This window comes from Rhodococcus indonesiensis (genome assembly GCF_047782815.1).
Classification (GTDB): Bacteria; Actinomycetota; Actinomycetes; order Mycobacteriales; family Mycobacteriaceae; genus Rhodococcus; species Rhodococcus indonesiensis.
Genome location: NZ_CP180630.1, coordinates 2439428 through 2552750 on the forward strand (window position 1 = coordinate 2439428; position 113323 = coordinate 2552750).

A 113323-nucleotide genomic window follows, 5' to 3' on the forward strand; every position below is an offset into this window, starting at 1 on the left:
CACGATGCTGGTCTCCCGGCTGCTGACCGAACTGTCCGCGCGGGGCGTGTCCATCGTCGCGACCTCCAACACTCTGCCCGGGCAGCTGGGCGAGGGGCGATTCGCGGCGCAGGACTTCCTGCGCGAGATCAAGAAGCTCGCCTCGATCTTCGAGACCATCCGCGTGGACGGTCCCGACTACCGCCATCGCGACCTGCCGCCGGCGCCGGACCCGATCAGCTCCGAGGAGCTGCTCGATCGCGCCGATGCGGTCGCCGGCGCCACCCTCGACGATTTCGACGAGCTGTGCGCGCATCTGAGCACGCTGCATCCGTCGCGGTACGGCAAGCTCGTCGAGGGCGTCGCGGCGGTCTTCCTCAACGGGGTCCATGCGGCCCACGACCAGTCCGTGGCGCTGCGTCTGGTGGTGCTCGCCGACCGGCTCTACGACGCGAGCATCCCGGTGACCGTCGCCGGCGCGAAGCTGGACGAGATCTTCACCGCCGAGATGCTCGCCGGCGGCTACCGCAAGAAGTACCTGCGTGCGACCTCGCGCCTGCTGGCGCTGTCGCGGTTCGAGACCGCCGCCACCTGAGTCGGGTTCCCGGCCGGATCTGCCGCACGCGAGTACCTCGCGTCACAGGGTGCGTTGCATGACGTAGTCGTGATGGGTCTGCGAGCCGACCTGGAAGGTGCGCGTGCCCACGACCTCGAATTCGTTCTTGGCGTAGAACCGCCGGGCCCGCGAGTTCTGCTGGTTGACTCCCAGCCACAGCCCCCGGCAGCCGGCTGCCCGGGCACGCTCGACGACGGCGGCCATCAGGGCCGCCGCCACTCCGGTGCCGTGCTTGCCCGGCAGCACGTAGAGCTTGCTGATCTCGGTGGTCGGCAGCGCGGTCACGGCTGCCCGGACCTCCGGGTCCGTCGGTTCCGCATCGACGGCCATGAGGTAACCCACGATCTCGCCGCCGACGGTCGCCTTGAGCACGATGCGGGTCGGGTCGGTGAGGTATTCGCTGAACCGTTCTGCCGAGAGGGTGTCGTCGATGAACGCGGCGATGTCCTCCTGCGAGGCGTCGGCCGGGCAGGCGAGGGGGAACGTGGTGGCTGCGACATCGGCGATGGTCTCGGCATCCCAGATGCCGGCCTGCTCGACGGAGACGTTCGCCGTCGATTCCTCGAGTGACGGAGTGGGCATGGGAACCAGTAGATCACTCGGCGGCTCACCGCGCCGACGCTCGGGTCCGGTATCCGCTCGGCGTCCGGAAATGGCTGAACCCCAGCCTTGGATGGGGGGTCATGGCTGGGGTTCATTACCATCGGGGGGATGGCATCTCCGACAATACATGAGGAATCCCTCAGGTTCCAGCCGGGGTGGTCACGGTTGGGTCACACGCCGGTCGACGGGCGGTTGCCTTCCGCCGGGCGACGCTCTACTGTGGGCCTCATGAAGCGCGTACTCGTAGTTCACCGCCGTAGCGGGGTCTGATTCGGACCGACCCCTCGCTGCGGGTCGTCGAGCTACCTGTCGGTCCTTCCTTCACGCGGAAGACCTCCCACGATGAACGCCTTCACCTCCACCGCTTCCAGCACCTCCTATGCCGCCGGCGACGCGAACACCGCATACTCGGCGCCGATCGACCCGTTCGCCGCGCGCTACGGACGATCCCTGCCACGCGAACTGCGCGCCGAGGCGCTCGACATGAGCTGGACCGAGTTCACCGCGACCTATGCCCCGCACGGGCCGGTCCGTCTCGGTGGCTGGTCGGCCGGGGCTCCGTGTGCAGGCCGTCGGAATTTCGAGGCCACCTTCGGCGTGGGGGAGACCATCCACGCGGCTGCGGCGACGGCCACCGGCCCGGTGGCTGCGATGACCGCCATGATGCACACCCTCGGGATGCCGCTCGAGATTCTCTCGTTCCACCAGTTCGACCTCGGCGACAGCCACGCGACCTTCCTGCTGTGCGAGGCGGACGGGCGCCGGCTCTGGAGCATGGGTATCGCGGCGACCGGAACCGAATCGGCACTGCGCGCGATGACCGCGGGAGCCAATCGCCTGCACGCCTCCCGCTGAGAGCGCGGTAGCACGACGAAGGCCCTCCCGACCGGGAGGGCCTTCGTCATCGAGTGGTGGGCGCGACCCCGTCCGGCCGGCGCCCCCGACGGGTGGTGGAGCGGATGACGGGATTCGAACCCGCGACCCTCACCTTGGCAAGGTGATGCGCTACCAGCTGCGCTACATCCGCATGCGCACTCCTCGACCCGGCGGACCGGCGATGGAGTGCAGGGTGGAGAAGGTGAATCGTGGTGCGCGATACTGGGATCGAACCAGTGACCTCTTCCGTGTCAGGGAAGCGCTCTCCCGCTGAGCTAATCGCGCCGGGTGGTGGAGCGGATGACGGGATTCGAACCCGCGACCCTCACCTTGGCAAGGTGATGCGCTACCAGCTGCGCTACATCCGCATGCGCACTCCTCGACCCGGTGACCCGGGTCGAGAAGTGCAGGTAAAACCTGGTCGATCGTGGTGCGCGATACTGGGATTGAACCAGTGACCTCTTCCGTGTCAGGGAAGCGCTCTCCCGCTGAGCTAATCGCGCGAGGTGGAGACGGGAATCGAACCCGTGTGCACGGCTTTGCAGGCCGTTGCCTCACCACTCGGCCACTCCACCGTAAAAGGTCGAGTCCAACCTCTCGAGCGGATGACGGGATTCGAACCCGCGACCCTCACCTTGGCAAGGTGATGCGCTACCAGCTGCGCTACATCCGCATCGCACCCTCCGGCGCCGTGCTCTCCGTGGTGCGGTTGAGAACATTAGCCGACCATCGTCAGAACACACAAATCTGCAGGTGAGGGCATGGACGAGCCGTCCTCACGGGGTTGTGCACGGCCCGTTCCGGGCCGGCGGGCTCCGGTTGCGGCGATTCGCTCCGCAGGGGCGGAGCTTGCGGCTGTTCGGGGCGCGGCGTCCCGACCCGGTACCGAAAACACAGGCGACCAGGCGATTCGTGTTCACCCGATGGGCGTGTTAATGTTCCTTCTCGTTCGAGCCGCTGCGAAGCGGCCCGGTCCCGTGGCTCAGTGGAAGAGCGTCCCGTTCACACCGGGGAGGTCGCTGGTTCGATCCCAGCCGGGACCACAAAGAACGTGCTGGACAACGCCATTTTTCTGAATCGCGCCACGCCACCGTGCGGAATACGTGCAGAAACACCCCGGATGGCAGTGCGGGACCAGGGAGCATCGTCCGAACGGGAACCGTGATGAACCTCACATCCCAGCTGTCGACCCGACGGATACTATCCCCGCGTATCGGCACTGCTGCGCCCGATCCAATTCGACGAGCGCGACTAGGGCTGCGTCACCAGCACCGCGGTGCCGGTCCCTCTAGGTGCCGGTCCCTCTAGTCGACTGGCATTAGGACAACCACGACGGAGGTTTCGCAGTCGGGCTACTCCGCTCCGTTGACGTCGAAGGTACAAACTGTTCGTGTCCATCCGAGGGGTTCGACCGAGAACGGCGGATCGCGGGTGTGCCTACTTCCTCACGCCGGAGGCGCCGGCGCGAATCACAGCGGACCCCAGTTGTATGCGGCGGCTCCGCTACGAGTGGACGCCCAGCACGACGCGCGACCGGTTAGTAGGCCCGCAGACGGGCGATCGGCCCCATTCCGATGCCTTGGGGTGGGTAGGTGCCGTTCGTCGTTCTACGTTGGCCTCGGAAGCTGTACGACATTAAGTGTTGTAAGTTGGCCGGCAGATGATCGCCTCGGCTGGGGTGAAGATGCCGACAGTGGTATCTCAAGCCCGCCATTAGTCCGGACGGGCTCTTCGCTGTGTGCCGCGGTCCGCAGAGACGAGGCCCCCATCCTCGGGGTCTGCAGCTTGTCGCGCTGGCGCGAGCGGGCGCGTCACGGCTGACGGCCGATCCGGGTGCTCTTCCAGCTTGTCGACAACCTCGTGCTGTGTCCGTAACTTCGCGTCGCCGACGACCCGATCCGGGTTGCGTTCGAGGATATGCTGGCGGCGGTGGATTGCCGGGAGGCGGACGTAATCTGCGCCCCGCACGTCGACCGTCTCGTCCAGTGGCTTGCGGACCTCGAAGCAATTCTGGAACAGTGCGAGGCCAACGCGCCGTCATCGTCACTGCTGCTGTTTACCGACCTAACTGGGGCCCTCTCTCAGACCGGGGGCGCGGATCCAGAGGGGAGGTCCCTCGTCCAGCGGAGATTGGCTGTCCGTATCCTGTCCTCATGTCTGCCGAAAGCGCCGAGAAGTTGTTCGATCAAATACCTGTTTTTGAGGTCGATTTGAACCAACTGGGGCGGGCGGAGGCGGAGCACGAGTTCGTTCGAGTAGCGTTTGAGCTCTTGAACGAAACGCTGAGGTACCTTCATTACACGTGCGGTCTCTACACCTGGGAAAGGCCAGGGGGCTTAGACCGCGATGAGGCAATCGTAGTTGGCCAATTGGTGCGGATGTTGAAGCTTGCACACGCAATTCTGGGTAAGGCCCAGCAGGATAGGGGCGGAGATCAACACTCCGCAATTTCACGGCAGTTTCTAGAAGGCTTGTCTATCGTTAAGTACCTAACAAAGGACATTCAGGATAAGGGTAGATTTGACGCGTATGTAGGTGACGGGCTTATCGCGGAAAAACAGTTCTCAAGCCTCATTGACGGTCAAGTAAAGAATCGTGATGGCGAAGTGTGGGAATTGGAACAACGTCTGCAGTCATCGATCAGTCACACGTTCGAATCGGCGGGTGTCGAGAAGGTGCTTCTTCCGGGGAGGAAGAAAATTGGGTACGCGTCCGCAGAGGAGCGCCTCCGATTGGTAGGATCGACAGCGTACGGTGCGTATAGAGCAACCTCAAGCGGGATCCACGGGACGTGGCACGATTTACAGTTCAATCACCTTCGGTGGGAGAATGGAAAATTCCATCCTGAGGTCCGTTCCGCTGCCGTTCGCCCTCAAATTTTTTTCGCGCTCAGTTTCTGGGGAACCGACGCGTGCCTGACCTACATTGACGCGTATCTACCGAGCTACATGGCGGCCTTAGGTCCGAGGCTGGCCGCGCATCTCGAAAAAGTTCGAGATTCCGATGCCATTCATGAAAAGTTCATTATGGGGACTTCAACGCAGTCGTAAAAGTCCTGCTGCGGAAAGTCCTTCCTGGACGACGCTCACAGGTCCATATTAGCATGGTTACCGATTGGACCGAGGGGGTAGTCCCCACGGATCCTCCCCAATCTGTTCGGCCATGTTGGTAAGCGGATGGACTCTGAACAGCCGCCATCCTCTACTTCCGTGTTCCCACCGCTTCGCTCGTCTCATTGCCAATTCTCTCCGAGTCTCAGTAGGCGAGGGTTCGGGGTGGCCATCCGAACGGGGATGGTGGGATATTTTCCAATTGCGAAACGCCTTTTGCTCCGCAGTCCAAAGGCTGAATTCTGTCATAGTTTCATTAAAGTCTGAGTATTGAGGAGAAAGTTCCTTTGCAATCGTGTCCCAGAACCATTTGTAGAACTCACGTACTGCAACGGAGTATTTTTCGATTATGGGAAGGAACTCCATCCAGTCATGCTGGGTATTGAGGAAATTTCGCGGCTGAGCCGTCCATCCGTTCCACTGCAGCAACTTATTCTTATTGAGCCGAAGCCTGTTCTCATGCACTACCGGGCCCCCGGCTGACCAGCTAATGCGCGTGGATTGCTTGGGTACAGGGAGGTCGTAATGGACAGTGTAGTTCCGCAGCTCTTGAAGAAATTTTATCTGGGCTGACCCGTATGCTTCCGATACTTTGGGTTGCCAGTGTTTCACTTCCCAATCCGATAGGATTAACTGACCTTTGTCATTCTTGCCCTTTGTTGGCCATATGGTGCGATGAACTGCTCGTTGCACGTCACGCAGTGTCATGGCGGATGCGAGGTAGTTGTGGAACAGTCGGACGAGTTCATGCTCGTACGCGTCTTCAAGTTCACTCGGCATCTTGTCTGTTCCGACGAAATGTCCTACGTGCTGGGCAAGTTCGAGTGAATTACCACTGAAGACGCGTACCGCCCGGTCCAGTGATTCGAAATGTCGATTCATCGGGAAGCCTGGAAGGTCCTTGATGAGGTCGCGCCGCTCGGCATCGGTGGGAGAGGGATTCTGGCGAAATCGCGAGTCATCCGGCATGGGCGGAACTGTACCCAATGGTACGGAGTCCGCGTGATGCGGGAGGGACTCCGCCCGTGTTGAATTGGACCTGAGGAATCTCCTGCGGGTTCCGGTTCGGAGATGCACTCTTTGTAGCTCCCATTGGCCCCCCGCCAAGGCGGCCCAACGACGAATAACCTGGCTCCGAATGGGACGACCGTAGGTGGGACTACCGTGTCGTCCGGCCAGACGCAGCTACGAAAGCGCCCCGCGTGGTCGGGGATACAACCGTGTGGGCTGGGCATCGTCGGGCTCCGCGAGATCGATCCCGCGCCACCTCTGCCCGTCCCGTGGCATATGACGTGGTGTAACGTAGTCTCCCACGTCCCGTCGGGGGACGCGCAGTACCTAGGTTTCCTGTCGGAGGAGGCACAGATGGCATTGAGCCGCGATGCGCGGGAATTCGCTGCAGAAATCGCAAACCATGACTGGTCTGATGCACCGTACCGGTGCGATCGGGCCGGACACGATCGGTCGATCGACCGCACCACCACTCAGCAGCTAACACCTGCGCAAACTGATGCCGTTCGGGCGAATGTCATGTGGGTGGTAGCTCAGGTGCTTGGGCACGCCGACCCCAACTTCGATGAGTATGAATTCGCTGAAGCGTGCGGAGTCAATACTAGAACTCGCTCCGGACGCCGGGATGGCAGCATCAGCGCGGGTCTACGTCGAACGAGTGACGGTCGTTTCTGCCGTCCCGGAACCTGGGATGAGCCCGTCGACTGAGGTCGCGGGCGTCGGCGGGGCGATGCGGGTGAGCCCCGCCGGCTGACCGATTTGGGGCTGGCGCCCTAAAAGGAAGTGCCGCTTCCGCGAGCCGGCCGCTCACGAATCCAGTAAGGCAGCAGCCCGTTCTGCGCCTCACGCGCCACCCGTTCCCCACCGCCGTGCACGTGGAACGGGGAATAGATCGTGAACTGGCGGCGACCTCCATGATCCGATCTCGGTGCGCAGCGTGGAACTGGTGCGCAGCTGCCTCTGCCACCGGTGCAGGCGTTCGAGCAGCGGCAGGATCGGGTCTGCTCCGGGGAGAGCGCCCCGGGATGGCGGCCGGCGTTCGGGGCTCTTCGCAGTCTGCAGTGGCATTGATGCCGGCTGGGTGTGCTCCGCCGGGAGCGGCGGGTGCAGGTCCACCGTACCCGGCGTCGCTGGTTGTCAAGATTGCGGAACCCGAACGCGATTCTCCCGACGTGATTGACGATCCGGCTCACCGAGCAGGCGGCGCAGAACTTGTGGAACCGGTACAGCGCGCTACGGATCTCGTGGCGGAGCACACCGGGCGGTGCACGCGAGCAGGTCGCGTGGTGAACAATTCGGTGCGCTGCTCGGCGAGGGTCTCAGAGCCGCGCAGCAGCCGACGTCGGTTGACCCATTCGACACTGCTCTTGCGGCCGCGCCGGCCGCGGTGGGACTGGGTGACCCGGCGCCGCACCGCATCGACGACCGGTCGACCACCAGTTCGGCGTGCGGCAACGCCTCGCGCACCACCCTGGCGTAGACCGATGAGAGGTCGATGGTGACGTGGCTGATCTGCTGTCGCCACTGTTCATCGCGTGCGTGCAACCAGTCGAGCACCGTCGCCGAGCTTCGCCCGTTGACCTGGGCAAGCAGGCCCTGGTCACCGGTAACGTCGACCAGTCCGGTGTCCCACCGGTCCACCCACCGGCGTGCACCAATGACCGGATCGGTCTCCCGGCCCGCAAAACTGGCCCGGTCTGCGACGACGACACACCGTAGGACCCGCTGGTATCAGGCGCGGCCGACCAGCCGCCTTCCCGACACGCAGCCCATCGGCGTGAGCGGCATCTCGGGGCGATGGCACCACGCAACCATTTCATTAACCCTTGACGTTGTCGCGTGTTCATCCTTACCGTTGACATACCGCAACGGATGGGGCGACGATGAACAGCAACATCAAAGACATCGCAGACTGGGCGAAAAATCAGGGCTGGACAGTGACCGACACAGCCAATGGCTACACCCAGTTCTACAGCCCCACCGGAGAATGGGTGGCACACTATCCGGCAACACCTAGCAACCCCAGGCGACGCATGGCTGACCTGAAAGTAGCACTCAAGAAGGCAGGATTACCACTACCGCCACCGAGCAAGAAAGAACAACGGGCGATGCGCAGGAAGGACGGGTAGTAGCGATGGGCACCTGGGTCGTGAATGCCACCTACGAACTCGACGAGCCCGCCGAAACTGTGGCCGACCGTCTGGAAGCCGCACTGGAAACGCACGACGCCAGCGTGAGCGCCGGAGAGGGTGGACGTACAGACATCACCGCCTATATTGACGCGTGCGACCCACTGAAGGCGTTTTCCGTGATCCTCGACGACGTCGCCGCCGCACTGCCCTCCGGCCACATCCCGCTTGTTGTGCAGGTTATGACGGAGGATGAGTGGTTCCGCCGGGCGGATGCGCCGTCCCTGCCGGAGTTGTTGTCCACCCCTGAGGTGGGGGAGCTTCTGGGTGTGACCCGACAGCGGGTTGCCCAGTTGCGGAAGTCGGCCGCGTTCCCGGAGCCCTTGTTCGAACTGCGGACGGGACCGATTTGGGCGATCTCCGCGATCACAAATTTCGCGGAGAAGTGGGCGAGAAAGCCGGGCCGGCCAGCAACCACCACGGGCGCTTAGCTTCGGTAGGCCGCCTACGCCAGCTGCGGCAACCGGCCCCGCCTATTTGGGATGCCTGTCGTCGTCGCCCCATATGCCCACGGCCCGAAGGAAATTCGCCTCCGCAATCGCGATCCGCTCGAGCAGCGTCCAATTTGCGTTGTAGTACCCAGGGTGTCCTGCCAGTTCGATGACGTTGTCATCGACATCTTGGTCGCTCCCGCTTCCCATGGCTTCAGCATGTCAACGCCCAGGGCGAACCGGAACCCGGTTCGCCAGAAATGGGGGATTCCGATTGCGTCCTGCAACGTCGAAGTCACACGAACCGATACGCAGGACACGACACAGCGCTCCGAAAAGAGACACGCCCATGGTTGCAAAACACTTCCTCACCGTGGCGACACTTGCCGCAGTCGGAGCTGCACTGCTGACAGGCTGCGGAGACAGCGAACCGAGCGGCAACGAGCTCGTACTCCCGTCCGCCCCCCATTCACCGTCACCGCCGGTCACTACCACCGAAGAGCGCAGGACACGCGGAGTGCTGGGGCCGTACGACACCGGGGTGGGTCGCAACGGCGCCGAGGTGAGCATCCTGTCAGTGACCGATGAGGTCACCAACTACGGCCCAGCTACAGTGTTCACCTTCCAGATTTTCAATGCGAGTGATCAGATCATCGAGGGATCAGATTGGGCCACTCCCACCGTGGTCTACGGTCCAGCCGGTATCCCTGCCGAGTGGTTCGTGTCGACAGCGGATCAGCTCGGTCTCGGCACAGTGGGCGCGATTCCGCCCGGATCCAGGCAGACCGTGCGCGAAGGCTACAAGGTCAGCAAGGCACAGCTGACAGAAACCGTCGTGACCGAAGGAAGTCTGATTTGGTCCGGTGACTTCTCCACCTTCCAGAGGTAGGCATAGACCGACTGCTTGATCGGGCATGTGGGGCGACCGGTCCTTTGTGAAGAGCTGATCACCCCCACATCGGGAAGCCTGGCTGTATGACGCTGCTCGTTTCGTGTCATTCGGTCGAACTCCATGATCAGCATGAACTGGTACAGCCAACCCATCGTCAACGATGCGGCGGGGTGGTCCGCTCGCTGCATCTGGTCACCCCGATCGTCGGCACACTCCATCGCCGTGAGGAACTCAAATATGTCGTCGAGATCCGCGCCGACTCCGACCGCGCCGACACTGCACGGATACCCAACGCTCCAAGGGAGGAATCAGTGAGGCAGTAACCGGCGTTCGGGCGGCGCAGCTCCGCAGTGCGAACCCCTTCCGAGCGACGAAGGCCAGCGCTCACGCGGCTTCCAGCGCGAGGGCGAGAGCGACGATGCCCAGAGCGACGACGGTGAACAACGGCAGCAACAGTAGCCACCAGCCGGACGCTGGCCGATGCGGCCAGCGTCGGATCGCGCACCGTCGCCTCCTCGTTGGAATCACCGTATGTCCCGCAAGGACGACGGCGCACCCACCCAGGTGGCTGGCACCTGATCCGAGTGCGATCCTGTACCCGTGACGGAAATCCGCGTCAGGGTGGGACGGTGGGACACCCGTGCGCCGTGGTGGCAGGGACGCCGGTGGCTGCGTGGTCTTGAACTCGAGATCGAGGGGCACGGGATTACCCAGACCTACGGGACCCGGGACCTCGACACCGCTCGCACGATGGTTCTCGACTACCTCGCCGCCAACGACGACACCTCGGCCCCATCCGACATCACGATCTGCTGGGTCGATGCGGGTGCTTAGCGGCGAGTAGTTACAGCCCGGAACAGAGCGAACTCTCACTCGGCGCGGACCGCGGCAGCGTCCTGCCCGGCGAGCACGGCCTGCACCCACGACGTAGACCAGGCGGTGCGGCCGCGGGCGGTGGGGATGCCGTCGGCGGTCAGACCCTCGGCGATGACACGCAGCCCGCGGCCGGCGGCGCGTTCGGCCACGATGCGGGCCACCACCACTTGAGGCAGCACCGAGGATCGACCCAGTCGCACCCCCTGGGCGCGTTTGACGGCCAGAGCATCACGGGTGCGGGTGCTGATCAGTCGGCGTTCGTAGTGCGCGCTGGCGGCCACGATGTGCGCGAACATCTCCCCTGACGGGGTGCTCATGTCGATGTCCGAATCGCATACCACTAACGACCAGCCCTGCCCTTGCGCCTGCTCCATCACCCCAGCGATGTGCAGCAAGCTGTTACACCTTCGCTTCGTCCTGGAGTCAAGACGCGCCCTCAGCGCGTCGAGAAGCTTTAGAGCGTGTGGTCGTGCGGTCCCACAGACAGGACGTGTATCCGATCCGGACCGTCGTAGATCCAGTACATCCGCCATGCGGATGGAGTTGCATTCTCTACGTACGAGTTCCAGACCGGTTCACCGTTCGGCCCACACCACACAGACATCTTGTGTGTACGCAGACCGGGATGAGAAGGACCGACTTCCCTGAGAAGCTTGACAGCCTTCTTGAACTTCTTGAACTTCATGTGCAGCTTCGGAGAAGTCGCAGCAGCTTTCGCCCAAGCGTCAACCTTGTCGCTGAGCACAACTTCGAATGGCGGCGCGGTCACTCGTCGTCGTCGTCGCTCTCGAACATCCAATCGGTAGAGTGTCCACCGTCCGGCGTGAACGCCTCCAACGCCTGCTTCGTGTCCGCGTACAGCTCTGCGTTCTCGAACACAGCGCGTTCGCCGGCATCGAGGTGCGCGAATGGAAACAGGTGGATGGCTCCATCCACGGTAACGACCTTCACGAAACGCTCATGGGCGTGCTCAGCCTGAAGGTGCAGGTGCGCCGCCCCGTCAGCTTCGACGACACGGTCTCCCCCTTCAAAACACGGCATCTTCACGGTCACGTAACACCTCCCCAGGTTCGCGGCCCCGACATATTTATTATGTCGGAGGTCGGACGATGGTGTCACCGATTGCCGCCAGTTGGCAACTTTCCTCACACTGACCGGTCACTCCTGCCAGGCCATACGCCCTCTGTATCCATTGAGTCCCGCATCCCTTGAGAGGGATGCAGCCATGAGGCGGTATATGTCAGAGAACCTCCGGACCACTGACCTCGGCCCCATCGGGAGCTTGCACACCTCGTGTGAGCGCACGCAGGGCGACGACAGCACCCTCGAGATGCGCACGCTGCAACGGCGGGGCATCCATCTTCCCCGAGTCGACCGCCTCCAACAGCAAGCCGAGCCGCCGCACCAGGTCCTCAACGCACCGGATCGGTGCTTCGGCATCCAGGTCCGCCAGCCGCTCCGCCGTCGGGTCCAGAGCTTCCTCGAGCAGTTCGATTCGCTTTTGGTCGTCCAACATCATGATCATCCTTCGTGCGGTGCTTCCAACGCCTGTATGTCGGGGCGAGCTGTACTCACCTCCATCAGCCGCGTCCACTCCGCCTTGAGCGACTCCAGCCCTCCCGAGGCTCCGACATTCACAGAATGATGGCGGTAGTCGAGGTCCAGGCCGTGGAGGCGAGCGCGCCGCTCCGAGACTCGCAGCTGTGCCATGATCAGGCGTGCCACCGCCATCGGATCCGACCCGACGGGGATCGCCTGCAGTTCTGCGGCGAGGCGTGCGGTGTGTGTGTCGAGCCGATGATCCTCAAGGCGGCGCAAGTCCTCGGCGGCGGCGGACTCGCGACGACGAAGGACAGCTTCGACGGCCCGGTATGGGCCGGACCGGTCGGCGTACTTGAGTTTTTCGGCGATGGTGTCGTAGTCGTCGCCGGCGGCGCGCAGCTCGAGGGCCTGGAGTTGCCGGTGGCGTTCAGCGGCGGACGCTCTATGTTGAATCGTCAACGTTGCTCACCCTTCCTGTTGCGATCTTTTGGGCACATCGAGTCGTGGGTGACCACAAGATTGTGCGCCTTGTCGATGTCCATTCCGCCGGTGCAGTCGGGGCAGCGGTACCGCCGGGCGTACCGCCGCAAGAGCGCGACCGAGTCCTCGATCGGAGGGATGATGCCGCCGTAACTGCGGAGAAGTTCTTGCAGGTCGCGTTGGAATTCACGTTCCAGTCTGTTCATCAGTAGTCCTTGTTCCGGGGGATCGGTGAGGTCAGGGGTCGGCCGGTCAACAGTGCGACGAGTTGCTCGACCGTGAGCGTGACCCCCTGCTGCGCAGGGTCGGCCGTGCCATGCGTCTTGTGAACGACGATCCGTTGGCCGTGGAGGCGGATGCCGCCGATGTCGCCGCGGTCCCGGTTGCCGTTCTTCACCCGACGATCGATCCGGTCGTCGCCGAGACGGCCGGCGGGCGTCACGGAGCGCCGTGTCCACGTTGCGCAGTGCTGTGTCGTCGCGGCTCAGCGCGACGCGGATGTTGATGGCGCGGGCCACGATCTGGTCCGTCACCGAGTCGACCGCCGGGTCCCAGCGAAGCGCAACGGCCGGTTCGTGGTTCATACGAGGTCCTACTTTCGGGTGGTTGCGTGCAGGGTGCAGGCGTGACCGGGTCGGGTAACGGGGGCACGGCAAGGCCGGCCGTCACGACGGGGCCGGCCGCAACGACTGGATTGGGCGGGACGGGCTGGGCCGGACTGAACTGTCAATTGAGAGCCCAAACTGGCGGAAAGCTCGTCGAACCGTCGCCGCAGCGGATTGCGAGGGTCCTCGAGGTTCGTGGCGATGTCAGCGACCAGTCGTTGGACGAATTCGGCGTACGCCAGAGGCCGACCGTCGTCGTCCCACACACACAGGTGGAGTGGTGGCACTCGGTACCCGTTGACGCTGAAAACGGCGTCCATCTCGACGACGGTGCCGGGCAGTATGTCGGCGACGATCAGGCCGCGGTCAGAATTCATCGGCTCCTCACAGAAGTATCGGTGCCACGCCAGACAGCCCGGGCATCATGCTGCGCGGCCTGCGTGGCGTGTTCTTGCAGTTTGCGTGCCTTCCGCTCGGCGTGAATGTGCCCTTCGTGGACCGAAGTGCGGTAGCGCGGCGAGAGTTGCCCGCCGCAGTGCGCGCATACGGTGGGAAAACGCCCGGCGGCGACGCAGGCGCTACAGATGCGGTAGGGCCGCCGGTCGCCGTGCCCCTCGTTGCACTGAGGGCAGCGAGGCAGATCTGTGCCGGAGCCTGCAACCGGGACGGGACTCTCACTTAACGGCGTCCCGTAGGTAAGGTTCGTAGGGGTCCCACAAACCTGGACGGGGGGTCCCACAAACCCGGTTTCCGGGTATAGATTGTGGGTGTCGAGCGTCGCCGGTAGGGCATAGAGGGCCGCCCGCGCCCGCTTGGCACGGTCGCCCCTCGGCTGTCCCCGCTCCACGAGCTCCAGCACGCCCTTTGCCGCCAGCCCTTCGAGTGCCGTCCGCACGGTTCGCTCACCCAGCTCGGTTGCCGCCATCACCGCCCGGCGGGGGAGCGCGACTCGCAGCATCTGCCGCTGTGCGGTCTGCGCGGCCGCATACCGCAGGACTTTCCGCTCGGCATGGGTGAGGTTCACCTCGGGGTCGTCGGCCAACCGGCTGGCCCACTCGGCGCGCTCGGCGGCTTCCTCATGGGTCTGTCGCCACGTCCGCGTCGGGTCATCGGCGACGCGGGCTGTGGCGGTGTCCCAGGCCTTGGTGAGAGTGTCGGCAACCGCTCTGGGGGTGCGTGCGCGACGGGCGTCCCGCAGGAGGAGTTGGTGGCCGAGCCGGCTGCGCGGTTCGGTGACGAAGGCTTCCCACTGGGGTCTGGTGTGACCACACTGATAGGCCGACATGGCCGTGCGCACGAGCGCGGACCAGATAGCTTGGCCGCCTCGGGCCTTCAGATCGCGAGGAGAGACGCCGTCGCGGATGAGGTCGACAACCCAGGCTGGCAAGGCGCGCTGTCGCGGCGGCGTTGTCGACGGGTTCACTCGACACCCCGTGCCATGGTGGGTTCCGAGGGGGATGTTGGCAGGGGCACCCCTCGCCAGACCCGCAGCACACCGCCTGCTCGCTCGCGGCGGCGGCTGATCGTGAAGCCAGCTGGCGAGATCAGGCCGTCGCGGTACGCCAAGCAGAAGGCTGCCCCCCATCGCGCTGGGTGATCCGGCTCGCCGAGCCCGTAGGGCGCGTCCCTGAGGTCATCTGCGCAAAAGACACCGCCGTGGTCACGAGTCCGCTCAGCTTCCGCGATGATCGCGGCCCGGGCGCGGGCTCCCCACCAGGGGTCTGCGTGTTCGATCGCGGACTCGAGGCCCGGTTGATGTCGCTTCCCGTCGTTATGCTGAGCGGTGTTCGGCCGGGCAGTCGAGCATGGTGAGGTGGTGGCGTCGGGATTCGTCCCCTCGGCGCCATCACTCCTTCGTTCGGCCATGATGCTTCCGTCCCGGTGGCTGTCCTCCCGCATGGCGCGGGCCTCCAGGGATGGGCAGTGGTGTGGTGTCAGTTGACGCGCCGCAGCGTGGCATCGACGTCCTCGGTCTTGAGACGGATCGCGTTCCGGACTCGGTACGCCGCCAGCTCACCGGAGCTGATCAGTCGCCGAATCGTGTCCGTGGAAACCCCGAGGCGTTCGGCCGCGTCGGCGATGGACACGTAGTGCGAGGAGGTGGTGAACGGGGTTCGGGTCGTGCGGCGGGCCATTGGGCGCTCCTGTCGGCTTCGGTGAGCTAGGTGCAGTCAGCATGAGCCACGGTGGTGCAGCGCCTTTCGTGGCGAGAGGCGTTTGACGTGCCGAATACGGGGGCGACCCGCCCGCCTGCGTGAGGATCACCGAACGGGATGCTCAGTGGCGCCATCTGAGAAGCGCACAGCTGCAAAGGGTTTCATGTGGAAAGGCGGCGCCGTGACGGCGAATGTGGGCATCTGCGTCAGTACGGCACCGAGGTTGAAGACCTTCACGTCCAGGTTTCATCACGACGGCCCCGGATCAGCTCTCAGCGAGGCGGCTGATCTGCTCGGCGAGCTGGTCGGCCCGCCCGGCCGCGAGCCGCTGGTATCGCATCGCGGCAGCGGCGGTCTTGTGCCCGAGCCGGTCCTGCACCTCCCGCAGCGTTCCGCCCGCCTGGGCGGCGATCGTGCCGCCGAAGTGCCTGAGTTCATGCACCCGCAGCCCGGGCCGTCCGATCGCCTCACAGGCGACGTTCCAGCGCTTCCGGTACGTCCATTCCGGCAAGTGCTCGCCGGTCCGTGGATCGGGGAACAGGAGAGCGTTCTGGGCCTTCCCGGTGTGCGTGTCCAGGTGCGCGGCGACGGCGGACCGGATGTGCGGTGGGATCACGACCTGACGGACGGATCCGGCTTTCGGGCGGGCGACGACGGTGATCCCATTCCGGGTCGTGACAGCCCGCGTGACACTCAGTACCGCGCAGTCGGCGGACACGTCACGGCGGCGCAGCTCGAACGTCTCCGAACGCCGCAGACCGCACCACGCGGTGATCAGCACCGACAGCGCCAGTTCGGGCGCCATCGCATCGGCCAGGGCGGCGACCTCGGCGGGCGTCGGCATCGTGGCATCGTGGGCCGGTGAGAGCCGCGTCGCCGCCGTGATCCGGCACGGGTTCGACGGAATGAGGTCGTCCTCGACGGCCACGTTCAGCACCATCCGCAGCACCTCGTACGCCCGCACGCGGGCCGTGGGAATCTTCGGTGCCTCCGCGTGGCGGACACCGCGGACACCGCCCCACCACGTCCGCACGAGGGCGGGGGTGATCCCGTCGAGGGGGACGGCCCCGAACGTCGGTGCCAGATGCTCCCGCAGCAGGTACTTGTAGCTGTCCTTGGTGCGGGGCGCGAGGTCCCGTTCGTCGATCACGCGGGCGGCGTACTCCCCGAACGTGGGCGGCCGGCGAGAGGCGGCGGCAGCTTCGGCGGCGGCGCGCTCGGCCGGTGGGGTCCACACATCGAGGTCGATCAGCTTGCGCTCGGAGTCGACCCAGGCGACGGCCGCGTCCCGCGTGTGAAATGTGCCACTTGGGGCCTTGTGGATGCGGAGGTCGGGTCCGGTGTAGTTCGCCTGCCAGCGGCCGGACGGGAGCTTCCGGATCGCCCCGAATGCCCGTCGTGTCCGCTTCGGGGGTGTCTTCTTGGACGGCATGGCGACCTCGGTTCGTGCGGAATGCGTGCGGAATAGGTACCCACTCGTGCGTATTCCAGCGTACCCTTGCACACGTCTTGTTCGGAAGAAACCGCATTTCAGACCGGGTAATCCCGAGGTCACGCCCCACGTTCACCCCGGTGCTCCCGCTGGTTCGATCCCAGCCGGGACCACAGCACCGACGAAGGGCACCCCACGGGGTGCCCTTCGTCGTTTCGGGCCGGCGCGGTTCGCGTCCGGCCGGAACATCTCGGCGACGGAGCGGCGGTGACCTGCGCGTTCACCGAACCGCACTGCGCTGATGGCAGGATTGCGGTCGGTGTGAGGAGGATGCGACTGATGAGCGTCGCCGACAACAACTGGCCCCTGGTCGGGGCCACAGGAGCACGATTCGGATCGTCCGGCCGCCGGCGCAAGGATCACCCGGCACCGGGTACCGCCGACCGCGCAGAGGGCACGCCCGCGGTGGAGACCCCGGCGACGGGTGCCTCCGCGGCCGTCGCCGCTCCGGCCTCGAAGCCGATGCCTGCGGTTCCGAGGCACACGGCAGCCACGAGGGAAGAGGAGCCGAGCGGGCAGCAGCCCTCGTTCGTCCGACCCTTCGTGCGCAGCCAGGGCCGGACCCGCGCCGAGGTGGATCTCCCGCTCGAGGTCCTCGTCTCCGCGGTGAGCGACGCCGTGGGAACTGCAGGTCTCGAGGAGCACCGCACCATCCTGGCGTTGTGCGCCGAGCCCCGGTCCATCATGGAGATCGCGGCTCTGGCACGACTGCCTCTGGGCGTCGCACGTGTCCTGGTGGGGGATCTCGCCGCCACGGGAGAACTCACCGTTCACCGAACCGCCGACGGACTCGGCCCGGACGCCCAGTTGCTGTCTCGGGTCCTCGGCGGCCTGCGCCGGCTCTAGCCCACCGGCCCCCGGCGGTGCCCGGGTGAACTGCCGTTCGGGGTGGTGTCGATAGCATGGTCTGGTTGCCGACGCGTGGCATACCCCGCGGCGTCGGCGGCACCCATCACCGGCACGAGCCCGAGGAGCCCACCACAGTGACGACGCCCGCATCCGTAGACCCCACCGTGCTCGTCCGGGTGCCCGCGGGGACCGCTGCCGGTGCCGCCCTCCGGGAGGCGGGCCTGCCCAACAGCGGGCCCGACGCGGTCGTCGTGGTCCGCGACGAGGAGGGCCGGCTGCGGGACCTGTCGTGGACGCCGGAACAGGACGCTCGGGTCGAGCCGGTCGCTGCCGCCACCGAGGACGGCCGGTCTGTCATCCGGCACTCCGCGGCGCACGTCCTCGCCCAGGCGGTGCAGCAGGAGTTCCCCGAGGCCAAGCTCGGCATCGGCCCTCCGATCAAGGACGGCTTCTACTACGACTTCCAGGTCGACCGGCCCTTCACTCCGGAGGACCTGGCCAAGCTCGAGAAGCGGATGAAGCAGATCGTCAAGGGGGCACAGCGGTTCTCCCGCCGCGTCGTCGAGAACCTGGACGACGCACGCGAGGAACTGAAGAACGAGCCGTTCAAGCTCGAGCTGCTCGGTGAGAAGTCGGCCGGAAACGACTCCCTGGACGAGGACCCCGAGATCATGGAGGTCGGCGGCAAGGAACTGACGATCTACGACAACCTCAATCCGCGCACCGGCGAGAAGATCTGGGGCGATCTGTGCCGTGGCCCGCACATCCCCACCACCAAGTACATCCCGGCGTTCAAACTCACCCGCAGCTCTGCCGCCTATTGGCGCGGAGACCAGGACAATGCCGGTCTGCAGCGCATCTACGGCACCGCGTGGGAGTCCGCGGAGGCGCAGGAGCGTTACCTCGAGCTGCTCGCCGAGGCCGAGCGCCGTGACCACCGCAAGCTCGGCAACGAGCTCGACCTGTTCAGCTTCCCCGACGAGCTCGGCTCCGGCCTTCCGGTGTTCCACCCCAAGGGCGGCATCATCCGTCAGGAGATGGAGGACTACTCCCGCAAGCGGCACGTCGAGGCCGGCTACGAGTTCGTGTACTCCCCGCACATCACGAAGGGCCACCTCTACGAGGTGTCCGGCCACCTCGACTGGTACCGCGACGGGATGTTCCCGGCGATGCACATCGACGAGGAACTGGCCGAGGACGGCACCGTGCGCAAGCCGGGCCAGGACTACTACCTCAAGCCGATGAACTGCCCGATGCACAACCTCGTCTTCCGTTCCCGCGGCCGGTCCTACCGCGAGCTGCCGCTGCGGCTGTTCGAGTTCGGCTCGGTGTACCGGTACGAGAAGTCCGGCGTCGTCCACGGTCTGACCCGGGTACGTGGCATGACGCAGGACGACGCGCACATCTACTGCACCCGCGAGCAGATGCGCGACGAGCTGACCACGACCCTGAACTTCGTCCTCGACCTGCTCAAGGACTACGGCCTCGAGGACTACTACCTCGAGCTGTCGACGAAGAACCCCAAGAAGTTCGTCGGCGACGACGCCCTGTGGGAGGAGGCCACCGAGACCCTGCGCGAGGTCGGCGAGGCCTCCGGTCTCGATCTCGTGCCGGATCCGGGCGGCGCCGCCTTCTACGGCCCGAAGATCTCCGTCCAGGTTCAGGACGCGCTCGGGCGCAGCTGGCAGATGTCGACGATCCAGCTCGACTTCAATCTGCCCGAGCGATTCGAGCTCGAATACACCGGCCCCGACGGCAGCAAGCACCGGCCGGTGATGATCCACCGGGCCCTGTTCGGTTCGATCGAGCGCTTCTTCGGCGTGCTCACCGAGCACTACGCGGGCGCCTTCCCGGCGTGGCTCGCCCCCGTCCAGGTCGTCGGGATCCCCGTCGCGGAAGCCTTCGAGGATCACCTGTTCGACGTCACCCGGCAGTTGAAGGCCGCCGGGGTGCGGGCCGAAGTCGACACCAGCGACGACCGGATGCAGAAGAAGATCCGCAACCACACCACGCAGAAGGTGCCGTTCATGCTGCTCGCGGGCGAGCGCGACGTCGCCGCCGGCGCGGTCAGCTTCCGGTTCCGCGACGGTACGCAGGTCAACGGAGTGCCCGTGGCCGACGCGGTCCGGCTGGTGACCGAGTGGATCGGGCGGCGGGAGAACGCCTCGCCCACCGCGGAACTCGTCGCTCCCGTCGACCGTGGCGGCGCCGCATGAGCGGGGACTGCTCCGACGACGCCCTCGTCGACCGGGGTGCCGGCGAACCCGACCACCTCCAGCGCCTGTGGTCCCCGCACCGGATGTCGTACATCGCGGAGGCGCCCCGGTCCAAGGAGGCGCCCTACGAGCCGTTCACCGACATCCCGAAGATGCGGGACGAGGAGGGCCTCGTCGTCGCGCGCGGAGAGCACGTGTACGCGGTGCTCAACCTGTACCCCTACAACCCCGGCCATCTGATGGTCGTGCCGTACCGCCGGGTCGCCAACCTCGAGGACCTCACCCCCGAGGAGAGCACCGAACTGATGTCCTTCGCGCAGCAGGCGATCCGGGTCATCAAGAGCGTCTCGCGGCCGCACGGCTTCAACGTGGGGCTCAACCTCGGGGCCGCCGCCGGTGGTTCGCTCGCCGAGCACCTGCACCTGCACGTGGTGCCGCGGTGGGGCGGCGATGCCAACTTCATCACCGTCCTCGGCGGCGCCAAGGTCATGCCGCAGCTGCTGCGCGACACCCGCGCGTTGCTCGCTGCGGCCTGGAGCGACTGACACCGGCCCGAACCGAACGCCGTCCCCGACTCATGTTTGTCGCCGTTCGCAGGCATGGCAGGATCGTGTCCCGGACGCAACGATGTGACGAAAGACGGGGGTCGGTGGGATGCTCAGCTTCTTCGGGCGTGCGTCGGTGTCGAAGGTCACCGCCCCGCTCGGCAGGGCCCTGATCCGCACCGGCCTCACACCGGACGCGGTGACACTGATCGGCACCGTCGCCACGATCACCGCCGCCGTGACGCTGTTCCCGATGGGGCAGTTGTTCTGGGGTGCGATGGTGATCTGGCTGTTCGTGATGTTCGACATGCTCGACGGCGCCATGGCACGGGCTCGAGGGGGCGGCACCCGCTTCGGCGCGGTCCTCGACGCCACCTGTGACCGGGTCGCCGACGGCGCGATCTTCGCCGGACTCGCCTGGTGGGCGGTCTACGAGGAACAGAGCCGGCCACTGCTGATCGCCACCCTCGTCTGCCTCGTCACCTCCCAGGTGATCTCCTACGCCAAGGCTCGCGCGGAAGCGAGCGGCCTGTCCGCCGACGGCGGCCTGATCGAACGTCCCGACCGGCTCGTCATCGTCCTGGTCGGCGCCGGCCTCACCGGGCTCGGCCTGTGGTGGGCGATCCACGCCGCGATGTGGCTGCTCGCCGCCGGTTCGGTGATCACCGTATTCCAGCGGGTGCTCGCGGTGCGGCGCTGCCCGGAGGCCCGCGAGCTGCTCCCGTTGCCGTCGTCGACTCCGGCCGGCGGAGAACCGTCGTCCGCCCCGGCCGACGGAGACGCCCGATGAGCGTGACGGGACGCGCCTCCGACCTCGGCTACGCCGCAGGATGGCGGCTCGTGCGGGCGCTGCCCGAGTCCACTGCGCGCCGGCTGTTCGACCTCGGGGCCGATTTCGCGGCCCGTCGCGGCGACGGCCCGCAGCAGTTGCGCCGCAACCTGGCCCGCGTCCTGGGCGTGCCCGCGGCGCAGGTCCCGGACGAGCTGATCCGGCAGTCCCTGCGGTCCTACGCTCGGTACTGGCGGGAGGCGTTCCGGCTGCCCTCGATGGACCTCGCCGCGACGGCTGCGGCACTCGATCACGCCGTCGAGGGCCGCGAACACATCGAACAGGCACTGGCGGCCGGGCGCGGTGCAATTCTCGCCCTACCGCACAGCGGGAACTGGGACATGGCCGGTGTGTGGTGCACGCAGACCTACGGTGGACTGTCCACGGTGGCCGAACGCCTGCGTCCCGAATCGCTCTACCAGCGGTTCGTCGCATACCGCGAAAGCCTCGGCTTCGAGATCTTCCCCCTCAGCGGCGGTGAGACCCCGCCGTTCGACCGGCTCGAGACCCGGCTGCGCGAGAACCGGATCGTCTGCCTGCTCGGCGAACGTGACCTGGCCCGCAGGGGCGTGCCGGTCACGTTCTTCGGGGAACCCACCCGCATGCCCGCCGGCCCGGCGAAGCTCGCCGTCGAGACCGGGGCGCCGCTGCTGCCGGTGCACTGCTGGTTCACCGACGACGGCTGGGGCTTCCGGGTCCACCCCGAGATCGACGTCGCCGGCGGGATCGGACCGGCGACCCAGGCACTCGCCGACTGCTTCGCTGCCGACATCGCCGAACACCCCGCGGACTGGCACATGCTGCAACCGCTCTGGCTCGACGACCTCTCCGAGGCCCGCCTGGCCCGGATGGAGGCGCGGTGAAGATCGGGATGGTGTGCCCGTACTCGTTCGACGTACCGGGCGGGGTGCAGGCGCACGTCGTGGATCTAGCGACCGTGCTCATCGAACGCGGCCACCGGGTCAGCGTCCTCGCTCCGGCCTCCGACCGCACCGAACTGCCCGACTTCGTCGTCTCCGCCGGACGCGCCGTCGCCATCCCCTACAACGGCTCGGTGGCGCGTCTGAGCTTCGGCCCCGTGTCCTATGCGCGGGTCCGGCGGTGGATCAACGACAACGACTTCGACGTCCTGCACATCCACGAACCCAACGCCCCGAGCCTGTCGATGCTCGCCCTGAAGATCGCGGAAGGCCCCATCGTCGCCACCTTCCACACCTCGACGACCAAGTCGCTGGTACTGAGCACCTTCCAAGGCGTGCTGCAGCCGTATCTCGAGAAGATCAGCGGCCGCATCGCCGTGTCCGAGCTCGCCCGCCGCTGGCAGGTGACCTCACTCGGCTCCGACGCCGTGGAGATACCCAACGGAGTCGACGTCTCGTCGTTCGCGCACGCCCCGACGCTGCCCGGGTATCCCCGCGCCGGGCGCACCGTGCTGTTCCTCGGCCGGTACGACGAACCACGGAAAGGCATGGCGGTGCTGCTCGGCGCGCTGCCCTCGCTCGTCGAGCACTACCCGGACCTGCAGATCCTCGTGGTCGGCCGCGGGGACGAGGAACGGCTGCGCAAGGAGGCCGGACCGTACGCACGGCACCTGCGGCTGCTCGGCCAGGTGTCCGACGCGGAGAAGGCCTCGGCCATGCGCAGCGCCGAGGTGTACTGCGCCCCCAACCTCGGCGGGGAGAGTTTCGGGATCGTGCTCGTGGAGGCGATGGCCGCCGGCACCGCGGTGGTGGCCAGCGAACTCGACGCGTTCCGCCGGGTGCTGCGCGACGGCCGCGCCGGCGTACTCGTCCCGGTGGGCGACTCGGCGGCTCTCGCGGCCGCCATCCGCGGCCTGCTCGACGACGCAGCCCGGCGGCGCGCCCTCGTGGCGGCGGCGAACGAGATCGTCGGCGCGTACGACTGGCCGGTGGTGGCCGAGCAGATCCTGCGCGTATACGAGACCGTCACGGTCGGCGCCGGGCCGGTCCGCGAGGTCCGATCGTGACATGCGGGCGGGCGACGGCGCCGCGTGAGAGGAGTGGGACGTGACACTGTCCGCACTGACCGTTCTCGTCCTCGCCCTGGTCACCGCGCTCGTCGTCGCGCTCGGGTTGTGGGCGTACGGCACGGCCAACCGGCTGGACCGGTTGCACGTGCGATCGGACCTCTCCTGGCAGGCGCTCGACGCCGCTCTGGCCCGCCGCGCCGTGGTGGTACGGGGGATCGCGGCCTCCATCCCGGTCGCCGAAGGCCGCCGGCTGGCCGCCCTGGCCGACCGTGCCGAACGGGCGGACCGTGCCGAACGGGAGTCGGCGGAGAACACGCTCTCGGCCGCCCTGGCCGCGATCGACACCGAGCGGCTCCGGCCGCAGCTGGTGGCCGAACTCGCCGACGCCGAGGCGCGGGTGCTGATCGCCCGCCGATTCCACAACGACGCCGTCCGCGACACGCTGGCGTTGCGTACCCGCCGGCCGGTCCGGTGGCTGCACCTCGGGGGCACGGCGCCGTTGCCGACCTACTTCGAGATCGCCGAGCGCACCGACCCGGCCGCCGCGTCGGGCCTGTCGCTCGACGAGACGCGCACCTCGGCGCGGGTCGTGCTGTTCGACCACGAGGGGCGGGTGCTGCTGCTGCGCGGCCACGACCCGACCACGCCGGACGTGCACTTCTGGTTCACCGTCGGCGGTGCCGTCGAGGTGGGGGAGACGTTGCGCGCGGCCGCCGCCCGCGAGGTGGGGGAGGAGACCGGTCTGCCGGTCGCACCCGAGCAACTGTGCGGACCCCTGTGGCGCCGGGTGGCGGTGTTCCCCTTCAACGGCGAGCTCATCCGTTCGGAGGAGCTGTTCTTCGCTCTGCAGACGCCCGCCTTCGAGCCGGGCAGCAGCGGATTCACGGACCTCGAGCGCCGCATGAGCCTCGAACACCGCTGGTTCGCCGAGAACGAGATCCGGGACCTGCCGCGACACGGGGAAGCCGTGTACCCGCAGGACCTCGCCGATCTGCTGGGCGAGGCGCGTGACGTCGCCGTGCGTCGCGTGGAACCGGAGGTCCGCGCCATCCGGTGAGCGTCGCCGACGCAGGCCGGACCGGTGCCCGTGGGGCAGGCTGTGTCGATGCCTGCGGGCAGGGCTGTCGATGCCTGCGGGCAGGGCTGTCGATGCCTGCGGGCATGCAGGCCAGGGCCTCGCGACTGGCTATGGGAGGGCCGCCGGGGCGCACCTAGACTCGGGAGCGGCGCCGTGACGTGCCCTGATCCGTCCGCGCGCCAGTCTCTGCAGGCCATACCCCAGGAGTTTGTTGCTGTGAGCAGCCCCGAGTCCGTCCCCACCACCGGTACCGCCCGCGTCAAGCGCGGCATGGCCGAGATGCTCAAGGGCGGCGTGATCATGGACGTGGTCACCCCCGAGCAGGCGAAGATCGCCGAGGACGCGGGTGCCGTCGCCGTCATGGCGCTCGAGCGCGTCCCCGCCGACATCCGCGCCCAGGGAGGCGTGTCCCGCATGTCCGACCCGGACATGATCGAAGGCATCATCGAGGCCGTGTCCATCCCGGTGATGGCCAAGGCCCGCATCGGTCACTTCGTCGAGGCGCAGATTCTGCAGGCCCTCGGCGTGGACTACATCGACGAGTCGGAGGTGCTCACCCCCGCCGACTACGAGAACCACATCGACAAGTTCGCCTTCACCGTGCCGTTCGTGTGCGGTGCCACCAACCTCGGTGAAGCGCTGCGCCGGATCAACGAGGGCGCGGCGATGATCCGCTCCAAGGGTGAGGCCGGCACCGGCGACGTCTCCAACGCCACCACCCACATGCGGAAGATCCGGCAGGAAATCCGTCGCTTGACGTCCCTGCCGGAGGACGAGCTGTACGTCGCGGCCAAGGAACTGCAGGCCCCGTACGACCTGGTCGTCGAGGTGGCCAAGGCCGGCAAGCTGCCGGTGACCCTGTTCACGGCCGGCGGCATCGCCACCCCGGCGGACGCGGCGATGATGATGCAGCTCGGCGCCGAAGGTGTGTTCGTCGGCTCGGGCATCTTCAAGTCCGGCAACCCCGCCGAGCGTGCCGCCGCGATCGTCAAGGCCACCACCTTCTACGACGACCCGGGCGTGCTCGCCAAGGTCTCGCGCGGTCTGGGTGAGGCCATGGTCGGCATCAACGTCGACGACATCCCGGTGCCGCACCGCCTCGCCGAGCGGGGCTGGTGACCGCACGACCGCCGGCATCCCCGCGTGCGACGGGAGCCTCCACCGCGCCGGAGGCTCCCGTCGCTCCGGTCCGGGCACCTGCCGCTAGCCTGTCGCAGGACTGAAAAGGAGCCCGCATGGCGAAGATCGAGGAGATCCTGGCGCTCGAACACCTCGAGAAGAACATCTTCCGGGGCGTGGCGACGGAGACGTCGCTGCCGCGCACCTTCGGGGGCCAGGTCGCCGGCCAGGCGCTGGTGTCCGCGGTGCGCACCGTCGATCCCGCGTACTCGGTGCATTCGCTGCACGGGTACTTCGTCCGTCCCGGTAACCCGGCGAAGCCGATCGTGTATCTCGTCGACCCGATCCGCGACGGGCGGTCGTTCGGCACCCGGCGGGTGACCGCAGTCCAGGACGGGCAGGCGATCTTCACCATGTCCGCGTCGTTCCACGTCCAGGACGAGGGCATCGAGCACCAGGACGAGATGCCCCCGGTGCCGGATCCCGAGGAACTGTCCGCGTCCGCGGACTCGGAGGACCCCGGAAACCTCTGGGCCAGGCGGGAATGGCCGGAATGGGACCTGCGACGGGTGCCGGAGGATCGCATCTTCCGGCGTCCCGGCATCGTGTCCCAGCAGCAGGTGTGGTTCCGGGTCCGGGACCCGCTCCCGGACGACAACGTGCTGCACGTGTGCACCCTGGCGTACATGAGCGACATGACGTTGCTCGGCTCCGCGAGCGTCGCCCACCCCGACGAGAAGACCCAGGGCGCATCCCTCGACCACGCCATGTGGTTCCTGCGCTCCTTCCGCGCCGACGACTGGTTGCTGTACGACCAGACCTCACCGTCGGCAGGCTTCGGGCGGGCCCTGACGCAGGGACGTATCTTCGACCGGGACGGGCGCATGGTCGCTGCGGTGGTGCAGGAGGGACTGACCCGCTACCTGCGCTGATGCAGACGCGGGCACGGTCCTTGAGCCGGGACACCCTCGGCGCGGCTGCTAGCGTGACGTCCAGATTTCGGGCGGGCTTCGCCCCGTCCCAGACAGAACAGGCGACAGTGGGAAGTTTTCCGACCATCGGCGTGCTCGCCCTCCAGGGCGACGTCCGCGAGCACCTGACCGCACTCGAAGCGGCCGGCGCCCGTGCGATCGGCGTGCGCCGGCCCAGCGAGCTCGACGCCGTCGACGGCCTGGTGATCCCCGGCGGGGAGTCCACCACCATGAGCCGGCTGTTGCAGGTGTTCGACCTGCTCGAGCCGCTGCGCGCCCGCCTGAAGGCGGGCCTGCCCGCGTACGGTTCCTGCGCGGGCATGATCCTGCTCGCCTCGCAGGTCCTCGACACCCGTCCCGACGCCGAGCATCTCGACGCCCTCGACATCACCGTCCGGCGCAACGCCTTCGGCCGGCAGGTCGACTCGTTCGAAGCCGACCTCACCGTCGCGGGCGTCGAGGGCGGCCCGGTGCGCGCGGTGTTCATCCGAGCTCCCTGGGTGGAAGAGGTCGGCTCGGACGTGGAAGTACTGGCCACCGTCCCGGAGGGCCCGGCTGCCGGACGCGTCGTCGCCGTACGCCAGGGCGCCGTGATGGCCACGTCGTTCCACCCCGAGGTCACCGGTGACCTGCGGGTGCACCGGCTGTTCGTCGACACCGTCCGTTCGGGATCACTCCGCGCGGAGTAGAATCGGCCCTCCGAACCAGTCGGACCCGGTCCGACCTCACCTCGCCGGAAGGGGCTCCAATCGAATGAGCGGCCACTCCAAATGGGCCACCACCAAGCACAAGAAGGCGGCCATCGACGCCAAGCGCGGCAAGATGTTCGCGAAGCTGATCAAGAACATCGAGGTGGCGGCCCGGACGGGCGGTGGTGACCCGGCGGGCAATCCGACGCTGTACGACGCCATCCAGAAGGCGAAGAAGAGCTCGGTCCCCAACGACAACATCGAGCGGGCCCGCAAGCGTGGTGCCGGTGAGGAAGCCGGCGGCGCGGACTGGCAGACCATCACCTACGAGGGCTACGGTCCCAGCGGTGTCGCCGTCCTCATCGAGTGCCTCACCGACAACCGCAACCGCGCGGCGGGCGAGGTCCGCACCGCGATGACCCGCAACGGCGGCAACATGGCCGACCCCGGCTCGGTGTCGTACCTGTTCACCCGCAAGGGCGTCGTCGTGCTCGAGAAGAACGGCCGCACCGAGGACGAGATTCTCGAGGTGGTGCTCGAGGCCGGTGCCGAGGAGATCAACGATCTCGGTGACAGCTTCGAGGTCGTCTCCGAGGCCGGCGACCTCATCGCCGTGCGTACCGCGCTCGTCGAGGCGGGAATCGACTACGAATCGGCCGATCCGGACTTCCGGGCCTCGGTCGAGGTGCCCGTCGACGCGGACAGCGCCCGCAAGGTGTTCAAGCTCGTCGACGCGCTCGAGGATTCCGATGACGTGCAGAACGTCTACACCAACGTCGACGTCTCCGACGAGGTCCTCGCCGAACTCGACGCCTGAGTCGCACGGCTCACCGACGGCTGAGTCGCACGGCTCACCGACGGCTGAGTCGCACAGCTCACCGACGGCTGAGTCGCACAGCTCACGGCCGGGGCTGCGTGTCGGTACCGCGACGCGTGGCCCCGGCCGCTATGCTCTCGAACAGTTGTTCGTAGCGGTCGAGAGGTGAACGGGTGCGCGTGATGGGTGTGGACCCGGGACTGACACGATGCGGTTTCGGCATCGTGGACACCGGCCGCGGGCGCGAGGTCGCCGCCGTCGCAGTGGATGTCATCCGCACACCCCCCGAGATGGATCTGCCGTCGCGGCTCCTGCAGATCTCCACGGCCGCCGAGGACTGGCTCGACCGCTTCGAGCCCGAGGTCGTCGCCGTCGAGCGGGTGTTCTCCCAGCACAACGTCCGTACCGCAATGGGCACCGCCCAGGCGGGGGGAGTGGTGGCGCTCTCGGCGGCGCGGCGCGGCATCCCGGTGGCATTCCACACCCCGAGCCAGGTCAAGTCCGCCGTGACCGGGAACGGTTCGGCAGACAAGAAGCAGGTCACGGCGATGGTCACGAAGATCCTGGGCCTCGTTACCGCCCCGAAGCCCGCGGATGCCGCGGACGCCCTCGCCCTGGCGATCTGCCACTGCTGGCGTGCGCCCATGCTCGCGCGCATGGCCGCCGCCGAGGCCGCCGCGGCCGAACAGAAACGACGGTACGAAGCGCGGCTGCGGGAACAGGCCGCCGCCCGGAAGGCAGGTGCACGGTGATCGCCTCGGTGCGCGGGGAAGTGCTCGAAATCGCCCTCGACCACGTCGTCATCGAATCCGCGGGGGTCGGCTATCGGATCCACGCCACGCCCGCCACCCTCGCCACGCTCCGTCGCGGCGAGGACACCCGCCTGGTGACGGCGATGATCGTGCGCGAGGACTCGATGACGCTGTACGGGTTCCCCGACCCCGATGCCCGCGACCTGTTCGGACTGTTGCAGACGGTCTCCGGTGTCGGACCGCGACTCGCGATGGCCACCCTGGCCGTGCTCGATCCGGACTCGCTGCGTGCGGCCCTCGCCGACGGCAACACCGCTGCCCTGACCCGGGTCCCGGGCATCGGGAAACGCGGCGCCGAACGCATGGTCGTCGAACTTCGGGACAAGGTCGCGGCGTTCGCCGGCGCCTCCGCCCCGGCGGCGGTGGTCGGCTCACCCATGCGGGACCAGGTGATCGAGGCTCTCGTCGGCCTCGGCTTCCCCGTCAAGCAGGCAGAACAGTCCACCGACACGGTTCTCGCGGGTGACCCGCATGCCGACACCTCGACCGCGCTGCGTTCGGCGCTGGCTCTGCTGGGCAAGAGCCGATGATCGAGGACTTTCCCGCCGAGGGAGCTCCCGACGAGACTCCGATGACCGCCGAGTACACGCCCGCCGACGGCGACGTCGAGGCGAGTCTGCGGCCGAAGAATCTCGACGACTTCATCGGCCAGCCCCGGGTGCGGGAACAGCTGCAGCTGGTGCTGCGCGGGGCGAAGCTGCGTGGCGGCACCCCGGATCACATCCTGCTGTCCGGACCGCCGGGCCTGGGCAAGACGTCGATGGCCATGATCATCGCCGCCGAACTCGGGTCGTCGCTGCGGCTGACGTCGGGGCCCGCCCTGGAACGGGCCGGCGACCTGGCCGCGATGCTGTCCAACCTCGTCGAGGGGGACGTGCTGTTCATCGACGAGATCCACCGCATCGCGCGTCCCGCCGAGGAGATGCTGTACCTGGCCATGGAGGACTTCCGGGTCGACGTCGTCGTCGGCAAGGGCCCGGGCGCGACGTCGATCCCCCTCGAGGTGGCCCCGTTCACCCTCGTCGGCGCCACGACCCGTTCCGGTGCGCTGACCGGCCCACTGCGCGACCGGTTCGGCTTCACCGCCCACATGGACTTCTACGAACCGGCCGAACTACAGCAGATCCTGCTCCGCTCGGCCCGCATCCTCGGCATCGACCTGGGCGAGGAGGCGAGCGCCGAGATCGCCGGCCGTTCCCGCGGCACCCCGCGCATCGCCAACCGTCTGCTGCGGCGGGTCCGCGACTACGCCGAGGTCCGCGCCGACGGCATCATCACCTGCGAGATCGCCCAGGCCGCCCTCGCGGTCTACGACGTCGACGCGCTCGGCCTGGACCGGCTCGACCGGGCCGTGCTGGGCGCGCTCGTCCGAAGTTTCGGGGGCGGACCGGTGGGCGTGTCCACCCTCGCGGTGGCCGTCGGTGAGGAGCCCGGCACCGTCGAGGAGGTGTGCGAGCCGTTCCTGGTACGGGCGGGCATGATCGCGCGCACCCCCCGCGGCCGGGTCGCGACGCAGGCCGCGTGGCTGCAACTCGGGCTGACACCACCGCCGGAGGCCGCGACCGGCGGCATCGAGGTGCGGGCCCGCGAACCGCAACTCGGCCTGTTCGACGACGAATGACCGCTCTGCCACCGGCGCCGGTACAGCAGCCGCGCCGGTAATGGCACACTGGTCTACTGCGCCGGTCCGCGACGACCGGCGCCCGATGCCGGACGACTTCGAGGACTGACTTCAACGATGGAACTGCTCTTCCCGCTGCTGATTCTTGCCCTGCTGGTGCCGACCTTCCTCGGCATCCGGCGCCAGAAGAAGGAGATGCAGAAGACCGCGGAACTGCAGGACGCGTTGCAGGTCGGCGACAGGGTGATGACCACGGCGGGACTGCACGCCACCATCACCGCGCTCACCGACACCACCGTGGAGCTCGAGATCGCGCCCGGCGTGGTGACCACCTGGGCCCGGGTCGTGGTCCGCGAGCGCATCACCGATCTCGGCTCGACCGACGAGACGACCGGTGGCCTCTCGCTCGACAAGGGCGACGACACCGAGCCGCCGGCCGGGCGACCGACCGAGCACTGAACAGGCACTGAACAGCCGAGCACTGAACAGCCGAGCACCGAACGGCCGGACACTGCCCGGTCGACATCCCGGCCGATGTGCGGGCCGGGCGGGGGCCGCGCCGGACGCGTGCGATGGCCCCGTGACCAGCGCATCACTCACTCGCATCGAGGAGACTGACAGACCGTGGCACCTTCCAACGGATCGGTGCATCCAGTTCGCTCCCTCGCCCTGTTCGGGGCGGTCCTGGTGGCGCTGTATGCACTGATCTTCTTCACCGGGGACAAATCGGCGACGCCGAAGCTCGGCATCGACCTGCAGGGCGGCACCCGGGTAACCCTCACCGCCCGCACCCCGGACGGCAGTGCGCCCAGCCAGGACAGTCTCCGGCAGGCCCAGCAGATCATCGAGACCCGCGTGAACGGTCTCGGCGTGTCCGGTTCCGAGGTCGTCATCGACGGTGACAACCTGGTGATCACGGTGCCCGGCGACGACAGCTCGCAGGCCCGCACCCTCGGCCAGACCGCGCGCCTGTACATCCGGCCCGTGATCGGCCAGCCCATCGCGAGCGCCAACTCCGCTCAGCCCGCCCCCGCGGACTCCCCGGCTCCCGTCCCCGAGACGCCGGCGCCCGGCGCCGCGACGCCTGCCCCCGAACCGGCCGCACCGGAACCGCAGGGCCGGCCCTTCCCGGCGCAGGATCCCACCGATACCCCGGCCCCCGACACCCCGGATACCGGCACCCCGGCCCCCGCTCCGGAGACCCCGGCACCCGCTCCTGCGGAGGACCTCGACCCGCAGGCCCAGGCGGCCGCGGACATCGCCGCTGCGAAGGAGACCCGGCAGAGCGAGGACCCGGCCGTTCTGCAGGAGGCCATGGCCACCCTGGACTGCTCGGCCGCCGACCCGCTCGCCGGCAACGACGATCCGGCCAAGCCGCTCGTGGCATGCTCCACCGACGGCACCGCCGTCTATCTGCTCGGCCCCAGCATCATCGACGGTCAGCAGATCACCGACGCCTCCGCCGGCTACAACTCCCAGCAGTCCCGCTACGAGGTCAGCCTGACGTTCGACTCCGAGGGCAGCAGCACCTGGGCGCAGTTCACCGCCGCCAACATCGGCCAGCAGGCCGCGTTCGTCCTCGACTCCAAGGTGGTCAGCGCGCCCGTCATCCAGGGCGCCACCCCCGCCGGAAGCGCAACCTCCATCACCGGCAACTTCAGTAACACCGAGGCCACCGAGCTCGCCAACACCCTCAAGTACGGCTCGCTGCCCCTGTCCTTCGCGGCGTCGGAGGCCGAGACGGTCTCCGCGACCCTCGGCCTGGCATCGCTCGAGGCCGGGCTGATCGCCGGTGTCGTCGGACTGCTCCTGGTGCTGATCTACAGCCTCGTGTACTACCGCATGCTCGGGGTACTCGTCGCGCTGTCGCTGGTGCTGTCCGGCCTCGCCGTGTACGCGGTGATGGTGCTGCTCGGCCGCTACATCAACTTCACCCTCGACCTCGCCGGCATCGCCGGCCTGATCATCGGTATCGGCATGACCGCCGATTCGTTCGTGGTCTTCTTCGAACGCATCAAGGACGAGATCCGTGAGGGACGCAGCTTCCGTTCTGCCGTGCCCCGCGGCTGGGCGCGGGCCCGCCGGACCATCCTGTCCGGCAACGCCGTCAGCTTCATCGCGGCCGCGGTGCTCTACGTCCTCGCGGTCGGCCAAGTCCGCGGCTTCGCGTTCACCCTCGGTCTGACCACCATCCTCGACGTCGTGGTCGTGTTCCTGGTGACGTGGCCGCTGGTGTACCTCGCGTCGAAGTCGAAGTTCTGGTCCAAGCCGAGCGTGAACGGTCTCGGTGCCATTCAGCAGGTCGCGCGTGAGCGCCAGCTCGCGGCTGCCTCGGCGAAGGAGGCGTGACGATGACCGACACCACCACGACCGCACCCCGGCACAGCACCCTCTCGCGCCTCTACACCGGCACGGGCGCGTTCGAGATCGTCGGCCGCCGCAGGTTCTACTACCTGCTCACCGGCGCCATCGTGCTGGTGGCACTGCTGAGCATGCTGATCCGCGGCTTCACCTGGGGCATCGACTTCGAGGGCGGAACCCGCATCCAGCTCCCGGCCGCCGAGGGCGTCACCACCGAACAGGTCGAGACGGTGTACTCCGACACCCTCGGCGCCGAACCCGTGTCGGTGCAGACCGTCGGGTCCGGCGCCGCCGCCTCCATCCAGATCCGGTCGGAGGCCCTCGACCTGGAACAGGTCCGGGCGCTGCAGAACGCCCTGTACGACGAGTTCCAGCCCGCCGGTCCCGACGGCGTGCCCACGCGCGACGCGATCAGCGTCGCCGACGTCAGCGAGACATGGGGCGGACAGATCACCCGCAAGGCCCTCATCGCGCTGGCGGTGTTCCTGGTACTCGTCAGCATCTACATCGCGGTGCGCTACGAGCGGGACATGGCACTCGCGGCCCTGGCCGCGCTGTTCTTCGACATGATCGTCACCGCGGGGGTGTACTCGCTCGTCGGATTCGAGGTCACCCCGGCCACCGTCATCGGGTTGCTCACCATCCTCGGCTTCTCGCTGTACGACTCCGTGGTGGTGTTCGACAAGGTCGAGGAAAACACGCGGGGCATCCTGCACCTGCATCGACGGACCTACGCCGAGCAGGCCAACCTCGCCGTCAACCAGACCCTCATGCGGTCGATCAACACCACCGTCATCTCGGTGCTGCCGGTCCTCGCGCTGATGGTGATCGCGGTGTGGTTGCTCGGCGTCGGCACCCTCAAGGACCTTGCCCTCGTCCAGCTGGTCGGCATCGTCGTCGGTGCCTACTCGTCGATCTTCTTCGCGACCCCGCTGCTGGTGACGCTCAAGGAGTGGCGGGGGCCGGTGGCGGCGCACACCCGCAAGGTGCTCGCCAAGCGCGACGCTGCGGCATCGCGTTCGGTGCCGTCCGGCGAGACGACGGTCGGGGCGGCACCGGTGTCCGTGACCGAGCGCAGCGCAGTGGCCACGACAGCGGGCGCCGGTGCCCCCCGGGTGGCCGAGCGCAGCCCCAGACCGGGGGTCCGTCCCACCGGAAAGCGCGCCAAGAGAAGGCACTGACATGTCGGCACCCGAGCACACCCGGCGCCGCCGGTCGGTCCGCGCGGCACTCGCGGCCACGGCTGCGGCCGCAGCACTGGCCGCGACGACCGTGGCCTGCGGCACGACCGAGGAGTCCCTGCCCTCCATCGGGTATGCCCTCGACAACACGGTCACCACCTACAACGCCAACACCGTCGACGGCGCCGCCTCGGGAGCCGGGCAGGCCCTGGCCCGCGTGCTGCCCGGGTTCGGCTACGTCGATCCGGCCGGCCAGGTGATCTCCGACACCGACATCGGGACGGCCACCGTCGTCGCGCAGGACCCGCTGACCGTCCAGTACCGGCTGTCCCCGGACTCCGTGTACTCGGACGGGGTGCCGATGTCGTGCGACGACCTGGTGCTGACCTGGGCGGCCGCCAGTGGGCGCTTCACCGCTCCCGACGCTTCGGGTGCGGCGGGGAACCTGTTCTCCGCCGCGCGACGCTCGGGCTACGTCGACATCGAACGGATCGACTGCCAGACCGGATCCAAGGACGCCACCGTCGTCTTCCGTGGCGGCCGCGCCTACGCCGACTGGCGGGCCCTGTTCGGCGCGACCGAACTGATGCCCGCGCACGTCGCGGCCCGGGTCTCGGGGGTGCCCGACGTGGTCGCCGCCGTCGGCGGCGGTGACGGCGAGGCGCTGCGCCGGCTCGCCGACTTCTGGAACACGGGGTGGAACCTGACCCCGGGCGCGGTGGACCTGTCGCTGCTGCCGGCCTCGGGTCCCTACCGGATCGAGTCGTTCACCGTCGAGGACGGGCTCGTCCTCGTCGCGAACGAGCGCTGGTGGGGCAACAAGCCCGGCACCGACCGGATCGTGGTGTGGCCGCGCGGCACCGACGCTTCCGCGGCGGCTTCCGACGACCGGGTCCACGTCGTCGACGCCGCCACCGGAGCCCTGGACCTTTCACTCGGCGACGGCGCCGAAACGACGGAGACGGCCTCGCGCAACGTCGAACAGCTCGTGCTGGGCACCGCGGGCGGGAGCCTCGGCGCCCCGGCCGCGCGCCGGGCGTTCGCGCTGTGCGTGCCCCGGTCGCAGTTGTTCGAGGAGTTCGGCCGGGTCGGGGACGTCCCCGCAACCGGTCTCGGTTCCGGGACCACTTCGTCGCGGCTGCTGCCCGCGGACTCGCCCCTGTACCCGGGCGTGTCCGCACCGGCCGCCCGCTACGACGACGCGGACACCACCGCGGCGCGGAGCGAACTCGCCGCGGCCGGGACGGACAGCATCACCGTGCGGATCGGGTACCTCGGTCCCGACGCGCGCCGCGCCCGCATCGTCGAACTGATCGCCCAGTCCTGCCGCGAGGCGGGCATCGAGGTGGTCGACGCCGCCTCCGACACGTTCACGCCGTCGCAGCTCACGGCGGGTCAGGTCGACGCCGTACTGGCCGGGACCGCCGCCGCCGCAGGCGCGGCCGGCACGGCCGACATGCAGGACGCCCGCGGTTCCCTCAACTCCGCCGCCGGTGCCAATGTCGGTCGTTTCGCCGACGCCCGGGTGGACCGGATCCTCGATGCCCTCGCCGTGACCGACGACGACGCCACGATCGCGGGCCTGGTCGGCGAGGCCGAGACGATCCTGTGGACCGAGATGCCGACCCTGCCGCTCTACGCGCAGCCCCGGGAGACGACCTTCGCCGGCGGCCTGCGCGCCGCCGTCGTCAACACCAGCGCTGCCGGTGCGGGCTGGAACATGGACAGGTGGATTCTCAACCGATGAACGACACTCCCGCCGGAATGCACGCTCTGATCGACCGTGCCGCAACGGCGGTCACCGCCCACACCCGCTGGGTCGACGACTTCCCGACACCCGGAGTCCGCTTCGCCGACCTGACCCCGGTCTTCGCCGACGGCGAGGCGTTCGGGGTGGTGATCGCTGCGCTGGCCGCCACCGCACCGGACGCGGAACTGGTGGCCGGGGTCGACGCCCGCGGCTTCCTGCTCGGCGGTGGGATCGCTCACGCACTCGGCACCGGCGTCCTCGCGGTACGCAAGGCGGGCAAGCTGCCCCCGCCGGTGAACACCCGCGAATACTCGCTCGAGTACGGCACCGCCGCCATCGAGATTCCGCAGGATTCGGTTCGGCTGCGCGGCCGGCGGGTACTCGTCGTCGACGACGTGCTCGCCACCGGCGGCACCCTCTCGGCGACGGCGGAGTTGCTCGACGCGGCCGGTGCCCTCGTCGTCGCGGTGGCGGTGGTGACCGAGATCGAGGTTCTCGGCGGGCGGGCGCGCCTGGAAAAGTACCCGGTGACGTCATTGGTCCGGCTCTGAGAGCTAGAGTTGGCGCAGGTGCCGGTGGTTCCGGACGACGAGGAATGCGCGACGGTACGCCCGGTGTGCATCGGCGACGGGAGGTGTGGGCATGACCCAGAATCTTGATCGGTCCCAGAACTCCGGTCCGACCCCGACCTCGGCGTCCACCTCGGCGTCCCGCCGGGTGCGGGCCAGGCTGGCGCGGCGCATTACCGGGCAGCGCAGCACCAATCTCAAGCCGGTGCTCGAGCCGCTGGTCACGATCCACCGCGAGCTGTACCCGAAAGCCGACCTGTCGGAGCTGCAGCGCGCCTACGACGTGGCGGAGGAGCGGCACGCGTCGCAGAAGCGCAAGTCCGGTGACCCGTACATCACCCACCCCCTCGCGGTCGCGACGATCCTCGCCGAACTCGGCATGGACACCACCACGCTGATCGCGGCGCTGCTGCACGACACCGTCGAGGACACCGGCTACAGCCTCGAACAACTCACCGCCGAATTCGGTGAGGAGGTCGCCCACCTTGTCGACGGGGTCACCAAACTGGACAAGGTGGTGCTCGGCACCGCGGCCGAGGGCGAGACCATCCGCAAGATGATCATTGCGATGGCGCGCGACCCCCGGGTCCTGGTGATCAAGGTCGCCGATCGACTGCACAACATGCGCACCATGCGCTTCCTGCCGCCGGAGAAGCAGGCCCGCAAGGCACGCGAGACCCTCGAGGTGATCGCTCCGCTCGCGCATCGTCTCGGGATGGCGACGGTCAAGTGGGAGCTGGAGGACCTGTCCTTCGCGATCCTGCATCCGAAGAAGTACGAGGAGATCGTCCGGCTCGTCGCCACCCGGGCGCCGTCGCGCGACACCTATCTGGCCAAGGTCCGCGCGGAGATCAACTCGACGCTCTCGGCGTCGCGGATCGAGGCCACCGTCGAGGGCCGGCCGAAGCACTACTGGTCGATCTACCAGAAGATGATCGTCAAGGGCCGCGACTTCGACGACATCCACGACCTGGTCGGCGTGCGGATCCTGTGCAACGAGATCCGCGACTGCTACGCCGCCGTGGGTGTCGTGCACTCGCTGTGGCAGCCGATGGCGGGCCGCTTCAAGGACTACATCGCCCAGCCGCGGTTCGGCGTGTACCAGTCTCTGCACACCACGGTGATCGGCCCCGAGGGCAAGCCGCTCGAGGTGCAGATCCGCACCCGGGAGATGCACCGCACCGCCGAGTTCGGCATCGCCGCGCACTGGCGGTACAAGGAGACCAAGGGCAAACACTCGGGCGACGCCACCGAGCTCGACGACATGGCGTGGATGCGGCAGTTGCTCGACTGGCAGCGTGAGGCCGCCGACCCCGGCGAATTCCTCGAGTCGCTGCGCTACGACCTGGCCGTGAAGGAGATCTTCGTCTTCACCCCCAAGGGCGATGTGATCACGCTGCCGTCCGGGTCGACCCCGGTGGACTTCGCGTACGCCGTGCACACCGAGGTCGGGCACCGCTGCATCGGCGCACGGGTCAACGGCCGGCTCGTCGCGCTCGAGCGCAAACTCGAGAACGGCGAGGTCGTCGAGGTCTTCACCTCCAAGGATCCCAATGCCGGGCCGAGCCGTGACTGGCAGTCGTTCGTGGTCTCGCCGCGCGCGAAGGCCAAGATCCGGCAGTGGTTCGCGAAGGAACGCCGCGAGGAGGCGCTCGAGACCGGCAAGGACGCCATCGGCAAGGAGGTCAAACGCGTCGGCTTGCCGCTGCAGCGCCTGATGAACGCGGACCTGATGCAGGCCGTGGCCAAGGAGCTGCGGTACGCCGACGTCTCGGCGCTCTACACCGCGGTCGGGGAGCATCACGTCTCGGCGCACCACGTCGTGCAGCGTCTCGTCGCGCTCCTCGGTGGGGTCGGTGGGGTCGAGGAGGAGCTCGCGGAGCGGGCCACGCCGTCGTCCATCCCGACCCGGTCCCGGCAGAGCGGCGACTCCGGCGTCCTAGTGCCTGGTGCCCCCGGCACGGTGTCGAAGCTGGCCAAGTGCTGCACCCCGGTACCCGGCGACGAGATCATGGGCTTCGTCACCCGTACCGGCTCGGTGAGCGTGCACCGCACCGACTGCACCAACGCCGGATCGCTGCAGCAGCAGGCCGAGCGGATCATCGACGTCGAGTGGGCACCGTCCCCGTCGTCGGTGTTCCTCGTGGCCATCCAGATCGAGGCGCTGGATCGGCACCGGCTGCTCTCGGACGTCACGAAGGCCCTCGCCGACGAGAAGGTGAACATCCTGTCGGCGTCGGTGACAACGACGGGCGACCGGGTCGCGGTGAGCCGCTTCACCTTCGAGATGGGAGACCCCAAGCACCTCGGGCACGTCCTCAACGTCGTCCGCAACGTGGAGGGCGTCTACGACGTGTACCGGGTGACCTCCGCGGCGTAGGCCGGTTCAGGGACCGCCCATCGCCCGGCGGCGCCTCATCCCACGTCGGTGACGACGAGCGGAGTGAGGGGGCGGCCGCCGCCGAGCGGGCTCGAGCCGTCGTTGCCGGCCGCGGCGACGTCCTCGAGCACCTGCAGGCCCGGCTCGGCGACGGTACCGAACACCGAATACTGCGGATGCAGCAGCGAGTCGCCGAAGACGAGCAGGAACTGGCTGCCGTTGCTGTCCCGGTGTCCGGCGCCTGCCATCGCGACGGTGCCGCGGGGGTACACGACCGGGACGGGCAGATAGCCGTTCTCCCCGCGGACGACCGTGACGGGATACTCGTCGGCGAATGTGTAGCCCGGCCCGCCGGCCCCGGAACCGGTCGGGTCGCCGCAGCGGAGCATCTGCATGCCCGGATCGTCCGTCAGGTGATGACACTGCGTCCCGTCGAAGAATCCCTGCCGGGCGAGAGCGGCGAAGCTGTGCACCGCGCACGGTGCTGCGGAGCGTTCGAGGACCAACGGGACCGGTCCCGCAGACGTCGTCAGCGTGAGCTCCACCGTTCCGGTCGCAGGCACGGATGTCGACCCCGGCATGGTCGCCGTCCTCGCCGCCGGTCCGGCGGCAGGGTACGTGCAGGTGACCGTCGAGGCCCCCGGTTCGGGACGCGGCGGAAGAGCGGCATAGCCGGACGGGTCGAACCCGGCGGGGGCCGCGGGCGTGGTGGTCGTCGTCGACCGCAGCGTGGCCGGGGCAGGGGCGGTGGCGGACGCGGCACACGCCGCCGCCGCGAGTGCCGCGGCCAAGGTCAGGGCCAGGCGCGCAGCAATGGAAGTACTGGAGGTCACAGACACGGCACAGTAGACGATCGCGTCACGATCCGACAGACCCCGCCGGCGCCGGGGACGCGAACGCCCTGCCCGCCGAGGGGCGGGCAGGGCGTTCGCGGCAGGACCTGATCAGTCCGTGCGGACGGCCGTCAGCGTCGTCGCGGCAGCCGGCGGCCCGTCGGGTCCGCCGCCGTCCACCCCCGCCGCGGCGATCTCGTCGAGCGTCGCCAGACCGGCGTCGTCGATGGTGCCGAACACGGTGTACTGCGGCGGCAGGATCGAGTCCCGGTACACCAGGAAGAACTGGCTGCCGTTCGTGCCGGGGCCGGCGTTGGCCATTGCGAGCGTGCCCCGCGGGTAGACCATCGGATTCTGCGCCTGCGGATCCCCGGCCGCGTACTGGTCGGTGGGGAACTCGTTGGCGAACTCGTAGCCGGGTCCACCGGTGCCCGTGGCGGTGGGATCGCCGCACTGCAGCACCGACAGCGTCGGGTCGGTGGTCAGGCGGTGGCAGTCGGTGTCGTCGAAGTACCCCTGCGAGGCGAGCGACAGGAAACTGTTGACGGTGCACGGGGACAGCTCGCCCCGGAGAGTCAGGCCGATATTGCCCTGGGTCGTGGTGACGGTGACGCCGGTATCGGTGGTGGGGACGTTCTCGGCGCTCGGCGGCTGCACCGACTCGGCGGCCGGACGTCCGTCCGACGGGTACGCGCAGCTCACCGTTTCGGGCAGCGGCTCGGCACGCTGGGCGGGCAGGGCGGGGAAGTCGGACAGCGACGGGGCGGACGTCGGCGCCGCGGCGCTCGTCGTGGTCGTCGCGGCCCCGTCGTCCGGATCGTCCGAGCACCCGGCGAGCAGCAGCGCCATACCCACCCCGGCCACGGCCGTCCGGGCGAAGCCGGATCGAGTACGAGTCATCAGTCCATCCTGACACTGGTCAGCGAGATCGGCTGGGCCGGCGCGCCGTCCTGGCCGCCGCCCTCGACACCGCCCGCGGCGACCTTGTCGAGGGTCGCCAGGCCGGTCTCGTCGATGGTGCCGAACACGGTGTACTGCGGCGGCAGAACCGAGTCGCCGTACACGAGGAAGAACTGGCTGCCGTTGGTGCCGGGGCCGGCGTTGGCCATCGCGACGGTCCCGCGGGGATAGGTCAGCGGCTGCGTGGCCGCCGGATCCTCGGGTGCGTACTGGTCGGTGGGGAACTCGTTGGCGAACTGGTAGCCGGGACCGCCGGCCCCGGTGCCGGTGGGGTCGCCGCACTGCAGCACGGCCAGCGTGTCGGACGTGGTCAGGCGGTGGCAGGCGGTGTCGTCGAAGTACCCCTGCGACGCCAGCGACAGGAAGTTGTTGACCGTGCACGGCGAGGTGTCGTTGTGCAGGACCAGCCCGATGTTGCCCTGGGTGGTCTCCACGCTGACGCTGATGTCGGTGTTGCCCTCCCCGGTGGTGAGAATGCCGTCCGTGCGGGGCGGCTGCACAGGCTTGGCGGGCTCGCCGGCAGCCGGATAGGCACAGTTCACGGAGTCCGGCAACGGTTCGGACCGGGCCGCCGGCAGCGCTCCGAACTCCGGCTGAGCCGGTTCGGTCGTCTCCGACGCCGCGGTCGAGTCCGCGCCGTCGTCGCGGGTGAGCACCCAGATGCCGACGCCGGCCGCGACGACCGCGACCACACCGAGCGCGGACAGGCCGATGGTGAGCTGGCGGCGCTTGCGCGCCCGCTGGGCCCGTCGTTCGAGCTGCCGCTCGAGTTTGCGTTTGGCGGCCTGGCGCCGCTGTGCGTTGCTCGGCACTGCAGTAGTCCTCCCGTAACCGATCGTCGTTGCCGGATCCGTCGTCGCCGCCGGCCTCCGGCTCGAGCCGGATCGAGTCTGCCACCCCAACCTGAGAACCGGTCGCCGGGGAGCCCGGCCTAGGCTGTAGGAGCCACACCGAGGCCCACACCGTAGGAGCGATGCCCGTGCTCGTCACCGGATTCCCCGCCGGGATGTTCCAGACGAACTGCTACATCCTCGCGCAGGACGACGCCGAGGACTGCGTTGTCGTCGACCCCGGACAGGATGCCGCCGAGCCCCTCGCGGATTTTCTGGCCCGGTCCGGGCTGACGCCGCGCGCGGTGCTGCTCACCCACGGCCATCTCGACCACATCTGGTCGGCGCAGGCCGTCGCCGACCGCTACGACATCCCGGCCTACATCCACCCCGACGACCGCTACATGCTGACCGATCCCGGTCGCGGTATCGGCCCGACACTGAAGCCGTTCCTCGAAGGCGCCGAATTCACCGAGCCGCGCACCGTGATCGAACTGGCCGACGGAGACCAGGTCGAGCACGCCGGCATCCGGTTCGTCGTCGATCACACCCCGGGCCACACCCAGGGCTCGGTGGTGCTGCGCACCCACGCGACGACCGCCGACGGCGACGACGTCGAGATCGCCCTCACCGGCGACACCCTGTTCCAGGGTTCGATCGGCCGCACCGACCTGCCGGGCGGCGACCACGAACAGCTGCTCGCGTCGATCGCGGCGAAACTGCTCGTGCGCGACGACGCCACCGCGATCCTGCCCGGACACGGCCCGACCAGCACCATCGGTCGGGAGCGGACGTCGAATCCCTTCCTGGCCGGGCTGACCGGCTCCCGCTGACCCCGGCCTCCGACCCCCGACGAGAGAAAGCAGCGACAGTTGAGCAAGCCCTCCACGTTCTCGGCGCCCAAGGGTGTACCCGATTACGTCCCGCCGCAGTCGGCGGAGTTCGTCGCCGTGCGCGACGGATTGACCCGCGCGGCGCGGCTGGCCGGCTACGGGCACATCGAGCTGCCGATCTTCGAGGACACCGGACTGTTCGCGCGCGGCGTCGGCGAGTCCACCGACGTCGTGAGCAAGGAGATGTACACCTTCGCCGATCGCGGCGACCGGTCCGTGACGCTGCGGCCGGAAGGGACCGCCGGAGTGATGCGGGCGGTGATCGAGCACGGCCTCGACCGTGGCCAGCTGCCCGTCAAGCTGAGCTACTCGGGCCCCTTCTTCCGGTACGAACGTCCCCAGGCCGGGCGGTACCGCCAGCTGCAGCAGGTGGGGGTCGAGGCGATCGGTGTCGACGACCCCGCGCTCGACGCCGAGGTCGTCGCCGTGGCCGACGCCGGATTCCGCAGCCTCGGCCTCGACGGGTTCCGCCTCGAGATCACTTCCCTCGGCGACGAGACGTGCCGCCCCCAGTACCGGGAGTTGTTGCAGGAGTTCCTGTTCGGGCTGGACCTGGACGAGGAGACCCGCCGCCGCGCCGAGATCAACCCGCTGCGGGTCCTCGACGACAAGCGCCCGCACGTGCGGGAGATGACGGCCGACGCTCCGCTCATGCTCGACCACCTCTCCGACACGGCCAAGGCGCACTTCGACGAGGTGCTGTCGCATCTGGACGCGCTCGGCGTGTCCTACACGATCAACCCGCGCATGGTGCGCGGTCTCGACTACTACACGAAGACCACCTTCGAGTTCGTCCACGACGGCCTCGGCGCCCAGTCCGGGATCGGCGGCGGCGGACGCTACGACGGCCTGATGGCTCAGCTCGGCGGGCAGCCCCTCTCGGGCATCGGGTTCGGTCTCGGGATCGATCGAACGGTGCTCGCCCTCGCCGCCGAGGGTAAGAGCGCGGGCAGCCCCGCCCGCTGCGAGGTGTTCTGCGTGCCGATGGGTGAGGCCGCCAAGTCGACGCTGGTCCCGGTCGCCCACCGGCTGCGCGCCGCCGGTATTCGGGTGGACCTGGCCTACGGGGGACGCGGCGTCAAGGGCGCGATGAAGGCCGCCGACCGCTCCGGTGCCGTGGTCGCCCTGGTGCTGGGGGAGCGAGAGCTCGAAGCCGGCGAGATCGTGGTCAAGGACCTGCGCACCGGCGAACAGCACACCGTGCCCCTCGACGACGTGGTCGCCTGGGTCGGGGACGTCGTTGCCGGCACCTGACCCGTCGGGACGTGCTGCGCCGACCCGTCTGGACCTGATCCCGACGCGGCTGCTCGCGCCGCGCGCCGGGAAGGTCGCGGCGTTCTCCCTCCTGATCGGCGTGGTGGCCGGTCTGCTGGTGTACCTCGTGGCCAGCCCCCTGGTCGCGGTCGTGTGCGGGATGATCGTCGGGGTGCCACCGGCGGTGGGTGCCCTGGCGGTGCTGCGCCGGCGTCGCTGGATCGACGGCACCACGATCACGGCGAAGGGGGCACTGCGCACCCGGCACGTGCAGCTGCGCAACCTCGCCGGGGTCGAACTGGTGGTGTCGGCGCTGCGGGTCAGTCAGGTGGTGCTGCGGCTCAACGACGGCGACCGGATCGTGTCGGTCCCGTTGGCGTTGTACGCGAACGGCGGCTGCCGGGAGCTCGATGTGCTGGCCTTGCGCCGGCTCGCCGACGCCCTCGCGGCAAGTGAGCTGGCCTCGGCCGCTGCGGTGTCGTCGGTACTGGTGGAGCAGCTGCGGGCAGAGGCCCGCGAAGCGGGACTGGAGCAGCGGCCGCTGTACCGGGCGGTGCTGCTGGCCCGGGACGCCGGCCGCGTGCCGCAGACCACGCTCACCGATCACGAGGTGGCTTCGCTCGTCGAGTGAGCGCATGCCGATTGGTGTGCCGGCACCCCGGGTATGCGGGGCGCATGATCTCGATGCACACGGTGTTCGCCGTGCCGTTCCGGGCTGCCTCCGCGTTGCGCGGCGCCCGGGTGTTCCACCCGCACGGGGTGCTCTTCGAAGGTGAGGCGGAACTGACGCCGGGCTGGTGGCCGCGTTCGGTTCCGGCACGGGTACCGGTCACCGCCCGGTTGTCCGGCGCCGTGGGCACGCCCGACGGTGTGCCCGACATCCTCGGCCTGGCGCTGCGGTTCTCACTGGAGAGCGGGCCCTGGGACCTCCTGCTCGCCACGCTGCACGTGCCGACCAGGGCGGTGCTGCTGCCGGCGCGAGGCTGGTCGACCGCACGGTACGGCTCCCTGATGGCGTATCGCACGAACGTCGACCTCGCACCGCGATGGATCTTCGCGTTGCCCGAGGGGGACCAGCCGTCGTCGACCTCTGTGCGGGATCTGGCGCGGCGCGGTGGTCCGCTGGTGTTCTCGTTGCACGTGGCCGCGGCCCGGGGGCCGCTCGTGCCGGCGGGCCGCGTCACGCTCGAGCGCGAGGTTCACGCCCCCGACGACGCACAGCCGTCGTTCGATCCGGTGCTCAATCGTCCCGCCTCGGTCGAACTGTGGCCACGGTGGCTCGTGCCGTTCCGTCGCGACGCCTACCTGGGCAGCCGCACGGGTCGCGGCGCGGCCGACGGGTCCGCGAAGAGCGGTCTGCCCACCTCCGCCGGCACTCCGTAGCGCCGGAACGCAGTAGCCGGGGGTGCGGAGCAACTCCGCACCCCCGGCCTTCGTGAACCGGACCGGTTGCGGTCCGGCGACGTGTCAGCTGACGACGGCGTCGATCGTCTTCTTCAGTGCCGAAGGCTGTGCGGGGGAGCGGGGTGCCTTCTCCTTCAGTTCGAGCATCCGTGCCCCGATCTCCTGCAGCTGCTTGCGGCCGAGTGCCTCCCGCACCTTCGGGAACCACTCCTCTTCCTCCTCCTCGATGTGGTGCTCGACGTTCTCGATGAGGACCGTCGTCTTCGCGTCGAATCGCTCGGCGTCGGGCTTCATCCCCGCCAGTTCCATCACCAGCACATCCGCCACGTGGTGCTCCTCGAACGATTCGAGGATGTCCGATTCGAGGTCGGGTAGCAGTGAGCGCACCTCGGGGTACATGCCCTCGTTCTCGATGTAGGTGTGCACGGTCAGCAGTTCGATGATCCGTCCGACTATCCGACCCTTCTCCTGGTCGTCGTCCGCACCGCGGAACTCGCGGAACAACTTACGGATCTCCTTGTGGTCTTCCTTCAACAACACGATCGCGTCAGTGGACACCGGGCCTCCCGCCGAAGTGGTACTCGAGTGCTCGCCGCCGTGCGGGGCGTGTGCTCCAGATACCCCGGCGGGAGCCCGGTTACACCGGTCCGGCCGGCCGGGTCAGGTGCCCTTGGGTGTCCGGTCGGCGGTGTCCCGGACGTGGGGTTCCTCGGCGACCTCGGCGGCGTGGCGCCGGCCGACGCCGACGTGTGCCTCCGCCCGCATGGTCTCCACCATGTGCGGGTAGTGCAGCTCGAACGCGGGCCGTTCGGAGCGGATGCGCGGCAGCTCGTAGAAGTTGTGCCGCGGCGGCGGGCAGGTGGTCGCCCACTCGAGGGAGTTGCCGTAGCCCCACGGGTCGTCGACGGTGACGACCTGCCCGTACCGGTAGCTCTTGAACACGTTCCACAGGAACGGCAGGGTGGAGACGCCCAGGGTGAACGCCCCGATGGTCGAGATGGTGTTGAGCGTGGTGAACCCGTCCGACGGCAGGTAGTCGGCGTAGCGGCGCGGCATGCCCTCGTTGCCCAGCCAGTGCTGCACCAGGAACGTGGTGTGGAAACCGACGAAGGTCAGCCAGAAGTGCCACTTCCCGAGCCGCTCGTCCATCAGCCGTCCGGTCATCTTCGGGAACCAGAAGTAGAGACCGGCGTAGGTGGCGAACACGATGGTGCCGAAGAGCACGTAGTGGAAGTGCGCGACGACGAAGTAGGAGTCGTGGACGTGGAAGTCGAGCGGCGGGCTGGCGAGGATGACACCGGTCAGGCCGCCGAACAGGAAGGTGATGATGAAGCCGACCGAGAACAGCATCGGCGTCTCGAACGTCACCTGTCCCCTCCACATGGTGCCGATCCAGTTGAAGAACTTCACGCCGGTGGGCACCGCGATCAGGAACGTCATGAACGAGAAGTACGGCAGCAGCACGGCGCCGGTGGCGTACATGTGGTGCGCCCACACGGCCATCGACAGGGCACCGATCGCGAGGGTCGCGTAGACCAGGCCGGTGTAACCGAAGATCGGCTTGCGGGAGAAGACTGGGATGACCTCGGAGATGATGCCGAAGAACGGCAGCGCGATGACGTACACCTCGGGGTGACCGAAGAACCAGAACAGATGCTGGTAGAGGAGCACCCCACCGGTGGCCGGATCGAAGATGTTCCCGCCCAGTACCCGGTCGACCATCACCCCCATGAACGCGGCGGTCAGCAGGGGGAAGATCAGCAGGATCAGGATCATCGTGATGAAGATGTTCCAGGTGAAGATCGGCATCCGGAACATCGTCATGCCCGGCGCGCGCAGGCACACCACGGTGGTGATCATGTTGACCCCGCCGAGAATCGTGCCGAGACCGGCCACCGCGAGACCGGTGAACCACAGGTTGGCGCCGATACCGGGGGAGTGCAGATCGTCCGCCAACGGAATGTACGACGTCCATCCGAAGTCCGGTGCACCGCCGGGAGTGATGAGGGAGGCGGCGACGACGGTCGCGCCGAAGAGGTACAGCCAGTAGCTGAACGCGTTCAGGCGCGGGAAAGCGACGTCGGGGGCGCCGATCTGGAGGGGCAGGATGTAGTTGGCGAACCCGAACACGATCGGGGTCGCGTACATCAGCAGCATGATGCCGCCGTGCATCGTGAACAACTGGTTGTACTGCTCGTTGGACAGGAACTGCAGACCCGGAACAGCGAGCTCGCTGCGGATCAGCAGCGCCATCAGGCCGCCGATGAGGAAGAACGTGAACGACGTGACGATGTACATCAGACCGAGCATCTTCGGGTCGGTCGTGGTGACGAGTCTGTAGAACGTCGAACCCTTCGGCGCATACCGCGGCGGATACGGTCGGACGGCCTTCGTCTCGGTGACAACCATGGTGCCTCCTTGCGCCGCCCGGGGCGGCGACGTCACTGCGGCGCCGGGCGCTCCGCTCGGCCTGAGGGCATCCCGGAACCGCCGCGGCATCATGCGGTAGATCGAGCGTAACCAAACGCAGCCGCGCACGGGAGGTTTTGGGCGGCGGGATTGTCGCCTGGCCGCGCGGAATTCGCGGCTGTTCCGGGAACAAATCCTTGCCTTCATATGTTGTCGGTGGTACAAGAAAGGTGTAGCGGCAAACATAGATCGGCCGCTCTCCTCAACCGGCACGAAGAGAGTCTGTGGAGGTGGAAACGATGTTGATGCGCACCGATCCGTTCCGCGAGCTCGATCGCTTCGCGCAGCAGGTTCTCGGCACGGCGGCCCGGCCTGCGGTGATGCCCATGGACGCCTGGCGTGAGGGCGACAAGTTCGTCGTCGAGTTCGACCTGCCCGGCGTGGCCGACGATTCGCTCGACCTCGATGTCGAACGGAACGTGCTGACGGTGCATGCAGAGCGACCGGCGCGCGACCAGAGCCAGGAGATGGTGGCGGCCGAGCGTCCGCGCGGCGTGTTCAGCCGGCAGCTGTTCCTCGGCGAGAACCTCGATACCGAGAACATCGAGGCGACGTACGACGCCGGCGTGCTGAGGCTGACGATCCCCGTGGCGGAGAAGGCCAAGCCGCGCAGGATCGAGATCGCGGTGGGCGACAAGAAGGCGATCGACGCCTGACCCCCCGTGTCCGCGGAGACCGCCATGGACGCACTCGAACTGATCGCCGAACCGGCCCCCGTCGACGGTGCGGATCTCGAACTGCTCCTGCTCGATCTCGAGCTGGACATGCTCGAGGTGCCCCGGACGCGACCGCCGGTGGACCTCCCGGGATGCCGGACCGCCGCGGTCCGGCGTCCACGGGGCCCGGTGTGCCCCCTGCGGCCGCCCGGACGGGCCGGGACGCGGGCTCCGGGGGACGTGGTGGCCACGCAGCGCTCCCCTCCGGTCCGCACCCGATCGCCCGCGGAAGCCTTGTGAGACCCACGGAAGTCTTGTTGTGAGAAGGGACGGTGATACGACATCGCAGCAGTAGCGCAAGGCGCTGACGTGCGTGCCGCCCGCCCGGACGACAGCCACGAGGCGTCGAGCCGCTCAGCGGCCCGGAGCCGCTGAACCGGCCGGCGCACCGCCGGTAACGGCACCACCAGTGCGGGCCGCACCCGATCATCGCCGACGCCCGGCGGCCCCCTCCGTCGCGAGGTGGGCCGCCGGGCGTTCGCTCCTGCGGCCACACCCGACGCAGCCGACGACGAAAGCGAAAGGAGCGGGGCCGTGACCGGCAGCGAACCCGATCTCTACGCCGTACTGGACCTGTCCGATTCCGCCGGGCACCAGGAGATCACGGCGGCCTTCCGTCGCAAGCTCCGCGAGCATCACCCCGACCTCCGCAACCCGGCCCTCCCGTTCGGCCCGGATCCGGACGAGGAACTGCGCCGGATCGTCGAGGCCTATTCCGTCCTGCGCGACCCCCGTCGCCGCGCGGAGTACGACCGCCGCCGCGCCGGCCCGGTCGCCCGGACCGCGGCGCGGTCCGTCCCCGTGACCGTGCACCGCCCGGCCCCGCCTTCCGAGGCGGATCCGCCCATCCGGGCCGGACCCGTCCGTCGCCATCGGTGACCCGGCGCCGCACGGGCGCTTCTCGCGGAGCGAATGTGCCGCTCACTCGATCGGTCCGACGGCACGGTTCGTCCGCTCGCGTCAGGGGATGCGGGGTTCGTGCTTTCCGCCGTAGGCGAGGGCCAGCAGGGTGCGGGTCCCGTACACCAGGGCTCGTTCGTCCAGCACGAAGTCGGGCTGGTGGAGGTCGTGCCGCGGACTCGTCCCGTCCCAGACCCCCAACCGCGCCATCGCACCCGGGACGTGTTCGAGATACCACGCGAAGTCCTCGCCGCCGCTGGACTGTCCCGCCTCGGCGAGATTCTCGAGGCCTACCACGGACTCGATCGCGGCGAGCATCTCGGCCACCGCCTCGGGATCGTTCACCACCGGCGGGACGCCCTGCACGTACTCGAGTTCGTGGTCCACGTCGTAGGGTGCGAGCAGTTCCGCGACGCTGCGTCGTACCAGGGGCTCCACCGTCGCCCACGTCTCGTGCGACGCGCTGCGCAACGTGCCCACCAGTTCTCCCTCCTCGGGGATGGCGTTGCCGACATGCCCGGCCCGAACCCGTCCCCACGTCAGGACGGTGGCGGTACGGGCGTCGAGGCGTCGATCGAGCACCGACGCCAGACCGGTGACGAGCACGGCCGCCGCGTGGATCAGGTCACCGGTCAGGTGCGGACGGGCCGAATGGCCGCCGGGGGAGGACAGCCGGACCGTGAGAACGGCCCCGGACGAGGTGATCGGCCCGGCGCGGGTGGCGAGCTTGCCCGCCTCGAGTTGCGGGGCGCAGTGCAGCGCGAAGATCCGGGACACCCCCGCGAGACCGCCCGCCGCGACGACCTCGAGGGCGCCACCCGGGGTGGTCTCCTCGGCGGGCTGGAAGATCAACCGCACCCGCTGCGGGGGCGGGTGTGCCGCGAGCACGGTGGCTACCTCGAGCAGCATCGCGGTGTGGGCATCGTGCCCACACGCGTGACACACGCCGTCCACGGTCGATGCGTACGGCAACCCGGTGGTCTCCGTGAGCGGCAGGGCGTCGAGGTCGGCCCGCAGCGCGAGGCACTCGGTCGTGTCCGGGCCGACGTCGCACCACAATCCGGTACCGCCCGGCAGGGTCACCGGGTCCAGCCCGAGCGAGACCAGCTGATCGCGCACCAGCGCGGTGGTCCGGAACTCCGCGAACGACAGCTCCGGGTGGGCATGCAGGTCTCGTCGCCAGGCGACGACGCGGTCGTGGTCGATCGTCATCCGTCGAGAACTCCGTCGGGTCGGTGACAGCTACGGGCCGGCCGAGATCGAACCGGCTCGTCAGTCAGTTCACCACGGTCGCGGCGACCACGTCCCGGTTCTCGCGTTCGTCGACACCGTGTCCTCGTCGCCGCACAGATGTGACTCGGCGATCAGCCGACCTCGGCGGCGCTGTCCGCAACGAATCCCCGATCACGGGCAGGCCGGTGACGAACGACCGGGTTCCCGTCCCACACCCTGCAGGACGGGAACCCGCGAATCACCAGTCTGCACCGTCCCCGATCACCGGTGCCGTCGCCGCCGGGAGCTCGCCGATCACGGCGGTGCTGTTCGCCGCGCACACCAGGATCGCCGGACGGGTTCGTCGGGGCGTGTCGTCGTCGGCGCGTCCGGTGGCCGGGATCGCGGCCGCGAGCGGGGGCCGGGCGGCCGGAGCGACGGCGGAAACGGGAGCAGTCACGGCCGACCGGGGGTTCGACGGGGCGCCGCCGAGACCGCCGACCGCGCCCCCGAGAGCCGCCGCACCTGCCGCGCCCAGCGGAATACCGCCCCCGCCCGGTGCGATGCCACTCGCGCTGCTCGCCGGGGCGGTGGCGGCGGCGACCGTGGGGGTCGCCGGTCCGGTGCCGCCTGCGAATGCCGCGGCCTGCGTCTGCGCCGGCACATCGCCGGGCGCACCGGCCGCGGCGACGATCTCCACGGTTTTCGTGGCCGTAGCGGCGACGTCCGCCGGAGCGGGCAGGCCGGGGTTGGCGACGGGGGCAGGCACAGCGATCGGCGCGGCGAGCGCATTCATCGCCGCGGTGTGGCCGAGCAGTTCGCCGCGAGTACGCGCGACCACCGCCAGCGCCGCGGACACATGCTCGGCGGCGGCGGTGAGCAGCGCGACCTGTCCCGGTGGTGTCAGCGCGACGGGCGCCGTCGCGGTGGCGAAGGCCAGGAAGGACTGGGCGATTCCGCCGAGTTCGACGTTGCCCCGCTCGACACTCGCGGTCGCGGCGCGGGTGACCGCTCCGATCTCGTCGCCCCGCTCGCTCAGCTCGACCGCGCTGAGCTGTGCCTGGCGACCCTTGTCGAGCGCGGCCTCGGCGGGTGCCCCCTCCCACGAGTCCGGGAGCGCATGCAGTGCCGTGCGGGTCAGCGACGCCGCGCCCTCGAGCACCCGCGACGACTGCTGCAGCACCGCCGAAGGGTCGAGTGCCTCGACGATCCCGGTACCGAACAGGGCGCCGAGATCGCGCAGGGGACGCAGCAATTCGTCGATTCCCGGCATCGGTGGAACCGGAATAGACTGCAGCACTTCGGATATCGCATCGAGCCCGGATTCCGGCGACCACGTCGGCGGGGCCGGGGGCGGGGCGGGCAGGGGTAGGTCGAGGACCGGTCCGGCAGGGGACGCGCGGAGCGCGTCGAGGACGGTGGGCGAGGCGACCGGCGCCTGCTGCGCGATCATCGCGCGTCCCCGAGTCCCGCGACGGCCGCGCCGAGGCCCGTGGCGGTCGTGGCGTCGAGCGTCTTGTACCGGGCTGCGGCGTCGTGCGCGGCGACACCGCCGGACGCGTAGACGTACGCCAGCTGGGCGACGGCGCGGGTGTGTGCACCCTGCGTGACGGCGAACGCGGCGACGAAGTCCGCGCCGATCAGGCCCATGGCCGGGCTCAGCGACGAGACGTTCGCCTGCAGATCGATTCCGCCCGCCCGGGCGACCTCCTCTGCGGCGCGCAGGGACGTGCCGCCGAACGCCCGCACCCCGTCGGGCACGACACGGACGCCGCCCCCCGTCGAGAACGAGCCGGCAGCGTCGAACAAACCGCTCATGATGACCCCCCAATCAGATTCGCGTGCGCAGCACTCTAACTCGAGGCGGCGACCCGGGCGACGAGTGCGCGGGCGACCTCGCGCACGGGCTCTACGGGTCCGGTGAACCCGAGGACGCGCAGCGCTGCCTCCGCCAGCACCTCGGGCAGGTCCGCGACGGCAGCCGTGTCCCCGTCGGCGCGGATGTTGATGGCGGATTCGACCAACCGGAACGGTAGGTCGGCGCGAGGGTCGTCGGCGTCCGCTCCGGCGGCACGACGGCCGAGGACGGCGACCGCGAGCCGGCGGTAGCACGCGCGCAGACCGGTCCGGGCGGCATGGAACTGCGTGAACCGGTCGGTGCGGACCTCCGGGAGCAGATAGAGCGCACCGAGATTCCAGCGCCCCGTGACGAGTTGCGCGGTGTCGAAAAGCGCCAGGGCGTACAGCCGGGCCTCTGGGGACGGGTCGTCGCCGAGCTGCTCGCAGAACGACAGGGTGGGGGCGACGGTCTGCTCGAGCAGCGCCGCGAGGATGTCGTCCTTGGTGGCGAAGTGGTTGTACAGGGAGGCCTGCCGGACGCCGACCGCCTCGGCGACGAGCCGCGTCGAGGTCGACGCGAATCCGCGGGTGGTGAACAGTTCCGCTGCGGCGTCGAGGATCTCGGCGCGTGCGGTGGAACCGGGCCGGCGTGGCCGGTGCAGTCGAGGGCGTCCGGGGCGGGCATGGGTCACGCCGTCGACGATGGCACAGATCCGGCGACGACAGCGGAGCGGACACGTGGTGAGCAGACCGTCACACGGTGGAAACGTCGGTCACGAACTCGTTACGCCGCGGACATTCGGACAAGACGTGACCTCGCGAAAACTGTCACTCGACAGTTTTTCGACGGTCATCCGGCCGCCGCACCGCGCACAGAAACGGACACCGCCATGAGCCTGACGCTCACCCGGCCGGCTCCCGCTGCACCGACCGCCTCGCACCAGGACGCGGGCGACCTGGGCGAATTCGGCTACCAGCAGCAGCTGCACCGCAACCTCGGCAGGTTCGCCTCCTTCGCCGCCGGCTTCTCGTTCGTCTCCATCCTCACGACCATCTTCCAGCTGTTCGGCCTCGGCTTCGGCTTCGGCGGCCCCGCCTTCTTCTGGACGTGGGTGGTGGTATTCGCCGGCCAGTTCACGGTCGCCCTGAACTTCGCCGAACTCGCGGCGCGCTACCCGATCTCCGGGGCGATCTACCAGTGGTCCCGCCGGATGGGCGGCGAGGTGGTCGGCTGGTTCGCCGGCTGGTTCATGATCCTCGCGCAGATGGTGACCGCCGCTGCCGCCGCGATCGCCCTGCAGGTGGTCCTCCCGGCCGTCTGGAGTGGATTCCAGATCATCGGCGACGACCCGTCGCTGACCTCCTCGTCCGGCGCCGCCAACGCCGTCCTGCTCGGGTCGGTGCTGCTCGTGCTCACCACGATCATCAACAGCATCGGCGTGAACTGGATGTCGCGGATCAACAGCATCGGCGTCACCTGCGAGATCGTCGGTGTCGTCGCCGTGATCGGGATGTTCTTCACCCACGCCGTCCGCGGCCCGCAGGTCGTCCTCGACACCGGCGTACCCGGGGCGAGCCCCGGGTACGGCTGGGCCTGGATCGTCTCCGGGCTCATGGCCGCCTACGTCATGGTCGGCTTCGGCTCGGCCGGCGAACTCGCCGAGGAGACCCGCAACCCGCGGCGGGTCGCACCCCGCACCATCCGCCTCGCCCTGTCCGTCTCCGCGATCGGCGGCGGCCTGATGATTCTCGGCGCGCTCATGGCCGCCCCCAGCCTCACCGACGGCCGCCTCGCCGCCGAGGGCCTGCCGTACGTGCTCGGCGCGATCCTGTCCTCACCGTGGGGCACGCTGCTCCTCGTCGACGTGGCCATCGCCGTGTTCATCTGCACCCTCGCCATCCAGACCGCCGCGTCGCGCCTGATCTTCTCGATGGCCCGCGACGAGCGCCTGCCCGCGTCGAAGATCCTGTCGCACGTCAACGCCCGTACCGGTACTCCCATCGCGCCGGCCGTGCTGATCGGCATGGTGTGCATCGGCATCCTCGCGGTGAACATGGGCAACAGCGCGATCTTCGCCACCCTCTCGAGCGTCTGCATCGTGCTCATCTACCTCGCGTACCTGATGGTCACCGTGCCGCTGCTGCTGCGCCGGCTGCGCGGCGGCCCGTACGACGCCGCGGCGACCGACGCGGACGGCAATCCGCTGTTCTCGCTCGGCCGATGGGGTCTGCCCGTCAACGTCCTCGCCGTCGCGTACGGCCTGCTGATGGTGGTCAACCTGTCCTGGCCGCGCACCGAGATCTTCGACCCGGACGGCACCATGCCGCTGCTGCAGTGGGCCGCGCCGCTCACCGTCGCCGCCGTCGTCGCCCTGGGCGCCCTGTGCTTCCCGCGCCGCGCCGCGCACCCGAACCCCGTCACGATCGGAGCCCGAGCATGACCGACACCGCCACCACCCACGCCGCCAAGGCACACGCCCGAGCCCAGGCCGGCACCGTCACCGCCGGCATGCCCACCGTCCCCGCCTCGGCGCACCCGACCCCACCCGGCGGGCGCACCGCCGCCATGACCTGGGCCGAGACCGTGCCCGGCGGCCGCTACACCACCAAGGTCCTCGCCCGCGGCACCCGTCTGCGCCTGCGCGACCTCGACGGCGCCGCCTGTGCCCACCTGCTGCTGTTCCGTGCCGACGCCCCGCACGAGCGCCTCAACGTCGCCGACACCGTCAAGGTGCCGTGGCAGGCCTACCTCGGCGTCGGACATCCGCTGCTGTCGGACCAGGGCCGGGTGCTCGCCACCCTCGTCGCCGACACCTCCGGCCGGCACGACGCGCTGTGCGGCACCACCCACCTGGCCGGCAACACCGTGAAATACGGTGCGGGAGGCCTCCATTCGCACGCACCCGCAGGCCGGGAGCTGTTCACCGTCGCCGCCGCCAAGCACGACCTGACCCCCCGCGACCTGCCGCCCTCGTTGTCGTTCTTCCACGGCGTGCGCGTCGACGGCGACGGCGCCCTGACCAGCACCGGCACCGCCGGGGCCGGCGCCTGCGTCGAGCTGCTCATCCATCTGCCGGTCATCGCCCTGATCGCCAACACCGCCCACCCCCTCGACCCGGCACCACGCTTCTCCACCACCACCCTCGAGGTGCTCGCCTGGCACGCCCCGCGCGACCTCGAGGACCTGCCGAACACGGACCCCGAATACCGGCGCGCCGTCCTCAACACCGAGGACGCCTGGACCGCCGCCACCGGAACGGAGCACTGATCATGACCTCGACCCTCGACCTGCCCGCCCTCGTGCCCGGGACGGTGATCCGTGACGAGATCGCCGGTGCCCGCGGACCCTGGTCGGCCGTCGTCGCCGCCGGCGACGTGCTCACCGTCGTCGACCTGCACGGCAACCAGGCCGTCGACACCCTGATCTACGACGCGCACGACACCACCGTCCGCTACAGCGCGCCCGCCACGATCGCTGCCCAGCGGCACCTGTTCCTCACCACGGGATCCGTGCTGCGCGCCGGCGACGGCGAGGCCCTCATGACCCTCGTCGCCGACGAGGTCGGCAACCACGACACCGTCGGCGGTGCCTGCTCGCAGGAATCGAACACCCTGCGCTACGGCCACCACACCAAGCATCAGCACGCGTGCGTCGAGAACTTCCTCGTCGAAGGCGCCCGGTGGGGCCTGGGCAAACGCGACCTGGTCTCCAACATCAACTTCTTCATGAACGTGCCCGTCGACTCGGACGGCACCCTCGGCATCGTCGACGGCCTCTCCGCCCCCGGCAAACGCCTCGCCCTGCGCGCCGACCGGGACGTGCTCGTCCTCGTCTCCAACTGTCCCCAGATCAACAACCCGTGCAACGGTTTCGACCCCACCGAGGTGCGGATGATCGTGACCCGACCGGAGGCCCGACCGTCATGACCACCAAGATCACCGTCGACCGTCCCGGCATGCTCACCACGGTCCAGGACTACCCGGGTCGCACCGGCTACTGGCAGGTCGGGGTCCCGCCGTCCGGCCCGATGGACGACCTGTCGTTCCGCCTCGGCAACGCCGCACTCGGCAACGCCGAAGGCGCGCCCGGCCTCGAATCCGTCATGGCCGGACCGGCGCTGCGCTTCACCGACGCCACGCGGGTGTGCGTCACGGGCGCCCCGGCGACCGTGCGGGTGGACGGCACGGTGGTCCCGCAGTGGCGTCCCGTCACCGTCCCCGCCGGTGGCGTGCTCGACGTCGGTGCCCTCGTCGGCCCCGGGCTGCGCGTGTACGTACTCGTGCAGGGCGGCCTCGACATCCCCGAGTTCCTCGGCAGTGCAGCGACATTCACGCTCGGCCGGTTCGGTGGACACGAGGGGAGGACGCTCGCCGAGGGGGACGTGCTCGTCGTGGGGGAGTCGGCGACCGGGCCGGTGGCCCCGGTTCCCGCCGAGCACGTCCCGGCTATGACCACGCGCTGGGAGATCGCCGTCACCGAAGGGCCCCACGGCGCACCGGAGTTCTTCACTCGCACCGACATCGACACGATCTACGCCACCGAGTACGAGGTGCACTTCAACTCCGACCGCACCGGCGTGCGGCTGATCGGGCCGAAGCCGCGGTGGGCCCGGCCCGACGGCGGGGAGGCGGGGCTGCACCCGTCGAACATCCACGACAACGCCTACTCCGTCGGCGCCCTCGACTTCACCGGCGACACCCCCATCCTCCTCGGGCCCGACGGGCCGAGTCTGGGCGGATTCGTCTGCCCCGTCACCGTTGTCGCGGCCGACCGGTGGAAGCTGGGTCAGCTCGCCCCCGGGCACCGGGTGCGGTTCGTGCCGGTCCGCGCCGAGCACGCCGCGTCGCGGCGGGCGCTGGGCGTGGCCCGCCGAGCCGGGCTGGCACTGGTGGTCTCACCCGGTGGCGACGGCGACGACGGCGTACTCGCCCGCCGCGACGGCGACACGGCGGTCACCTATCGGCGCAGCGGCGACGACAACGTCCTCGTCGAGTACGGCGACATGACCCTCGACCTCGCGCTGCGGGCTCGGGTGCACGCGCTGCACCAGCGGCTCGACGCCGAACGCCCCGCGGGCCTGCTCGAGCTGACCCCCGGCATCCGGTCACTCCAGGTCAAGGTCGATCCCGACGTGCTCCCGGTGCCGACGCTGCTTGACCTGCTCGCCGAGGCGGAGGGGCAGCTCCCGGCGAGCGACGAGCTCGTGGTGCCGAGCCGGCGGGTGCGCCTGCCGCTGTCGTGGGACGACCCGGCCACCCGCGAGGCGATCCAGCGGTACATGCACGGAGTGCGGGCGGACGCGCCGTGGTGCCCGTGGAACATCGAGTTCATCCGCCGGATGAACGGCCTCGGGTCGGTGGACGACGTGTTCGACACCGTCTTCGCCGCCGACTACATGGTGCTCGGCCTCGGCGACGTGTACCTCGGGGCGCCCGTCGCGACGCCGCTCGACCCGCGGCACCGGCTGGTGACGACCAAGTACAACCCGGCGCGGACGTGGACGCCGGAGAACGCCGTCGGCATCGGTGGGGCGTACCTGTGCATCTACGGCATGGAAGGGCCCGGCGGCTACCAGTTCGTCGGCCGCACGACCCAGGTGTGGAACCACCGGCACCCGCAGCCGGCGGGCCCGTTCGAGGTGGGAACGCCCTGGCTGCTGCGCTTCTTCGACCGGATCTCCTGGTATCCCGTCGGGCCGGAGGAACTGCTGGACCTGCGCGCCGACCTCGCGGCCGGCCGGGGAGGGGGAGTCGAGATCGTCGACGGCACCTACTCGCTCGCCGAGCACGAGCGGTTCCTCGTCGACCACGCTGCGTCGATCGACGCCTTCCGGCAGGTGCAGTCGGTGGCGTTCGCCGCCGAACGTGCCCGCTGGGAAGCCGGTGGCGCATAGCACCGGTGTGTCCTTCGGGTTGCTGGAGCAGCCCGAAGGGCACACCGGCGGCGCAGCCGCCTACACGACGGCGTCGGCCTCGATCTCGATGAGCAGGCTCTTGTCGATGAGGCTCGAAACCTCGAGGATGGTGGACGCCGGGCGGATCTCGCCGAACACCTCGCCGTGCACGAGTGCGGCCTCCTCCCATCGCGACATGTCGGTGAGATACATGCGCGTGCGGATCACATCCCGCAGCGAGGCGCCCGCCTCGCCCAGCGCGGCCTCGATAGTCTCGAGCGCGGCGCGCGTCTGGTCGGCGAGAGTCTCGCCGGCGCCGGTGGTGCCGGACACGGCGATCTGGTTGCCGATGCGCACGGCGCGCGAGTAGCCGATCTTCGGCTCCCATTCGGAGCCGGACGAGATGTTCACACGGGTCATGGCACGGGATTCTGTCAGGCCGTCCCTGCGCGCCCGCGCTTGACTGCAATTAGCACGTATGTTCGACTGACTGCATGCGGTGGGCGGCACAGACTCTCGACGTCGACGACGGCGCGCTCCCGGGCCTCGAACGGGCCGGGCTCGTCCGCAGCGTCCGGACTCCCGACTTCGACGGCATCACCTTCCACGAAGTGCTGTGCAAGAGCGCGCTGAACAAGACGCCCGAGGCGTCCCAGCTACCGTTCCGCTTCACCGTCAACACCTTTCGCGGGTGTTCGCACGCCTGCCGGTACTGCTTCGCCCGGCCGACGCACGAGTACCTCGACCTCGATGCGGGCCGAGACTTCGACAGCCAGATCGTCGTCAAGACCAACGTCGCCGCGGTCCTGCGCCGCGAACTGGCCCGACGGTCGTGGAAGCGCGAACACGTCGCCCTCGGCACCAACACCGACCCCTACCAGCGGGCCGAGGGGCGCTACCGGCTCATGCCCGGCGTCATCCGGGCCCTCGCCGAATCCGGCACCCCGTTCTCCATCCTCACCAAGGGCACGTTGCTGCGCCGCGACCTGCCGTTGCTCACCCTGGCCGCCGGACAGGTCGACGTCGGGGTTGCGGTGTCGCTCGCGATCGGCGACCCCGAACTGCAACAGCAGATCGAGCCCGGCACGCCCACCCCGAAGGCGCGGCTGGACCTGATCCGCGCGATCAGCGACGCCGGCCTGCCCTGTCACGTCATGGTCGCGCCCGTCATCCCGTACCTCACCGACTCGAGCCGGCACCTCGACGACCTGCTCGGCGCGATCTCCGCCGCCGGGGCCACCGGCGTGACGGTGTTGCCGATGCACCTGCGCGGCTCCACCCGTGGCTGGTTCCTGTCGTGGCTGGGCCAGGAACATCCGGCTCTGATCCGGCGGTATCGGCGGATCTACGGCCGCGGCGCGTACGTCTCGCCGGAGTACGCGACGTGGCTGAAGGACCGAGTCGATCCGCTGGTGGCCCGCTACGGCCTCGGCCCGCGTGCCACCGAGCACCGGCGCCCGGTCGCGGTGTCGCCGCGACCGGGCGCAGAATCGGCGGATCCCACGTTGTTCTGAATCAGGTGGTTTCCGGGACGCGGTCGGCGACCTCGGCGTTCGTCTCCGCCGACGGAGCGGGACGGCGGCGCTGCCGGTAGATCCCGACCCCGATGACGACGGCAGCGAGGGCCGAGGACGTCAGCATCTGACTGCGGGTGCTCTCCAGCGCGACCATGCCGACGCACAGCGCGACGATCGCGGCAATGGTGACCCAGGTGAGATAAGGGAACAGCCACATCTTCGGCGACAGCTCCCGGCCCTGGGCCTCGAGGGACCGCCGCATACGCAGCTGCGATGCCGCGATGACCAGCCACACGAACAGGGCAATTGCGCCGGAGGAATTGACCAGGAACAGGAACACCGTCTCGGGGTAGAGGTAGTTCAAGCCCACGGTGAGGAATCCGACCACGGTGGAGACGAGAACCGCGTTGCGCGGCACACCGGACCGCCCGATGGTGGCCAGTGACGGCGGGGCGTCACCGCGGCGCGACAGGGAGAAGATCATCCGGCTGGCGGTGTACAGGCCCGAATTGAGGCACGAGAGCACCGACGTCAGCACGATGACGTCCATGATGGTCGCGGCCGCCGGGATGCCGTAGGAATCGATGACCGCCACATACGGGCTCAGTGCCACCGAGGCGTCGTCCCACGGCAGCAGGGTGACGACGACGGCGATCGAGCCGATGTAGAAGATCAGGATTCGCCACACGACCGACCGCACCGCCTTGCGCACCGCCTCGGCGGGGTTGGCGGACTCGCCGGCGGCGATGGTCGCGATCTCGGCTCCGAAGAACGAGAACACCACGACGAGGACGCCCGCGAGCACGGCACCCGTCCCGTTGGGGAAGAAGCCGCCGTGACCGGTCAGATTGCTCATTCCCGGCGCCTCGACGCCGGGCAGCAGGCCGCAGATCGCGAGGACGCCGAGCACCAGGAATGCGACGATCGCCGTCACCTTGATCGCGGCGAACCAGAACTCGAACTCGCCGAACGACTTCACCGACGCGATGTTGGTCAGCGTCAGCACGACCATCAGCGCCAGCGCCCACGTCCACTGAGGCACGCCGGGCATCCAGCGGTTCATGATGACCGCGCCGGCGGTCGCCTCGATGCCCAGCACGATGATCCAGAACCAGGCATAGAGCCATCCGATGGAGAAGCCGGCCCAGCGCCCGATGGCCCGGTCGGCGTACGCCGAGAACGACCCCGTCTGCGGATTCGCCGCCGCCATCTCGCCGAGCATGCGCATCACGAGCACGACGACGACTCCGGCGAGCGCGTAGGCGACCAGCACTCCCGGACCGGTCTCCCGGATCGCAGCGCCCGAGCCGACGAACAACCCTGCACCGATGACCCCCGCGATCGCGATCATCGACAGGTGCCGCTTCTGGAGCGTGTGCCTCAGTTCGGGCTCGGCACGGTTCGACATGGAAACCCCTTCACAACCAGGTTCGGTATCGAGTGTGATGTACCTCTCGACTGCCTGAGTCTGAGGTTCCCCGTCCGGCGTCGTAATAGACACATCGGCGAGCGAAAGGTTCCCAGCTTCGACGAAACGGCAGATGTACGCCGACGGCCTGGGGTTTTCCGGCGGGCCGACCGGCCGCGGACGGGCCGACTTAACGGGAAGTTAACGGACGCCGTCCGGACAAATTCGGCATCTCGGCCGCCGGCAGGGCGCGGGCACCGGACCCGGCGGACCGGTGCGCGGCTATGTCGGCTCGACTCGCTCCCGCGCCAGGATCCACCGGTTGATTCCGCCCTGCCTGCGGTACGACAGCTCGTCCAGCGCCGCCATGGCGATCGCCAACCCGCGTCCCCGCTCGGCCAGCGCATCCGGCAGTTCGACCGTCCCCAGATCCACCCGGGCCGGCCGCCCCTCGTCGGTGAACTCGGCCTCGAGCCGCTCGGGCAGCGCACGCAGTCGCAGGCTCATCGGCACGGGCTGCCCGAGGGCGGCGTGCTCGATGATGTTCGCTGCGATCTCCGCGACGGCGATCTCGAAGGGGAAGCGATCCGCGTCCTCCACCCGGCCCGCGGACATCATCTCCTCGATCAGCGCGTGCACGTCGGTGAGCGTGTCGGCGCCCGTGACGGTCGTCAGGGTCCACGTTCGGGCGCCGGCATCAGTCGCCATCGAACGCATCCTCCGCGGAGTCGTACGCGCGTAGCACGCGATCGAGGCTCGTCAACGACAGCACGCTGCGCACCTGCGCGGTGGGGGCGGCCAACCGCAGATCCCCGCCCGCCTGCCGGGCGGCCTTGAGTCCCGACACGAGGGCGCCCAGGCCCGACGAATCGACGAACTCCGTCGCAGCCAGGTCGACGACGAGGCGGGCGGACCCACCGTCGACGAGGCCGTGCAGCTGCTCACGCAACCGTGGGGCCGCGACCATGTTCAGCCGGCCCTCGGGCCGGATCACCACGACATCGGCGGCGAGGGTGCGGGTTGCGAACTGGGTCATCGATTTCCTCCCGTATCGGGTCCGCGGTAGCGGACCGCCGGTATCACCACACTCAGGATCGCCAGGTCGAACAGCACCCAGAACAGGTTCACGCCCACCCCCAGCACCGAACTCGCGCCCAGATACAGCCGCACCACGCCCACAGCCGACGCGGCCACCAACAGGACCATGGCCGCGAGCTGGTACCGCACCGCGCCCCAGGGGAGTGTGCCGCGGCCCTGCCGCGTCTTCGGGGTCACCGCGAAGTCGAGCGGCTTGTGCAGATACACGTTCCGAAAAGCGGTCCAGCACGCCTTGATCCACACCGGGAACAGCGCCAGGCTGTACTGCTGCCCCCGCCAGGTCGGGGTGCCACGACTGACGACGAAGAACAGCAACTGGTTCAACAGCAGGAACGGGACGAGCCGCCCGAAGAAGTCCCAGCTGTAGGCCTGCACGGGGAGGATGCCGAAGATCAGATAGATCACCGGCGCGGCGATGTAGGCGAGGGCTGCGAAACCCGCGAGGTAACTCCACATCGTCGCCCAGTACATCAGCCGCTGGGGGATCGTCAGTCCTCGCTGCAGCAGCGGATTCTCGCGCAGCATCACCTGAATCGTCCCCTGCGCCCAGCGCAGCCGCTGAGTGAGCATCGTGCCGACGTCCTCGGGGGCGAGGCCGTGGGCGAGCACCTCGTGGTGATACGCCGATTTCCAGCCCATGCCGTGCAGGCGCATCGACGTCGCCATGTCCTCGGTCACCGAGATCGTCGCCAGCGCCAGTGTCGGCTCCGCCTCCTCGTCACGGTCGACGTCCACGGCCCGGACCATCGCCCGGATCGACTCGAGAGCGCCGAGCGGTGACCAGTCCCGGTCGGCGAGACGCGCGAGCGACGTCTCGTCGAGCAGCACCCCGTCCCCGCCCTCCACCGTCGTACCGAGCGCGGCGATCGCGTCGAGGTCGGCGCGGATCGACCCGACGTCCGCCTCGACCACCGCCCGCGCGGCAGCGTCGACGGTCTGCTGAAAGCGGTAGGTCACCTCTGCGAGGGGCCGGCCGTCGCGGACGGACGCCCTCGCCGTGCGCACGGCCTCGCGCACCGAATCGAGAGCCGCGACAACGTCCTTCCGGTCGGGGTCGACCTCGGCGCGGGTCCGGTCCAGCACTCTGCCCGCTGTGCGCAGGGCGCGCACCACGCCCTCCTCGACGGCCCGCACGTATCCGCTGATGCCGAGCTGCATCAGCGCTTCGCGGCGCAGGACGGCGTTCGAACCGCAGAAGAACGCGGCGTTCCAGCCGTCCTTGCCCTGCTGGATCGGACCGTAGAACAGCGGCGCCTGGCTCCCCAACGGATCGGCGTCCGGCACGTTGACGAAGTACTGCGGGGTCTGCACCAGGGCCATCCGCTCGTCCTCGAAGTAGCCGAGGGTGCGGTGCAGGATCTCCGGGTCGGGCACCTGGTCGGCGTCGAGGACGAGGATGAACTCGCCGTGCGTGTGCAGCAGGGCGTTGTTGAGGTTGCCTGCCTTGGCGTGGCGCGGCTTGTTCGTCCAACTCGCCGCGCGCGTCATGTACCGCACGCCCAGTTCCGCGGCGGCCCTTTCCAGTTCGGGGCGCTCCCCGTCGTCGAGAATCCACGTCTCGTGCGGGTACCGGATGCGCGCCGCCGCCTCCGCCGTCGCGAGCACCAGCTCGACGGGCTCGTTGTAGGTGGTGACGAAGACGTCGACGGTGCGCCCCTCGGGCGGCGGCGGGGGAGCGGCGCGCCGCCGCCACCGCCACATCGTCAGACCGAACAGCATCGAGTCGATCAGGCTGTACGTCTCGGCGACGACGAGCGGCACCGCGATCCACCAGGCCGACCAGTTGACGGAGAACAGCCAGCGCCACACCACGTAGTTCACCCCGAGCAGCACCGAGACGGCGATCAGGATCCGCAGGCCCGCCGAGGGGTAGCGATCCGCCGCGGCCGCACTCACGCGTCCTCGCAGCGACGCACGGCGACGACGGTGACGTCGTCCATCGGTGGACGGCCTCCGGCCAGTGCCCGCGCCGCCTCGATCAGATCGTGCGGCGTCGCATGCCCGGCGACGAACCGGTACAGGGCTTGCCGGTCGCTGTGCTCGTCGAGCAGATCGAGCAGCCCGTCCGAGCAGATCACCAGCGTGTCGCCCGGTTCGAGGTGCGTGCACTGCGCCTGCCACGTCGACTCGCGGAGCACCCCGACGGGCAGCCCGGTGCCGGCCAGCGGCGCCACGGAACCGTCCACGCGGCGGATCGCGGCCAGCCCGTGCCCGGCATCGACGTAGTCCACCGAGCCGGTGGCGAACTCGACGGCGGCATGGAACACGGTGACGAACGTGCCGGTGTGTTCGCAGTCGTCGGCGAGGTTCTCGGCGGCGGCGGTCAGCGCGGCGCCCGTATCCAGCACGCTGCACGTCGCGGCGTGACTGAACCGTTCCATCACCCGGGACGCGCCGCGGAACGTGGAGCGCACCGCCGAGGACAGGATGGCAGCGCCGAGGCCCTTGCCCATCACATCGGCGACGGTGACGACCAGTCCGCCGCGCAGCGGATAGTGGTCGTAGAAGTCGCCGCCGACGACGAACGCCGGAATGCACACCGCCCGCACCTCGTAGCCGGGCAGGCCGGTCAGGGGCCGCGGCAACAGCTGGGCCTGCATCGCGGCGGCACGGTCGAGTTCGTCGGCGCGCTGCAGTTCCCGCTGCGCCCATTCGGCGAGTTCGGCGAAGGCGACGAGCTGGTCGGGGTCGAGGGTCCGTGGCTCGGTGTCGTAGATGCAGAACGTGCCGACCGGATGACCCGCGGGACCGTACAGCGGGTAGCCCGCGTAGAAACGGACACCGTCGTCGCCGCCGACACCGGGAAGTCCGGCGAACAGGGGGTCCGCGGAGGCGTCCTCCACGATCAGCGTCGGATCGTCGGGGTGGTGGTAGGTGCGGACGATCGTGGTCTTGCAGATGCTCTCCTCGCGCGGCACCTGCACGAGGTCGAGCCCTTGAAGGGACTTGAACCAGAGCCGGTCCCGGTCGAGCAGCGCCACGCTCGCCATGGGCACCCCGAACACGTGCCGGGCCATGCGGGTGATCTGCTCGAACCGGTCTTCGCGGGGGGTGTCGAGGACCTCGAGTCGTTCGAGGTCGCGCACGCGCTCGTCCTCGAGGTCGTCGGGGAGCTGCGAGGTGTCGGTCGTCATGTCAGCGCTGCCCCCGTTGCAGGGCTTCCGCCAGCGCGGCAGCCGATTCCGGGGTGCTCGCCAGCCGCCAGTCGGTTTCCTTGTCGTGATCGAACCAGACGAACGCCGCGACGTCCGTGCGGTCGTCGAGGAACGCGACGAGATCGGCGACCCAGTCCGGCTTCGACCCGCCGACGTCGGTGCTACCCACCTCGGTGACCACGATCGGCTTGTCCGGCGCGATCCGGCCGAGCTCGTCGAGTGTGTTCTCGAACAGCCCCTGCGGCGACGTCCACCGACTCCACGACTGCGTCGTTCCCCAGTTGTAGCCGTCGACGCCCACGACGTCGACATACTCGGGCCCCGGGTACAGATCCGCGATCCGGCTGCTGCCCTCGAACGAGACGTTCGGCGCCCACACCCATTTCACGTTGGCTACCCCCTTCGACGTGAACAACCGGTGCACGTGCCGCCACGCGGCGACGTAGTCGTGCGGTGGTGTCCCCCCGGCCGGACTCCACGGATACCAGTTCCCGTTCGGCTCGTGCGCGAAACGCAGGTAGACGGTCGAACCCCATGCGGCGAGCTCGTCCGCCCAGCGGTAGAGGTAGTCGTCGTGCACGCCCTCGGCGATCGACGTCATCGTGAATTCGGTGCTTTCGTACCGTCCGTCGCCGAGCCAGCGCCAGGGCTCCCACGTGACGATCGGGTCGGCACCGAGCCGCCGGACCGCCGAGAGCCCGGCGATCGGTGGCGGCGAGGCGAAGTCGGAGAACGACAGCACCACGGTCGGGGGAGTGCCTGCGAGGCCGGCGACCCGTTCGAACTCGTCGACGGCGGTCGGGCCACCGGGTGTGCTCACGCCGAATCGCAGGCACGCGCCGACCGGCTCGTGCAGCGGTGTGACCACCACGTCGCAGTCGACGGTCGGCACACATCCCACGGCCGTCGACACCGCGACGGCGAGACCCGCCGCGACCGCCGCTGGCCGCGCATGTCCGTTTCCCACCGTTCCACCCTCGCATCCCGGACGAACCGCCGCCGGGTTTGCGGCAGTTCGCCCGGGACGGAGGCGTCGATGCCGGAGTCCCCGATCCGGGCAGCCACGTGCCGTGCCGGGTGCAACACGATGCAACGCTGGCCGCACCCCCCTCCGGTGCGGTGTGCTCTGAATCACAAGCCGTTCAGGACGAGGAGCATGCAATGACCGACACATTGACCCCACCCGACGCCGCGCTCGCCGGACCGCAGGAGCGGGTCGACGCGTGGCTGGCCGACTTCGAGGCCGCCCTGGCCGCGCGGGACGTCGAGGCCGCCGCGGGCATGTTCGCCACCGACAGTTTCTGGCGTGACCTGGTCGCCTTCACCTGGAACCTCAAGACCGTCGAGGGTCGGGAGGGCGTCACCGACATGCTCCGCGCCCGCCTGCACGACGCCGACCCCAGTGGATTCCGCACCACCGAGCCGCCGACCGAGGACGGCGGGGTCGTCAGCGCCTGGATCGCGTTCGAGACCGCGGTCGGCCGCGGCGTCGGGCATCTGCGGCTGAAGGACGAGGGCGCCTGGACCCTGCTCACCACGATGCAGGAGCTCAAGGAACACGAGGAGAGCAAGGGTGTCCGTCGGCCCAAGGGTGTGCAGCACGGTGCGGACCGCAACCGCGTCACCTGGTCCGAGAAGCGTGAGGCGGAGGAGCGCGAACTCGGCTACACCACTCAGCCGTACGTCGTGATCGTCGGCGGCGGGCAGGGCGGCATCGCTCTCGGCGCCCGCCTGCGCCAGCTCGGCGTGCCCGCGCTCGTGCTCGACAAGCACGACCGGCCCGGCGACCAGTGGCGTGGCCGCTACAAGTCGCTGTGCCTGCACGATCCCGTCTGGTACGACCACCTGCCGTACATGCCGTTCCCCGAGAACTGGCCGGTGTTCGCGCCGAAGGACAAGATCGGTGACTGGCTCGAGATGTACACCAAGGTCATGGAGGTGCCGTACTGGTCCAAGACCACATGCACCTCGGCGTCCTACGACGAGGCGACCGGCGAGTGGACGGTGAACGTGGTCCGCGACGGCGAACCCGTCGTGCTGAAGCCGAAGCAGCTGGTGCTCGCGACCGGCATGTCCGGCAAGCCCAACATTCCCACCTTCCCCGGCATGGACAGGTTCCGCGGCGACCAGCACCACTCCAGTCAGCACCCCGGGCCGGACGCCTACGCGGGCAAGAAGGCCGTCGTGATCGGCGCGAACAACTCCGCCCACGACATCTGCGCCGCCTTGTGGGAGGTCGGCGCCGACGTGACGATGGTGCAGCGCTCGTCGACCCACATCGTCAAGTCCGACTCCCTCATGGACCTCGGTCTCGGTGACCTGTACTCCGAGCGGGCCCTGGCCGCGGGGATGACGACGGCCAAGGCCGACCTGACGTTCGCGTCACTGCCGTACCGGATCATGCACGAGTTCCAGATCCCCATCTACAACGCGATCCGCGAACGTGACGCCGACTTCTACGCCCGCCTCGAGAAGGCCGGCTTCATGCTCGACTTCGGTGACGACGGCTCCGGGCTCTTCATGAAGTACCTGCGCCGCGGATCCGGCTACTACATCGACGTCGGAGCCGCCGAACTCGTCGCCGACGGCGAGATCAAGCTCGCCCACGGCGGCGTCCGCGAGCTCACCGAGAACAGCGTGATCCTCGAGGACGGCACCGAGCTCGAGGCGGATCTGGTGGTCTACGCCACCGGCTACGGTTCGATGAACGGCTGGGCGGCGGACCTGATCGGCCAGGACGTCGCGGACAAGGTCGGCAAGTGCTGGGGACTCGGTTCCGACACCACCAAGGACCCCGGCCCGTGGGAGGGCGAGCAGCGCAACATGTGGAAGCCCACCCAGCAGGAGGGGCTGTGGTTCCACGGCGGCAACCTGCACCAGTCGCGGCACTACTCGCTGTACCTGGCGCTGCAGCTCAAGGCCCGGCACGAGGGGATCCCGACGCCGGTGTACGGGCTGCAGGAGGTTCACCACCTGAGCTGATCCGGGGCACTGTCGAGCCGCCGGCGTCCACGAGACGTCGGCGGCTCGCCGTCTCTGTCGTGCCGTGTCGGGTCTCGCGCCTCAGGCGTAGTGCCGTAGGACGAACTCCGTCAGTCCCTTGCGGATCGTCTTGATCGCGTGCTTCTGCCCCTGCTTGAGCATGAAGCCCGGTACCGGGATCTTCGGATCGGTGGACATCGTCACCCGCACACGTGTCCCACTCTCGGTGCGTGTCAGGCGGTACTCGCCGTCCTGGGAGTGCTGCATCTCGCTCTCGAGCAGCGTCCACGAGGTGGACTCCTCGGTCCACTCGTGCTCGATCACCTGGGTGTCCGAGATGCCGAACAAGGCGAGTGTCATGCGTACCACGCGAGGCCGGCCGTCGTCGTGCCAGGATTCGACCCGGACGTCCTTGTGGGAGGACGACCACTCCGGGATGCGCTCGATGTCGGTCAACGCGCGCATCACCTGCTCGGGCGTCGCCTCGATCTCGAACTCGTCTGACACCGATGCGGCCATGTTTCTTCCACTCCTTCGTCGACTTCCGTGCCGGGAATCGGGATACCCGCGTCGCAAATCCCCGACACGTGCTCGACGAACCAGCCTCCCGGATCGCTCCCGATGGTGACATAGATCATAATTGGGCCGTACTCTGGTCCAATGAGGCACGTGACCACCGGACCCCGGGACCTGCAGGTCGCCGTGGGCGACACCATCGAACTGCACCTGCAGGAGAACACCTCCCGCGATTACACCTGGTGCCCGACCCACATCGGCAAGGGCCTGCTGCTCAGCGACGTGCGATTCGTGCCGTCCCGGAACCCGTTGCCGGGAGCCGGCAGCGAACGCATCCTCTATCTGCGCGCCAAGCGGGCCGGGACCTGGCCGGTGTCGCTGCAGTTGCAGCGTGCCGAGCACGTGCCGGCCGACGAGCGACGCATGACGGTCACTGTGACCTGACCGGACCTGTCGCGGCGACGCCGGATGCGCCGGGCTCGGCCGCGTGCCGGTATCGCGCCAGATGGCGGCAGGCCCACCGGTGCACGGCCGGGTGGTCACCGGTCGCGGTCAGTCGCACGAGTGTCCGGGTCCGATCGAGTAGCTGTGCGTGCAACACCCGTTCGAGCGCCGCCACCTGCCGGGCGTCGCCGCCCGACGCGATCCGCGAGACGCACCGGCTCAGCCTCGTGGCCCGCGCCGACGGCCGGCCCGGCGCGGCGCCGCATTCCCGTAGCGCATGCTCGAGCGCGGCCCGATAGCCGCGCGAGTGCTCGAGATCGTCCGCGATCTCTTGCAGCGTCACCGGGTCGGACGTGCGCGACCGGCGCGCCTCGAGAATCTCGGTCCGGGTTCGCGTCAGCTGCAGTACCGCCTCGAGGTGGGCGGTCGACGTGCTCACATGCATGGTTCTTCCTCGTTCGACCGGAATGCCACGGTCGAGTACACCTCCGCCGTCTTAGCGGTCACTTAGCGCCGATGCGCCACTCTCCGAGCATCACCCGTCCTTTCGGGGGTCTACGCTGGAAGCCGTCCGGTCGCACAGGAGGCGAACGACATGACAGGCCGCATCGTGCACTTCGAGTTGCCCTACGACGACGGTGACCGCGCCCGGTCCTTCTACCGCGACGCGTTCGGCTGGTCCCTCTCGGACGTTCCAGGCATGGACTACACCCTCGTCACCACCGGTCCCGTCGACCAGACCGGCACCTCCACCGAACCCGGGTACATCAACGGTGGCATGTTCCGGCGCCACGAGTTGAAGAGTCCCGTCGTGACCGTCGACGTCACGGACATCGACGCCGCCCTGCAGAAGATCGAGTCGCTCGGCGGAAAGACGATTTCGGCCCGAATGCCCGTCGGCGACATGGGATTCACGGCGTACTTCTCCGACCCCGAGGGGAACGTGATCGGGTTGTGGGAGTCGAGGCACGACTCGTAGCAGCCCCGCCGGGGCTTTCGACACCGATCGTGACTGCACCCTGCGAGGAGGGCCGGCGCGTGATCGACGCCGCCCGGACGCCGGACGCACAGCGGTTCACGGTGACCCGCGCCTGGCCAGGATCACGGACGCGGTCGTAGCGACCACCCGGTCGTGGTGGTCGGTCAAGGCGACGAGGACCTCCCGCGCCGCAGGGCCGGGAATCTCGGCGAGGGCCTGCGTGACACGCAGTCGTGCAGGTGCGTCGAGCGTGCCGTCGAGTACCTCCTGCACGGCTCGGACGACGTCGACCGTGGACACCGGCGCGGCGGCCAGCATGCCCAGAACCTCGGCGGCTTCGACGTCGGCCCGGCCCTCGACGACCATCTCCAGCAGAATCGGCACGGCCTCCCCGGCACCCCGGGAGCCGAGCGCCACGGCCGCGCGGTCGCGCACGGTGGCGTCGCTGTCGTCGAGGGCCTTCGTCAGCAGGGCGGTCGCGTCCGGGAGGTGCATCTCCGCGACAGCGACGATCGCCCGCCGCCGGACCTCGACGTCCGGCGAGTCCAAACCGGCAGCCAACTCCGCCAGCCCCGCAGCCCCGGCCCTCGCCAACGACCAGCGCAGCGCCCCGGCGACGTAGGGGTCGTCCTCCGCGAGTGTTGCCTCGGCCAGGGCCTCGACGGGCAGCGCCGCGTTCTCGTGCTGCGACAGGACGGCCTGCTGACGGTGGGACCCGGACTCCGATTCGAACGCGTGCAGCAGTGTGACGATGCGCAGGACGTCCTCCCACGCCTCCGGCGCGGCCGAATCGACCCGCTCGAGTCGCGCAAGCAGTTCGGTCTCGGCGGCGATCCGCGCCCGGGTGTGCCGGATCAGGTCGTGCACCAACTGGGCCGGGGCGAAGTCGAGATCGTCCAGCGCGCGTTTGGTTTCGTGCAGGGACAGGCCCAGACTCCTGAGACTCTCCACATGGAAGAGGCGACGGATGTCGTCGGTGGTGTACTCGCGGTAGCCGCCGGATGTGCGGCCCGTCGGCGTCACCAGACCCAAGGTGTCGTAGTGACGCAGCATGCGGGTGCTGACACCGGAACGTCGCGAGACCTCACCGATCAACATCACATCACTTCCCGGTCCGGTGCGGTGGCGGCGACACGTTTCGCCAGCTCCAGCGACAGTGTGAACCCGCTGTCGGGATCGAGGCGGAGCCGTTCGGTGGCTTCGGCGTGCGCCCGGACGCCGGGGTCGGAACTCGCCATGGCAGCCTCCAGGACCGGCACGGCAGCCTCGTCGAGAGCTGCCAACGCGCGACTGAGGCTGAGCTGCAGGTCGTGGTCGCCTCGTCCGAGTGCGATCCCCAGACCCGCGGCGAGCCGGCCCTCGTTACCGGCCGGCACGAGCGCGACAGCCGCTCGCCAGGCACTGCGAGCGACGTCGTCGTCCCCGTCGTGCAGCATCGTCGACACCGCAGGCCAGGCGCCCGGGTCGCCGATCTTGGACAGTGTGTGCAGGGCCTGACTGCGGGCCTGCGTGGTGCCGGACCCGAGTTCCTCGAGCAGTCTCGGCACGGTGACGTCGGCCGGGAGCCGGCACAGTGCCCACGTCAGCATGTCGCGGACGAAGAAGTCCGGTTCGACGGCGCACCGGCCGACGAGGATGGTCGTGAGCCGCTCGTCGGCGACGGTGCCGGCCTCGAGCGCCGCCCGTAGCCGGGTCGCCGGATCGTCACCGGCGAGGGCATCGATAAGGCGAGCATCCGGCTCACCGTGGCTGGGTGCATTCATGGGAAACACCTCCTTCGCCGACCATTCGAGCGCTTGTCACAGTGTGAAGGTCAAGACGCGTGCTCGCCGGGGAGCATCGCCCTCGGCCGCATCCGTCGTGCGTGGGGAGCACTGTGCGTGGGGTGCACTGTGCGTGGGGCCGTCCGGCCCCGGTCACGGCTCGTTCACGCGGCGTGCCAGGTGGCGGTACCCGACTGCAGGGTGATGCTTGCCCCGTCGATAGTGACCGTGGCCGTGACGGTGCCTGCTCCGGTCTGTGCCGGCAGCAGGTCGGTGAAGGCCTCGACGGTGCCGGAGGCGCCGGTCGTCTCGTTGCGCCAGTGCACCGTGCACGGGCAGTAGTCGAAGTCCATGGTCCACCCACGCAGCGGCGGAGTGCTCGGGTCGGTGCGCACGTACACAACCGCGTCGATGAAGGGAGTGATGTTGCCGGCCGAGCCGGTGTTGTCGGTGAAGATGCCCGGAATATCGTGCAGACCGACGGTGGGGGTGAACGTTGCCGCTGATGCGGTCGGGGCGGTGAGCACCGTCAGCCCGGTCGCGGCGGCGATCGTCACGGCGACGGCGGCAAGGCGGCGCAGCGACGTGCGCAGCGGAGGTCGTGTCAGCATCGTGAGGTCCTGTCTTCGGGGTGAGTATCTGCATGCCGGGCAGGTACAGCTTCGGATGGGCTGGACGGGCGCTCGAGACCGGGCGGGGTGTTGTCGCATCGCCACTTCGCCGTGGGTCCTGGTCAGTCGACGCTGCCGGTAGCGATCGGGTTGTACGCCCATACCTCGCGAACGTGCTGCCCCGGGGCGGGAAGCGGACTCAGTCGGATCAGCGGGTTCGTCTGCCCGCCCGGGATGTACTGGATGCAATTGGCGGTCTGCCCGTGAAAGGACTGGCATTCGATCCGGAGTCCGGTGCCGTACGGGCTGAGGATCAGTGCTTTGTGCGCGTTCTCGCCGAACGCGCCGGGATCGAACGGGGTGACGAAGAACCCGGTCGCGTCGTAGGGTGGAGCGCCGTCCCGTGCGAAAGCGATCGCAGGTGCAATCACCATGGTGGCGGCCACGGCCGCGGTTGGTGCCGCCAGTATGCGTCCGATCACGGCAGAGATCCCTTCGTCCGGCATCGGTCCCACTCGTTTCATGATCGAGAAGGGTCGGTCCGGCGTTACGTGGGTCCGGTGAGGACGGCACCGCGCTGGAAGTCCTTGTGACACAACGCTCGCGGTATACGAGGTGCCGGCCTGCCGGATTCGAGGATCGGTGCCCTGAAGCGTTGTCGCAGTGCTGAGGGGCGAGCTGACCGGTGAGACGGAGCGCGACAGTCACGCCACGTCGACATTGCTCTCACTCGCCGTATGCGCCCAGCGGCCGGTATCGGTGGCCCTCCGGTATTCGATGAAGCAGATCGGGTAATTCGTACATTCCGGGAAGGGTGTTTCATGCTGCGCAAGCTCCTCGTTGTCACCGCGGTGACTGCCGCATTCGGAATCGGTTCGGCGGGTACCGCTGCCGCAGACGGCGTCCTGCCCCCTCCCGATCGCGCCCTGATGTGCAAGTGGGATCGCTTCTCGCCGGATTGCATCGCGTTGTGGTTGGCGGGCGTGGCCACCGGTTCGGTCGAGTCCGGCTCTGCCCGGGACTGACCTGCCCCGGGTTGGGCGCCACATCCCGGCATGGAGCTGACGGTCCGTTTCCGGGCCATCGGCTCCGGGATCGAAAGACCGCCATGGACTGTGTCGTCGGATTCTGACGGGACTGTGCGAATTCGACGACCGGGCAGTTCGTTCGTAGTGGCGCCACCGGGCCCGGTAGGTGGCCGCAGCAGTCCCGGCCAGTGTCCGCCTGCGCAGTAGGTACTTCGGTCGTGCGGAAAACAGCCGGCCTGCAGGGACGGTCCGAGCGTCCCGATCCTCGCGGCAATTCCTGTTCAATGGGCGCTATGGCCGGTCATCTGTTCGTGATCCGCGGAGATCTCACGCACTTGAAATGCAACGCGGTGCTCGTACCGTGTGATTCGAACTGGGAAGTGATCTGGGAGCATTGGTCGGCGCTGCTTCCTGAGGATCAATTCGAGCCCTCCTATTGGGGCCGGCGGTGGAAGGGCCGAGCCCGAGGCCGGACCGCCGACGTCTGGACACTCGATGAGCGCAGGATCTGTCTTGTCGTCACGGCGGACGGACGAGACGACGCGGACTGGGTGGCCGCAGGCGTCACCGAAGCCGTCGAGCGGTTGGCGACCGACCGGCGACTCGTCGCGGGCCGCGTCAAACCGCTGATCGCGCTTCCGCTGGTCGGCACGGGCGCAGGCGGTTTCGAGTATCGCCGTGGCGCCCTGATCCGTGCACTGCTTCCTGCCCTACGCAAAGTGGCTCATCGGGCCGATGTGGACGTGGCCTTGGTGCTGTGGGACGACCGCGATCATGTCGCCATCCAGGGCCAGAGATCCGGCACGGACTGGGAGGGCTTCGCTACCGATGAACTCCGGGTTGCGGATGAACTCGGAGCGCGAGCGGCCCGTCAGGAACTGTCCCTGTTCCTCGGCTCCGGTGTCAATGTTCCGTTGGGCCTACCCGATTGGAAGGGACTGCTCGAAGAGATTGCCGGCGAAGAACTCTCGTACTACACGCCGGAGAAGGCACCGGCCATTGCCCAAGAGATCGAAGGGAGAATCGGCCGAGGCCCCTTGGAGGCCGAAATCATGAGAAGGGTGGCCGTTTCCGCGTGCGCGCCGGCGCACCTCCTGCTTGCCGGCCTCTCGGTCCGGCAGAATGTGACCACCAACTACGACGCAGCGTACGAACTGGCCTTCGGCGGAAGCATCGGGTCGGCCGGCTATCGAGTCATGACCCGTCAGATCGCCGATCAGCCCGTCCCATGGCTGTTGAAGCTCCACGGCGACGTGCGACGCCCATCGTCGATCGTCGTGACCGAGAACGACTATCGGAGACTGGAGACCCACCACAGCGCCACACTCGCAGTGGTGGAGTCCCTGTTGATGACGAGTCACCTGGTTTTCGTCGGCTACAGCCTGGCGGATCAGGATTTTGCCGACGCAGTGGATCGCGTGCGCCGGGTCCGGTCCCTGGCTGGAGCGGGCGGCGAGCGCACTCTGGCCACGGTGCTCGCCCTTCATCCCGATTCCGTCTCCACTGACCAGGGATTCACCACGGTCCCGATGTCGTCTACGGGCGGCGCCCGAGATGCCGCCCGCCGGCTCGAGGTCTTCCTCGACCGGATGTCGTGGGCGGCCGCTCGACACAGCAGTCGGTCGGATGCGTACCTGCTCGATCCCGACTACGCCGATCTGTTCGAGGACGACCACCCGTCCGTACGTTTGCGTGAGGTGCTCGAGTCGCTCGTCGCGCTGCCGGCGAACGACCCCGCTCGAAGGTCCAGCGGTTGGAAAAGAGTCGAAGAGATGCTGACGGACTTGGGAGGACGGCCTCGGGTCGCCGAACAGCGGTGAGGACCGCTCGCCTGTTCGACACATCGGTACGGCCACATTGGCTGGGCACTCAGCGCGTGGTCGACGCCTCAGGTTCGCCAATCATCTCCGCGGACCTCTCACCCTCCTCCGCCTTCGTACCTCACTCCGGGGCCTGCCTCCGCGTATCCCGCGCTCCGGTCGGGACCGCCTCGACCGCTGCTCGCAGTTCACCGAACCCCGCCCGGATCGGGTGCACCCGCTGTAGCAGCGCTGCGAGTGATATCCGCTTCTCCTCGCCGACCGTCTCGTCGAGCCGGTGGGCGCTCGTCACATAGAACTCCCACTGACCGACGTCGAGCGGGTCGGCGGTTGCCCTGTCCCGATGCGCGAACAGACAGAACACGTACACGTCGGCCTGGCGTCACCGGTCCGGGGAATAGGTGTTGGTCCGCGACACTCTCACGCAGCTCTCGTCGGGACTGGTCCGAACTGACAGAATCCGTTCCCGTCGCGGCGACCGCCGTCGCATCCGAGTGTCCGAGGAGCCTCATGTCGAGTCGCGCAGTGAATCTCAGCGTCCTGTCGGTCGCCGCGATCGCGACCCTTGCAGGATGCGCGCAGACCCAGGACGGGCAGCCGGTGGCCGAACCGACCACCGCGACATCCCGCCAGGCGCCCACCGGCGGGTCCGTGGCGGCCACGACGGCAGACGAGAAACCGTGCGATCCGGCCGTCGACCTGGACGCCCCCGAGGTCTTCGCGGTGATCGAGCAGCTTCCCCCGCCGCAGCAGATCCCCGACGCGACGTGGCTGCGGGCGTACAACGGCAACTACAACCGCTGCAGCGACCTCAGCTACGCGCAGGTCGGCATCGTCGGAGCGACCGGGTCGTCACCGACCCACCTGCTGCTGTTCCACCGCGGCGAGTACGTCGGCACGGCCACGCCGTGCGCACTGAACCCGGCGGTCGTCGCCACGGCCTTCGACTCGCTCGACGTCGAATACAACTACCCGCGCGAGGGCGAGCCGAACGCGGCCGCCACCGGCTTCGCGGAGTTGACGTTCACGTGGTCGGGCGGCGAGGTCGTCACCGACGGGCGGTTGCCGGACGAATACCTGGAGTCGACGGGCTGCGACGCGATGCGGTGACGCCGCCGGACGTATCGATTGCCGCGGGCTCGGCGCGAATATCGGTACGATCACGGCAAGTTCGGGAATCCGCCCCCAGGGACCCCGGCGGAATCGACAAGGCGGACACGATGGCAGTCGCTCCCATCCCTGTGGACCAGCGCGTGATCGGTATCGATTCGCGGCGCTTCGCCTCGATCGAGAAGGCGCTCGTGGAGTTGATCACCAACAGCGACGACAGCTACTCCCGTCTGGGCAACGGCGGCGCTGCCGCCGCGGCCCGCATCGACATCGCCTACGAGCGCCACCAGTCGGGTGCGGTCCTGCAGGTCACCGACCACGCCGAAGGGATGCCGTTCGAGCAGGCCGCCCGCATCCTGGCGTACGGGGGCGCGCACAGCCCGCTCTCGCGCGGCGAAGGACACGGCCGCGGCTACTTCGGCCGCGGCCTCGAGCAGGCCGTCTTCGGGGTCGGCGTCGGGACGATCGAGACCGTCAGGGACGGCCGGCTCATCCGCATCGACCTGTTCCGCGGTGAGAACGGGGCTATCTGTACGACGACCACGGGGGCGACCGGCCTGCCACGGACGACGACCGGGAACGCCTCGGCATCGGCGGTAACGGCACCCGGGTGACCTTGGTCGTCGAGAACCCGCACGTGGTCATCTCCCGGTTCCAGACCGTGGTGCAGGCACTGTCCGACAACGTGTACCTGCAGGAGGTGCTGTCGCGGCGCACCGTGGAAGTGGTGCACGTCGCCGGACTGCGCGAGATCCAGCGCAGCGGCCGAGTGCTCTTCGACGAACCCCCGGCGGTCGTCCTGATCGGTCCCGAGGCGCCCGGCAGCTTCGCCTACGACGGCACCGAACACACCTTCACCCTCACCGTGAAGCGGGCCAAAGGCGTCGAGCTGACGATGTCGGGCGACGAGCGCACCAACGGTCTCCGTTCTACTACCGCCGGCCCGGCCACCCGTTCCACGTCACCCTGGAGGTCGACACCGAGCGCCTGCCCGGCGACGACCGGCTGACGATCTCGTACACGCTGCCCGACTCGCTGCGGATCGACCCACGGCCCACCGAGATCGCCGTGGAGCAGAAGACCGGTGCGCAGCGACTGGAATGGACCGTCGTCGGCGACACGCCCGGGGAGCGCGGCGAGATCATGGTGCGGTCCGGAGCGTTCTGGGCGTGGTGCGAGATCGTCGTCGCCGAGGACGCGCCGTCGCCACATCATGTCCCGCGGCTGCACCCGGCGCCGCCTCGTCCGGCGCAGCGCCACCGGGCGCCGCGGAACCACGGCGAGGACATGTTCGTCGGGTACGACCTGCGATATCTCGGGGACGACGCTGGACGTGCCGTGTACGACCCCGAGCACCGCACGATTCTCATCAATACCGGCGATCCCACCGTGCAGCTGTACCTCGACGGCCGGGGCCGGTTCCGGGACGCGGCGCGGCTGCTGCTGGCCGAGTTGTTCCTCGATGTGATCGCCGGCGAACTCGCACGACGATCCCTCGAGAACAGGGGCCTGCAGGACGACGTCCACGCCTACACTGCGACCAAGCAGAAGATCGTCCGCCGCTACGGCGCGCAGATCCACAAGTCGTTCAGCTGACCGGGATTCGGGGTGGTGCCGTGACGAACGCACGCGGGTCGGTGGGGAGTCCTTCGCCGGACGCGATGCTCGACGTTGCGTTCGCGGAGGCCCGGCTGGGTCTCGCCGAGGGCGGCATCCCGATCGGTGCGGCCCTGTTCGCCGCGGACGGGACGCTGCTCGGGCGCGGCCACAACCGGCGCGTGCAGGAGGACGATCCGTCGCTGCACGCCGAGATCGCCGCCTTCCGGGCGGCGGGCCGCCGACGCGACTACCGTTCGACGATCATGGTGACGACGTTGTCGCCGTGCTGGTACTGCAGTGGCCTGATCCGGCAGTTCGGGATCGGTGCGGTGGTGATCGGGGAGAGCGTCACCTTCACCGGCGGCCACGACTGGCTCGCCGAGCACGGCGTCGAGGTGACGGTCCTCGACGATCGACGCTGCATCGACATGATGGCCACGTTCGTCGCCGAGCACCCGGACCTGTGGCACGAGGACATCGGCGCCGCACCCTCCGGGTAGGGGCGCTCACCGGGCCGGCGGTGGGGGAGCGGCCGGCGCACAGCCCTCCGCCGTGATGCGGGCCAGTGCCGCGACGAAGTCGGTGGGGGTGCGGGACGCCGCGAGCGCGCGCCGCTGACGTCGCGCGCCGTTGCCCCGGCGCAGGATCCGCCGCACGGACGCGCGGGTGGACGTGAAGTCGCCGGTCTCCTCGAGGCCGGGTCGCACGTGTGCGAGCAGCGAACCCAGTAGCCGGGCGGCAGGAACGGGCCGTTGCGTCAGCGGATCCATCCCGTATCCGTCGATGCCCTCGTGGGCGGCACGCCAGCACGCGGCCTCGAGCCGCTCGGCCTCGAGCCGCGGTGCCGGGTCCCCGCGGTGGACCGCGGTGAGTGCGGTGGCCACGAGCCCACGGACGAGTGCGGCGGCCGTGACGGTTTCCTCGATCGTGGCGGGCACGTCGCAGACCCGGATCTCGAGGGTGGGCAGGTGCGGCGAGAGCCGGATGTCCCAGTAGACCATCGCGGGGTCGAGGAGGACCCCGGCGTCGAGCATCATGGCGACGACGTCGTCGTAGTGCCGAGCCGACCGGAAGAGCGGCGGCGGCCCGCCGCTGGCCCAGCGCCCCCACTGGATGTGACGCCAGCTCGCGTAGCCGGTGTCGGCGCCGGCCGTGACGGACGAGTTCGCCGTGAGCGCGAGCAGTGCCGGCAGCCACGGCCGCAGGTGGTTGCTGACCTGCACCGCCACCTCGCGATCGGGAACGCCGATGTGGACGTGGCAGCCGCAGATCACCTGGTCGGTGACCGCTCCGAAGTGCCGGGCCATCCGCCGGTACCGGGCGGCGTCGGTGAGCGCCCCCGGCGGGGTGGTGTCCAGCGGAGGTACGGCCGTCGCGAGCAGGCGGGATCCGGCGGCCGCGGCGGCTGCCGCTGCCACCCCGCGCGAGGCACGCAGTTCTTGCCGCAGCTCGTCGATCCGGGTGCAGACCGAGGTGGCGGTCTCGACTTGGCAGCGTGACAGTTCGAGCTGAAGGTCGAGCCCGGTGTCGCGGGCACCGGCCACGACGTCCGCGCTGTTCAGCCGGGGCCGGCCGGAGTCGGCGTCGACGAGCAGCAACTCCTCCTCGACTCCCATGGTCAGCACCCGGAGGTCGTCGCGGTCGGTTCCGGCACGTCGCGGCAGCGTGGACGTCATTGTCGCCTCCCACCGGGCCGGCCGAAACAGCTCGGCCGGACCGTGGCTCCAGCCTTGCACGTGACCCGGGCGGGCGGGAAGGAATCGGGAGCGGAATCAGGCGGCGCCGACGGAGTGGAGTCCACGTGCCCACTGCTGCAGTGGCCGGTCCCCGACGGTGATCGCGAGGGATTCGAGGGTGCGGATACGGTCGGTCAGCCGGCCCGCGAGGACGTGTTCGAGGGCGACGACGCTGCGCCTGTCCGCCGACGCGGCGATGGCGGCGATGCAGTCGCTCAGCCGCGCTGCACGGGACGACGACACGGTTGCAGACGAAGTGCGCGAATCCAGAATTCGCTCGAGGGCGTCGCATCGTTCGGAGACGTGACGGATGTCCGCCTCGATGTGCCGCTTCGCCCTCGGATGCGTGCTGTGCTCGTAGCGAACCTCGAGGATCTGCAATTGCGTGCGCACCAACTGGTGGACGGCCCGAACCTGGTCGTCCAGTGCGGTCGAATTCGTATTCATCGGGTTCCCTCGCAGAATTCGATGGTAATCCCCACACCGCGTCGAGCCGGCGCATATCGGAGAAACTCGACTTTTCCGACTCCGGTCGGTGAACCCGGATTTCCGGACCGGACAGGATTCGGACGGCGATGTCGAGAACGCACGACCGGCTCCGTCCCCGAATCGAATGCGACCACAATGGGTTGCACCAGCACCGAGGAGAACACGATGGCCAAGTACCTGCTGCTCAAGCACTACCGCGGCGCTCCGGCGGCGGTCAACGACGTGCCCATGGACCAGTGGACGCCCGAGGAGATCTCGGCGCACATGCAGTACATGCACGACTTCGCGGCCCGGCTCGAGGGGACCGGCGAATTCGTCGACGGTCAGGCACTCGCCCCGGAGGGAGTGTTCGTGCGGTACGACGGCGAGGGCCGGCCGCCCGTCACCGACGGCCCGTTCGCCGAGACCAAGGATCTCATTGCCGGCTGGATGGTGATCGACGTCGACAGCTACGAACGCGCCGTCGAGCTGGCCGGAGAGTTGTCGGCCGCCCCCGGCGCAGGGGGAAAGCCGATCCACGAGTGGCTCGAGCTGCGCCCCTTCCTGACGGCGCCGCCCACCGTCACGGAGTGACCGTCCGGTGAACGAACTCGAGCTCCGCACCCTCGTGCCCAGCGTGCTCGGGATCCTCGTCCGTCGCGGAGCAGACTTCGCGGCGGCCGAGGACGCCGTGCAGGACGCGCTGGTCGAGGCGATCCGCGTCTGGCCGGCCGACCCACCGCGGGACCCGAAGGGCTGGCTGATCGCCGTGGCCTGGCGCCGGTTCCTCGATGCCGTCCGCACGGACGGTGCCCGCCGACGTCGCGAGCAGCTCGTCTACGCGGAGCGGGGCCGGCCGAGTGACCGAGGCGCCGAGCCGGCACCCGTCCCCGCGGTGGACGACACCCTTCAGCTCTACTTCCTGTGTGCCCACCCGTCGTTGACGCCGTCGTCCGCGGTCGCCCTCACGTTGCGCGCCGTCGGCGGGCTGACCACCCGCCAGATCGCCCGCGCGTACCTGGTGCCCGAGGCGACCATGGCGCAGCGCATCAGCCGGGCCAAGCGCACCGTCGCCGGGGTGCGATTCGACCGGCCCGGCGACGTGGCCACCGTGCTGCGCGTGCTCTACCTCGTCTTCAACGAGGGCTACTCCGGCGACGTCGACCTCGCCGCCGAGGCCATCCGGCTCACCCGGCAGCTCGCCGGCGCGATCGACCATCCCGAGGTGGCGGGGCTGCTCGCTCTCATGCTGCTCCACCATGCCCGGCGTGCCGCCCGGACGGCACCCGACGGCAGCCTGGTACCGCTCGCCGAGCAGGACCGCACCCGATGGGACACCGAGTCGATCGCCGAGGGGGTCGAGATCCTGCAGGCGGCGCTCGCCCGCGACCGGCTGGGCGAATTCCAGGCGCAGGCCGCCATCGCGGCACTCCACGCCGATGCCCCGAGCGCCGAGGAGACCGACTGGGTGCAGATCGTCGAGTGGTACGACGAGCTCGTCCGGCTGACCGACAGCCCGGTCGTCCGGCTCAACCGGGCGGTGGCCGTCGGCGAGGCCGACGGGCCGCGCGCCGGCCTCGTCGCACTCGCGGCGCTGGACGACTCGCTGCCCCGCCACACCGCGGTGGCGGCGTATCTCCACGAGCGGGCCGGGGATCCGGCCACAGCGGCACTGCTGTACGCCGACGCAGCCCGCAAGGCTCCGAACCTCGCCGAACGGGACCACCTGACACGTCAGGCGGCCCGACTCAACGCCCGGGCGCGCCGCTGAAACGGCACTCGGCGGTGAGGCCGCTGCTGTACTCGAGTGAGTCGCGGGGGCGGGAGATGCTCACGCCGTGGCGGGACGAGCTCAGTCCTCGGGCAGGGGAGCCGACCACAGCACACGGGTGCCACCGGTGTCGACTGCGGTCGCGGTGAAGGTGCCCGAAGCTTCCTCCGCCCGGGAGGCCAGGTTGTGCAGTCCACTGCGCGCGACGGTGACCGGAAGACCGACGCCGTTGTCGGTGACGTCGAGGGTGAGATAGTCGTCGACCGACACGGTGACCGTGACGGTGTCCGCGCCGGAATGGTGCACCACATTGCTCATCGCCTCCCGCAGCACCGCCTCCGCATGATCGGCCAGGGAACCGGTGACCACGTTGAGCGGACCGGACATGCGCACCACGGTGCGCAGGCCGACCTCGGCGGTCTGTTCGGCGACGATGTCGTGCAGCGCCTGGCGCAGCTGGCGGCCGCCCTCCGCTCCCCCGTGCAGGTCGAAGATCGCGGTGCGCACGTCGGTGATGATGTTCTGCACGTCGTCGATCATGTCCGCCAGGCGCCCCTGAATCTCCGGCGAACGGGTGCGGGCGTGCGTGCTCTGCAGGTTCAAACCGTGGGCGAACAATCGCTGGATGACATGATCGTGCAGGTCCCGCGCGATGCGGTCCCGGTCGGCGAGCACGGTCAGGGAATTGAGCCGCCGTTGGTCGTCGGCCAGCTTCAGCGCGAGCGCCGCCTGATCGGTGAACGACGTGGCGAGGAAGAGCTGCCGGTCGTCGAAGGGTTCCCGATCCGCAGTGCGAATGACCGACAGCACCCCCGACACGGTGTCGGCCGAGGCGCGCAGGGGCAGCAGCAGCGCCGGTCCGTGCCGATCGCCGTCGCCGTCGAACTCCGTGACCTGGAGCGGCTGCCCGCCCCGGTACACGGATCCGGTGGCGGTGCCCTCCACCCGGATCCGCTTGCCCTCGAACGCCGTGGGGTCCGAACCGGCGTACGCGGTGACGACCAGGGTCGAGACCTCCTCCGGCGGCACATCCGGATCCTCGGGTTGGGCGATCTGGACGTGGTCCGCCTCCGCCAGCACCAGTGCGCGCCGGGCGATGAGGTCGAGCACGTCCTGCGGGTCGGTATCGGCCAGCAGTTCCGCACGGATCTCGCTCGTGGCCTCCTGCCAGCGCTGCCGCAGCCGGGCCTCCTCGAACAGGCGCGCATTGTCCACCGCGATGCCCGCGGCGGCCGCGAGGGCCTGCACGATCACCTCGTCGTCCTCGGTGAACGACTGACCGTTCGCCTTCTCGGTGAGGTAGAGGTTGCCGAAGACCTCCCCGTGCACCCGGACCGGGACACCCAGAAAGGTCCGCATCGGCGGATGGTGATCCGGGAAGCCGGACGAGGCCACGTGCTGGGCGAGGTTGTCGAGGCGGATCGGCTTCGGTTGCTCGATCAGCAGCCCGAGCAGGCCGTGACCGGTGGGGAGGTCGCCGATCAGCGCGCGAGTGTCCTCGTCGATGCCCTCGTACACGAAGTTCTGCAGTCCGTCGCCACGGCGATTGAGCACGCCCAAGGCGCCGTAACGGCAGTCCACGAGCTCGATGGCCGCGTGCACGATGCGCGCCAGCGTCGCCTCCAGCTCGAGGCCGGACGCGACTGTGAGCACGGCCTCGAGCAGCCCGTCGATCTGATCGCGCGCGACGACCACCTGGTCGATGCGGTCCTGGACCTCCGCGAGCAGCTCCCTCAGCCGCAGCTGCGAGAGCGTGCCCGCGAGCAACGGTTCCTCGTCGGCAGCCATCGCTCACCCCTTCGGTGGATCACGGGCCCCGGGCGCCCCCGCCCGGCTGCTTCCGAAGGCCCGGTTTCTCCCATTGTGCAGAGGGTAATCCGTGGAATGCCGCCGCCGCGGTGACTTGCGCCCCGACGGTGACGACTTTCGACCCTGCCGCTCGAGGTCACCGCGGGCCACTGTGGAGTCGGAGAATGTCTCGGTGGGAGGAGTAGGCCCAGGATGACCACGGGTCCGGACGCCCCGCTCGCGCCCGGTCGGTGCATGGCGCTGCTGCGCTCGGTGCCGACCGGCCGTCTGCTCTACACCGAGGGCGCACTGCCGGCGGTGCACCCGGTGACCTTTGTCGCGCCGAACGGCGAGATCATCGTTCCCACCGGGGACGACGGGTGGTTCGAGCGCTTCGACGGCGGGTTGCTCGCCTTCCACGCCGAGCAGCTCGAGGCGCCGGTCCGGACGGGATGGAGCGTGGTCGCGATCGGCCGCGCCCGGCTGGTACGGGGCACCGACGGCCTCCGCGGATTCGACGGCGCCCACGGTGTGCCGTGGGGCATCGGCACGGAGGATCCGCTGCTCGTCATCGACGTCGAGCACATCAGCGGACGTCGTGCCACGCTGCCGTGGTGGCCCGGCGCGTGCAGCTGATCACCCGGCGGCCGTGCACCCCTCGATCCGAGTCGATGTGAGTCCGCTCACCGTGCGGTACCGTGCTGTCCGGAGGATTGGAGGCTGCCGCATGCTCAAGGTCTTTCTCGTCGACGACCACGAGGTAGTCCGCCGTGGCATCGCGGATCTGCTCACCACCGATCCCGACCTGACGATCGCGGGGGAGGCGTCGTCGTACGGCGAGGCGCTCGTGCGGGTTCCGGCCGCGGAACCCGACGTGGCCGTGCTCGACGTCCGGCTCCCGGACGGCAACGGCATCGAGCTGTGCCGGGAACTGCTCTCGCAGATGCCGCAACTACGCTGCCTGATGCTGACCTCGTTCACCGACGAGCAGGCGATGCTCGATGCGATCCTTGCCGGCGCGAGCGGGTACGCGCTCAAGGACATCCGCGGAACCGAGCTGATCCAGGCCGTGCGGGACGTGGGCGCCGGCAAGTCCCTGCTCGACAGCCGCGCCGCGACCACGCTGATGGCGAAGCTGCGCGCCGACACCAGCACCAGCGACGGCCCCTACGCGAACCTGACCGAGCAGGAGCGGAACCTGCTCGCGCTGCTCGGCGAGGGGCTGACCAACCGTCAGATCGCCGAGCGGATGTTCCTGGCCGAGAAGACGGTGAAGAACTACGTGTCGCGGCTGCTGGCCAAGCTCGGCGTGGAGCGCCGCACCCAAGCTGCGGTACTGGCGACGAAGATTCCGCCGAGACGCCCCGGGGGGCGCTGAGCCCTCCGGGGCGGGCGTGACACGACGGCAGGACGAATCCATGGCGGAGGAGTGGTCCCGGTTCGAGCGGTTGAGTCCGCTCGACGTGGGCAACCTGCGCGTCGAGGACCATGGGGTGCCGATGCACGTGGCGGCGCTCGTCGTCGTGGACGGGACACCGCTGCGTGATGCGGCGGGACGTCTTCGGCTGGCGGAGATCCGCGAACATGTCGAGCGCCGCGCTCGCCGGGCACCGCGGCTGCGCCAGCGGTTGCACCGGCCGCCGCCGGGTGCCGGACCGCCGGTGTGGGTCGACGACTCCCGCTTCGACATCTCGTACCACGTGCGGACCCGTGCCCTGCCCGCCCCCGGCGACGAGGCGACCTTGTTGCGCACGTGCGCGGAACTGGACGAGCCCCGCCTCGACCGTTCGCGGCCACTGTGGGAGCTGTGGCTGCTCACCGATCGCGACGACGAGACGGTCGCGATGCTCCTGCGGCTGCACCACGTGGTCGCCGACGGCATCGCCGCCCTCGAACTGTTCGGCGCCCTCCTCGACACCGCTGCGGTCCCGCCCGACGAGGACACCCCTCCGGTGCCGGCCCCGGCACCTGTGCCCTCGGTGCGCGCGCTCGTCCGCGACAACCTGCGCCGCCGGAGCGCGGCCGCGCGGCGTCGGATCCGGGCGGTGCGGCCTGCGGCGGCGGCGCGACGGGGCGCGCTGCGGATGCGGCAGTTGCGCGAACTGGCGCGGCACGGCAAGGCCCCGCGGGTGCCGTTCGACGGTCCTGTGGGACCGCACCGCCGGCTGAGCCTGGTGCGCTGCGACCTCGCCGAGGTCCGTCGCGTCGCCCATGCGCACGGGGCGACGGTCAACGACGTCGTACTCGCCGCCGTCGCGGCCGGGCTGCGGCGGCTCCTCGAAACGCGCGGCATACACGACCCGGATCTGATCCTGACTGTGTCGGTCGCGGCGTCGTTGCGCACCACCGACGACCGGAGCCCGGGAAACCGGGTCGGGATCCTGCTCGTGCCGCTGCCGGTGGGACCCGGGCCGGTGGCCGCGCGGCTCGTGGCCGTCGCTCGCGAGACCGCCCGGCTCCGGCGGGAGCCGCCGCTGCAGCCCGGGGGCCGGCTGCTCCAGCGCTGGACGGTGTGGGTCATGCGGCGTCAACGGCTGGTCAATCTGTTCGTCAGCAATCTGGTCGGCCCGCCCGTGCCGCTCTACTTCGCCGGGGCCGGCATCCTCGAGATGTTCCAGATCGGCGTGGTGCAGGGCAATGTCGGCCTCGGCGTCGGAGTGCTGTCCTACGCGGGCCGGCTGAATATCGATCTGATTGCGGACGCGGTGCTCGTTCCCGACCTCGAGATCGTGGCAGCGGGATTCGCCGCTGCCGTCGACGAATTGTGTGCGGCGCCGTCTGCGCGCTTCGACCCGTGACGACCTGCGCGAATTGCGTCGCGACGTACTTTGCTGCCGCCGCCCGTATTGCTGGAATTTCGCGGTACGTCGTATCTGCCGGATTGTGTCTCGAATTGCAGACGTTCAAAGCCTCCGGTAACAATTGAGTCGGTGCACGACCCGCACCGCCGTGTACAGCATCAGAAATGGAGTTACCTAATGGACCTCGCTTTCCTCAGCGAATTCTTCGACGCCGTGTCGACCCTCTTCGACGCGCTCGACTTCTTCTCGGGCTCGGCTGAGGCCGCCGGCAGCTCCGAAGCTGCTGCATAAGCTCGACTCGACGAGCGGGCGGCCTGCGGCTGAAAAACCGCAGGCCGCCCGCTCGTGTGAATTCCCGTGGTCCCGCGAGTAAATACTTCGATTCGGAAAAGCACGAATTCGGTAAAGGAATCGCTGTCCTCGGCACCGGTAGGTCCGACGATTGCGTCCACTTCTCACCCGTCGTCACCCTCGGCCAGGGCCACCGGCCGCATGTACTCGGTGACGTACTCGCGCACCCACCAGGCGCCGGTCTCCCGGCGCTCACGCCGCGTGGTGTACCGGTAGTCGAAGTAACGTGCCCGCACCCAGCGAGGCGGCTCGTCGGGAAACGGGTTACGGCGTAGCAACGCCGTCACGTGCCTGTCGTTGGTCAGCAGCTTCTCGAGCAGTCGCCCGAACCAGGAGCGTGCGTAGTCGGGGGACAGCGCGGCAAACCACATCAACCAGTCCAGCCGTAGGTGGTACGGCGCGTACTGGCGGGGCCGGCGCTGCACGTCGCCGGGTTTGCCCTTGAACTCGTACTCGCGCCACACGGTGCCGGGACCGATCTGCCGATCCGCGGTGCCCTCGACGATCACCTCGTGCCGGTGCCGGGTGATGCTGCCGAACGCGCCGTAGGTGTTGACGAAGTGCCATCGGTTGAACGAGGCGTTCATCGCCTGCCGGTGCGAGAGCATGTTCCGCACCGGCAGATAGCTCAGCACCGCGACCGTCCCGGTCAGCGCGAGGACCGCTGCCACGAACACCGTCGGTGTCGGCCCGTACCCCGTGCCCGGCTCGAGCGGCAGCAGACGCTCCCACCAGCCGTCCGGGATCACCGACAGCGCCAGCACGATCGTCAGCCAGTTCAGCCACGAGAAGTTCCCGCTGATGACCAGCCACAGCTGGGTGACGATCATGATCGACGCCGCGATCCCCGCGATCGGTTGCGGCGCGAACAGGAAGAACGGCACCACCAGCTGGGTGACGTGGTTCCCGGCCACCTCGACCCGGTGCAGCGGCTTGGGCAGGTGATGGAAGTACCAGCTCAGCGGGCCGGGCATCGGCTGAGTCTCGTGGTGGTAGTACAGGCACGTCAGATCCCGCCAGCACCGGTCGCCGCGCATCTTGATCAGGCCCGCCCCGAACTCGAGCCGGAACAGCAGCCAGCGGAGCAGGATCAGGACGAGCAGTGGCGGGGCGGTGTCCGCGTTGCCGAGGAAGATCGCCAGGAATCCGGCCTCGAGCAGCAACGATTCCCAGCCGAACGAATACCAGACCTGACCGACGTTGACGATCGACAGGTACAGCAGCCACATCAGGAACCAGACGAGCATCGAGGCGATCAGCGGCAGCCGGTCCGTCACCCCGAGGGCCGTGGCGGCGGCCAGGACCGCGCCGAGCCCGGCGACCGCCGCGAACAGACGGTCCGAGTAGCGCAGGTGGAACACGCTCGGGGCACGGCCGAACGACGTCGCGCTCAGGAAGCGGGGGATCGGCGTCAGACCGGTGCTGCCGAGCAGCGCCCGGAACTGGTTGAGCGCCACGAGGAACGCGACGAGGTAGACCAGGGCGAGCGCACGCGTGCACAGCAACCGTCCCAGCGAGTACCCCCCGGCGTCGTACCATTCCACGGCAGCTCACCTCGTCCCGGCGCGGACCTCTCGAGCATGGCACGGACTCCGCATTCCGGGAACGGGATCGTCGCGGCGGCGATTCAGCGCAGCGCCGGTGGACTGTCCAGATCCTGCGCCGTGTAGGTGTCGCACGCCGCGATCTGCCCCGTGGTGTACCCGGCGAGGAACCACTTCTGCCGCTGTTCGGACGAGCCGTGCGTCCAGCCCTCGGGGTTGACCCGGCCGCCGGCGGAGGCCTGGATCCGATCGTCGCCGACGGCGGAGGCCGCCGACAGTGCGTCGCGGATGTCCTGATCGGTGAGCGGCTGCAGGAACGGCTCCCCGGTGTTCGGATCCGGCTGCTTGTCGGCGTGGTACGCCCAGGCGCCGGCGTAGCAGTCGGCCTGCAACTCGGTCCGGACCGCGCCGGAGTCGGCGCCGCGCGGATCGGCCTGCGCGCGGCCGAGGTCCCCGAGCTGATTCTGCAGATGGTGGCCCACCTCGTGCGCGACGACGTATTCCTGCGCGAGCGGGCCCGCGTTGGCGCCGAACCGGGTGACCAGATCCTGGAAGAAGCTGGTGTCGAAGTACGCGGTTCGGTCGGCCGGGCAGTAGAACGGCCCGACGTCGCTCGTGGCGTTGCCGCAGCCCGTCGCGACCGCGCCGGAGAACAGCACGACGTCGGGCCGGACGTACTCGACGCCGGTCTGCGGCCCGAGCTGCTGTTCCCACACCGCGTCGAGGCTGCCGACGGTGAACTGGACGCGGCAGTCGACGCTCGCATTGGCGTCCGCACCCGTCTCGCAGCCCTCGAGGGTGCCCGAGCCGTACTGTCCGGACTGCTCCGGGGCGCCGCTGCCGAGCAGGGAGCCGGGATCGCCCCCGAACAGCAGTGCCAGGATCAGCACCACCAGGCCGCCGGCCCCACCGCCGATCGCGATGCGCCCGCCGGGGCTGCCTCCGCCGCCGAGCCGGATCCGGCCGCCTTCCATCCGCGCGCCCTCGTTGAACGTCATCGCCGCCTTCGCTTCCTCGTCGCAGGGTGACCGACCGGTTCAGCTTGGCACGGCCGATCGGGTACGGGTGTCCTCGGCGGATGCGTGCCTTTCGTAGGATTGCAGCGACGACGTCCCTCGCCAATGTTGTTTCGAAAGGAATTCCGTGCTGCGCACCCATCTCGCCGGCTCGTTGCGAGCCGAGCACGCCGAGCAGACCGTCACCCTCACCGGCTGGGTGGCCCGGCGCCGCGACCACGGCGGGGTGATCTTCATCGACCTGCGCGACGCGTCGGGCGTGTCGCAGGTCGTCTTCCGCGAGGGCGACGTCCTCGAGCAGGCCCACCGTCTGCGCGCCGAGTACTGCATCAAGGTCGTCGGAGCCGTCGAGGTCCGCCCGGAGGGCAACCAGAACTTCGACATCCCCACCGGCGCCGTCGAGGTGAACGCGACGCAGCTCGAGGTGCTCAACGAGGCCGCACCGCTGCCGTTCCAGCTCGACGACCAGGTCGGTGAGGAAGCCCGCCTCAAGTACCGCTACCTGGACCTGCGACGCGAGGGCCCGGGCAAGGCGATCCGGCTCCGCAGCAAGGTCAACGCCGCCGCGCGGGCGGTGCTGGCCCACCACAGCTTCGTGGAGGTCGAGACTCCGACGCTGACGCGCTCCACCCCGGAGGGCGCACGCGACTTCGTGGTGCCGGCACGGCTGCAGCCCGGCAGCTTCTACGCGCTGCCGCAGTCGCCGCAGCTGTTCAAGCAGCTGCTGATGGCCGGCGGCATCGAGCGCTACTACCAGATCGCCCGCTGCTACCGGGACGAGGACTTCCGCGCCGACCGCCAGCCGGAGTTCACCCAGCTCGACATCGAGATGGCCTTCGTGGGCCAGGACGATGTGATCCTCCTCGCCGAGGAGATCCTGCACGCGCTGTGGCGTCTGATCGGCCACGAGCTGACCACACCGATCCCGCGGATGACCTACGCCGAGGCGATGCGCCGCTTCGGCTCGGACAAGCCCGACCTGCGTTTCGGCCTCGAGTTGGTCGAGTGCAAGGAGTTCTTCGAGGACACCACCTTCCGGGTGTTCCAGGCCGAGTACGTCGGTGCGGTCGTCATGCCCGGCGGTGCGAGCCAGCCGCGGCGCCAGCTCGACGCCTGGCAGGAGTGGGCCAAGCAGCGGGGTGCGAAGGGCCTGGCGTACGTGCTGGTCGGCGAGGACGGCGAACTGTCCGGACCGGTCGCGAAGAACCTCACCGACACCGAACGGGACGGTCTGGCCGCGCACGTCGGCGCCCAGCCGGGGGACTGCATCTTCTTCGCCGCCGGCCCCACCAAGCCCATGCGTGCGCTGCTCGGTGCCGCGCGCGGCGAGATCGCCCGCAAGCTCGATCTCATCGATCCCGACGACTGGAAGTTCGTGTGGGTCGTCGACGCCCCGCTGTTCGAGCCCGCCGCCGACGCCACCGCGTCCGGCGACGTGGCGCTCGGCACCTCCGCGTGGACTGCGGTGCACCACGCCTTCACCTCGCCGATGCCCGAGCACCTCGACACGTTCGACAGCGACCCCGGTTCGGCACTCGCCTACGCGTACGACATCGTGTGCAACGGCCACGAGATCGGCGGCGGCTCGATCCGTATCCACCGCATGGACATCCAGCAGCGCGTGTTCAAGGTGATGGGGATCTCCGAGGAGGACGCGAACGAGAAGTTCGGCTTCCTGCTCGAGGCGTTCAAGTACGGCGCGCCGCCGCACGGCGGCATCGCCTTCGGCTGGGACCGCATCACCGCCCTGCTCGCCGGTGCGGACTCGATCCGCGAAGTCATCGCGTTCCCGAAGTCCGGCGGTGGCGTCGATCCGCTGACCGACGCCCCGGCGCCCATCACTGCCGAACAGCGCAAGGACTCGGGCATCGACTTCAAGCCGGAGCCGAAGCCGGCCGGGAAGTAAGAGGACGGGACAGCAGTCCCGGTGGCGCCGACCGGGGATCCCCAGGTGGCGCCACCGGGGCGCCGGCCGTCACCGAACCCGGTGCACCGGGGCACGGGTCACGCGACCGGCATCCGTTCGTGCTGCCCACGCACGTTTCGGTCAAGATGCGGTTCGTGCACGAACTGATCGTCGCCCGAACCGGGTAGATTGTCAGGCGATGACTGCAACTTTGGCGGAGCCCATGTCGGAAGTGGTGGAGGCGGCGGAAAAGCTGCTGACCCGGCGTACCGGCGCACCCGTGACCTTGGCCGATCCGGTGGATCTCGGCGGCAGCGGCCGCTCGGTGGTCCTGCGCGTGCGGGTCGCGGCGAACCCGTTCTCCCTGCCGCGCACCCTGGTGCTCAAGCAGGTGCCGCCGCGCACGAACCGGCGGGTGGGATTCCGCGGTGCCGCCACCGACGACGAGGTCGCGTTCCTCCGGGAGGCGGTGTCGTACCAGTTCGCCACCGCCCTGGCCAAGGACGACCGGCCCGGCGCCGAACTGCTGGCGTACGACTTCGAATCCCGCCTGCTCGTGCTCAGCGATCTCGGCGACGCCACTCCGATCGCCACGCTGCTGCGCAGCGACGACACCGACACGGTCACCAACACCCTCATGGCGTTCGCCCAGGCCCTCGGCCGGATGCATGCCGCGACGGTCGGGCGCGAAGAGGACTTCGCCGCGCTGCTGCGCCGCGCCGAGGTGGCGCATTTCGCCGATGCGGTCGTCGAGCAGGCCACCGGCGCGCTGCGTGGGGTGCCCGACCGATTCGCCGTCGAGTTCGGGCTCGAGGTGCCGCAGAGCGTGATCGACCGCGCCGAGAGGTCCGCGAAGCTGTTCACCGCCGGCCGGTTCCGGGCGTTCAGTCCTTCGGACCTGTGCCCGGACAACATCGTCGTCGGAGACGAGGGCGTGCAGTTCCTCGACTACGAATGGGGCGGCTTCCGCGACGCCACCCTCGACATCGCCTATGCCCTCACCTCCTTCCCGGCCTGCCTGTGCAAGGCACCGCTCACCCTCGAGCGGGCCCGCGCGATGGCCGACGCGTGGCGTGCCGAGGTGGTGGGCATGTGGCCCTCGCTCGGCTTCGACGAGGTGCTCGCCGAGCGGTTGCTCGACGCACAGCTCGCGTGGGTGTGGTTGAGCACCTACCTGTTCGTTCCCGAGGACCCTGCCCGTGTCGCTGCGGTGCGGGACCACCATCTGTCCGTGCCGTGGCCGGACGCGCTGCGCAGCCGCTGGTCGCTGCTCGCCGACTTCGCCGGCGACACCGGACACGACGACGTCGCCGGGCATGCCCGGGACGTCCTCGACCGCCTCGAGCGGCGCGTCGGCGACTGACCGGGCCGCGCGCGGAGCGTCACGGCCCGGCGTGGTGCGTCACGGCGCGGTGCGCGCGCAAATCGCCTCGACGAACCGGCCCACCTCCGACTCCGGCAGATGTGTGGCCAGGTCGGCCTCGCTGATCATCCCGACCAGTCGATGCTCCTCGACCACCGGCAGCCTGCGGATCCGGTGTTCCTCCATCACCGTCAGGACCCGGCCGACGTCCGCGTCCGCGTCGACCACGTAGGGCTTGCCGTGGGCGAGCGCACCGGCCGTCATCGAACGCGGGTCGCCGCCCGCAGCCACGCACTCGAGCACGATGTCGCGGTCGGTGATGATGCCGTGGAGCCGATTGTCGTCGCCGCAGATCGGCAACGCGCCGATGTCCAGTTCCCGCATCCGCCGGGCCGCGGTCTCGAGGGTGTCGTGTTCACCGATGCAGACCGCGTCACGGTGCATGATGTCGCGTGCAGTGGTCATCACTGCCTCCTCCGTTGAAAACGGTTACTGCCCTTCCATTGTCACGCGCGGCGGCGGACGGTGAAAGGGGAGTCGACGTCGAATTCACCCGGCGAAGGCGTGCGTCGCCGCACGGCCGTCCCAGCCGCCCGGCGGTTCGGCCAGCCCGAACAGTGCCGCGACCGTGGGGGCGACGTCGAGGGTGCGCACGGGGTCGGAGACCGTCGAGCCCCGATGGAGGCTCGCGTGCCCGCCGGCGACGAAGAACGGGATGTCGACGGTCGCGGCGTGCCCGTGATTGCCCGGAATCGGATTCGACAGCGGGCTCGGATCGGAGAACCGCCACCCCGCGTCGCACAACGCCACCAGATCGCCTGCGGCCGCACCGAGACCCAGATCCGCTCCCGCGTACAACCCGGCCACGCCCGGGACGACGGCAGCCACCTCCCGCATCCGCGCCACCGCCTCCAGCCGGGCCGCCGGATCGCCGACCCAGTACAGCAGGTTCGCGCCACCGTTCTGTGCGGTGCGCACCGAGCCGGCGAGCAACGGGTCGGCGCCGAGCACGTCGATGAGGCCGATCAACTGGTCCGGCGCCGACCAGTCCATCCCGTGGTCGGCCAGCACCATCAGCACCGAGCGTTCCCACCGCCCCGTCGCGCGCAGGAACTCGACGAACCGCGCCACCTGCTCGTCCGTCGAGCGCAGTGCCGCCGTCCGGGCGAGCCGCAGCGACCCGCCGAGCACGTCCAGGTGCCCGACGCGGTCCACGTCGCCGAGGTTGGTGAACGTCAACCGCGGTGACCGCTCGTCCACCACAGAGATCAGCGCGTCGATCGTGAACCGGTCCGGGGCGTGCTCGGTGACCGGGAGCAGCGGCACCGGATCCCACGCCACCGACGCGCGACCACCGAACAATCCGTGCAGGTACCGCTTGGACAGCACGCTCGCCGTCGTCAACCCCAGTTCGCGGGGCAGCCGGTCGAGCACCGTGGCCGCGCGCAGGTCGGCCGGCCGATCCAGGTCCCGGGTGCGTCCGAGCATCGGGTCGAAGACCGAATTCGCGGGCACCCCGTTCCGGTGCGGCAGCACACCGGTCATCATCGCCGCATGGTTGGGGAGCGTCTCGGCGACCGGAATCGCCCGGGCCGCGCTGTACCGGGTGCCGGCGTCGGCGAGCGCCACGAGATGCGGCGTGAGATCCGGCACGAGTTCGTCCGGGCGCATCCCGTCCACGACGAGGACGTGCACGTCCGCGTCCGGGAGCAGCGCCGGCGCCGCCGCCCGTGCGGGAGCAGTACCGGTCAGGGCCATCCCGGCCAGCACGGCCGTGCCCGCGAGCATCGTGCGCCGGTCGATCGCCCCGGCGGACCGCGTCACGGCCGGTCCGCCCGGCGGTGCGCACCGGGATCGAGCGGGCCGGCCGGTCCGAGCCGCGGCGTGCCGGCCGCGACCCGTCGGCTCGTGCCGTACCGGACCCCGGTCTCCAGGTCGGTCGGATCGAGGACGTAGAACCAGTCCATCTGCACCGCGTCGGCCGTCACGTCCAGGATTCCGAAACCGTGCGAATCCAGCTCCGCGTACCCGATGTGGCGATTCGTCGCCTGTATCGCCGCCTCGATCGACGGCGAGACGGTGCGCGGCGCGACGCCGAGCAACTCGTCGATGTTCGCCGAGGTCACCGAGGGCACCACGAGCTCCGTGGCCACGGTGCCTGCGCCCGGATAGTTCGCGGCGTCGACAGGGATGTCGGCGGCCCACGACGAGTGGATGTCGCCGGTGAGGAACACCACGTCCCGGCCGGACGCACGAATCGCGTCGAGCAGGCGTCGCCGGTCCGCGGGGTAGCCGTCCCACTGGTCGACGTTGAACGGCGCGCCCGCAGCCGGGATCCCCGCGACGGCGGTCAGCGCCGCCGTGGTCCGCTCGTCCAGCGGCGGCAGCAGCACGGGCGCGATCATCACCGGATTCCCGACGAGCTGCCATCGCGTGCCCGAACTGCTGACGCCCGCAGTCAGCCACGCCATCTGCTCGGCGCCGGTGATGGTGCGTTCCGGGTCGTCGATGCGGCGCCCGTTCACCTGCTCGGATCGGTAGCTGCGCAGATCCAGCATCGACAACTCGGCCAGGTTCCCGAACTGCAACCGCCGGTACAACCGGGGCGCGCCGGCGGTGCCGCCCGGCCGGACGGGCTGCCACTCGAGGTACGCCTGCAGGGCCGCGGCCCGCCGGTCCGTCCAGGGCCCCTCGACGGCAGGATCGTGGTTCTCCGCGCCGCCGGACCAGGCGTCGTTGGCGCTTTCGTGGTCGTCCCACACCACGATCCACGGCACCAGCGCGTGCAACTGCTGCAAGTCGGGGTCGCTCTTGTACTGGCCGTGCCGGATCCGGTAGTCGGCCAGGGTGACGATCTCGTGCCGGGGGTCGTGCGGGCGCACCACCCGGCGGCCGCCGGCGGCGTACTCGCCCGTGCCGTACTCGTACAGGTAGTCGCCGAGGTGCACGACGGCATCGAGGTCCGGGCGCGCCGCCAGGTGCCGGTAGACGCCGAAGAACCCGGCCTCCCAGTTCGAGCACGACACCACCGCGAACCGCAGACGGTCCGTATCGGTGTCCGGCCCCGGCGCGGTGCGGGTACGGCCGACGGGGGAGGACGCGTCGCCGGCGGTGAAACGGTAGAAGTAGGCGGTGTCCGGTTCGAGGCCCGTGGCGTCGACCTTGACGGTGTGGTCGGACGCCGGGGACGTGGTCACGGACCCCGAGGCCACCACGTCGCGGAAATCGCCGTCGGTGGCGACCTCCCAGCGGACCGCCGTCGCCGCGCCGAGGCCGGAACCCGGCACGGCGTCCGGGGCGGGCGTGACGCGGGTCCACAGGATCACCCGGTCGGGCAGCGGGTCGCCGGAGGCGACGGCGTGCGCGAACACGGCGTTCTGCGCCGAGGCGGGGGAGGCGGAGACGGCCGCCAGAGCCGCGGCACCGAGGACGGCGCCGCCCGCGCGCAGCGCGGTCCGTCGCGACACGACGCGAGATTGGGTCGGGGACACCGGATGATCAGACCAGCGTGCCCCGCGATGAGCAAGTACCACGGCCGAACGCCCCGATCGTTCACGATCGGTTCACGCCCCGTCGGCCCGGACCGCCGTCGGGACGGGACGGTAGCTTCGTGGGGTGAGCACCTTCTTCGGAGCGGAGGAACCCACCGGGCCGGACACCTTGTTCGAGGCTCCCCGCCCGACCGAACCCGAACCCGACCCCGCGCAACCGGCGGCGCGTCCGCCCCGCGGCGGCGGACCGAACGCACCGCTCGCCGCCCGCATGCGCCCGGCCGACCTGAGCGAAGTCGTCGGCCAGCAGCACCTGCTCGCCCCCGGCGCGCCGCTGCGCCGCCTCGTCGAGGGCTCCGGCGCCGCGTCCGTCGTGCTCTACGGCCCGCCCGGCACCGGAAAGACCACCCTGGCCTCCCTCATCTCCGGCGCCACCGGTCGACGCTTCGAGGCCCTGTCCGCGCTGTCGGCCGGCGTCAAGGACGTGCGCGCCGTGATCGACCTGGCCCGCCGCCGTCTCAGCGCCGGCGAGCAGACCGTGCTCTTCATCGACGAGGTGCACCGCTTCTCCAAGACCCAGCAGGACGCGCTGCTCGCCGCGGTGGAGAACCGGATCGTGCTGCTCGTGGCCGCCACCACCGAGAATCCGTCGTTCTCCGTCGTCGCCCCGCTGCTGTCCCGTTCCCTGGTGCTGCAGCTGCAGCCGCTGGGTCCCGACGACATCCGGGCCCTGCTCGAGCGGGCCCGGACCGACGAACGCGGCCTCGACGGAAGCGTGCAGATCACCGACGATGCGCTCGAGCACCTGGTGCGCCTCGCCGGCGGCGACGCACGGCGTGCGCTCACCGCCCTCGAGGCGGCCGCCGAGACCGCCCTCGACCGCGGCGGGACGGGCGCGACGATCGACCTGCCGACCGTCGAGGCGAGCATCGACAAGGCCGCGGTGCGCTACGACCGCGACGGCGACCAGCACTACGACGTCGCGAGCGCGTTCATCAAGTCGCTGCGCGGCTCCGATGTCGACGCCGCGCTGCACTACCTCGCGCGGATGATCGTCGCGGGGGAGGACCCGCGGTTCATCGCGCGCCGGCTGATGATCCAGGCCAGCGAGGAGGTCGGCATGGCCGATCCGACCGCGCTGCAGGCGGCGACGGCGGCTGCGCAGGTCGTGCAGCTCGTCGGCATGCCCGAGGCCCAGCTCGCCCTGGCACAGGCCACCATCCACATCGCCACCGCACCCAAGTCGGGTGCGGTCACCGCCGCGCTCGGCGCCGCGATCGCCGACGTCAAGGCCGGCCGGTCCGGGTCGGTGCCGGCGCATCTGCGCGACGGCCACTACGCCGGCGCCCAGAAGCTCGGCAACGCCGTCGGCTACCGCTACCCGCACGACCACCCCGACGGCGTGCTGGCGCAGCAGTACGCGCCGGACGAACTCGTCGGCGTCGACTACTACACCCCGACCGGCCACGGAGCCGAGCGGGAGCTCGCACAGCGGGTGCCGAAACTGCGACGGATCGTGCGCGGCACGCGGTAGGGCGTCCCTTCCGCGCAGGTCGCAGGGTCGCGCGCCGCAGGCGCCGAGCGAATGTGCCATACCCTCGAGCTACGAAAGGGAGCGATACAGTCGCTCGCCTCCGGCAGTGGGTCGGAGCGGGGCGGGTGGTGAGAACGGCCGCTGCGGCCCGCGCGATAAGCTGAACGATGGCCGATTCGCCGTGCCCGGACGGGCACGGCAGCCCACACCGTCAGACAAAGAGGACCATCGACGTGCAGACCCACGAGATCCGCAGGCGCTTTCTCGACCACTTCGTGAAGGCGGGCCACACCGAGGTGCCCAGCGCGTCGCTGATCCTGGCCGATCCGAACCTGCTGTTCGTCAACGCCGGCATGGTCCCGTTCGTGCCCTACTTCCTCGGCCAGCAGACCCCTCCGTTCAGCACCGCGACCTCGGTGCAGAAGTGTGTGCGCACCCTCGACATCGAGGAGGTGGGCATCACCACCCGGCACAACACGTTCTTCCAGATGGCCGGCAACTTCTCGTTCGGCGACTACTTCAAGGAAGAGGCGATCGGGCACGCGTGGTCGTTGCTGACCGGCTCCGTCGACGACGGCGGCTACGGCATCGATCCCGAGAAGCTCTGGGCGACCGTGTATCTGGACGACGACGAGGCGTACTCGATCTGGCACGACAAGATCGGCGTCCCCGCCGAGCGCATCCAGCGCCGCGGCATGAAGGACAACTACTGGTCGATGGGCATCCCCGGTCCCTGCGGCCCCTGCTCGGAGATCTTCTACGACCGCGGCCCCGAATACGGCGCCCCGGGTGGCCCCGAGGCCGACGAGGACCGCTACATCGAGATCTGGAACCTCGTGTTCATGCAGAACGAGCGCGGCGAGGGCGGAGCCAAGGAGGGCTACCCGATCCTCGGGCCGCTGCCGAAGAAGAACATCGACACCGGCATGGGTGTCGAGCGAGTCGCGTTCCTGCTCCAGGGCGTCGAGAACGTCTACGAGACCGACCTGCTGCGCCCGGTCATCGACAAGGCCGCCGAGCTCACCGGCAGCGTCTACGGCGCCGACCACGCCTCGGACGTGCGCTTCCGGGTCATCGCCGACCACGCCCGCACCGCCGCGATGCTCATCGTCGACGGCGTCAACCCCGGCAACGACGGTCGCGGCTACGTCCTGCGCCGCCTGCTGCGCCGGATCGTGCGCTCCGCGCGTCTGCTCGGCGCCGACACGCCGACGATGGCCGAGTTCATGGCCGTCGTGCGCGACACCATGAGCCCGTCCTACCCGGAGCTGGCGACGGACTACCCGCGCATCGAGACCGTCGCCGTCGGTGAGGAGACCGCATTCCTCAAGACCCTGGGCACCGGCAGCAAGCTGTTCGAGGGCGCGGTCGAGTCCGCGAAGGCCCAGGGCAGGTCCGTTCTCGGCGGCACCGAAGCCTTCACCCTGCACGACACCTACGGGTTCCCGATCGACCTGACGCTGGAGATGGCCTCCGAGGCGGGCCTGACCGTCGACGAGGACGGCTTCCGTTCCCTCATGGCCGAGCAGCGTCAGCGCGCCAAGGACGACGCCCGTGCCCGCAAGCACGCCCACGCCGACCTGACCGTCTACAAGGAACTGCTCGACCGCGGCCCCACCGAGTTCACCGGCTTCACCGAACTGGTGACCGAGGCGACGGTGCTGGCCGTCATCACCGGCGGAGAACGGTTGCACGCGGCGCAGGCCGGCCAGAACGTCGAGCTGATCCTCGACCGCAGCCCCCTCTACGCCGAGGCCGGCGGTCAGATCGCCGACGTCGGCACCATCACCGCCGGCGGTCTGCGCATCAAGGTCGACGACGTCCAGAAGATCGCCAAGCAGCTGTGGGTGCACAAGGTGACCGTGCTCGAGGGTCAGGTCACCGAGGGCGACGCCGTCCTCGTGCAGGTCGACCCGTCCTGGCGCAAGGGCGCTACGCAGGGCCACTCGGGCACCCACCTGGTCCACGCCGCGCTGCGCGAAGTCCTCGGCCCCAACGCCGTGCAGGCCGGCTCGCTGAACAAGCCGGGCTACCTGCGGTTCGACTTCTCCTGGCCCGGAGCGCTCAGCGAGCAGCAGAAGGCCGACATCGAGGCCGTCACCAACGAGGCCGTCGCGGCGAACTACCCGGTCAACACCTTCGTCACGGACCTGGACAAGGCCAAGAAGATGGGTGCGATGGCGCTCTTCGGCGAGAACTACGGCGACGAGGTCCGCGTCGTGGAGATCGGCGGCCCGTTCTCGATGGAGCTGTGCGGCGGCACGCACGTCGAGCACTCCTCCCACGTCGGCACCGTCACCCTGCTCGGCGAGCAGTCCGTCGGCTCGGGTGTGCGCCGCGTCGAGGCATACGTCGGCCTGGACTCGTACCGGCACCTGGCCAAGGAACGGGCCCTGCTCGCCGGTCTGTCCTCGACCCTGAAGGTGCCCTCCGAGGAGGTGCCCGCGCGCGTCGAATCCCTGGTCGAGCGGTTGAAGGCGGCCGAGAAGGAACTCGAACGCACCCGCGCCGCCGCGGTGCTCGCTTCGGCCGGCACGTTCGCCGAGAAGGCGGAACGCACCGGCGATCTGCTCGTCGTCGCCGAGGCGGCCCCCGAGGGCGTGGCCGGCAACGACCTGCGCAGCCTCGCCTCCGACGTCCGCGGCCGGCTCGGCAGCGAGCCCGCCGTGGTGCTGCTCCTCGGTTCGGCCGACGGCAAGGTGCCGTTCGTCGTCGCCACCACCAAGGCCGCCCAGGCCAAGGGCATCAAGGCCGGCGACCTGGTCTCGAGCTTCGGGCCGGTCATCGGTGGCCGCGGCGGCGGCAAGCCCGACATGGCACAGGGATCCGGATCCGACCCCGCCGGTATCCCCGCGGCGTTGACCGCGTTCCGCGCCCGGCTCAGCGAGCTGGCCGGCTGATCGTGGCCGACTTCGCCGGTCCCGACCGCCCGGGTGTCGACGACCCCGGCCGCGGACGCCGCATCGGCATCGACGTCGGAAGTGTCCGGATCGGTGTGGCCTCGTCCGATCCCGACGGGATCCTGGCCACCCCGGTCGAGACCGTGCCGCGCTCGAAGGAACGCGGGCCCGACGCGCCGGATATCCGGCGCATTGTGGACATCGTCACGGAGTACGAGGCCGTGGAGGTTATCGTCGGTCTGCCGCAGACCCTGCGCGGGGAGCCCGGCAAGGCCGCGAAACTGGCCCGTGACTTCGCGGGACGGCTGCGCCGGCGGATGACCGGGATTCCCGTGCGGATGGCCGACGAACGATTCACGACGGTCACTGCGGCGCGGGCCCTCCGCGAGAGCGGAGTCAGTGCGCGCGGTGCGCGGCCGGTGATCGACCAGGCCGCCGCCGTCGCCATCTTGCAGGGTTGGTTGGACGAGCGGAGTGCAGTGGTGAACGTGGCCGAGGACGGCAAGCCGGAGAACGGACGATGAGCCGGCACGGGAGGCCGGACGACGAGTCCACCGGGGCGGACCACGCCTCCGGGGACCGTCCCGGGTTCGGGCCCGCCCAGCAGGACGAGTGGTACCGGCCGCGGCACGGGACCGACGTTTCGCCGCCGTCCGCCGCCGGGGGCGGCCACCGCTACGAGCCTCCGACCCCTCCGGCCGGCGGGCACCCCTTCGACGACGCCCCCACCACCGAGCACGTCTACCGGCTCGACGAGTACGACCCCGGCACCCCGTCGCAGCCCGAGCTCCGCCCCTACGGCGGACACCCCGCCGACCACCCGGGTGCCGAAACCGAGGTCTTCGAGGCTCAGACCTACGAGCCCCAGGGCTACGGGCCCAGCGACTACGATCCCCGCGACCGCGACGGATACGACCGCGACGGATACGACCCTGCACCGGGCACCTACCGACACGACGACCACGAGCAGCCGCCCACCTACGACGAGTCGGGCTACGACCAGTTCGGGTACGCCGCAGTCGACGACGATCCGCGCGGCTACCCCGAGGCGTCCGCAGCAGGACAGGACTGGACCGACTCCGCCGATCGCGCCGTCCCCGAACCTGTCGGGATGTCCCCGGCCCGCCGGGCCCACGCCCGCTCGGCCCGGGCCCGCCGCATACGCGGCCGGATCGTCGGCGTGCTCGCCGTCGCGGCCGTGCTGGTTCTGCTCCTCGGCGGCGGATTCTTCGCCTACCAGAAGTTCACCGGCCCCGACCTGCCACCCGACTACACCGGTGCGGGCGGCCCCGCCGTCGTCGTGCAGGTGCACCCGGGTGACACCGCCGAGCAGATCGGCGCCGCCTTCAAGGAAGCGGACATCGTCGCCAGCTCCGACGCCTTCTACAATGCCGCCGTCCAGAACCCCGGGATGAACTCGCTGCAGCCGGGCTTCTACTCGATTGCCAGCCGGCTTCCCGCCCGCGAGGCCGTCGCCGCCCTCGTCGACCCCGCGAACCGGGTGGGGGCGCTGGTGATCTCCGAGGGCCGGCAGTTGCACGACATCCGCGACGTCAACACCGGCGCGGTACGCAAGGGGATCTACACCCTCATAGCGGAGGCCAGCTGCCTCGAACGCGACGGGCAGCGCACGTGTCTGACCTACGAGGAACTCGACGCCGCGGGTGCGAGCACCGACCTCGCCGCGCTCGGTGTGCCGGAATGGGCGCGGGCCGCCGTCGCGAACGTGCCCGATCGCACTCGGCAGCTCGAGGGACTCATCGCGGCCGGCCGCTGGGACTTCGATCCCACTGCCGGGGCCGCAGACATACTCCGGTACCTCGTCTCCACCAGCGCCGAGCGCTACGACGAGACGGGCATCACCCAGGCCGCGGCCAAGGTGGGGCTGACGCCGTACGAGATGCTCGTCTCGGCGTCCCTCGTGGAACGCGAGGCGCTGCCGGACGACTTCGCGAAGGTCGCCCGGGTGATCCTCAATCGTCTGAAGATCGGTCAGCCGTTGCAGTTCGACTCGACGGTCAACTACGCCCTCGACGAAACCGAGCTGGCGACCACCGATGCCGATCGGGCGCAGGTCACCCCCTGGAACACGTACGCGAGCCCGGGACTGCCCGCCACCCCGATCTCGTCGCCGAGCATCGAGGCGCTGCAGGCCGTGGAGAACCCGGAGGCGGGGAACTGGACGTACTTCGTGACCATCGACGCTCAGGGCACGACCCTGTTCGCCGACAACTACGACGAACACCTGACGAATACGCAACAGGCGCTGGACAGCGGAATCCTCGACAGTGGCAGATGACGACAGTGGCAGATGACATCGTGACCGGCGCCCGCAAGGCCGCGGTCCTCGGCAGCCCCATCGCGCATTCCAAGTCCCCGTTGCTGCACCTGGCTGCCTACCGGGCGCTGGGTCTGACGGACTGGACCTACGAGCGCATCGAATGCACGGGCGAGCAGCTGCCGGCTCTGGTGTCCGGACTCAGGCCCGAGTGGGTCGGGGTGTCGGTGACGATGCCCGGCAAATTCGCGGCCCTCGAGTTCGCCACCGAGCGCACCGACCGGGCCGTGCTGATCGGCTCGGCGAACACCCTGGTGCGGACCGCGGACGGCTGGCGGGCCGACTGTACCGACGTCGACGGCGTCACCGGCGCGCTGCGCGCCGCCGGCGTCGGGGACCTGGCCGGCGCTTCGGCGGTGGTGGTCGGGGCCGGGGGGACCGCGCGGCCGGCCCTGGTGGGGCTCGCCGAGCTCGGGGTCACCTCGGTGACCGTCGTCGCCCGCAACGAGGTCCGGGCCGCCGAGACGTTCGACTGCGCCGAGGCGGTGGGTATGAAGCCGCGTTGGTTGCCGTTCGACGCCCCGGAACTCGCGGACGTGTGCGCCGGCGCTGGTGCGCTCGTGAGCACCGTGCCGGCGGCCGCGGCGGCGCCCTACGCGCAGCAGCTCGGCCGCGCACCGTTCGTCCTCGACGCGATCTACGACCCGTGGCCCACCCCGCTCGCCGAGGCCGCCACGGCGCATGGATCCGTCGTGGTGGGCGGCCTGCAGATGCTGCTGCATCAGGCATTCGGCCAGGTCGAGCAGTTCACCGGTCGACCCGCACCGAAGGCGGAGATGGCCGCGGCCCTCGCCGGTTGACGACGCGGCGGGTTCGGCTCCGGCCCGCACCGGCGACGGTCGTCGCATCCGGGGTGATCGATGGAGCGGGGTCGATGCAGTACTGAGGAACGACTGCATCGACGCCACCCGCGCGACGCCGCGGATCGTGCGACGGGACGGATCGCCGTCGCACGACCCGGTGCCGGGCGCGGTCAGTAGTAGTCGGCCCGGGGGTTCCACGTCGAGATCGCCCAGATGACCACGACGTCCAAGGCGATGATGAGGATCGACCACCACGGGTAGTACGGCAACCACAGGAAATTCGCCAGAATGGACAGCGCGGCGATGATGATGGCCGCCACCCGTGCCCACGTCGCGCCGGTGATCAGCGCGATGCCGACGACGACGATCACGACACCCATGACGATGTGGATCCATCCCCAGGTCGTGAGATCGAACTTGAAGGTGTACTCCTGGCCCTGGACGATCACTTCGTCCTCGGCGACCGCCGCAATCCCCTGGAAGAACTGCAGGACTCCGATCGTGGCCATGATGACCGCGGCTCCGATCGACGTCCCCGCCGCGACGGCCTGTTTCGTGGACATGGGTTCCGGTTCGACATGCACGTTGTGTGACACGGTCGTCTCCCTCTCCGAATGGATCTGACGGGTCGAGTGTGCGCCGGGTTGCACAGGTCCAGCAGGGACTTTCGTCCCATTCTCGGTATCGGCGCGGTCACGCACCCCTCGCGCTCCTCCTTTCGGCGACGAGGCGGGAGCGATCCGGTTGCCTGCCCGAAAACGGCCTGCCCGAAAACCGGATGCGTGCAGACGTGTGCGAGCTATCGTCGAACATGCGGTGGACTGGTTCTCCGTTTCCCGGTCGGCGTCGCCATCTCGCGGGCGTGGCGCCGTGAAACCTCCCGAACTGCTGCCGAAGACCGATCCCGTCGCTGAAACGAGGCCTCCGGTGACCGATACCGACATCGACGAAATGGGTCCGGTGGACTATCTCGTCATCGAGTTCCCCGCCGACCGTCCGCCCGACGGGTCGGCGCTGCCCCTGCTGCGCGATCTCGTCGAGCGCGGCATCGTGCGAGTGCTGGACCTGGCGTTCGTCCGGAAGGATCCGGACGGCTCCGTTGCCGGGATCGACATCGCCGACGTCGGGCTCGAGGGCGAGGTCGATGTCACGCTGTTCGCGGAGGCCGCCTCCGGTCTGCTCGACGACACCGACTTCGCCGAAGCCGGCGCAGCACTCGAGCCGGGTTGTTCGGCGGCGGTGCTCGTGTACGAGAACACGTGGGCAGCGCCATTTGCTCGCGCTCTGCGCCGCAACGGCGCCCAGCTCGTCGCGTCGGGCCGGATTCCCGTGCAGAGTATCCTGTCGTCCCTGGATCAGATCGAGTCCGAAAGCTGAGAACAGCCAGAGGGATTCGGCTAAGTCGATCCTTCGAGTATGCAGAGGAGTGCGTCATGCCCGGACTGCTGCGGGGCGTCGCCCGAACGGCCGTGGTGGCGGGAACCGCCACCGCCGTCTCCAACCGTGTATCCCGGCGACAGGGTCAGCGCTGGGCGGGGCAGGAGCAAGCGCAATACGAACGCTACGAGCAGTATCCGCCTGAACCCGCACCGCCGCCGGCCGCCCCGGCCGGCCAGGGAGGGACGGACCGGATCGCCGCATTGAAGGACCTCGCCGAGCTGAAGGCGCAGGGCGTGCTCACCGAGGCCGAGTTCGAAGCCGAGAAGGCCCGAATCCTGGCTTCCTGACCAGCCGACGGCACGCCCGACCGCGGTGAATCATCCTGCGGGCGGGCGTGTCCCGGCGCCTTCGGGCCCCACATGCTCGAAGTCTCGGTCATCCGCTTCCCGAGTCGTACGTGCGGCCGGATCGTAGGTGCGCGATCGTGATTCGCTGTCAGCGGTGATGGACACGCTGCGGTGCCACTGCGGCCGCGACGGGGATGGGGGCCGTCGGCGCCGAACGTCGGCGTCGCCGTAGTACCTTCTCGCCTTCGATGACGACCGGAACGAGGAGCGACCAACCCACGCAGGCGAGCCACTGGCCGCCGGTCAGTGAGGTGGTCATCAGCAGATCCTGGAGGAAGCCGGCCTCGACGGCGAACACTGTGACGACGACGGGGATGGACAGGATTCCGAGCGCCCTCAGGACCGGAGCGGTCATCCCCGAGTCCGGGTCTCGGCGCAGGGCGAGTCCGCTCAGGATGGAACCGAACGACAAGACCACGAATGCGGTCGTCATCGGGACGTTGGCCGCGGTGGGGCTCATCTCGCCGGGAGCGAGGAGCATCGCAGCGAGGGTGACGGCGAACTGCAGGATGCCATATGCCAGCCACTGCAGTAGCGCCGTGCGGTTCGCGATCGGCACCCCGGGGTCGCGGGGCGTCTTGGTCATCAGGTTCGGCGGTGGCGGGTCGAGCATGATGACCGCAACCGGAAAGAGGGTGATGAAGAAGTGCTGGAACAGCACCATCAGCGGCGTGAGCGCGACGCCGTCGTTGATGTCGAAGATGCTCGCGACGAGGAACAGCAGGACGAGTGAGAACAGCTTGGACATCTGGTAGCGGATGTAGGACACGATCTTGTCGTAGATGCTGCGGCCCAACCTGATCGCGGTGATCAACGTCCCGAAGTTGTCGTCCGTGAGCACCATCTTGCCGGCCTGCTTGGTGACCTCGCTGCCCGAGCCCATGGCCACCCCGATGTCGGCCTTCTTCAGGGCCGCGGCGTCGTTGACGGCATCGCCGGTCATGGCCACTACCGCGCCGCTCCGCTGCATGAGGTCGGCCAGCCGCAGCTTGTCCTGCGGAGTGACGCGGCCGAAGACGTGCAGGTTCGGCAACGCTGCCGTCAGTTCCTCGTCCGACATGGCGTGCAGTTCGGCCCCGCCGATCGCGCCCGGCCCGAGACCGAGTTCGGCACCGATCGCCGACGCTGTGATCGCGTGGTCGCCGGTGATCATGCGGACCTCGATGCCGGCCGCTCGCGCGGTGCGGACCGAGTCGACGGCCTCCGGGCGAAGCGGATCGATGATGCCGACCATCCCGACGAAGATGAGCTCACCGACGAACGACATCGGGTCGGCCTGCACCGCCTCTTCCCGACCGTCGAGCAGGCGGACCGCGAACGCCAGCACGCGCAACCCCTGCTCCGAGAGAGTTCGGTTGGCCGCGGCCAGGTCGTCGCGGACCTCCTCGATCGGTACCTCCCGACGGCCCGGCTGGTAGGCGCTGGTGCAGCGGGCGAGGACGACATCGGGTCCACCCTTGACGAGTTCCACGAATCGGGTGGTGCCGTCGACCGGTAGGTGGTGGAACGTCGCCATGAACTTGTAAGCGGAGTCGAACGGCACCTCCGCGACCCGCGGATACGTCCGCCGGGTCAGCGGAGCGTCGATCCCGATCTTCGCGGCGAGCACCACGAGCGCGGCCTCGGTGGGATCGCCGACGATGTCGCCGGTGTCGGAGACGGTGGCGTCGCTGTCCAGGCACAGGCCGTACGCGAGCAGGGTGAAGTCCGGAACCTCCAGGCCCGCAGCCTGGGCAATCCTCCCCGTCTTGTCGTAGCCCTCGCCGTCCACGGTGTACCAGCGGCCGTGGAAGTACAGGGACCGGACGGTCATCTGGTTCATGGTCAAGGTGCCGGTCTTGTCCGAGTTGATCGCGCTGGTGGCACCGAGTGTCTCGACGTCGGTGAGGTTCTTCACGACGGCCTTGGCGTCCGCCAGCTGACGGGCTCCGAAAGCGAGCATGGCCTGAACGAATGTGGGCAGTCCGGTGGGGATGGCGGACACCCCCATGGAGATGCCCAGCAGCAACAGCGTCGCCAGTTCCTGCCCCCGAACCAACCCGATGATCACGATGATCGCGACCGCAGCCCACGCAATGATCCCGAGAATCTTGGTCAGCGAGTCCAGCTCGCGCTGAAGGGGCGACTTGCTCGGTGCGACGGCGGACAGCATCGACGCGATCCGGCCCATCTCCGTGTGCATGCCGGTTTCCGTGACGATCATCGTGGCGGTGCCCCGGGTGACCGACGTGTTCTGGAAGACCATGTTGCTGCGGTCGCCGAGGGCGACATCGGCGGTGTCGAGCGTGTGTGGGTCCTTCGGGACGGGGGTGCTTTCACCCGTCAGCGCCGCCTCCTGCGTCTCGAGGGTGGCCGTCGTGAGCAGCCGGCCGTCGGCGGGCACGATGTCGCCCGCCTCCACTTGCACGATGTCGCCCGGGACGAGATCGGTGGCGGCGAGCTGAACCAGGATGCCGTCACGGATCACGCGCGTCTGCGGCGTCTGCATTCTTGCGAGCGCATCGACGCTGGCACGAGCCTTCAGTTCCTGTTGCGTGCCCAGCACGATGTTGAGTCCGACGAGCACCACGACCACGATCGCCGTCGGTACCTCACCAATGACGATGCTGACGACGGCGACCGCGACCAGCATCAGATTCATCGGATCTTCGAGCTGCCGAAGCGCGATCGCCCACATCGACGGTCCGGGCTCGGAGGCGATCTCGTTGAGGCCGTACCGGCGGCGGCGGGCACCGGCTTCTCCCGCGGTCAACCCCGAGTGCCGATCCGAGTTCAGCGCCGCGACGACGGTATCCGACTCCTGAACGTGCCAGGTGTTCCGCTCGGCCTGCACGGCGTCGGTGTCGGTGGGACGCCCCTGATCCGGGGGACGTGCGGTGAGGGCCATGATCGCTTCTCCTCGCCGGAGACGACTCGTCGGAGACGACTTTTCAGAAGGGCGTGGGTATCCAGTGCAATTGCTGCCTGGGCGTCCGGTATCCGTGCGGACCCCGACGCTCCGGCAGGGTGATGTCGCGGTGTTCGAGCGGTTCGTAGGGAATCTGGCTCAGCAAGTGGCTGACGACATTGAGCCGGCCGCGCTTCTTGTCGTCGTTGTCGGCGACATACCAGGGTGCCCAGCCGGTGTCGGTATAGCGGAACATCTCGTCGCGTGCCCGCGAATAGTCGTACCACCGGCTGTACGACTGTAGATCGAGGTCCGAGAGTTTCCAGATCCTGCGCGGGTCGTCGATCCGGCGTTGCAGCCGCACCGTCTGCTGTTCCTGACTCACCTCGAGCCAGTACTTGAGCAGAACGATGCCCGAGTCGACGATCGCCCGTTCGACCGCGGGCGTCATCTCGAGAAAGTGCCGCGCTTCCTCTTCGGTACAGAACCCCATCACCCGTTCGACTCCCGCGCGGTTGTACCAACTGCGGTCGAAGATCACCACCTCGCCACCGGCCGGCAGATGCGGAAGGTACCGCTGCACGTACATCTGGCTCTTCTCGCGCTCGGTCGGCGCGGGCAGGGCGACCACGCGGAACACACGCGGGCTGACGCGTTCGGTGATCGCCTTGATGACGCCGCCTTTTCCGGCGGTGTCGCGGCCCTCGAACAGAATGCAGACTTTCGCGCCGGAGGATCTGACCCATTCCTGCATGGCGACGAGTTCACCCTGGAGCGGTTTGAGACGTCGTAGATACTCCTTGTTCTTCATCGGTTTCTTCGCCGGCGTTCCCGGTTCCGCGGCAGGCGAACGGAGCTCCCCGGCTTCGGCAACGCGCTTCCGGCCGTGGCCGCCCTTCGGTGCCTTCTTCCGGGCGGACTTGGAACCCATGACCGACTCTCCCGACGTGTGGACTGGAGGCGAGGGGCCTCATCGAACGGCCGGCACTTCCGGAGCGATCGCCGGAAGGTGCATGGAAGCGATTTTCCATCAGTGCCGAGAAATCCGCCGGATTTCGACCATTTCGCCGGCTCGATCGGGGGGGGGGGGGGGGGGACGCAACGGCGGCGGTGGACGCTCGAAATTGCCACCTTGGGTTCTTCGAATGCCCCAGAATGTCACTGGCCACGTTGTGCACGAGTCAGTGCATCTCTTTGTCGAGCGGAAGGGCTCGCCATGCCGGACAGTCTCGACTCTCCGCGCCCGTCCTCGACCCTGCGGCGGATGCTCGTGCCGCTCGCTCTGGCACAGTTCATCTGCAGCTTCGCCGGGTCGAACATGAACGTGATGATCAACGACATCAGTGCGGATCTCGGGACGACCGTGCAGGGTGTGCAGACCGCGATCACCGTGTTCCTGCTGGTGATGGCCGCGTTCATGATCCCCGGAGGCAAGCTGACCGACCGGTGGGGGCGTAAGCGGTGCTTTGTGCTCGGTCTCGTTCTGTACGGCATCGGAGCATTGATCAGCGCGGTCTCGCCCAACCTCGGGGTACTGATCATCGGCAACTCGATCCTCGAAGGGGTGGGCACCGCGCTGCTGATTCCGCCGGTGTACATCCTCACCACGATGCTCTTCAGTGATCTGACCTCTCGAGCGCGGGCATTCGGTGTCATCACCGGGATGGGCGGCATCGGAGCGGCAGCAGGTCCGCTGATCGGTGGTGTCATCACCACCGGCATCGACTGGCGCGCGGCCTTCGTGTTCCAGGCGCTGATCATCGGAGTCATCCTCGTGCTCAGCCGGGGGATCGTGGACCCGGTCCCTCCCGATCCGGCGCGACCGTTCGACGCCGTAGGCGCCCTCCTTTCCGCCGCCGGTCTGGTCTGCCTCGTGATGGGGATCCTGCAGGCCGACACCGATGTCGTTCTGATGGCAATCCTGGTCGTGGTAGGAGCACTGTTCATCGTGTGGTTCCTGCTGTACGTGCGGGCTCGTGAACGGGCAGGCAAGGAGCCACTGCTGTCGCTGTCACTGTTCCGCAACCGCACCTCGAACCTCGCGCTGGTGACGCAGAACATCCAGTGGCTGCTGCTGATGGGGATCGCGTTCGTCGTTTCCGCGTTCCTGCAGGTCGTCCGGGGATACAACGCGATCGAGACCGGCGTGATCTTCACCGCGGCCACCGCCGGCATCCTCGGTGCCTCGCTCGTGGCGGAGCGACTGACAGCGAAGTACCCGCAGCGCACGCTGATCACAGCCGGGTTCGTCACCACCCTCGCGGGTGTCGGTGTCCTTCTCCTGCTCGTGCGGGCTTGGACGAGTGCATGGGCGTTCACGCCAGGGCTGCTGCTCATCGGCATCGGACTCGGGACGATGCTGACGCCGTCGGTCAACGTGGTGCAGTCCGCATTCGCGGAGGAGCGTCAAGGCGAGATCTCGGGGTTGTCGCGGTGCGTATCCAATCTCGGATCGTCGCTGGGTACGGCTGTGGCGGGTACCGTCCTGGTCGCCGGGTTGACATCGCCCGACCGCGCGTACGCGCTGGCCATGACAGTGCTGGCCGTCCTCGGTCTGATCGGGTTGGTGGCGGCACTGCGTCTCCCCGGGACACCTGATCGAACTCCGGCACCACGTTGACGGTTTCGGGGGCTTTGCGTATATGGGCGGCGTACGATATGTACGGTCGTCCCGCAAAAGGGGCTACATGGATGCGAGATGAGCATGCCGGGTGCTGGTGCCGACGCTGTCACGGTCGATCGGCTTACCACCGATTTCGGTGGCGATGTACCACCCGCGGTCCTCGAGGCCGCGGTGATGGTGGTGGACGTCGGTAATCGAGCGGGGTTCCGGAGTCGGATCTGCCGGAACCCGGGGGACGGTTCCTCCGTCGGGGTTCGCTGAACCGTCGGGGTCCGCTCAACTCGGTCGAGTCGCGGACGAGGGCGGTACCGTAGCGCGCCGGGATCGCCGTAGCAGGATCCGAGAATTTCATTCCGGCCGGATTCGAGTTGATCACCTTGCCGGTCCGATCGAGGAGGCTGACCTGATGGATTCCTTCTGGGATTACGTGTGGTACACGGTCGTCGTATTCGCCTTCGTGGCGTATCTGATCGTGCTGTTCCAGATTCTCGTCGACCTGTTCCGCGATCACACCGTATCCGGCTTCGCCAAGGCGGTGTGGGTGGTCGTGCTGGTGCTCTTCCCGTACATCAGCGCACTGGTCTACCTGATCGTTCGAGGCCGGGGGATGGCGCTGCGGGCGCAGCAGGCACAGGCGGAAGCCAAGCAGGCCACCGACGAGTACATCCGGAACGTCGCGGCCGGCAAGTCCCCGGCCGAGCAGATCGCCGACGCCAAGGCGCTACTCGACTCGGGTGCGATCACGGCCGCCGAGTTCGAGCACCTCAAAGCTCAGGCGCTGGGACGGGGTACCGCTGGTCGTGACGGCGTCCCCGTCGGCTGAGTCGCGAGCGGGACCGGAAGTCCGGTGCGATCGTCCTTTCATCATGTCGGTGAGGGCAGGTGGCCGGCAGTCGAATTCGTGGTCGGGTCCGTTGCAGCAGAAGTAGATTCCAACTCTCGGGGACGGATCCGGCGGAGTCGGCCGGTGCACGCGGAAGGAGTGCGACATGGTCTACAGTGCCCTCGACCCGAGGAGCGATGTCCGTCCCGCGTCGGCGCGGTCGGCTCCGCAGCCGGCCACCAGCGACCTGAGGCGGGTCCGCACCCGGGACGTGCCCCCACCGGGCGGGGACGAAGCCGTGCAGCTCGAGCTGATCGTCACTCGCCTCGCCGTGCGCTTTCCGTCGATGTCGCGCGGCGACATCGAGGTCGTGGTGCGGACCGTCGAGAAGCGGTTCGCCGATGCGAAGGTCCGGGACTTCCTGTCCCTGTTGATCGAGAAGGCAGCCCGCCGCGAGATCGATGAGGGCACAGCGTCGTCTCGGATCGAACTCGCGTAGGCGGACGGCGATGACAGCGCACGGACCCAGGGTGGAGGACGAACCGGCGGCGAGCACGCCCGGGAAGCAGAACAGCGGAGTCCGTGCTGCCGGCACCGAGCCCCAGGACGCGCCGAGTGCGGACGACACGGATCGCGAGACCGGGCGCCGCCGGAGGTTGCTGTTCGTCACCCTTCCGGGGTGCTGGGGCGCACTGCTCTTCGCGTGCCTGTCGTTCACGCCGTCGCTGCTGCCTCGAGGAGGCCTGCTCCAGGGCGTGATCTGCGGCATCACCGCCGCGATCGGCTACGGGCTGGGAGTACTCGCGGCGTACGTGTGGCGCGCCTTCGCCGATCGCGGTCCCCGGCGCCCGCGGCGCGGCTCCTGGTACGTCTTCCTCGCCGCGGCGACGGTGCTGTTCGTCGGCTCCTTCGCCGCCGGACAATACTGGCAGCACCAGATCCGCACGTTGATGGGAGTCACCGAGTACAACGTCGCGCTCGTCGTCCTCTCGCCGTTCGTGGCAGTGCTCGTCTTCGGTCTCCTGCTCGCGATCGGACGTGGCGTGCGGGGCGCGTACCGGTGGCTGACCACTCTGCTCGACAGATGGATCGGGCATCGCGCGGCGAGGGTGCTCGGGTGGATCGCGGTCGCCTGGCTGGTCTACGCGGTCGTCTCGGGTGTGCTGCTCGGTGGCCTCGTCAACGTCGCCAACTCCGCATTCTCTCTGCGCGACACCACGACTCCCGAGGGCGTGCAGCAACCCGAGACGAGCCTGCGATCGGGTGGACCGGGTTCGGTGGTGCCGTGGGACTCGTTGGGGTACCAGGGGCGCACCTTCATCGGCTCGGGCCCCACCACCGAGGAGATCGCACAGTTCGTCGGCCGCCCGGCTGTGGAGCCGATTCGGACGTATGCCGGTCTGGCGTCGGCGGACGACTCCGAGGCTCGGGCAGCGGCGGCGGTCCAGGATCTGGAGCGTGCCGGAGGCTTCGAGCGGGCGAATCTGCTCGTGGTCACGACCACGGGGAGCGGGTGGGTGGACC

General features: G+C 69.1%; 112 protein-coding genes, 7 tRNA genes and 1 pseudogene (2 of these 120 cut by a window edge). 69 read left to right on the forward strand and 51 right to left on the reverse strand.

The features are described from left to right. Positions 1-574: the 3' portion of a cell division protein ZapE gene (zapE, locus tag ACM26Y_RS11375; RefSeq protein ID WP_003935546.1), read on the forward strand. 443 nt of this gene lie to the left of the window's left edge; only the last 574 of its 1017 coding nucleotides appear in the window; its start codon lies beyond the left edge, outside the window; the stop codon is at positions 572-574. Between the two features lie 42 nt (positions 575-616). Here zapE and ACM26Y_RS11380 read toward each other — a convergent pair whose 3' ends face one another. Beyond that, a complete protein-coding gene (locus ACM26Y_RS11380; RefSeq protein ID WP_003935545.1) occupies positions 617-1177 on the reverse strand; it encodes a GNAT family N-acetyltransferase in 561 nt (186 codons plus the stop codon). A gap of 363 nt (positions 1178-1540) precedes the next feature. On the opposite strand from ACM26Y_RS11380, the gene ACM26Y_RS11385 reads away from it, so the two are divergent. Beyond that, positions 1541-2053 (forward strand): 2-isopropylmalate synthase, encoded by a 513-nt coding sequence (locus ACM26Y_RS11385; protein WP_054373604.1) that lies wholly within the window; start codon positions 1541-1543, stop codon positions 2051-2053. Positions 2054-2149: 96 nt separating this feature from the next. On the opposite strand, the gene ACM26Y_RS11390 is transcribed toward ACM26Y_RS11385, so the two are convergent. The 6 genes from ACM26Y_RS11390 to ACM26Y_RS11415 form a co-directional block, all read right to left on the reverse strand. Continuing rightward, a tRNA-Gly gene (locus ACM26Y_RS11390) sits at positions 2150-2225 on the reverse strand. 59 nt (positions 2226-2284) lie between these two features. Next, a tRNA-Val gene (locus tag ACM26Y_RS11395) sits at positions 2285-2359 on the reverse strand. A 7-nt stretch (positions 2360-2366) separates the two neighbouring features. Beyond that, positions 2367-2442 (reverse strand) — tRNA-Gly (locus ACM26Y_RS11400). Between the two features lie 60 nt (positions 2443-2502). Then, positions 2503-2577 (reverse strand) — tRNA-Val (locus ACM26Y_RS11405). Position 2578: 1 nt separating this feature from the next. Beyond that, positions 2579-2649 (reverse strand) — tRNA-Cys (locus tag ACM26Y_RS11410). 25 nt (positions 2650-2674) lie between these two features. After that, positions 2675-2747, reverse strand: a tRNA-Gly gene (locus ACM26Y_RS11415). 298 nt (positions 2748-3045) lie between these two features. Between ACM26Y_RS11415 and ACM26Y_RS11420 the strand changes: the two genes are divergently transcribed. Beyond that, a tRNA-Val gene (locus ACM26Y_RS11420) sits at positions 3046-3117 on the forward strand. Between the two features lie 1110 nt (positions 3118-4227). After that, positions 4228-5124 carry a DUF5677 domain-containing protein gene (locus tag ACM26Y_RS11425; protein WP_416063464.1) on the forward strand — a complete coding sequence of 299 codons (897 nt, stop codon included), beginning with the start codon at positions 4228-4230 and terminating at the stop codon, positions 5122-5124. A 57-nt stretch (positions 5125-5181) separates the two neighbouring features. Here ACM26Y_RS11425 and ACM26Y_RS11430 read toward each other — a convergent pair whose 3' ends face one another. Both ACM26Y_RS11430 and ACM26Y_RS11435 read right to left on the reverse strand, forming a co-directional pair. Continuing rightward, on the reverse strand, positions 5182-6153 hold the full coding sequence (locus ACM26Y_RS11430; RefSeq protein WP_416063465.1) for a hypothetical protein: 972 nt from the start codon (positions 6151-6153) through the stop codon (positions 5182-5184). 1100 nt (positions 6154-7253) lie between these two features. Then, positions 7254-7869 (reverse strand): annotated as a pseudogene (locus tag ACM26Y_RS11435) (transposase); the annotation flags it as partial. Positions 7870-8078: 209 nt separating this feature from the next. On the opposite strand from ACM26Y_RS11435, the gene ACM26Y_RS11440 reads away from it, so the two are divergent. The 5 genes from ACM26Y_RS11440 to ACM26Y_RS11460 all read left to right on the forward strand — a co-directional run bounded on the left by ACM26Y_RS11440 (position 8079) and on the right by ACM26Y_RS11460 (position 10541). After that, positions 8079-8324: a hypothetical protein gene (locus ACM26Y_RS11440; RefSeq protein ID WP_416063466.1), complete on the forward strand. Its 246-nt coding sequence runs from the start codon at positions 8079-8081 to the stop codon at positions 8322-8324. 5 nt (positions 8325-8329) lie between these two features. Then, positions 8330-8815 (forward strand): hypothetical protein, encoded by a 486-nt coding sequence (locus ACM26Y_RS11445; RefSeq protein WP_416063467.1) that lies wholly within the window; start codon positions 8330-8332, stop codon positions 8813-8815. Between the two features lie 349 nt (positions 8816-9164). Further along, entirely contained in the window at positions 9165-9704 is a 540-nt protein-coding gene (locus tag ACM26Y_RS11450) for a hypothetical protein (RefSeq protein WP_416063468.1), read from the forward strand. Between the two features lie 86 nt (positions 9705-9790). Continuing rightward, positions 9791-10030, forward strand: coding sequence for a hypothetical protein (locus ACM26Y_RS11455; RefSeq protein WP_416063469.1), 240 nt, complete (start codon positions 9791-9793; stop codon positions 10028-10030). A gap of 277 nt (positions 10031-10307) precedes the next feature. Continuing rightward, positions 10308-10541: a hypothetical protein gene (locus ACM26Y_RS11460; protein WP_416063470.1), complete on the forward strand. Its 234-nt coding sequence runs from the start codon at positions 10308-10310 to the stop codon at positions 10539-10541. 35 nt (positions 10542-10576) lie between these two features. Here the strand turns inward: ACM26Y_RS11460 and ACM26Y_RS11465 are convergent, their stop codons facing one another. The 8 genes from ACM26Y_RS11465 to ACM26Y_RS11500 form a co-directional block, all read right to left on the reverse strand. Next, positions 10577-11152 (reverse strand): recombinase family protein, encoded by a 576-nt coding sequence (locus ACM26Y_RS11465; RefSeq protein ID WP_416063661.1) that lies wholly within the window; start codon positions 11150-11152, stop codon positions 10577-10579. Positions 11153-11348: 196 nt separating this feature from the next. Continuing rightward, positions 11349-11636, reverse strand: a complete 288-nt coding sequence (locus ACM26Y_RS11470) for a hypothetical protein (protein WP_416063471.1) — start codon at positions 11634-11636, stop codon at positions 11349-11351. 187 nt (positions 11637-11823) lie between these two features. Then, positions 11824-12102 (reverse strand): hypothetical protein, encoded by a 279-nt coding sequence (locus tag ACM26Y_RS11475; RefSeq protein WP_416063472.1) that lies wholly within the window; start codon positions 12100-12102, stop codon positions 11824-11826. 2 nt (positions 12103-12104) lie between these two features. Beyond that, complete coding sequence (locus tag ACM26Y_RS11480; RefSeq protein ID WP_416063473.1) at positions 12105-12584, reverse strand: hypothetical protein; 480 nt, start codon at positions 12582-12584, stop codon at positions 12105-12107. Then, positions 12581-12811: a hypothetical protein gene (locus ACM26Y_RS11485; RefSeq protein WP_416063474.1), complete on the reverse strand. Its 231-nt coding sequence runs from the start codon at positions 12809-12811 to the stop codon at positions 12581-12583. Before ACM26Y_RS11485 ends, ACM26Y_RS11480 begins: the two co-directional genes overlap by 4 nt. Then, complete coding sequence (locus tag ACM26Y_RS11490) at positions 12811-13047, reverse strand: hypothetical protein (RefSeq protein WP_416063475.1); 237 nt, start codon at positions 13045-13047, stop codon at positions 12811-12813. Before ACM26Y_RS11490 ends, ACM26Y_RS11485 begins: the two co-directional genes overlap by 1 nt. Positions 13048-15144: 2097 nt before the next feature. Then, positions 15145-15345: a helix-turn-helix domain-containing protein gene (locus ACM26Y_RS11495; protein WP_416063476.1), complete on the reverse strand. Its 201-nt coding sequence runs from the start codon at positions 15343-15345 to the stop codon at positions 15145-15147. Between the two features lie 286 nt (positions 15346-15631). Then, entirely contained in the window at positions 15632-16798 is a 1167-nt protein-coding gene (locus ACM26Y_RS11500) for a tyrosine-type recombinase/integrase (protein WP_416063477.1), read from the reverse strand. A 339-nt stretch (positions 16799-17137) separates the two neighbouring features. On the opposite strand from ACM26Y_RS11500, the gene ACM26Y_RS11505 reads away from it, so the two are divergent. The 20 genes from ACM26Y_RS11505 (at position 17138) to ACM26Y_RS11600 (ending at position 38635) form a co-directional block, all read left to right on the forward strand. Further along, positions 17138-17704 carry a DUF742 domain-containing protein gene (locus ACM26Y_RS11505; RefSeq protein WP_289379345.1) on the forward strand — a complete coding sequence of 189 codons (567 nt, stop codon included), beginning with the start codon at positions 17138-17140 and terminating at the stop codon, positions 17702-17704. 137 nt (positions 17705-17841) lie between these two features. Continuing rightward, a complete protein-coding gene (gene thrS / locus ACM26Y_RS11510) occupies positions 17842-19923 on the forward strand; it encodes a threonine--tRNA ligase (RefSeq protein ID WP_289379352.1) in 2082 nt (693 codons plus the stop codon). Then, positions 19920-20468 (forward strand): HIT family protein, encoded by a 549-nt coding sequence (locus tag ACM26Y_RS11515; RefSeq protein ID WP_289379346.1) that lies wholly within the window; start codon positions 19920-19922, stop codon positions 20466-20468. The genes thrS and ACM26Y_RS11515 overlap by 4 nt, the downstream gene beginning before the upstream one ends. A gap of 109 nt (positions 20469-20577) precedes the next feature. Continuing rightward, positions 20578-21258 carry a phosphatidylinositol phosphate synthase gene (gene pgsA / locus ACM26Y_RS11520; protein WP_289379347.1) on the forward strand — a complete coding sequence of 227 codons (681 nt, stop codon included), beginning with the start codon at positions 20578-20580 and terminating at the stop codon, positions 21256-21258. Beyond that, entirely contained in the window at positions 21255-22160 is a 906-nt protein-coding gene (locus ACM26Y_RS11525) for a phosphatidylinositol mannoside acyltransferase (protein WP_289379348.1), read from the forward strand. The genes pgsA and ACM26Y_RS11525 overlap by 4 nt, the downstream gene beginning before the upstream one ends. Next, the gene (locus tag ACM26Y_RS11530; protein WP_289379349.1) at positions 22157-23284 is read left to right on the forward strand and encodes a glycosyltransferase family 4 protein; all 1128 of its coding nucleotides are present in this window, start codon (positions 22157-22159) and stop codon (positions 23282-23284) included. The genes ACM26Y_RS11525 and ACM26Y_RS11530 overlap by 4 nt, the downstream gene beginning before the upstream one ends. Before the next feature lie 40 nt (positions 23285-23324). Further along, positions 23325-24344 carry an NUDIX hydrolase gene (locus ACM26Y_RS11535; RefSeq protein WP_003935537.1) on the forward strand — a complete coding sequence of 340 codons (1020 nt, stop codon included), beginning with the start codon at positions 23325-23327 and terminating at the stop codon, positions 24342-24344. Between the two features lie 237 nt (positions 24345-24581). Next, positions 24582-25484 carry a pyridoxal 5'-phosphate synthase lyase subunit PdxS gene (gene pdxS, locus ACM26Y_RS11540; RefSeq protein WP_003935536.1) on the forward strand — a complete coding sequence of 301 codons (903 nt, stop codon included), beginning with the start codon at positions 24582-24584 and terminating at the stop codon, positions 25482-25484. A gap of 116 nt (positions 25485-25600) precedes the next feature. Further along, the gene (locus ACM26Y_RS11545) at positions 25601-26416 is read left to right on the forward strand and encodes an acyl-CoA thioesterase (protein WP_003935535.1); all 816 of its coding nucleotides are present in this window, start codon (positions 25601-25603) and stop codon (positions 26414-26416) included. 107 nt (positions 26417-26523) lie between these two features. Beyond that, the gene (pdxT, locus tag ACM26Y_RS11550) at positions 26524-27144 is read left to right on the forward strand and encodes a pyridoxal 5'-phosphate synthase glutaminase subunit PdxT (protein ID WP_152975440.1); all 621 of its coding nucleotides are present in this window, start codon (positions 26524-26526) and stop codon (positions 27142-27144) included. 64 nt (positions 27145-27208) lie between these two features. Beyond that, positions 27209-27961 carry a YebC/PmpR family DNA-binding transcriptional regulator gene (locus tag ACM26Y_RS11555; RefSeq protein ID WP_003935533.1) on the forward strand — a complete coding sequence of 251 codons (753 nt, stop codon included), beginning with the start codon at positions 27209-27211 and terminating at the stop codon, positions 27959-27961. Positions 27962-28134: 173 nt separating this feature from the next. Next, positions 28135-28713 carry a crossover junction endodeoxyribonuclease RuvC gene (gene ruvC / locus ACM26Y_RS11560; RefSeq protein ID WP_289379350.1) on the forward strand — a complete coding sequence of 193 codons (579 nt, stop codon included), beginning with the start codon at positions 28135-28137 and terminating at the stop codon, positions 28711-28713. Then, positions 28710-29303: a Holliday junction branch migration protein RuvA gene (gene ruvA, locus ACM26Y_RS11565; protein ID WP_003935531.1), complete on the forward strand. Its 594-nt coding sequence runs from the start codon at positions 28710-28712 to the stop codon at positions 29301-29303. The genes ruvC and ruvA overlap by 4 nt, the downstream gene beginning before the upstream one ends. A gap of 41 nt (positions 29304-29344) precedes the next feature. Beyond that, entirely contained in the window at positions 29345-30394 is a 1050-nt protein-coding gene (ruvB, locus tag ACM26Y_RS11570; protein WP_416063478.1) for a Holliday junction branch migration DNA helicase RuvB, read from the forward strand. Between the two features lie 117 nt (positions 30395-30511). Continuing rightward, on the forward strand, positions 30512-30853 hold the full coding sequence (yajC, locus tag ACM26Y_RS11575; RefSeq protein WP_054374608.1) for a preprotein translocase subunit YajC: 342 nt from the start codon (positions 30512-30514) through the stop codon (positions 30851-30853). A 165-nt stretch (positions 30854-31018) separates the two neighbouring features. After that, positions 31019-32743: a protein translocase subunit SecD gene (gene secD / locus ACM26Y_RS11580; protein ID WP_371382997.1), complete on the forward strand. Its 1725-nt coding sequence runs from the start codon at positions 31019-31021 to the stop codon at positions 32741-32743. A gap of 2 nt (positions 32744-32745) precedes the next feature. Beyond that, the gene (gene secF / locus ACM26Y_RS11585) at positions 32746-33936 is read left to right on the forward strand and encodes a protein translocase subunit SecF (RefSeq protein WP_371382996.1); all 1191 of its coding nucleotides are present in this window, start codon (positions 32746-32748) and stop codon (positions 33934-33936) included. Between the two features lies 1 nt (position 33937). Continuing rightward, positions 33938-35683: an ABC transporter substrate-binding protein gene (locus ACM26Y_RS11590; protein ID WP_416063479.1), complete on the forward strand. Its 1746-nt coding sequence runs from the start codon at positions 33938-33940 to the stop codon at positions 35681-35683. A gap of 26 nt (positions 35684-35709) precedes the next feature. Next, positions 35710-36237 carry an adenine phosphoribosyltransferase gene (locus tag ACM26Y_RS11595; RefSeq protein WP_371383017.1) on the forward strand — a complete coding sequence of 176 codons (528 nt, stop codon included), beginning with the start codon at positions 35710-35712 and terminating at the stop codon, positions 36235-36237. Between the two features lie 91 nt (positions 36238-36328). Beyond that, positions 36329-38635: a RelA/SpoT family protein gene (locus tag ACM26Y_RS11600; protein ID WP_040781631.1), complete on the forward strand. Its 2307-nt coding sequence runs from the start codon at positions 36329-36331 to the stop codon at positions 38633-38635. Between the two features lie 35 nt (positions 38636-38670). Here ACM26Y_RS11600 and ACM26Y_RS11605 read toward each other — a convergent pair whose 3' ends face one another. The 3 genes from ACM26Y_RS11605 to ACM26Y_RS11615 all read right to left on the reverse strand — a co-directional run bounded on the left by ACM26Y_RS11605 (position 38671) and on the right by ACM26Y_RS11615 (position 41240). Continuing rightward, the gene (locus tag ACM26Y_RS11605; protein WP_371382994.1) at positions 38671-39468 is read right to left on the reverse strand and encodes a peptidylprolyl isomerase; all 798 of its coding nucleotides are present in this window, start codon (positions 39466-39468) and stop codon (positions 38671-38673) included. Between the two features lie 111 nt (positions 39469-39579). Beyond that, positions 39580-40368: a peptidylprolyl isomerase gene (locus tag ACM26Y_RS11610; protein WP_371382993.1), complete on the reverse strand. Its 789-nt coding sequence runs from the start codon at positions 40366-40368 to the stop codon at positions 39580-39582. Beyond that, on the reverse strand, positions 40368-41240 hold the full coding sequence (locus ACM26Y_RS11615) for a peptidylprolyl isomerase (RefSeq protein WP_003935519.1): 873 nt from the start codon (positions 41238-41240) through the stop codon (positions 40368-40370). The genes ACM26Y_RS11610 and ACM26Y_RS11615 overlap by 1 nt, the downstream gene beginning before the upstream one ends. Before the next feature lie 167 nt (positions 41241-41407). On the opposite strand from ACM26Y_RS11615, the gene ACM26Y_RS11620 reads away from it, so the two are divergent. The 4 genes from ACM26Y_RS11620 to ACM26Y_RS11635 are packed head-to-tail and all read left to right on the forward strand — an operon-like array spanning position 41408 to position 44788. Then, a complete protein-coding gene (locus ACM26Y_RS11620) occupies positions 41408-42091 on the forward strand; it encodes an MBL fold metallo-hydrolase (RefSeq protein WP_200863123.1) in 684 nt (227 codons plus the stop codon). A gap of 39 nt (positions 42092-42130) precedes the next feature. Further along, entirely contained in the window at positions 42131-43405 is a 1275-nt protein-coding gene (hisS, locus tag ACM26Y_RS11625; protein WP_416063480.1) for a histidine--tRNA ligase, read from the forward strand. Then, entirely contained in the window at positions 43392-44036 is a 645-nt protein-coding gene (locus tag ACM26Y_RS11630) for a hypothetical protein (protein WP_416063481.1), read from the forward strand. The genes hisS and ACM26Y_RS11630 overlap by 14 nt, the downstream gene beginning before the upstream one ends. A gap of 44 nt (positions 44037-44080) precedes the next feature. After that, entirely contained in the window at positions 44081-44788 is a 708-nt protein-coding gene (locus ACM26Y_RS11635) for a phosphodiesterase (RefSeq protein ID WP_416063482.1), read from the forward strand. An 84-nt stretch (positions 44789-44872) separates the two neighbouring features. Here the strand turns inward: ACM26Y_RS11635 and ACM26Y_RS11640 are convergent, their stop codons facing one another. Both ACM26Y_RS11640 and ctaD read right to left on the reverse strand, forming a co-directional pair. After that, a complete protein-coding gene (locus ACM26Y_RS11640; RefSeq protein ID WP_003935514.1) occupies positions 44873-45367 on the reverse strand; it encodes a hemerythrin domain-containing protein in 495 nt (164 codons plus the stop codon). 102 nt (positions 45368-45469) lie between these two features. Then, positions 45470-47218: a cytochrome c oxidase subunit I gene (ctaD, locus tag ACM26Y_RS11645; protein WP_003935513.1), complete on the reverse strand. Its 1749-nt coding sequence runs from the start codon at positions 47216-47218 to the stop codon at positions 45470-45472. Between the two features lie 299 nt (positions 47219-47517). Here ctaD and ACM26Y_RS11650 point away from each other — a divergent pair, with 299 nt between their 5' ends. From ACM26Y_RS11650 to ACM26Y_RS11660, 3 genes are all read left to right on the forward strand, one after another. Next, the gene (locus ACM26Y_RS11650) at positions 47518-47934 is read left to right on the forward strand and encodes an Hsp20/alpha crystallin family protein (RefSeq protein ID WP_003935512.1); all 417 of its coding nucleotides are present in this window, start codon (positions 47518-47520) and stop codon (positions 47932-47934) included. A 24-nt stretch (positions 47935-47958) separates the two neighbouring features. Next, complete coding sequence (locus ACM26Y_RS11655; protein WP_289381875.1) at positions 47959-48234, forward strand: hypothetical protein; 276 nt, start codon at positions 47959-47961, stop codon at positions 48232-48234. Positions 48235-48528: 294 nt separating this feature from the next. Further along, positions 48529-48873, forward strand: a complete 345-nt coding sequence (locus tag ACM26Y_RS11660; RefSeq protein WP_003935510.1) for a J domain-containing protein — start codon at positions 48529-48531, stop codon at positions 48871-48873. Positions 48874-48954: 81 nt separating this feature from the next. Here ACM26Y_RS11660 and ACM26Y_RS11665 read toward each other — a convergent pair whose 3' ends face one another. The 4 genes from ACM26Y_RS11665 to ACM26Y_RS11680 all read right to left on the reverse strand — a co-directional run bounded on the left by ACM26Y_RS11665 (position 48955) and on the right by ACM26Y_RS11680 (position 52637). Then, complete coding sequence (locus ACM26Y_RS11665; RefSeq protein WP_003935509.1) at positions 48955-50106, reverse strand: amidohydrolase; 1152 nt, start codon at positions 50104-50106, stop codon at positions 48955-48957. Positions 50107-50365: 259 nt separating this feature from the next. After that, complete coding sequence (locus ACM26Y_RS11670) at positions 50366-51559, reverse strand: hypothetical protein (RefSeq protein WP_003935508.1); 1194 nt, start codon at positions 51557-51559, stop codon at positions 50366-50368. After that, a complete protein-coding gene (locus tag ACM26Y_RS11675) occupies positions 51556-51924 on the reverse strand; it encodes a type VII secretion target (RefSeq protein WP_416063483.1) in 369 nt (122 codons plus the stop codon). Before ACM26Y_RS11675 ends, ACM26Y_RS11670 begins: the two co-directional genes overlap by 4 nt. A gap of 35 nt (positions 51925-51959) precedes the next feature. After that, on the reverse strand, positions 51960-52637 hold the full coding sequence (locus ACM26Y_RS11680) for a TetR/AcrR family transcriptional regulator (protein ID WP_416063484.1): 678 nt from the start codon (positions 52635-52637) through the stop codon (positions 51960-51962). A 198-nt stretch (positions 52638-52835) separates the two neighbouring features. Here ACM26Y_RS11680 and ACM26Y_RS11685 point away from each other — a divergent pair, with 198 nt between their 5' ends. From ACM26Y_RS11685 to ACM26Y_RS11700, 4 genes are read left to right on the forward strand one after another with little or no spacing between them, the layout of a single operon-like run. After that, positions 52836-54386, forward strand: a complete 1551-nt coding sequence (locus tag ACM26Y_RS11685) for an amino acid permease (RefSeq protein ID WP_416063485.1) — start codon at positions 52836-52838, stop codon at positions 54384-54386. Next, a complete protein-coding gene (locus tag ACM26Y_RS11690) occupies positions 54383-55213 on the forward strand; it encodes an urea amidolyase associated protein UAAP1 (protein WP_416063486.1) in 831 nt (276 codons plus the stop codon). Before ACM26Y_RS11685 ends, ACM26Y_RS11690 begins: the two co-directional genes overlap by 4 nt. Before the next feature lie 2 nt (positions 55214-55215). Further along, the gene (locus tag ACM26Y_RS11695) at positions 55216-55872 is read left to right on the forward strand and encodes an urea amidolyase associated protein UAAP2 (RefSeq protein ID WP_416063487.1); all 657 of its coding nucleotides are present in this window, start codon (positions 55216-55218) and stop codon (positions 55870-55872) included. Next, positions 55869-57839, forward strand: coding sequence for a 5-oxoprolinase/urea amidolyase family protein (locus ACM26Y_RS11700; RefSeq protein WP_416063488.1), 1971 nt, complete (start codon positions 55869-55871; stop codon positions 57837-57839). The genes ACM26Y_RS11695 and ACM26Y_RS11700 overlap by 4 nt, the downstream gene beginning before the upstream one ends. A 60-nt stretch (positions 57840-57899) precedes the next feature. Here ACM26Y_RS11700 and ACM26Y_RS11705 read toward each other — a convergent pair whose 3' ends face one another. Further along, positions 57900-58259 (reverse strand): RidA family protein, encoded by a 360-nt coding sequence (locus tag ACM26Y_RS11705; protein WP_003935501.1) that lies wholly within the window; start codon positions 58257-58259, stop codon positions 57900-57902. 74 nt (positions 58260-58333) lie between these two features. On the opposite strand from ACM26Y_RS11705, the gene ACM26Y_RS11710 reads away from it, so the two are divergent. Beyond that, on the forward strand, positions 58334-59353 hold the full coding sequence (locus tag ACM26Y_RS11710) for an Rv2578c family radical SAM protein (protein ID WP_371382984.1): 1020 nt from the start codon (positions 58334-58336) through the stop codon (positions 59351-59353). A gap of 1 nt (position 59354) precedes the next feature. Here the strand turns inward: ACM26Y_RS11710 and ACM26Y_RS11715 are convergent, their stop codons facing one another. The 6 genes from ACM26Y_RS11715 to ACM26Y_RS11740 all read right to left on the reverse strand — a co-directional run bounded on the left by ACM26Y_RS11715 (position 59355) and on the right by ACM26Y_RS11740 (position 65984). Next, a complete protein-coding gene (locus ACM26Y_RS11715) occupies positions 59355-60764 on the reverse strand; it encodes an amino acid permease (protein WP_003935499.1) in 1410 nt (469 codons plus the stop codon). 282 nt (positions 60765-61046) lie between these two features. Next, positions 61047-61472 (reverse strand): ATP-binding protein, encoded by a 426-nt coding sequence (locus tag ACM26Y_RS11720; protein ID WP_289379491.1) that lies wholly within the window; start codon positions 61470-61472, stop codon positions 61047-61049. Continuing rightward, positions 61462-61800 (reverse strand): STAS domain-containing protein, encoded by a 339-nt coding sequence (locus ACM26Y_RS11725; protein WP_289379492.1) that lies wholly within the window; start codon positions 61798-61800, stop codon positions 61462-61464. Before ACM26Y_RS11725 ends, ACM26Y_RS11720 begins: the two co-directional genes overlap by 11 nt. Then, entirely contained in the window at positions 61797-63758 is a 1962-nt protein-coding gene (locus tag ACM26Y_RS11730) for a glycosyltransferase (RefSeq protein WP_416063489.1), read from the reverse strand. The genes ACM26Y_RS11725 and ACM26Y_RS11730 overlap by 4 nt, the downstream gene beginning before the upstream one ends. Beyond that, complete coding sequence (locus ACM26Y_RS11735) at positions 63755-64996, reverse strand: PP2C family protein-serine/threonine phosphatase (protein WP_003935495.1); 1242 nt, start codon at positions 64994-64996, stop codon at positions 63755-63757. Before ACM26Y_RS11735 ends, ACM26Y_RS11730 begins: the two co-directional genes overlap by 4 nt. Before the next feature lies 1 nt (position 64997). Next, the gene (locus tag ACM26Y_RS11740) at positions 64998-65984 is read right to left on the reverse strand and encodes a glycoside hydrolase family 26 protein (RefSeq protein WP_416063490.1); all 987 of its coding nucleotides are present in this window, start codon (positions 65982-65984) and stop codon (positions 64998-65000) included. Between the two features lie 194 nt (positions 65985-66178). Between ACM26Y_RS11740 and ACM26Y_RS11745 the strand changes: the two genes are divergently transcribed. Next, a complete protein-coding gene (locus ACM26Y_RS11745) occupies positions 66179-67999 on the forward strand; it encodes an NAD(P)-binding domain-containing protein (RefSeq protein WP_416063491.1) in 1821 nt (606 codons plus the stop codon). An 81-nt stretch (positions 68000-68080) separates the two neighbouring features. Here ACM26Y_RS11745 and ACM26Y_RS11750 read toward each other — a convergent pair whose 3' ends face one another. Further along, complete coding sequence (locus ACM26Y_RS11750) at positions 68081-68518, reverse strand: SRPBCC family protein (protein WP_289379496.1); 438 nt, start codon at positions 68516-68518, stop codon at positions 68081-68083. Between the two features lie 141 nt (positions 68519-68659). On the opposite strand from ACM26Y_RS11750, the gene ACM26Y_RS11755 reads away from it, so the two are divergent. Then, positions 68660-68959: a protease inhibitor I42 family protein gene (locus tag ACM26Y_RS11755; RefSeq protein ID WP_289379497.1), complete on the forward strand. Its 300-nt coding sequence runs from the start codon at positions 68660-68662 to the stop codon at positions 68957-68959. On the opposite strand, the gene ACM26Y_RS11760 is transcribed toward ACM26Y_RS11755, so the two are convergent. Then, complete coding sequence (locus tag ACM26Y_RS11760) at positions 68946-69404, reverse strand: hypothetical protein (protein ID WP_416063492.1); 459 nt, start codon at positions 69402-69404, stop codon at positions 68946-68948. The two genes, ACM26Y_RS11755 and ACM26Y_RS11760, sit on opposite strands and share 14 nt — an antisense overlap. 150 nt (positions 69405-69554) lie before the next feature. Between ACM26Y_RS11760 and ACM26Y_RS11765 the strand changes: the two genes are divergently transcribed. Next, on the forward strand, positions 69555-69938 hold the full coding sequence (locus ACM26Y_RS11765; protein ID WP_416063493.1) for a VOC family protein: 384 nt from the start codon (positions 69555-69557) through the stop codon (positions 69936-69938). A 96-nt stretch (positions 69939-70034) separates the two neighbouring features. On the opposite strand, the gene ACM26Y_RS11770 is transcribed toward ACM26Y_RS11765, so the two are convergent. From ACM26Y_RS11770 to ACM26Y_RS11785, 4 genes are all read right to left on the reverse strand, one after another. Further along, positions 70035-71036: a HEAT repeat domain-containing protein gene (locus tag ACM26Y_RS11770; protein ID WP_416063494.1), complete on the reverse strand. Its 1002-nt coding sequence runs from the start codon at positions 71034-71036 to the stop codon at positions 70035-70037. Then, entirely contained in the window at positions 71036-71701 is a 666-nt protein-coding gene (locus ACM26Y_RS11775) for a HEAT repeat domain-containing protein (protein ID WP_416063495.1), read from the reverse strand. The genes ACM26Y_RS11770 and ACM26Y_RS11775 overlap by 1 nt, the downstream gene beginning before the upstream one ends. Positions 71702-71865: 164 nt before the next feature. Then, positions 71866-72312 carry a hypothetical protein gene (locus ACM26Y_RS11780; RefSeq protein WP_416063496.1) on the reverse strand — a complete coding sequence of 149 codons (447 nt, stop codon included), beginning with the start codon at positions 72310-72312 and terminating at the stop codon, positions 71866-71868. Between the two features lie 122 nt (positions 72313-72434). After that, positions 72435-72818, reverse strand: coding sequence for a hypothetical protein (locus tag ACM26Y_RS11785; protein WP_416063497.1), 384 nt, complete (start codon positions 72816-72818; stop codon positions 72435-72437). A gap of 315 nt (positions 72819-73133) precedes the next feature. On the opposite strand from ACM26Y_RS11785, the gene ACM26Y_RS11790 reads away from it, so the two are divergent. Both ACM26Y_RS11790 and ACM26Y_RS11795 read left to right on the forward strand, forming a co-directional pair. After that, complete coding sequence (locus ACM26Y_RS11790; protein ID WP_289379503.1) at positions 73134-73337, forward strand: hypothetical protein; 204 nt, start codon at positions 73134-73136, stop codon at positions 73335-73337. Positions 73338-73633: 296 nt separating this feature from the next. After that, entirely contained in the window at positions 73634-75160 is a 1527-nt protein-coding gene (locus tag ACM26Y_RS11795; RefSeq protein WP_416063498.1) for an SIR2 family protein, read from the forward strand. A 121-nt stretch (positions 75161-75281) separates the two neighbouring features. Here the strand turns inward: ACM26Y_RS11795 and ACM26Y_RS11800 are convergent, their stop codons facing one another. Beyond that, a complete protein-coding gene (locus tag ACM26Y_RS11800) occupies positions 75282-75530 on the reverse strand; it encodes a hypothetical protein (protein WP_416063499.1) in 249 nt (82 codons plus the stop codon). A 140-nt stretch (positions 75531-75670) separates the two neighbouring features. Here ACM26Y_RS11800 and ACM26Y_RS11805 point away from each other — a divergent pair, with 140 nt between their 5' ends. The 5 genes from ACM26Y_RS11805 (at position 75671) to ACM26Y_RS11825 (ending at position 78369) form a co-directional block, all read left to right on the forward strand. Next, on the forward strand, positions 75671-76270 hold the full coding sequence (locus tag ACM26Y_RS11805; RefSeq protein WP_289379506.1) for an LppP/LprE family lipoprotein: 600 nt from the start codon (positions 75671-75673) through the stop codon (positions 76268-76270). A gap of 110 nt (positions 76271-76380) precedes the next feature. Then, positions 76381-76884, forward strand: a complete 504-nt coding sequence (locus ACM26Y_RS11810; protein WP_289379507.1) for an ATP-binding protein — start codon at positions 76381-76383, stop codon at positions 76882-76884. Next, a complete protein-coding gene (locus ACM26Y_RS11815) occupies positions 76881-77279 on the forward strand; it encodes a hypothetical protein (RefSeq protein ID WP_416063500.1) in 399 nt (132 codons plus the stop codon). The genes ACM26Y_RS11810 and ACM26Y_RS11815 overlap by 4 nt, the downstream gene beginning before the upstream one ends. 59 nt (positions 77280-77338) lie before the next feature. Beyond that, entirely contained in the window at positions 77339-77866 is a 528-nt protein-coding gene (locus ACM26Y_RS11820; RefSeq protein WP_416063501.1) for a hypothetical protein, read from the forward strand. Positions 77867-77931: 65 nt separating this feature from the next. Next, positions 77932-78369 (forward strand): nucleoside deaminase, encoded by a 438-nt coding sequence (locus tag ACM26Y_RS11825; protein ID WP_289379518.1) that lies wholly within the window; start codon positions 77932-77934, stop codon positions 78367-78369. Positions 78370-78375: 6 nt separating this feature from the next. On the opposite strand, the gene ACM26Y_RS11830 is transcribed toward ACM26Y_RS11825, so the two are convergent. Continuing rightward, the gene (locus ACM26Y_RS11830; protein WP_416063502.1) at positions 78376-79545 is read right to left on the reverse strand and encodes a carboxylate-amine ligase; all 1170 of its coding nucleotides are present in this window, start codon (positions 79543-79545) and stop codon (positions 78376-78378) included. Positions 79546-79641: 96 nt separating this feature from the next. Continuing rightward, positions 79642-80052 (reverse strand): hypothetical protein, encoded by a 411-nt coding sequence (locus ACM26Y_RS11835; protein ID WP_416063503.1) that lies wholly within the window; start codon positions 80050-80052, stop codon positions 79642-79644. 207 nt (positions 80053-80259) lie between these two features. On the opposite strand from ACM26Y_RS11835, the gene ACM26Y_RS11840 reads away from it, so the two are divergent. Further along, a complete protein-coding gene (locus ACM26Y_RS11840) occupies positions 80260-80667 on the forward strand; it encodes a YciI family protein (RefSeq protein WP_289379512.1) in 408 nt (135 codons plus the stop codon). A gap of 7 nt (positions 80668-80674) precedes the next feature. Further along, positions 80675-81844 carry an RNA polymerase sigma factor gene (locus tag ACM26Y_RS11845; RefSeq protein ID WP_416063504.1) on the forward strand — a complete coding sequence of 390 codons (1170 nt, stop codon included), beginning with the start codon at positions 80675-80677 and terminating at the stop codon, positions 81842-81844. Between the two features lie 81 nt (positions 81845-81925). Here ACM26Y_RS11845 and ACM26Y_RS11850 read toward each other — a convergent pair whose 3' ends face one another. Then, positions 81926-83632, reverse strand: coding sequence for a GAF domain-containing protein (locus tag ACM26Y_RS11850; protein ID WP_416063505.1), 1707 nt, complete (start codon positions 83630-83632; stop codon positions 81926-81928). Between the two features lie 213 nt (positions 83633-83845). Here ACM26Y_RS11850 and ACM26Y_RS11855 point away from each other — a divergent pair, with 213 nt between their 5' ends. The 3 genes from ACM26Y_RS11855 to ACM26Y_RS11865 all read left to right on the forward strand — a co-directional run bounded on the left by ACM26Y_RS11855 (position 83846) and on the right by ACM26Y_RS11865 (position 86430). Further along, a complete protein-coding gene (locus ACM26Y_RS11855) occupies positions 83846-84268 on the forward strand; it encodes a pyridoxamine 5'-phosphate oxidase family protein (protein ID WP_003935473.1) in 423 nt (140 codons plus the stop codon). Between the two features lie 91 nt (positions 84269-84359). Beyond that, positions 84360-85010, forward strand: coding sequence for a response regulator (locus ACM26Y_RS11860; protein ID WP_416063506.1), 651 nt, complete (start codon positions 84360-84362; stop codon positions 85008-85010). Between the two features lie 16 nt (positions 85011-85026). Then, positions 85027-86430, forward strand: coding sequence for a wax ester/triacylglycerol synthase family O-acyltransferase (locus ACM26Y_RS11865; protein WP_416063507.1), 1404 nt, complete (start codon positions 85027-85029; stop codon positions 86428-86430). A gap of 458 nt (positions 86431-86888) precedes the next feature. Here the strand turns inward: ACM26Y_RS11865 and ACM26Y_RS11870 are convergent, their stop codons facing one another. Beyond that, positions 86889-88328 (reverse strand): lipase maturation factor family protein, encoded by a 1440-nt coding sequence (locus ACM26Y_RS11870; protein ID WP_416063508.1) that lies wholly within the window; start codon positions 88326-88328, stop codon positions 86889-86891. 83 nt (positions 88329-88411) lie between these two features. After that, on the reverse strand, positions 88412-89326 hold the full coding sequence (locus tag ACM26Y_RS11875; protein ID WP_416063509.1) for a neutral zinc metallopeptidase: 915 nt from the start codon (positions 89324-89326) through the stop codon (positions 88412-88414). A gap of 145 nt (positions 89327-89471) precedes the next feature. Here ACM26Y_RS11875 and aspS point away from each other — a divergent pair, with 145 nt between their 5' ends. Together aspS and ACM26Y_RS11885 are read left to right on the forward strand one after the other, a co-directional pair. Then, entirely contained in the window at positions 89472-91250 is a 1779-nt protein-coding gene (gene aspS / locus ACM26Y_RS11880) for an aspartate--tRNA ligase (RefSeq protein ID WP_416063510.1), read from the forward strand. Between the two features lie 223 nt (positions 91251-91473). Further along, a complete protein-coding gene (locus tag ACM26Y_RS11885; protein ID WP_003935467.1) occupies positions 91474-92613 on the forward strand; it encodes a hypothetical protein in 1140 nt (379 codons plus the stop codon). 39 nt (positions 92614-92652) lie between these two features. Here the strand turns inward: ACM26Y_RS11885 and ACM26Y_RS11890 are convergent, their stop codons facing one another. The 3 genes from ACM26Y_RS11890 to ACM26Y_RS11900 all read right to left on the reverse strand — a co-directional run bounded on the left by ACM26Y_RS11890 (position 92653) and on the right by ACM26Y_RS11900 (position 96080). Continuing rightward, positions 92653-93078 carry a CBS domain-containing protein gene (locus ACM26Y_RS11890; protein WP_003935466.1) on the reverse strand — a complete coding sequence of 142 codons (426 nt, stop codon included), beginning with the start codon at positions 93076-93078 and terminating at the stop codon, positions 92653-92655. A gap of 84 nt (positions 93079-93162) precedes the next feature. Next, positions 93163-94437 carry an alkaline phosphatase family protein gene (locus ACM26Y_RS11895; RefSeq protein WP_416063511.1) on the reverse strand — a complete coding sequence of 425 codons (1275 nt, stop codon included), beginning with the start codon at positions 94435-94437 and terminating at the stop codon, positions 93163-93165. Beyond that, a complete protein-coding gene (locus ACM26Y_RS11900) occupies positions 94434-96080 on the reverse strand; it encodes an alkaline phosphatase D family protein (protein ID WP_416063512.1) in 1647 nt (548 codons plus the stop codon). Before ACM26Y_RS11900 ends, ACM26Y_RS11895 begins: the two co-directional genes overlap by 4 nt. A gap of 148 nt (positions 96081-96228) precedes the next feature. Here ACM26Y_RS11900 and ACM26Y_RS11905 point away from each other — a divergent pair, with 148 nt between their 5' ends. The 5 genes from ACM26Y_RS11905 (at position 96229) to ACM26Y_RS11925 (ending at position 103676) form a co-directional block, all read left to right on the forward strand. Then, positions 96229-97638, forward strand: a complete 1410-nt coding sequence (locus ACM26Y_RS11905) for a replication-associated recombination protein A (RefSeq protein ID WP_416063513.1) — start codon at positions 96229-96231, stop codon at positions 97636-97638. A 233-nt stretch (positions 97639-97871) separates the two neighbouring features. Then, complete coding sequence (alaS, locus tag ACM26Y_RS11910) at positions 97872-100538, forward strand: alanine--tRNA ligase (RefSeq protein WP_416063514.1); 2667 nt, start codon at positions 97872-97874, stop codon at positions 100536-100538. Continuing rightward, on the forward strand, positions 100538-101062 hold the full coding sequence (ruvX, locus tag ACM26Y_RS11915; RefSeq protein ID WP_190242399.1) for a Holliday junction resolvase RuvX: 525 nt from the start codon (positions 100538-100540) through the stop codon (positions 101060-101062). The genes alaS and ruvX overlap by 1 nt, the downstream gene beginning before the upstream one ends. Beyond that, a complete protein-coding gene (locus ACM26Y_RS11920) occupies positions 101059-102837 on the forward strand; it encodes an endolytic transglycosylase MltG (protein ID WP_416063515.1) in 1779 nt (592 codons plus the stop codon). Before ruvX ends, ACM26Y_RS11920 begins: the two co-directional genes overlap by 4 nt. Then, the gene (locus ACM26Y_RS11925) at positions 102834-103676 is read left to right on the forward strand and encodes a shikimate dehydrogenase (RefSeq protein WP_416063516.1); all 843 of its coding nucleotides are present in this window, start codon (positions 102834-102836) and stop codon (positions 103674-103676) included. Before ACM26Y_RS11920 ends, ACM26Y_RS11925 begins: the two co-directional genes overlap by 4 nt. A 173-nt stretch (positions 103677-103849) precedes the next feature. Here the strand turns inward: ACM26Y_RS11925 and ACM26Y_RS11930 are convergent, their stop codons facing one another. Continuing rightward, positions 103850-104242, reverse strand: a complete 393-nt coding sequence (locus ACM26Y_RS11930; protein WP_225222415.1) for a hypothetical protein — start codon at positions 104240-104242, stop codon at positions 103850-103852. A gap of 364 nt (positions 104243-104606) precedes the next feature. Between ACM26Y_RS11930 and ACM26Y_RS11935 the strand changes: the two genes are divergently transcribed. Both ACM26Y_RS11935 and ACM26Y_RS11940 read left to right on the forward strand, forming a co-directional pair. After that, positions 104607-105056, forward strand: coding sequence for a DUF6325 family protein (locus tag ACM26Y_RS11935; RefSeq protein WP_054372799.1), 450 nt, complete (start codon positions 104607-104609; stop codon positions 105054-105056). A gap of 56 nt (positions 105057-105112) precedes the next feature. Then, positions 105113-105406, forward strand: coding sequence for an SHOCT domain-containing protein (locus tag ACM26Y_RS11940; protein WP_040271286.1), 294 nt, complete (start codon positions 105113-105115; stop codon positions 105404-105406). 148 nt (positions 105407-105554) lie between these two features. On the opposite strand, the gene ACM26Y_RS11945 is transcribed toward ACM26Y_RS11940, so the two are convergent. Beyond that, positions 105555-108353: a cation-translocating P-type ATPase gene (locus ACM26Y_RS11945; RefSeq protein WP_416063517.1), complete on the reverse strand. Its 2799-nt coding sequence runs from the start codon at positions 108351-108353 to the stop codon at positions 105555-105557. A gap of 43 nt (positions 108354-108396) precedes the next feature. Further along, positions 108397-109284 (reverse strand): polyphosphate kinase 2, encoded by an 888-nt coding sequence (gene ppk2 / locus ACM26Y_RS11950; protein ID WP_003935454.1) that lies wholly within the window; start codon positions 109282-109284, stop codon positions 108397-108399. A 201-nt stretch (positions 109285-109485) separates the two neighbouring features. Here ppk2 and ACM26Y_RS11955 point away from each other — a divergent pair, with 201 nt between their 5' ends. From ACM26Y_RS11955 to ACM26Y_RS11970, 4 genes are all read left to right on the forward strand, one after another. After that, positions 109486-110973 carry an MFS transporter gene (locus ACM26Y_RS11955; protein WP_416063518.1) on the forward strand — a complete coding sequence of 496 codons (1488 nt, stop codon included), beginning with the start codon at positions 109486-109488 and terminating at the stop codon, positions 110971-110973. A gap of 409 nt (positions 110974-111382) precedes the next feature. After that, on the forward strand, positions 111383-111799 hold the full coding sequence (locus ACM26Y_RS11960) for an SHOCT domain-containing protein (protein WP_003935451.1): 417 nt from the start codon (positions 111383-111385) through the stop codon (positions 111797-111799). A 166-nt stretch (positions 111800-111965) separates the two neighbouring features. Beyond that, a complete protein-coding gene (locus ACM26Y_RS11965; protein WP_003935450.1) occupies positions 111966-112298 on the forward strand; it encodes a three-helix bundle dimerization domain-containing protein in 333 nt (110 codons plus the stop codon). Positions 112299-112329: 31 nt separating this feature from the next. After that, positions 112330-113323 carry the 5' portion of an alpha/beta hydrolase gene (locus ACM26Y_RS11970; protein ID WP_416063519.1) on the forward strand. 752 nt of this gene lie beyond the right edge of the window, so 994 of the gene's 1746 nt are visible here — the first part of the coding sequence; it begins with the start codon at positions 112330-112332; its stop codon lies beyond the right edge, outside the window.

Bases quoted from the DNA above. Each gene is read 5' to 3' on its own strand.
- ACM26Y_RS11380 (WP_003935545.1), bottom strand. From the start codon at position 1,177: ATGCCCACTCCGTCACTCGAGGAATCGACGGCGAACGTCTCCGTCGAG.
- ACM26Y_RS11385 (WP_054373604.1), top strand. From the start codon at position 1,541: ATGAACGCCTTCACCTCCACCGCTTCCAGCACCTCCTATGCCGCCGGC.
- ACM26Y_RS11425 (WP_416063464.1), top strand. From the start codon at position 4,228: ATGTCTGCCGAAAGCGCCGAGAAGTTGTTCGATCAAATACCTGTTTTT.
- ACM26Y_RS11430 (WP_416063465.1), bottom strand. From the start codon at position 6,153: ATGCCGGATGACTCGCGATTTCGCCAGAATCCCTCTCCCACCGATGCC.
- ACM26Y_RS11440 (WP_416063466.1), top strand. From the start codon at position 8,079: ATGAACAGCAACATCAAAGACATCGCAGACTGGGCGAAAAATCAGGGC.
- ACM26Y_RS11445 (WP_416063467.1), top strand. From the start codon at position 8,330: ATGGGCACCTGGGTCGTGAATGCCACCTACGAACTCGACGAGCCCGCC.
- ACM26Y_RS11450 (WP_416063468.1), top strand. From the start codon at position 9,165: ATGGTTGCAAAACACTTCCTCACCGTGGCGACACTTGCCGCAGTCGGA.
- ACM26Y_RS11455 (WP_416063469.1), top strand. From the start codon at position 9,791: ATGACGCTGCTCGTTTCGTGTCATTCGGTCGAACTCCATGATCAGCAT.
- ACM26Y_RS11475 (WP_416063472.1), bottom strand. From the start codon at position 12,102: ATGATGTTGGACGACCAAAAGCGAATCGAACTGCTCGAGGAAGCTCTG.
- ACM26Y_RS11485 (WP_416063474.1), bottom strand. From the start codon at position 12,811: ATGAACAGACTGGAACGTGAATTCCAACGCGACCTGCAAGAACTTCTC.
- ACM26Y_RS11495 (WP_416063476.1), bottom strand. From the start codon at position 15,345: ATGGCCCGCCGCACGACCCGAACCCCGTTCACCACCTCCTCGCACTAC.
- ACM26Y_RS11500 (WP_416063477.1), bottom strand. From the start codon at position 16,798: ATGCCGTCCAAGAAGACACCCCCGAAGCGGACACGACGGGCATTCGGG.
- ACM26Y_RS11505 (WP_289379345.1), top strand. From the start codon at position 17,138: ATGAGCGTCGCCGACAACAACTGGCCCCTGGTCGGGGCCACAGGAGCA.
- ACM26Y_RS11515 (WP_289379346.1), top strand. From the start codon at position 19,920: ATGAGCGGGGACTGCTCCGACGACGCCCTCGTCGACCGGGGTGCCGGC.
- pgsA (WP_289379347.1), top strand. From the start codon at position 20,578: ATGCTCAGCTTCTTCGGGCGTGCGTCGGTGTCGAAGGTCACCGCCCCG.
- ACM26Y_RS11525 (WP_289379348.1), top strand. From the start codon at position 21,255: ATGAGCGTGACGGGACGCGCCTCCGACCTCGGCTACGCCGCAGGATGG.
- ACM26Y_RS11545 (WP_003935535.1), top strand. From the start codon at position 25,601: ATGGCGAAGATCGAGGAGATCCTGGCGCTCGAACACCTCGAGAAGAAC.
- ACM26Y_RS11555 (WP_003935533.1), top strand. From the start codon at position 27,209: ATGAGCGGCCACTCCAAATGGGCCACCACCAAGCACAAGAAGGCGGCC.
- ruvB (WP_416063478.1), top strand. From the start codon at position 29,345: ATGACCGCCGAGTACACGCCCGCCGACGGCGACGTCGAGGCGAGTCTG.
- yajC (WP_054374608.1), top strand. From the start codon at position 30,512: ATGGAACTGCTCTTCCCGCTGCTGATTCTTGCCCTGCTGGTGCCGACC.
- secF (WP_371382996.1), top strand. From the start codon at position 32,746: ATGACCGACACCACCACGACCGCACCCCGGCACAGCACCCTCTCGCGC.
- ACM26Y_RS11590 (WP_416063479.1), top strand. From the start codon at position 33,938: ATGTCGGCACCCGAGCACACCCGGCGCCGCCGGTCGGTCCGCGCGGCA.
- ACM26Y_RS11600 (WP_040781631.1), top strand. From the start codon at position 36,329: ATGACCCAGAATCTTGATCGGTCCCAGAACTCCGGTCCGACCCCGACC.
- ACM26Y_RS11610 (WP_371382993.1), bottom strand. From the start codon at position 40,368: ATGACTCGTACTCGATCCGGCTTCGCCCGGACGGCCGTGGCCGGGGTG.
- ACM26Y_RS11635 (WP_416063482.1), top strand. From the start codon at position 44,081: ATGATCTCGATGCACACGGTGTTCGCCGTGCCGTTCCGGGCTGCCTCC.
- ctaD (WP_003935513.1), bottom strand. From the start codon at position 47,218: ATGGTTGTCACCGAGACGAAGGCCGTCCGACCGTATCCGCCGCGGTAT.
- ACM26Y_RS11650 (WP_003935512.1), top strand. From the start codon at position 47,518: ATGTTGATGCGCACCGATCCGTTCCGCGAGCTCGATCGCTTCGCGCAG.
- ACM26Y_RS11655 (WP_289381875.1), top strand. From the start codon at position 47,959: ATGGACGCACTCGAACTGATCGCCGAACCGGCCCCCGTCGACGGTGCG.
- ACM26Y_RS11665 (WP_003935509.1), bottom strand. From the start codon at position 50,106: ATGACGATCGACCACGACCGCGTCGTCGCCTGGCGACGAGACCTGCAT.
- ACM26Y_RS11670 (WP_003935508.1), bottom strand. From the start codon at position 51,559: ATGATCGCGCAGCAGGCGCCGGTCGCCTCGCCCACCGTCCTCGACGCG.
- ACM26Y_RS11675 (WP_416063483.1), bottom strand. From the start codon at position 51,924: ATGAGCGGTTTGTTCGACGCTGCCGGCTCGTTCTCGACGGGGGGCGGC.
- ACM26Y_RS11685 (WP_416063485.1), top strand. From the start codon at position 52,836: ATGAGCCTGACGCTCACCCGGCCGGCTCCCGCTGCACCGACCGCCTCG.
- ACM26Y_RS11690 (WP_416063486.1), top strand. From the start codon at position 54,383: ATGACCGACACCGCCACCACCCACGCCGCCAAGGCACACGCCCGAGCC.
- ACM26Y_RS11695 (WP_416063487.1), top strand. From the start codon at position 55,216: ATGACCTCGACCCTCGACCTGCCCGCCCTCGTGCCCGGGACGGTGATC.
- ACM26Y_RS11700 (WP_416063488.1), top strand. From the start codon at position 55,869: ATGACCACCAAGATCACCGTCGACCGTCCCGGCATGCTCACCACGGTC.
- ACM26Y_RS11705 (WP_003935501.1), bottom strand. From the start codon at position 58,259: ATGACCCGTGTGAACATCTCGTCCGGCTCCGAATGGGAGCCGAAGATC.
- ACM26Y_RS11710 (WP_371382984.1), top strand. From the start codon at position 58,334: ATGCGGTGGGCGGCACAGACTCTCGACGTCGACGACGGCGCGCTCCCG.
- ACM26Y_RS11715 (WP_003935499.1), bottom strand. From the start codon at position 60,764: ATGTCGAACCGTGCCGAGCCCGAACTGAGGCACACGCTCCAGAAGCGG.
- ACM26Y_RS11720 (WP_289379491.1), bottom strand. From the start codon at position 61,472: ATGGCGACTGATGCCGGCGCCCGAACGTGGACCCTGACGACCGTCACG.
- ACM26Y_RS11725 (WP_289379492.1), bottom strand. From the start codon at position 61,800: ATGACCCAGTTCGCAACCCGCACCCTCGCCGCCGATGTCGTGGTGATC.
- ACM26Y_RS11735 (WP_003935495.1), bottom strand. From the start codon at position 64,996: ATGACGACCGACACCTCGCAGCTCCCCGACGACCTCGAGGACGAGCGC.
- ACM26Y_RS11745 (WP_416063491.1), top strand. From the start codon at position 66,179: ATGACCGACACATTGACCCCACCCGACGCCGCGCTCGCCGGACCGCAG.
- ACM26Y_RS11750 (WP_289379496.1), bottom strand. From the start codon at position 68,518: ATGGCCGCATCGGTGTCAGACGAGTTCGAGATCGAGGCGACGCCCGAG.
- ACM26Y_RS11755 (WP_289379497.1), top strand. From the start codon at position 68,660: ATGAGGCACGTGACCACCGGACCCCGGGACCTGCAGGTCGCCGTGGGC.
- ACM26Y_RS11760 (WP_416063492.1), bottom strand. From the start codon at position 69,404: ATGCATGTGAGCACGTCGACCGCCCACCTCGAGGCGGTACTGCAGCTG.
- ACM26Y_RS11765 (WP_416063493.1), top strand. From the start codon at position 69,555: ATGACAGGCCGCATCGTGCACTTCGAGTTGCCCTACGACGACGGTGAC.
- ACM26Y_RS11770 (WP_416063494.1), bottom strand. From the start codon at position 71,036: ATGTTGATCGGTGAGGTCTCGCGACGTTCCGGTGTCAGCACCCGCATG.
- ACM26Y_RS11775 (WP_416063495.1), bottom strand. From the start codon at position 71,701: ATGAATGCACCCAGCCACGGTGAGCCGGATGCTCGCCTTATCGATGCC.
- ACM26Y_RS11780 (WP_416063496.1), bottom strand. From the start codon at position 72,312: ATGCTGACACGACCTCCGCTGCGCACGTCGCTGCGCCGCCTTGCCGCC.
- ACM26Y_RS11785 (WP_416063497.1), bottom strand. From the start codon at position 72,818: ATGCCGGACGAAGGGATCTCTGCCGTGATCGGACGCATACTGGCGGCA.
- ACM26Y_RS11790 (WP_289379503.1), top strand. From the start codon at position 73,134: ATGCTGCGCAAGCTCCTCGTTGTCACCGCGGTGACTGCCGCATTCGGA.
- ACM26Y_RS11795 (WP_416063498.1), top strand. From the start codon at position 73,634: ATGGCCGGTCATCTGTTCGTGATCCGCGGAGATCTCACGCACTTGAAA.
- ACM26Y_RS11805 (WP_289379506.1), top strand. From the start codon at position 75,671: ATGTCGAGTCGCGCAGTGAATCTCAGCGTCCTGTCGGTCGCCGCGATC.
- ACM26Y_RS11810 (WP_289379507.1), top strand. From the start codon at position 76,381: ATGGCAGTCGCTCCCATCCCTGTGGACCAGCGCGTGATCGGTATCGAT.
- ACM26Y_RS11825 (WP_289379518.1), top strand. From the start codon at position 77,932: ATGCTCGACGTTGCGTTCGCGGAGGCCCGGCTGGGTCTCGCCGAGGGC.
- ACM26Y_RS11830 (WP_416063502.1), bottom strand. From the start codon at position 79,545: ATGACGTCCACGCTGCCGCGACGTGCCGGAACCGACCGCGACGACCTC.
- ACM26Y_RS11835 (WP_416063503.1), bottom strand. From the start codon at position 80,052: ATGAATACGAATTCGACCGCACTGGACGACCAGGTTCGGGCCGTCCAC.
- ACM26Y_RS11840 (WP_289379512.1), top strand. From the start codon at position 80,260: ATGGCCAAGTACCTGCTGCTCAAGCACTACCGCGGCGCTCCGGCGGCG.
- ACM26Y_RS11850 (WP_416063505.1), bottom strand. From the start codon at position 83,632: ATGGCTGCCGACGAGGAACCGTTGCTCGCGGGCACGCTCTCGCAGCTG.
- ACM26Y_RS11855 (WP_003935473.1), top strand. From the start codon at position 83,846: ATGACCACGGGTCCGGACGCCCCGCTCGCGCCCGGTCGGTGCATGGCG.
- ACM26Y_RS11860 (WP_416063506.1), top strand. From the start codon at position 84,360: ATGCTCAAGGTCTTTCTCGTCGACGACCACGAGGTAGTCCGCCGTGGC.
- ACM26Y_RS11875 (WP_416063509.1), bottom strand. From the start codon at position 89,326: ATGACGTTCAACGAGGGCGCGCGGATGGAAGGCGGCCGGATCCGGCTC.
- ACM26Y_RS11885 (WP_003935467.1), top strand. From the start codon at position 91,474: ATGTCGGAAGTGGTGGAGGCGGCGGAAAAGCTGCTGACCCGGCGTACC.
- ACM26Y_RS11890 (WP_003935466.1), bottom strand. From the start codon at position 93,078: ATGACCACTGCACGCGACATCATGCACCGTGACGCGGTCTGCATCGGT.
- ACM26Y_RS11920 (WP_416063515.1), top strand. From the start codon at position 101,059: ATGAGCCGGCACGGGAGGCCGGACGACGAGTCCACCGGGGCGGACCAC.
- ACM26Y_RS11925 (WP_416063516.1), top strand. From the start codon at position 102,834: ATGACGACAGTGGCAGATGACATCGTGACCGGCGCCCGCAAGGCCGCG.
- ACM26Y_RS11930 (WP_225222415.1), bottom strand. From the start codon at position 104,242: ATGTCCACGAAACAGGCCGTCGCGGCGGGGACGTCGATCGGAGCCGCG.
- ACM26Y_RS11940 (WP_040271286.1), top strand. From the start codon at position 105,113: ATGCCCGGACTGCTGCGGGGCGTCGCCCGAACGGCCGTGGTGGCGGGA.
- ACM26Y_RS11945 (WP_416063517.1), bottom strand. From the start codon at position 108,353: ATGGCCCTCACCGCACGTCCCCCGGATCAGGGGCGTCCCACCGACACC.
- ppk2 (WP_003935454.1), bottom strand. From the start codon at position 109,284: ATGGGTTCCAAGTCCGCCCGGAAGAAGGCACCGAAGGGCGGCCACGGC.
- ACM26Y_RS11960 (WP_003935451.1), top strand. From the start codon at position 111,383: ATGGATTCCTTCTGGGATTACGTGTGGTACACGGTCGTCGTATTCGCC.
- ACM26Y_RS11965 (WP_003935450.1), top strand. From the start codon at position 111,966: ATGGTCTACAGTGCCCTCGACCCGAGGAGCGATGTCCGTCCCGCGTCG.